Annotated in this window: 126 protein-coding genes and 3 riboswitches (1 of these 129 only partly in view); of the genes, 22 read left to right on the forward strand and 104 right to left on the reverse strand. The window is 40.9% G+C overall.

Annotated features, from left to right (window positions below; all coding sequences use genetic code 11):
* The 7 genes from QLQ22_RS16690 to QLQ22_RS16720 all read right to left on the reverse strand — a co-directional run.
* Positions 1–691: the 5' portion of a hypothetical protein gene (locus QLQ22_RS16690; protein WP_252207149.1), read on the reverse strand. The gene continues 32 nt to the left of window position 1, outside the view; the window shows 691 of its 723 coding nt (coding positions 1–691); its start codon is at positions 689–691; the stop codon falls past the left edge of the window.
* Between the two features lie 27 nt (positions 692–718).
* Positions 719–919: a DUF2768 domain-containing protein gene (locus QLQ22_RS16695; RefSeq protein ID WP_223436309.1), complete on the reverse strand. Its 201-nt coding sequence runs from the start codon at positions 917–919 to the stop codon at positions 719–721.
* 638 nt (positions 920–1,557) lie between these two features.
* Positions 1,558–2,592, reverse strand: a complete 1,035-nt coding sequence (locus QLQ22_RS16700; protein ID WP_223436311.1) for an NAD(P)H-dependent glycerol-3-phosphate dehydrogenase — start codon at positions 2,590–2,592, stop codon at positions 1,558–1,560.
* A gap of 15 nt (positions 2,593–2,607) precedes the next feature.
* Positions 2,608–3,918, reverse strand: coding sequence for a ribosome biogenesis GTPase Der (der, locus tag QLQ22_RS16705; RefSeq protein ID WP_223436313.1), 1,311 nt, complete (start codon positions 3,916–3,918; stop codon positions 2,608–2,610).
* Positions 3,919–4,081: 163 nt separating this feature from the next.
* Positions 4,082–4,273: a capping complex subunit for YIEGIA gene (locus QLQ22_RS16710; protein WP_223436315.1), complete on the reverse strand. Its 192-nt coding sequence runs from the start codon at positions 4,271–4,273 to the stop codon at positions 4,082–4,084.
* 3 nt (positions 4,274–4,276) lie between these two features.
* Positions 4,277–5,167, reverse strand: a complete 891-nt coding sequence (locus QLQ22_RS16715; RefSeq protein ID WP_223436317.1) for a YIEGIA family protein — start codon at positions 5,165–5,167, stop codon at positions 4,277–4,279.
* Position 5,168: 1 nt separating this feature from the next.
* Positions 5,169–5,762, reverse strand: a complete 594-nt coding sequence (locus tag QLQ22_RS16720) for a YphA family membrane protein (RefSeq protein WP_284015230.1) — start codon at positions 5,760–5,762, stop codon at positions 5,169–5,171.
* 182 nt (positions 5,763–5,944) lie between these two features.
* Between QLQ22_RS16720 and QLQ22_RS16725 the strand changes: the two genes are divergently transcribed.
* Positions 5,945–6,076, forward strand: a complete 132-nt coding sequence (locus tag QLQ22_RS16725; protein ID WP_223436322.1) for a YpzI family protein — start codon at positions 5,945–5,947, stop codon at positions 6,074–6,076.
* A 105-nt stretch (positions 6,077–6,181) separates the two neighbouring features.
* On the opposite strand, the gene fni is transcribed toward QLQ22_RS16725, so the two are convergent.
* The 9 genes from fni to prsW form a co-directional block, all read right to left on the reverse strand.
* On the reverse strand, positions 6,182–7,243 hold the full coding sequence (fni, locus tag QLQ22_RS16730; protein WP_284015231.1) for a type 2 isopentenyl-diphosphate Delta-isomerase: 1,062 nt from the start codon (positions 7,241–7,243) through the stop codon (positions 6,182–6,184).
* Positions 7,244–7,255: 12 nt separating this feature from the next.
* Positions 7,256–8,401 (reverse strand): 30S ribosomal protein S1, encoded by a 1,146-nt coding sequence (rpsA, locus tag QLQ22_RS16735; protein WP_223436327.1) that lies wholly within the window; start codon positions 8,399–8,401, stop codon positions 7,256–7,258.
* Between the two features lie 129 nt (positions 8,402–8,530).
* On the reverse strand, positions 8,531–9,115 hold the full coding sequence (locus QLQ22_RS16740; protein ID WP_223443524.1) for a lysophospholipid acyltransferase family protein: 585 nt from the start codon (positions 9,113–9,115) through the stop codon (positions 8,531–8,533).
* 5 nt (positions 9,116–9,120) lie between these two features.
* Positions 9,121–9,792: a (d)CMP kinase gene (cmk, locus tag QLQ22_RS16745; RefSeq protein ID WP_223436329.1), complete on the reverse strand. Its 672-nt coding sequence runs from the start codon at positions 9,790–9,792 to the stop codon at positions 9,121–9,123.
* An 86-nt stretch (positions 9,793–9,878) separates the two neighbouring features.
* Positions 9,879–10,073: a DUF5359 family protein gene (locus QLQ22_RS16750; protein WP_223436331.1), complete on the reverse strand. Its 195-nt coding sequence runs from the start codon at positions 10,071–10,073 to the stop codon at positions 9,879–9,881.
* Between the two features lie 52 nt (positions 10,074–10,125).
* A complete protein-coding gene (locus QLQ22_RS16755) occupies positions 10,126–10,788 on the reverse strand; it encodes a flagellar brake protein (RefSeq protein WP_223436333.1) in 663 nt (220 codons plus the stop codon).
* A gap of 150 nt (positions 10,789–10,938) precedes the next feature.
* Positions 10,939–12,282, reverse strand: a complete 1,344-nt coding sequence (ypeB, locus tag QLQ22_RS16760) for a germination protein YpeB (RefSeq protein ID WP_223436335.1) — start codon at positions 12,280–12,282, stop codon at positions 10,939–10,941.
* 12 nt (positions 12,283–12,294) lie between these two features.
* Positions 12,295–13,245 carry a spore cortex-lytic enzyme gene (sleB, locus tag QLQ22_RS16765; RefSeq protein ID WP_423246266.1) on the reverse strand — a complete coding sequence of 317 codons (951 nt, stop codon included), beginning with the start codon at positions 13,243–13,245 and terminating at the stop codon, positions 12,295–12,297.
* Between the two features lie 158 nt (positions 13,246–13,403).
* Positions 13,404–14,057, reverse strand: a complete 654-nt coding sequence (gene prsW, locus QLQ22_RS16770; RefSeq protein WP_223436337.1) for a glutamic-type intramembrane protease PrsW — start codon at positions 14,055–14,057, stop codon at positions 13,404–13,406.
* Between the two features lie 115 nt (positions 14,058–14,172).
* On the opposite strand from prsW, the gene QLQ22_RS16775 reads away from it, so the two are divergent.
* Positions 14,173–15,141, forward strand: a complete 969-nt coding sequence (locus tag QLQ22_RS16775) for an asparaginase (protein WP_252207150.1) — start codon at positions 14,173–14,175, stop codon at positions 15,139–15,141.
* A 106-nt stretch (positions 15,142–15,247) separates the two neighbouring features.
* Here QLQ22_RS16775 and QLQ22_RS16780 read toward each other — a convergent pair whose 3' ends face one another.
* The 11 genes from QLQ22_RS16780 to QLQ22_RS16830 form a co-directional block, all read right to left on the reverse strand.
* On the reverse strand, positions 15,248–16,216 hold the full coding sequence (locus QLQ22_RS16780) for a YpdA family putative bacillithiol disulfide reductase (RefSeq protein ID WP_223436341.1): 969 nt from the start codon (positions 16,214–16,216) through the stop codon (positions 15,248–15,250).
* A 159-nt stretch (positions 16,217–16,375) separates the two neighbouring features.
* Complete coding sequence (locus QLQ22_RS16785; RefSeq protein WP_223436343.1) at positions 16,376–17,647, reverse strand: Glu/Leu/Phe/Val family dehydrogenase; 1,272 nt, start codon at positions 17,645–17,647, stop codon at positions 16,376–16,378.
* A gap of 329 nt (positions 17,648–17,976) precedes the next feature.
* Positions 17,977–18,573, reverse strand: a complete 597-nt coding sequence (locus tag QLQ22_RS16790) for a genetic competence negative regulator (protein WP_223436345.1) — start codon at positions 18,571–18,573, stop codon at positions 17,977–17,979.
* 131 nt (positions 18,574–18,704) lie between these two features.
* Complete coding sequence (locus QLQ22_RS16795; RefSeq protein WP_223436346.1) at positions 18,705–19,625, reverse strand: MerR family transcriptional regulator; 921 nt, start codon at positions 19,623–19,625, stop codon at positions 18,705–18,707.
* 137 nt (positions 19,626–19,762) lie between these two features.
* Positions 19,763–20,152 carry a hypothetical protein gene (locus tag QLQ22_RS16800; RefSeq protein ID WP_252207151.1) on the reverse strand — a complete coding sequence of 130 codons (390 nt, stop codon included), beginning with the start codon at positions 20,150–20,152 and terminating at the stop codon, positions 19,763–19,765.
* A gap of 41 nt (positions 20,153–20,193) precedes the next feature.
* Positions 20,194–20,829, reverse strand: a complete 636-nt coding sequence (locus tag QLQ22_RS16805) for a CBS domain-containing protein (RefSeq protein WP_223436351.1) — start codon at positions 20,827–20,829, stop codon at positions 20,194–20,196.
* A 69-nt stretch (positions 20,830–20,898) separates the two neighbouring features.
* Positions 20,899–21,357 (reverse strand): DUF2663 family protein, encoded by a 459-nt coding sequence (locus QLQ22_RS16810; RefSeq protein WP_223436353.1) that lies wholly within the window; start codon positions 21,355–21,357, stop codon positions 20,899–20,901.
* Positions 21,358–21,467: 110 nt separating this feature from the next.
* Positions 21,468–22,196, reverse strand: a complete 729-nt coding sequence (locus QLQ22_RS16815; RefSeq protein ID WP_284015232.1) for a LysM peptidoglycan-binding domain-containing protein — start codon at positions 22,194–22,196, stop codon at positions 21,468–21,470.
* On the reverse strand, positions 22,189–22,785 hold the full coding sequence (locus QLQ22_RS16820; protein ID WP_223436357.1) for a CPBP family intramembrane glutamic endopeptidase: 597 nt from the start codon (positions 22,783–22,785) through the stop codon (positions 22,189–22,191). The genes QLQ22_RS16815 and QLQ22_RS16820 overlap by 8 nt, the downstream gene beginning before the upstream one ends.
* Before the next feature lie 4 nt (positions 22,786–22,789).
* Entirely contained in the window at positions 22,790–24,265 is a 1,476-nt protein-coding gene (locus QLQ22_RS16825) for a RecQ family ATP-dependent DNA helicase (protein WP_284015233.1), read from the reverse strand.
* A 9-nt stretch (positions 24,266–24,274) separates the two neighbouring features.
* A complete protein-coding gene (locus QLQ22_RS16830; RefSeq protein WP_223436361.1) occupies positions 24,275–25,324 on the reverse strand; it encodes a YpbB family protein in 1,050 nt (349 codons plus the stop codon).
* Positions 25,325–25,605: 281 nt separating this feature from the next.
* Between QLQ22_RS16830 and QLQ22_RS16835 the strand changes: the two genes are divergently transcribed.
* Positions 25,606–25,854, forward strand: coding sequence for a ferredoxin (locus QLQ22_RS16835; RefSeq protein ID WP_029280187.1), 249 nt, complete (start codon positions 25,606–25,608; stop codon positions 25,852–25,854).
* A gap of 39 nt (positions 25,855–25,893) precedes the next feature.
* On the opposite strand, the gene QLQ22_RS16840 is transcribed toward QLQ22_RS16835, so the two are convergent.
* Complete coding sequence (locus QLQ22_RS16840; RefSeq protein ID WP_284015234.1) at positions 25,894–26,475, reverse strand: ECF transporter S component; 582 nt, start codon at positions 26,473–26,475, stop codon at positions 25,894–25,896.
* 149 nt (positions 26,476–26,624) lie between these two features.
* A riboswitch (FMN riboswitch) is annotated at positions 26,625–26,762 on the reverse strand.
* A gap of 179 nt (positions 26,763–26,941) precedes the next feature.
* Here QLQ22_RS16840 and serA point away from each other — a divergent pair.
* Positions 26,942–28,516: a phosphoglycerate dehydrogenase gene (gene serA / locus QLQ22_RS16845; protein ID WP_223436365.1), complete on the forward strand. Its 1,575-nt coding sequence runs from the start codon at positions 26,942–26,944 to the stop codon at positions 28,514–28,516.
* 124 nt (positions 28,517–28,640) lie between these two features.
* On the opposite strand, the gene QLQ22_RS16850 is transcribed toward serA, so the two are convergent.
* From QLQ22_RS16850 to QLQ22_RS16950, 21 genes are all read right to left on the reverse strand, one after another.
* Complete coding sequence (locus tag QLQ22_RS16850) at positions 28,641–29,894, reverse strand: ATP-binding protein (RefSeq protein WP_284015235.1); 1,254 nt, start codon at positions 29,892–29,894, stop codon at positions 28,641–28,643.
* A gap of 164 nt (positions 29,895–30,058) precedes the next feature.
* A complete protein-coding gene (locus QLQ22_RS16855; protein ID WP_223436369.1) occupies positions 30,059–30,871 on the reverse strand; it encodes a histidinol-phosphatase in 813 nt (270 codons plus the stop codon).
* 66 nt (positions 30,872–30,937) lie between these two features.
* The gene (locus QLQ22_RS16860; protein ID WP_223436371.1) at positions 30,938–31,795 is read right to left on the reverse strand and encodes a M23 family metallopeptidase; all 858 of its coding nucleotides are present in this window, start codon (positions 31,793–31,795) and stop codon (positions 30,938–30,940) included.
* 398 nt (positions 31,796–32,193) lie between these two features.
* The gene (locus QLQ22_RS16865; protein WP_223436373.1) at positions 32,194–33,336 is read right to left on the reverse strand and encodes a hypothetical protein; all 1,143 of its coding nucleotides are present in this window, start codon (positions 33,334–33,336) and stop codon (positions 32,194–32,196) included.
* Positions 33,333–33,869, reverse strand: coding sequence for an RNA polymerase sigma factor SigX (gene sigX / locus QLQ22_RS16870; protein ID WP_223436375.1), 537 nt, complete (start codon positions 33,867–33,869; stop codon positions 33,333–33,335). Before sigX ends, QLQ22_RS16865 begins: the two co-directional genes overlap by 4 nt.
* Positions 33,870–34,166: 297 nt before the next feature.
* The gene (locus QLQ22_RS16875) at positions 34,167–34,745 is read right to left on the reverse strand and encodes a cob(I)yrinic acid a,c-diamide adenosyltransferase (RefSeq protein ID WP_223436377.1); all 579 of its coding nucleotides are present in this window, start codon (positions 34,743–34,745) and stop codon (positions 34,167–34,169) included.
* Positions 34,746–34,816: 71 nt separating this feature from the next.
* Positions 34,817–35,332: an ECF transporter S component gene (locus tag QLQ22_RS16880; protein WP_223436379.1), complete on the reverse strand. Its 516-nt coding sequence runs from the start codon at positions 35,330–35,332 to the stop codon at positions 34,817–34,819.
* A gap of 14 nt (positions 35,333–35,346) precedes the next feature.
* Entirely contained in the window at positions 35,347–35,766 is a 420-nt protein-coding gene (locus QLQ22_RS16885; RefSeq protein ID WP_223436381.1) for a DUF4430 domain-containing protein, read from the reverse strand.
* Between the two features lie 165 nt (positions 35,767–35,931).
* A riboswitch (cobalamin riboswitch) is annotated at positions 35,932–36,133 on the reverse strand.
* An 88-nt stretch (positions 36,134–36,221) separates the two neighbouring features.
* Positions 36,222–38,027 (reverse strand): ATP-binding protein, encoded by a 1,806-nt coding sequence (locus QLQ22_RS16890; protein ID WP_223436383.1) that lies wholly within the window; start codon positions 38,025–38,027, stop codon positions 36,222–36,224.
* Complete coding sequence (locus tag QLQ22_RS16895; RefSeq protein ID WP_223436385.1) at positions 38,024–38,746, reverse strand: response regulator transcription factor; 723 nt, start codon at positions 38,744–38,746, stop codon at positions 38,024–38,026. The genes QLQ22_RS16890 and QLQ22_RS16895 overlap by 4 nt, the downstream gene beginning before the upstream one ends.
* Before the next feature lie 220 nt (positions 38,747–38,966).
* Positions 38,967–40,142, reverse strand: coding sequence for a c-type cytochrome biogenesis protein CcsB (gene ccsB / locus QLQ22_RS16900; protein ID WP_223436387.1), 1,176 nt, complete (start codon positions 40,140–40,142; stop codon positions 38,967–38,969).
* Between the two features lie 25 nt (positions 40,143–40,167).
* Positions 40,168–41,805, reverse strand: a complete 1,638-nt coding sequence (gene resB / locus QLQ22_RS16905; protein WP_284015236.1) for a cytochrome c biogenesis protein ResB — start codon at positions 41,803–41,805, stop codon at positions 40,168–40,170.
* 16 nt (positions 41,806–41,821) lie between these two features.
* Positions 41,822–42,343 (reverse strand): thiol-disulfide oxidoreductase ResA, encoded by a 522-nt coding sequence (gene resA / locus QLQ22_RS16910; RefSeq protein ID WP_284015237.1) that lies wholly within the window; start codon positions 42,341–42,343, stop codon positions 41,822–41,824.
* Positions 42,344–42,443: 100 nt separating this feature from the next.
* A complete protein-coding gene (gene rluB / locus QLQ22_RS16915; RefSeq protein WP_223436393.1) occupies positions 42,444–43,169 on the reverse strand; it encodes a 23S rRNA pseudouridine(2605) synthase RluB in 726 nt (241 codons plus the stop codon).
* Positions 43,170–43,347: 178 nt separating this feature from the next.
* Entirely contained in the window at positions 43,348–43,875 is a 528-nt protein-coding gene (locus QLQ22_RS16920) for a spore maturation protein (RefSeq protein ID WP_223436395.1), read from the reverse strand.
* Between the two features lies 1 nt (position 43,876).
* Positions 43,877–44,470 carry a nucleoside recognition domain-containing protein gene (locus QLQ22_RS16925; protein ID WP_223436397.1) on the reverse strand — a complete coding sequence of 198 codons (594 nt, stop codon included), beginning with the start codon at positions 44,468–44,470 and terminating at the stop codon, positions 43,877–43,879.
* Positions 44,463–45,620 (reverse strand): D-alanyl-D-alanine carboxypeptidase family protein, encoded by a 1,158-nt coding sequence (locus QLQ22_RS16930; protein WP_252207160.1) that lies wholly within the window; start codon positions 45,618–45,620, stop codon positions 44,463–44,465. Before QLQ22_RS16930 ends, QLQ22_RS16925 begins: the two co-directional genes overlap by 8 nt.
* A gap of 155 nt (positions 45,621–45,775) precedes the next feature.
* Positions 45,776–46,264 carry a YpuI family protein gene (locus QLQ22_RS16935; RefSeq protein WP_223436402.1) on the reverse strand — a complete coding sequence of 163 codons (489 nt, stop codon included), beginning with the start codon at positions 46,262–46,264 and terminating at the stop codon, positions 45,776–45,778.
* A 27-nt stretch (positions 46,265–46,291) separates the two neighbouring features.
* Positions 46,292–46,660 (reverse strand): hypothetical protein, encoded by a 369-nt coding sequence (locus tag QLQ22_RS16940; protein ID WP_420828873.1) that lies wholly within the window; start codon positions 46,658–46,660, stop codon positions 46,292–46,294.
* A gap of 145 nt (positions 46,661–46,805) precedes the next feature.
* Complete coding sequence (gene scpB, locus QLQ22_RS16945) at positions 46,806–47,390, reverse strand: SMC-Scp complex subunit ScpB (protein ID WP_223436406.1); 585 nt, start codon at positions 47,388–47,390, stop codon at positions 46,806–46,808.
* 3 nt (positions 47,391–47,393) lie between these two features.
* Positions 47,394–48,140, reverse strand: a complete 747-nt coding sequence (locus QLQ22_RS16950; RefSeq protein WP_223436408.1) for a segregation/condensation protein A — start codon at positions 48,138–48,140, stop codon at positions 47,394–47,396.
* Positions 48,141–48,346: 206 nt separating this feature from the next.
* On the opposite strand from QLQ22_RS16950, the gene QLQ22_RS16955 reads away from it, so the two are divergent.
* Both QLQ22_RS16955 and QLQ22_RS16960 read left to right on the forward strand, forming a co-directional pair.
* Positions 48,347–48,442 (forward strand): YjcZ family sporulation protein, encoded by a 96-nt coding sequence (locus QLQ22_RS16955; RefSeq protein WP_223436410.1) that lies wholly within the window; start codon positions 48,347–48,349, stop codon positions 48,440–48,442.
* Positions 48,443–48,552: 110 nt separating this feature from the next.
* The gene (locus tag QLQ22_RS16960; RefSeq protein WP_223436412.1) at positions 48,553–49,083 is read left to right on the forward strand and encodes a DUF309 domain-containing protein; all 531 of its coding nucleotides are present in this window, start codon (positions 48,553–48,555) and stop codon (positions 49,081–49,083) included.
* Between the two features lie 13 nt (positions 49,084–49,096).
* Here the strand turns inward: QLQ22_RS16960 and QLQ22_RS16965 are convergent, their stop codons facing one another.
* From QLQ22_RS16965 to QLQ22_RS16990, 6 genes are all read right to left on the reverse strand, one after another.
* Positions 49,097–49,453: a GNAT family N-acetyltransferase gene (locus QLQ22_RS16965; protein WP_223436414.1), complete on the reverse strand. Its 357-nt coding sequence runs from the start codon at positions 49,451–49,453 to the stop codon at positions 49,097–49,099.
* Positions 49,454–49,643: 190 nt separating this feature from the next.
* On the reverse strand, positions 49,644–50,108 hold the full coding sequence (gene ribH / locus QLQ22_RS16970; protein ID WP_133310295.1) for a 6,7-dimethyl-8-ribityllumazine synthase: 465 nt from the start codon (positions 50,106–50,108) through the stop codon (positions 49,644–49,646).
* Between the two features lie 15 nt (positions 50,109–50,123).
* Positions 50,124–51,320, reverse strand: a complete 1,197-nt coding sequence (locus QLQ22_RS16975; protein ID WP_223436416.1) for a bifunctional 3,4-dihydroxy-2-butanone-4-phosphate synthase/GTP cyclohydrolase II — start codon at positions 51,318–51,320, stop codon at positions 50,124–50,126.
* A 14-nt stretch (positions 51,321–51,334) separates the two neighbouring features.
* Positions 51,335–51,979, reverse strand: a complete 645-nt coding sequence (gene ribE, locus QLQ22_RS16980) for a riboflavin synthase (protein ID WP_223436418.1) — start codon at positions 51,977–51,979, stop codon at positions 51,335–51,337.
* Positions 51,980–51,985: 6 nt separating this feature from the next.
* Positions 51,986–53,074, reverse strand: coding sequence for a bifunctional diaminohydroxyphosphoribosylaminopyrimidine deaminase/5-amino-6-(5-phosphoribosylamino)uracil reductase RibD (ribD, locus tag QLQ22_RS16985; protein WP_252207161.1), 1,089 nt, complete (start codon positions 53,072–53,074; stop codon positions 51,986–51,988).
* A 146-nt stretch (positions 53,075–53,220) separates the two neighbouring features.
* Positions 53,221–53,367: riboswitch (FMN riboswitch) on the reverse strand.
* Positions 53,368–53,776: 409 nt separating this feature from the next.
* Positions 53,777–54,211: a peptidylprolyl isomerase gene (locus QLQ22_RS16990; RefSeq protein WP_223436423.1), complete on the reverse strand. Its 435-nt coding sequence runs from the start codon at positions 54,209–54,211 to the stop codon at positions 53,777–53,779.
* 193 nt (positions 54,212–54,404) lie between these two features.
* Here QLQ22_RS16990 and QLQ22_RS16995 point away from each other — a divergent pair, with 193 nt between their 5' ends.
* Positions 54,405–55,286, forward strand: a complete 882-nt coding sequence (locus QLQ22_RS16995; RefSeq protein ID WP_223436424.1) for a DUF1002 domain-containing protein — start codon at positions 54,405–54,407, stop codon at positions 55,284–55,286.
* Positions 55,287–55,328: 42 nt separating this feature from the next.
* Here QLQ22_RS16995 and lysA read toward each other — a convergent pair whose 3' ends face one another.
* The 19 genes from lysA to spoIIM all read right to left on the reverse strand — a co-directional run bounded on the left by lysA (position 55,329) and on the right by spoIIM (position 71,258).
* A complete protein-coding gene (gene lysA / locus QLQ22_RS17000) occupies positions 55,329–56,651 on the reverse strand; it encodes a diaminopimelate decarboxylase (protein ID WP_223436426.1) in 1,323 nt (440 codons plus the stop codon).
* A 139-nt stretch (positions 56,652–56,790) separates the two neighbouring features.
* Positions 56,791–58,266 (reverse strand): spore germination protein, encoded by a 1,476-nt coding sequence (locus tag QLQ22_RS17005; protein WP_223436428.1) that lies wholly within the window; start codon positions 58,264–58,266, stop codon positions 56,791–56,793.
* Positions 58,226–58,831, reverse strand: a complete 606-nt coding sequence (gene spoVAEA / locus QLQ22_RS17010) for a stage V sporulation protein SpoVABEA (protein WP_223436429.1) — start codon at positions 58,829–58,831, stop codon at positions 58,226–58,228. Before spoVAEA ends, QLQ22_RS17005 begins: the two co-directional genes overlap by 41 nt.
* A gap of 9 nt (positions 58,832–58,840) precedes the next feature.
* Complete coding sequence (gene spoVAE, locus QLQ22_RS17015; RefSeq protein ID WP_223436431.1) at positions 58,841–59,191, reverse strand: stage V sporulation protein AE; 351 nt, start codon at positions 59,189–59,191, stop codon at positions 58,841–58,843.
* Positions 59,191–60,213, reverse strand: a complete 1,023-nt coding sequence (gene spoVAD / locus QLQ22_RS17020) for a stage V sporulation protein AD (protein ID WP_223436433.1) — start codon at positions 60,211–60,213, stop codon at positions 59,191–59,193. The genes spoVAE and spoVAD overlap by 1 nt, the downstream gene beginning before the upstream one ends.
* A gap of 18 nt (positions 60,214–60,231) precedes the next feature.
* The gene (gene spoVAC / locus QLQ22_RS17025) at positions 60,232–60,687 is read right to left on the reverse strand and encodes a stage V sporulation protein AC (RefSeq protein WP_223436435.1); all 456 of its coding nucleotides are present in this window, start codon (positions 60,685–60,687) and stop codon (positions 60,232–60,234) included.
* 19 nt (positions 60,688–60,706) lie between these two features.
* On the reverse strand, positions 60,707–61,129 hold the full coding sequence (locus tag QLQ22_RS17030; protein WP_223436436.1) for a stage V sporulation protein AB: 423 nt from the start codon (positions 61,127–61,129) through the stop codon (positions 60,707–60,709).
* Entirely contained in the window at positions 61,119–61,739 is a 621-nt protein-coding gene (locus QLQ22_RS17035; RefSeq protein WP_223436438.1) for a stage V sporulation protein AA, read from the reverse strand. The genes QLQ22_RS17030 and QLQ22_RS17035 overlap by 11 nt, the downstream gene beginning before the upstream one ends.
* A 418-nt stretch (positions 61,740–62,157) precedes the next feature.
* Complete coding sequence (gene sigF, locus QLQ22_RS17040; RefSeq protein ID WP_223436440.1) at positions 62,158–62,916, reverse strand: RNA polymerase sporulation sigma factor SigF; 759 nt, start codon at positions 62,914–62,916, stop codon at positions 62,158–62,160.
* An 11-nt stretch (positions 62,917–62,927) separates the two neighbouring features.
* Complete coding sequence (spoIIAB, locus tag QLQ22_RS17045; protein WP_223436442.1) at positions 62,928–63,368, reverse strand: anti-sigma F factor; 441 nt, start codon at positions 63,366–63,368, stop codon at positions 62,928–62,930.
* The gene (gene spoIIAA, locus QLQ22_RS17050) at positions 63,365–63,718 is read right to left on the reverse strand and encodes an anti-sigma F factor antagonist (protein ID WP_223436444.1); all 354 of its coding nucleotides are present in this window, start codon (positions 63,716–63,718) and stop codon (positions 63,365–63,367) included. The genes spoIIAB and spoIIAA overlap by 4 nt, the downstream gene beginning before the upstream one ends.
* Positions 63,719–63,857: 139 nt before the next feature.
* A complete protein-coding gene (locus QLQ22_RS17055; RefSeq protein WP_223436446.1) occupies positions 63,858–65,018 on the reverse strand; it encodes a D-alanyl-D-alanine carboxypeptidase family protein in 1,161 nt (386 codons plus the stop codon).
* A gap of 118 nt (positions 65,019–65,136) precedes the next feature.
* Positions 65,137–66,441 carry a pyrimidine-nucleoside phosphorylase gene (locus tag QLQ22_RS17060; RefSeq protein ID WP_223436449.1) on the reverse strand — a complete coding sequence of 435 codons (1,305 nt, stop codon included), beginning with the start codon at positions 66,439–66,441 and terminating at the stop codon, positions 65,137–65,139.
* Complete coding sequence (locus tag QLQ22_RS17065) at positions 66,441–67,286, reverse strand: purine-nucleoside phosphorylase (protein ID WP_223436451.1); 846 nt, start codon at positions 67,284–67,286, stop codon at positions 66,441–66,443. Before QLQ22_RS17065 ends, QLQ22_RS17060 begins: the two co-directional genes overlap by 1 nt.
* A 13-nt stretch (positions 67,287–67,299) precedes the next feature.
* Positions 67,300–68,487 carry a phosphopentomutase gene (deoB, locus tag QLQ22_RS17070; protein ID WP_284015239.1) on the reverse strand — a complete coding sequence of 396 codons (1,188 nt, stop codon included), beginning with the start codon at positions 68,485–68,487 and terminating at the stop codon, positions 67,300–67,302.
* Positions 68,488–68,794: 307 nt separating this feature from the next.
* On the reverse strand, positions 68,795–69,688 hold the full coding sequence (gene xerD, locus QLQ22_RS17075; protein WP_223436455.1) for a site-specific tyrosine recombinase XerD: 894 nt from the start codon (positions 69,686–69,688) through the stop codon (positions 68,795–68,797).
* A gap of 6 nt (positions 69,689–69,694) precedes the next feature.
* On the reverse strand, positions 69,695–69,919 hold the full coding sequence (locus tag QLQ22_RS17080) for a YqzK family protein (protein ID WP_223436457.1): 225 nt from the start codon (positions 69,917–69,919) through the stop codon (positions 69,695–69,697).
* 112 nt (positions 69,920–70,031) lie between these two features.
* Positions 70,032–70,493: a ferric iron uptake transcriptional regulator gene (fur, locus tag QLQ22_RS17085; protein WP_223436459.1), complete on the reverse strand. Its 462-nt coding sequence runs from the start codon at positions 70,491–70,493 to the stop codon at positions 70,032–70,034.
* A 114-nt stretch (positions 70,494–70,607) separates the two neighbouring features.
* Positions 70,608–71,258 carry a stage II sporulation protein M gene (gene spoIIM, locus QLQ22_RS17090; protein WP_223436461.1) on the reverse strand — a complete coding sequence of 217 codons (651 nt, stop codon included), beginning with the start codon at positions 71,256–71,258 and terminating at the stop codon, positions 70,608–70,610.
* Positions 71,259–71,381: 123 nt separating this feature from the next.
* Between spoIIM and QLQ22_RS17095 the strand changes: the two genes are divergently transcribed.
* On the forward strand, positions 71,382–71,945 hold the full coding sequence (locus QLQ22_RS17095; RefSeq protein WP_284015240.1) for a GNAT family N-acetyltransferase: 564 nt from the start codon (positions 71,382–71,384) through the stop codon (positions 71,943–71,945).
* On the opposite strand, the gene QLQ22_RS17100 is transcribed toward QLQ22_RS17095, so the two are convergent.
* The 3 genes from QLQ22_RS17100 to QLQ22_RS17110 are packed head-to-tail and all read right to left on the reverse strand — an operon-like array spanning position 71,942 to position 74,304.
* Positions 71,942–72,526, reverse strand: a complete 585-nt coding sequence (locus QLQ22_RS17100) for a VanZ family protein (RefSeq protein WP_252207163.1) — start codon at positions 72,524–72,526, stop codon at positions 71,942–71,944. The genes QLQ22_RS17095 and QLQ22_RS17100 overlap by 4 nt on opposite strands.
* A 58-nt stretch (positions 72,527–72,584) precedes the next feature.
* On the reverse strand, positions 72,585–73,751 hold the full coding sequence (locus QLQ22_RS17105; RefSeq protein ID WP_223436468.1) for an endonuclease Q family protein: 1,167 nt from the start codon (positions 73,749–73,751) through the stop codon (positions 72,585–72,587).
* A gap of 1 nt (position 73,752) precedes the next feature.
* A complete protein-coding gene (locus QLQ22_RS17110) occupies positions 73,753–74,304 on the reverse strand; it encodes an NUDIX hydrolase (protein WP_223436470.1) in 552 nt (183 codons plus the stop codon).
* Positions 74,305–74,537: 233 nt separating this feature from the next.
* Between QLQ22_RS17110 and mciZ the strand changes: the two genes are divergently transcribed.
* From mciZ to QLQ22_RS17125, 3 genes are all read left to right on the forward strand, one after another.
* On the forward strand, positions 74,538–74,660 hold the full coding sequence (mciZ, locus tag QLQ22_RS17115) for a Z-ring formation inhibitor MciZ (RefSeq protein ID WP_223436472.1): 123 nt from the start codon (positions 74,538–74,540) through the stop codon (positions 74,658–74,660).
* A gap of 69 nt (positions 74,661–74,729) precedes the next feature.
* Positions 74,730–75,635, forward strand: coding sequence for an aldo/keto reductase (locus QLQ22_RS17120; RefSeq protein ID WP_284015241.1), 906 nt, complete (start codon positions 74,730–74,732; stop codon positions 75,633–75,635).
* A gap of 224 nt (positions 75,636–75,859) precedes the next feature.
* Positions 75,860–76,366, forward strand: a complete 507-nt coding sequence (locus tag QLQ22_RS17125) for a DUF3189 family protein (protein WP_223436476.1) — start codon at positions 75,860–75,862, stop codon at positions 76,364–76,366.
* A gap of 114 nt (positions 76,367–76,480) precedes the next feature.
* On the opposite strand, the gene QLQ22_RS17130 is transcribed toward QLQ22_RS17125, so the two are convergent.
* The gene (locus QLQ22_RS17130; protein ID WP_284015242.1) at positions 76,481–76,981 is read right to left on the reverse strand and encodes a VOC family protein; all 501 of its coding nucleotides are present in this window, start codon (positions 76,979–76,981) and stop codon (positions 76,481–76,483) included.
* Positions 76,982–77,347: 366 nt separating this feature from the next.
* Positions 77,348–81,493 carry a S8 family serine peptidase gene (locus QLQ22_RS17135; RefSeq protein ID WP_284015243.1) on the reverse strand — a complete coding sequence of 1,382 codons (4,146 nt, stop codon included), beginning with the start codon at positions 81,491–81,493 and terminating at the stop codon, positions 77,348–77,350.
* Positions 81,494–81,864: 371 nt separating this feature from the next.
* On the opposite strand from QLQ22_RS17135, the gene QLQ22_RS17140 reads away from it, so the two are divergent.
* Complete coding sequence (locus QLQ22_RS17140; protein WP_284015244.1) at positions 81,865–83,106, forward strand: helix-turn-helix domain-containing protein; 1,242 nt, start codon at positions 81,865–81,867, stop codon at positions 83,104–83,106.
* Positions 83,107–83,598: 492 nt separating this feature from the next.
* Here the strand turns inward: QLQ22_RS17140 and QLQ22_RS17145 are convergent, their stop codons facing one another.
* From QLQ22_RS17145 to QLQ22_RS17160, 4 genes are all read right to left on the reverse strand, one after another.
* Entirely contained in the window at positions 83,599–83,853 is a 255-nt protein-coding gene (locus tag QLQ22_RS17145; RefSeq protein ID WP_284015245.1) for a DUF3886 domain-containing protein, read from the reverse strand.
* 67 nt (positions 83,854–83,920) lie between these two features.
* Complete coding sequence (locus QLQ22_RS17150) at positions 83,921–84,589, reverse strand: CoA transferase subunit B (protein ID WP_284015246.1); 669 nt, start codon at positions 84,587–84,589, stop codon at positions 83,921–83,923.
* 14 nt (positions 84,590–84,603) lie between these two features.
* Positions 84,604–85,299: a CoA transferase subunit A gene (locus tag QLQ22_RS17155; RefSeq protein ID WP_223436487.1), complete on the reverse strand. Its 696-nt coding sequence runs from the start codon at positions 85,297–85,299 to the stop codon at positions 84,604–84,606.
* 16 nt (positions 85,300–85,315) lie between these two features.
* Complete coding sequence (locus QLQ22_RS17160; protein ID WP_223436489.1) at positions 85,316–86,503, reverse strand: acetyl-CoA C-acetyltransferase; 1,188 nt, start codon at positions 86,501–86,503, stop codon at positions 85,316–85,318.
* A gap of 594 nt (positions 86,504–87,097) precedes the next feature.
* Here QLQ22_RS17160 and QLQ22_RS17165 point away from each other — a divergent pair.
* Positions 87,098–88,003 (forward strand): hydroxymethylglutaryl-CoA lyase, encoded by a 906-nt coding sequence (locus tag QLQ22_RS17165; protein WP_284015247.1) that lies wholly within the window; start codon positions 87,098–87,100, stop codon positions 88,001–88,003.
* Positions 88,004–88,091: 88 nt separating this feature from the next.
* Here the strand turns inward: QLQ22_RS17165 and QLQ22_RS17170 are convergent, their stop codons facing one another.
* Complete coding sequence (locus QLQ22_RS17170) at positions 88,092–88,217, reverse strand: hypothetical protein (protein ID WP_284015248.1); 126 nt, start codon at positions 88,215–88,217, stop codon at positions 88,092–88,094.
* Positions 88,218–88,329: 112 nt separating this feature from the next.
* On the opposite strand from QLQ22_RS17170, the gene QLQ22_RS17175 reads away from it, so the two are divergent.
* Together QLQ22_RS17175 and QLQ22_RS17180 are read left to right on the forward strand one after the other, a co-directional pair.
* The gene (locus QLQ22_RS17175) at positions 88,330–88,458 is read left to right on the forward strand and encodes a hypothetical protein (protein ID WP_275976716.1); all 129 of its coding nucleotides are present in this window, start codon (positions 88,330–88,332) and stop codon (positions 88,456–88,458) included.
* A 115-nt stretch (positions 88,459–88,573) separates the two neighbouring features.
* Positions 88,574–89,500 (forward strand): alpha/beta hydrolase, encoded by a 927-nt coding sequence (locus QLQ22_RS17180; RefSeq protein ID WP_223436493.1) that lies wholly within the window; start codon positions 88,574–88,576, stop codon positions 89,498–89,500.
* A 42-nt stretch (positions 89,501–89,542) separates the two neighbouring features.
* Here the strand turns inward: QLQ22_RS17180 and QLQ22_RS17185 are convergent, their stop codons facing one another.
* Both QLQ22_RS17185 and QLQ22_RS17190 read right to left on the reverse strand, forming a co-directional pair.
* Entirely contained in the window at positions 89,543–89,785 is a 243-nt protein-coding gene (locus QLQ22_RS17185; RefSeq protein ID WP_070876733.1) for a DUF2552 family protein, read from the reverse strand.
* Between the two features lie 13 nt (positions 89,786–89,798).
* Positions 89,799–90,122 carry an iron-sulfur cluster biosynthesis family protein gene (locus tag QLQ22_RS17190; RefSeq protein WP_284015249.1) on the reverse strand — a complete coding sequence of 108 codons (324 nt, stop codon included), beginning with the start codon at positions 90,120–90,122 and terminating at the stop codon, positions 89,799–89,801.
* A 285-nt stretch (positions 90,123–90,407) separates the two neighbouring features.
* Here QLQ22_RS17190 and QLQ22_RS17195 point away from each other — a divergent pair, with 285 nt between their 5' ends.
* Positions 90,408–90,605 (forward strand): CDGSH iron-sulfur domain-containing protein, encoded by a 198-nt coding sequence (locus QLQ22_RS17195; RefSeq protein WP_223436497.1) that lies wholly within the window; start codon positions 90,408–90,410, stop codon positions 90,603–90,605.
* 163 nt (positions 90,606–90,768) lie between these two features.
* Here the strand turns inward: QLQ22_RS17195 and QLQ22_RS17200 are convergent, their stop codons facing one another.
* Positions 90,769–91,098 carry a YolD-like family protein gene (locus tag QLQ22_RS17200; protein ID WP_223436499.1) on the reverse strand — a complete coding sequence of 110 codons (330 nt, stop codon included), beginning with the start codon at positions 91,096–91,098 and terminating at the stop codon, positions 90,769–90,771.
* Positions 91,099–91,115: 17 nt separating this feature from the next.
* On the reverse strand, positions 91,116–92,378 hold the full coding sequence (locus tag QLQ22_RS17205) for a Y-family DNA polymerase (RefSeq protein ID WP_223436501.1): 1,263 nt from the start codon (positions 92,376–92,378) through the stop codon (positions 91,116–91,118).
* A 279-nt stretch (positions 92,379–92,657) separates the two neighbouring features.
* Here QLQ22_RS17205 and QLQ22_RS17210 point away from each other — a divergent pair, with 279 nt between their 5' ends.
* Positions 92,658–92,849, forward strand: coding sequence for a YqzH family protein (locus tag QLQ22_RS17210; RefSeq protein WP_223436504.1), 192 nt, complete (start codon positions 92,658–92,660; stop codon positions 92,847–92,849).
* A 295-nt stretch (positions 92,850–93,144) separates the two neighbouring features.
* Here QLQ22_RS17210 and QLQ22_RS17215 read toward each other — a convergent pair whose 3' ends face one another.
* A complete protein-coding gene (locus QLQ22_RS17215; RefSeq protein WP_284015250.1) occupies positions 93,145–93,939 on the reverse strand; it encodes an SDR family NAD(P)-dependent oxidoreductase in 795 nt (264 codons plus the stop codon).
* A 10-nt stretch (positions 93,940–93,949) separates the two neighbouring features.
* Positions 93,950–94,906, reverse strand: a complete 957-nt coding sequence (locus QLQ22_RS17220; RefSeq protein ID WP_284015251.1) for an MBL fold metallo-hydrolase — start codon at positions 94,904–94,906, stop codon at positions 93,950–93,952.
* Between the two features lie 499 nt (positions 94,907–95,405).
* Between QLQ22_RS17220 and proC the strand changes: the two genes are divergently transcribed.
* Positions 95,406–96,245 carry a pyrroline-5-carboxylate reductase gene (proC, locus tag QLQ22_RS17225; protein WP_223436511.1) on the forward strand — a complete coding sequence of 280 codons (840 nt, stop codon included), beginning with the start codon at positions 95,406–95,408 and terminating at the stop codon, positions 96,243–96,245.
* 9 nt (positions 96,246–96,254) lie between these two features.
* Complete coding sequence (locus QLQ22_RS17230) at positions 96,255–96,521, forward strand: hypothetical protein (RefSeq protein ID WP_284015252.1); 267 nt, start codon at positions 96,255–96,257, stop codon at positions 96,519–96,521.
* Positions 96,522–96,831: 310 nt separating this feature from the next.
* Here the strand turns inward: QLQ22_RS17230 and QLQ22_RS17235 are convergent, their stop codons facing one another.
* Entirely contained in the window at positions 96,832–98,460 is a 1,629-nt protein-coding gene (locus QLQ22_RS17235) for a M20/M25/M40 family metallo-hydrolase (RefSeq protein ID WP_284015253.1), read from the reverse strand.
* 142 nt (positions 98,461–98,602) lie between these two features.
* On the opposite strand from QLQ22_RS17235, the gene namA reads away from it, so the two are divergent.
* On the forward strand, positions 98,603–99,619 hold the full coding sequence (namA, locus tag QLQ22_RS17240; RefSeq protein WP_284015254.1) for an NADPH dehydrogenase NamA: 1,017 nt from the start codon (positions 98,603–98,605) through the stop codon (positions 99,617–99,619).
* Positions 99,620–99,719: 100 nt separating this feature from the next.
* Here the strand turns inward: namA and QLQ22_RS17245 are convergent, their stop codons facing one another.
* From QLQ22_RS17245 to rnz, 5 genes are all read right to left on the reverse strand, one after another.
* Positions 99,720–99,938, reverse strand: a complete 219-nt coding sequence (locus QLQ22_RS17245) for a hypothetical protein (protein ID WP_284015255.1) — start codon at positions 99,936–99,938, stop codon at positions 99,720–99,722.
* Between the two features lie 19 nt (positions 99,939–99,957).
* Positions 99,958–100,512: a hypothetical protein gene (locus tag QLQ22_RS17250; RefSeq protein ID WP_223436520.1), complete on the reverse strand. Its 555-nt coding sequence runs from the start codon at positions 100,510–100,512 to the stop codon at positions 99,958–99,960.
* A 164-nt stretch (positions 100,513–100,676) separates the two neighbouring features.
* Positions 100,677–100,826 (reverse strand): 50S ribosomal protein L33, encoded by a 150-nt coding sequence (rpmG, locus tag QLQ22_RS17255; RefSeq protein WP_070876717.1) that lies wholly within the window; start codon positions 100,824–100,826, stop codon positions 100,677–100,679.
* 80 nt (positions 100,827–100,906) lie between these two features.
* Positions 100,907–101,452: a histidine phosphatase family protein gene (locus tag QLQ22_RS17260; RefSeq protein WP_284015256.1), complete on the reverse strand. Its 546-nt coding sequence runs from the start codon at positions 101,450–101,452 to the stop codon at positions 100,907–100,909.
* Entirely contained in the window at positions 101,445–102,374 is a 930-nt protein-coding gene (gene rnz, locus QLQ22_RS17265) for a ribonuclease Z (protein WP_223436524.1), read from the reverse strand. The genes QLQ22_RS17260 and rnz overlap by 8 nt, the downstream gene beginning before the upstream one ends.
* Before the next feature lie 123 nt (positions 102,375–102,497).
* Between rnz and QLQ22_RS17270 the strand changes: the two genes are divergently transcribed.
* The gene (locus QLQ22_RS17270) at positions 102,498–102,956 is read left to right on the forward strand and encodes an NUDIX hydrolase (RefSeq protein WP_223436526.1); all 459 of its coding nucleotides are present in this window, start codon (positions 102,498–102,500) and stop codon (positions 102,954–102,956) included.
* 265 nt (positions 102,957–103,221) lie between these two features.
* Positions 103,222–104,712, forward strand: a complete 1,491-nt coding sequence (gene zwf / locus QLQ22_RS17275; protein ID WP_223436528.1) for a glucose-6-phosphate dehydrogenase — start codon at positions 103,222–103,224, stop codon at positions 104,710–104,712.
* 71 nt (positions 104,713–104,783) lie between these two features.
* Here the strand turns inward: zwf and QLQ22_RS17280 are convergent, their stop codons facing one another.
* The 8 genes from QLQ22_RS17280 to mce all read right to left on the reverse strand — a co-directional run bounded on the left by QLQ22_RS17280 (position 104,784) and on the right by mce (position 113,342).
* Positions 104,784–106,154, reverse strand: a complete 1,371-nt coding sequence (locus QLQ22_RS17280; protein WP_284015257.1) for an MFS transporter — start codon at positions 106,152–106,154, stop codon at positions 104,784–104,786.
* Between the two features lie 117 nt (positions 106,155–106,271).
* Positions 106,272–106,457 (reverse strand): YqaE/Pmp3 family membrane protein, encoded by a 186-nt coding sequence (locus tag QLQ22_RS17285; RefSeq protein ID WP_223436532.1) that lies wholly within the window; start codon positions 106,455–106,457, stop codon positions 106,272–106,274.
* A gap of 102 nt (positions 106,458–106,559) precedes the next feature.
* Entirely contained in the window at positions 106,560–107,972 is a 1,413-nt protein-coding gene (gene gndA, locus QLQ22_RS17290; RefSeq protein ID WP_284015258.1) for an NADP-dependent phosphogluconate dehydrogenase, read from the reverse strand.
* A gap of 117 nt (positions 107,973–108,089) precedes the next feature.
* Positions 108,090–109,331, reverse strand: coding sequence for a DNA polymerase IV (locus QLQ22_RS17295; protein WP_284015259.1), 1,242 nt, complete (start codon positions 109,329–109,331; stop codon positions 108,090–108,092).
* A 300-nt stretch (positions 109,332–109,631) separates the two neighbouring features.
* Positions 109,632–110,159, reverse strand: a complete 528-nt coding sequence (msrA, locus tag QLQ22_RS17300) for a peptide-methionine (S)-S-oxide reductase MsrA (protein WP_284015260.1) — start codon at positions 110,157–110,159, stop codon at positions 109,632–109,634.
* A 69-nt stretch (positions 110,160–110,228) separates the two neighbouring features.
* On the reverse strand, positions 110,229–111,353 hold the full coding sequence (locus tag QLQ22_RS17305; protein ID WP_223436540.1) for a M20/M25/M40 family metallo-hydrolase: 1,125 nt from the start codon (positions 111,351–111,353) through the stop codon (positions 110,229–110,231).
* Between the two features lie 22 nt (positions 111,354–111,375).
* Complete coding sequence (locus QLQ22_RS17310; RefSeq protein WP_223443534.1) at positions 111,376–112,923, reverse strand: acyl-CoA carboxylase subunit beta; 1,548 nt, start codon at positions 112,921–112,923, stop codon at positions 111,376–111,378.
* 2 nt (positions 112,924–112,925) lie between these two features.
* Entirely contained in the window at positions 112,926–113,342 is a 417-nt protein-coding gene (mce, locus tag QLQ22_RS17315) for a methylmalonyl-CoA epimerase (RefSeq protein WP_284015261.1), read from the reverse strand.
* Positions 113,343–113,508: the final 166 nt, after the last annotated feature.

A 113,508-nucleotide genomic window follows, 5' to 3' on the forward strand; every position in this document is an offset into this window, starting at 1 on the left:
CATTGACTGTATAAGGCAATGAAAATGCAGGTACAAACGGAGAATCCTCGACCAGGAGATTGCGTATGTCTTCACCTTTTGCGGCTGCATTTTTCTTTTCACTTAGTGCTTTGTACAAATCAATGCGGTAATCAACGTATACTTCCCCTGTATTATCAATGACAAAAGGCAGTGTTTCGCCCGAATAAGGGCTTACAGCATGAGGTGCTTCCTCATAGCCAAGCTTCTTGTAGTCCAGGGTAAACACGTTTTCAGCTACAACCTCTTTATAAGGCGGATAGCCGCCGCTCGATGCTTTATACACATTTAATCTCGTTTTTAGATCACGTATTGCTTCTGAGATTCTGAGGTCAATCAGTTTTACCGTCGGGTTTTCCTCCACATCAACAAGCACATACAAATAAATTCCGCCGCTTTCATAGGATGTTCCAGGCTGTTCAGCCATGTATTTAGGCACTAACTGGGCAAAATCAACCGGGTATTTCTGATAAATAGGCGTTTTCATATCTCTTGTTTTGATCGGAAGCAGTCCTCCGGAATCTTCTTTAAAACGGTCAACCGTATTTTGAACTCCTGCAATCTGATCTTCATAGGGAACCTGATTCTGGCTTAGCTCCTGATCAGGATACAAGCAGCCTGAGAGCATTGTCATAATTAAAAAAACAAGTAACAAAGTAGCAAGCTTTTTCATAAAAATCTTCCTTTATAGTGAAGTTCTTTATTCATTAACAGGCCCGCTGAAAACAACGAATACAATCAACAACCCTGCTAGAATCATAAAAAAATAAGCAATTGCAGCAAAAGCAATTTTTAAAAACCCTTTCATTTTAAATCTGCTGAAATAGATTGATATAATCGCAACAAACATAAACCCCATTGAAGCGAGAGCAATCCACATCTTCATCAACGCTGGACTCATTCCCTTACCTCCCCTTATTATCCGAAAAATATTATATCACAAGAAATGCGGAATCGCCTGTTTACTTAGAAAAGCGGAACCGACTGCTTAGCTCCGACAGACAGATAAGGAGCAGACTGGAAAGTCCGGGTTTGACTTTTCAGGCTGATCCGTTCTGGCCGAGGAGTTAGGAGGTGGAGCTGGACAATATGTACATTTTAGCTGAATTCTCAAGAGCTGATTACCATAAAAAGATAAATCAGCAACTTAGCCGATCCTTTGCTTCTCTATGTATACCGCACTTCCAATAAACACAACGGCTTATCCCTTTTCATAACAAAAAAAACCGAAGTAAAGAGGGGGCAGCTTTACTTCAGCCATGTTTTTGCTTCGGACTAATCGAAACCCATTGATTAGAGCAACTCATAATTTACTACGATGCATTTTATGCGAATTTCAGAGCATTTGCATCCTCTAATGCCTATTTTTGTGGATAAAGTAAGCCATTTTAATGGGCAGAGAGGAAACGTAAGTATGTGATTCAATGCTTTAGTGTGATTCACGCATTTGCACCTAGTGGTCCGTTTCATGAGTAAGATTGTTATTCTTTCACAAACTCAAGCTATTCTATGCATTCCCCGGCCCTTGTGCCACAAGAGTCAACTGCGATTTTCACTAATATTCACAAGATCTTCCATTTCGTGTGTTTTCACTCTGGCCATGAGGGAATCAACGGCATCTTTTACTTCTTTATCGTTGAATAAGACATCATACAGAGCTTCTGTAATCGGCATTTTCACTTCATATTTTTGGGCAAGCTGATAGGCTGCCTTTGTCGTTCTGACGCCCTCTACGACCATGCCCATATTTTCAAGAACATCCTCAAGCTTTTGGCCTTTTCCAAGCAAATTGCCTGCTCTCCAGTTTCTTGAGTGAACACTTGTACAAGTTACAATTAAGTCACCTATACCTGTGAGACCTGAAAACGTTAACGGATTTCCGCCCATCATACTGCCTAGACGCGCTATTTCAGCAAGACCTCGCGTAATAAGAGCTGCTTTGGCATTATCTCCGTAACCGAGACCGTCTGTGATACCTGCTGCAAGTGCAATGATATTTTTCAGTGCTCCGCCAATCTCAACTCCTATGACATCAGGGTTTGTATACACTCTGAAATGCTGATTCATAAATAAATCCTGAATAAGCTCTGCTGCTTCAAGGTTATCGGAAGATGATGTAACCGTTGTCGGCTGTCTCAAGCTCACCTCTTCAGCATGGCTTGGCCCTGATAAAACCACTACATCCTGAAGGAGGTTAACAGGCACTTCCTCTTTAATAATATCAGATATGCGCAGGAGGGAATCCGGCTCAATTCCTTTGCTAACATGGACAATCGTCAATTTATGATCGATCACTTTTATGACATCCTGAAGAACTTCTCTTATTGCTTTAGTCGGAACAGCCAAAACCGCGATATTTACTGAATTCAGTGCTTCAGCTAAATCTGTATAGCCTTTGATAGCGTCTGAAAGCTCTACATCAGGCAAATATTTTTGATTCCGGTGTGTTTCATTAATTTGCTGAATCAGCTCTTTGCGATGCCCCCATAGTCTTACTTCATGATTATTATCTGCGAGTACAATACTAAGCGCTGTTCCCCAGCTGCCTGCACCAAGAACGGCAATTCGTTCCATCCCTATTCACCCCTATTATTTTCTGGCTCTTGCGAAAATCTTAATTGGCGTGCCTTCAAAACCAAATGCATCACGGATTCTGTTTTGCAGGAATCGCTCATATGAAAAATGCATTAATTCAGGTTCGTTAACAAAAATAGCAAATGCCGGCGGCTTAACAGCAACCTGTGTAGCATAATAAATTTTCAATCTCTTGCCTTTATCAGTAGGCGTAGGATTCATCGCTACAGCATCCATGATGACATCATTCAAGACGCTTGTTTCAACACGCAGAGAGTGATTTTCACTGGCCAGAATGATTTTTGGCAGCAGTGTATGGATGCGCCGGGTCGTTTTTGCCGACAGGAAAACGATTGGAGCATAGTCCAGGAATAAGAAATGCTCTCTAATGTTCGTTTCGAAATCTTTCATTGTTTTTTCATCTTTTTCAACTGCATCCCATTTATTCACGACAATTACGACTGCACGACCTGCTTCATGTGCGTAGCCTGCAATTTTTTTATCCTGCTCGATAATGCCTTCTTCCCCGTCAATGACAACTAGAACGACATCTGAACGATCGATGGCTTTTAGGGCGCGGAGAACACTGTATTTTTCAGTGGACTCGTATACTTTTCCCTTTTTTCTCATGCCGGCAGTATCAATAATAACGAAATCCTGTCCTTCATACCGGTAGCTTGTGTCAACTGCGTCCCTCGTTGTACCTGCAATGTTGCTCACGATTACACGGTCTTCTCCAAGGAGTGCATTCACAAGCGAAGATTTACCGACGTTTGGACGTCCGATTAAACTGAACTTGATTGTTTCATCATCGTATTCTTCCGTCACAATATTTTTGAAATGCTCTGCAACTGCATCAAGCAAATCTCCAAGTCCCAGACCATGTGATCCTGAAATTGGGAACGGCTCTCCAAATCCAAGTGCATAGAAATCATAGATGCTGGCTCTCATTTCAGGGTTGTCCACTTTGTTTACAGCAAGTACAACCGGCTTTTTGCTGCGGTAGAGTATTTTTGCCACTTCTTCATCTGCAGCGGTCACACCTTCTCGTCCGTTTGTCAGAAAAATAATAACATCCGCTTCATCAATCGCAATTTCAGCCTGCTGACGAATTTGAGCTAAAAACGGCTCATCTCCAATATCAATTCCACCTGTATCAATTAAGTTAAATTGATAGTTCAGCCATTCTCCTGAACTGTATATTCTGTCTCTTGTTACTCCTGGTATATCTTCGACGATTGACACACGCTCGCCAACGATTCGATTAAAAATCGTCGATTTCCCGACATTCGGTCGGCCGACGATTGCAATTACCGGTTTAGCCATAGCAATCTTTCCTTTCAACTTGCAGTTTATGTATTTTAATGCGGGCAACATATAAGTTCATATCTTACATTATAAGCTTTCCCTTTTCATGAAAGAAACCCTTCTCTATTTTCGGGAAGGGCTTAACTTTTATATATTAGCAGAGTTTAGCATGTTGTACAACTCAATGCTTTACAATAATGTACAGGTCTTCGCCAATTCCGTGAGCTATTCCATCTAAAATCGCTTCTAGATTTTTTGCGTAAAAATCCATTTCTTCTTTTGTTTTGACTACAAAGACGGCTGTTCCGCCTGTTACTTTCTCAGGGCTTGTCGTTACCGCTGCCAGAATATATTTTTCGAGTGATGTGTTCACTTTTTAAGACCTGCCTTTTTTATTCGCCTTGGATTCACTTGGCATTCTAATTGCATTTTCAAGCGTAGGAACTTCTCCAATAACCGTTTTAGCAAGCTCAATGTCTCCTCCTTGTGGAAGGACAAATACACCTACTCTTCCATCATCCAAATCACGTTTAGCAAGCGGAACCAATGATGGCTCACCAGAATCGCGATGCACACCAAGAGCTGTGGACACATCGTGCAGAATCGCCTGTCTTTGGCCAAGATTTGCAATGGTCGTTCTTGCATTGTAATTTTTCGGAGTCAAAATAAAGCCCATGCCATATTTCAATACAGCTTCCTGCTTTTCAGGTATCCCAATATTCATTATATAAATGTTATCAATATATAAACCTGCGCCTTCAAAATGAGGTTCTTTATATTCAATCTGGACGATATCCTTCATTTTGCTGCCGGCCATTAGTTTTTTTGAAATGATCAGACATATTACACCTGCTGCGAGAGCTGCCCAAATGTTAAAAACTAAATACGCAAAGGTAGTCGTTAATGAAGTAAAAATCACAAGGTAATTTCTGCTTTCAAAGGCAACGGCAATTCCCTCAATATATGTGTTGCCTCTGGGAACAAGCTCATATCCGTCCAGCTCTGACAGAGTATTCCGTTCCATATTTCTGACTTCTCTGAATTGCGAAGCAGCAAGCGTGAGAAAGGTAATCGCCGTAAATTCTTCCTCCATTATTGCCGGGATGGCAATTGTGCCAAGACCGGCTGCAATAAATCCCAAAGCAACATGAATTATTTTACCGTGCAGATAGGTAGGGTACTGCCTGTAATCTGTTCGGAGCATATACAATCTTGAAATAACCCCAAAAGCAACACCGAATAAAATCGGATAAGTATACTCATTCATATTAAGCCTGCTTCCCCTTTGCTGATTTTTGAGCCTGCTGATTAAATGACGCCATAATTTGTTCTAAATAAGTCCACGCACATACGATAAAACATCCAATCGCAGCCATATTCAAGTAATCAGCTGTTCCGATTGTTAATCCATCATGAAATTTACCCAGGATAACCCAGAACAATAATTCACCCTGGCTCATGGAGAGGACCAGAAGCCCTATACGTTCGGGCATACTTTTCCCCAGATAAATCGCTAATATACTGATAACACTGATAATGATAAAAAAACGATCGACTATAAACCATACTGGATCAAAAATTTCGAATAAATGTATGCCTGCATAGGCACTGGTTAACGTCATCACAGAAAAAAAGTGATAAACCTTCCGCTTGCATTCCGAAGCTAAATAATACCCGATGCATAGAGCCAGGATAAAGGAAACTCTAAGCGAAAAAGAAGAAACCTCTATAAACATTTCTCCAGATGCTATGCATACTAAAATAACGGCTGATATCATTGTTCGCCTTATAGATTTTTTCAGGAAAAAAGCTGCGATAATCCAAGCCCCCCACAAAATCCAATAATAAAAGACATTTTCCACCATTCTCACTCCTATTCTTACCATTATGGGTGGATTCTTTGATCTTTAATCCGCTTATTGATTGAAAAGGGCTGTTTATACCTAGAATTTTTTCCTGGATGATAGAATGCTCTATCACAAAATTGAATTCATGGAGAATGGATGCTTGAGTCATACTAAAGGAGTAAAAGGAGGGATATGTAATGGGACGTGACCGTCAGGAAAAAAAGCTGAAAGCGAGCAAAAGAGTTGAATCTGACCGAGATCAATCACTTAATTACAAAGGAGCCACTTCTTTAGAGAGCCCTGAGGAATCAAGAGCGCGAAACAAATAGGAAAGCGAAGCAGCCCGTTTTTCTCAAGGCAAACCAAAAGGCGTCTAATAAAAAGGCGCCTTTTTTTCAAAACAAAATCCGCACCCTTTAATAGGATGCGGATTCTTATTTTTCAATAATTCGATTGCTGAAGAATTTTGTATCAACATTGCGCTCATTTAATATATGATGAGTCAAACCCGATAAAATGATCGGTGCATTTTGCAGTTGACTGATGCTTCCAGCTCCGAGCGCTGTCATAATCATTCTTAAATCATTCTGAACGTTTTTAATTTCTGAAACAAGAGCATCATAGCCGTCTTCAATTAATATTTTCAAAAAGAATCCTGCTATCCCTGCGCTGGATGCGCCGAGAGAAATTGCTTTTGCTATATCCATCGCGTTCTGTATGCCTCCGGAACCGAGAATGGAAATGCCATTAACAGAAGATTTGAGTTCGGCAATTGAAACAGCGGTTGGAATTCCCCAGTCATTGAAATAAGATAACAGTCTGCTTCTTCTTTCATTTTCAATTTTCGCAAAGTTCGTTCCGCCGAAGCCTCCGACGTCTATAGCTGCCACGCCGGCATCTCTCAGCTTTTCGGCAGCTTCTCGGTTCATTCCGAATCCGACTTCTTTTACGATAACCGGAACCTCTGACGCTTCTGCAATCGCAGAAATTCTTTTTAAAGCACCGCTGAAATCCCTGTCTCCTTCAGGCATCACTAATTCCTGAACAACATTTAAATGAATTTGAATGGCGTTTGCCTCGATCATATCAATGGCCGTTTTTGCCTGATCCGGCGTTGCTTCGCTTCCAAGGTTTGCAAAAAGAAATCCCTTTTGATTGACCTTCCGTACAACTTCATAAGAAGGCCTTTCTGAAGCATCGCGAATAGCAGACATTTGTGAACCGACAGCAAGCGGTATTCCGCACTCAGCAGCGGCGGTAGACAAAGCCTCATTAATTTTGACGGTTTCTGTTCCGCCTCCGCCTGTCATTGCATTGATAAAAATTGGCGAACTTAGAACAAGTTCGCCAATTTCAGTGTGCAGATCAATGTGATGAACAGCAGTATCAGGCAAGCTCTGGTGCAGAAACATGACATCATCAAATCCATTTTCTCTCAGCTGCCCTGTTTTTAATGCATGTTGTATATGGTCGATCTTTCGCTTAGCTCTGCTCACAGTCATCACCGTTTATTTCAATTTATTTAATTTATCGCCAATCATTTCGCCTAATTGAAAACCTGAAGACTCTTCTTTAGCCTGATAATTGCGGTAATCCTCTTCATCGGCTTTAGATGGGCCTTCTAATTCTCTAATACTCAGGGAAATTCGCTGTTCGTTTTCATTTACATCCAATACCTTCACTTTTACTTCTTCATTCTCTGAAAGCACTTCATGCGGTGTGCCGATGTGCTTATTCGAGATTTGAGAAATGTGAACAAGTCCTTCTACACCAGGCAGAATTTCTACAAATGCACCGAAAGAAACTAAACGTTTCACTGTGCCGTCTAAAACATCGCCTGCTTTTACTTTATCAGCAATGTTTTCCCAAGGTCCAGGAAGTGTTTCTTTAATAGATAGTGAGATTCTTTCGTTATCACGGTCAATCGATAACACTTTCACTTGAACTTTTTGTCCTTCTTCTACAACTTCAGACGGTTTATCAACGTGATTATGTGAAAGCTGTGAAATGTGAACCAGCCCGTCAATGCCGCCGATATCGACAAAAGCTCCGAAATCAGTCAGACGCTGAACCGTTCCCTCAAGCACTTCGCCTGCTTTAATCATATCTAATCTTTGCTGTTTCTTTTCGCCGTGTTCTTTTTCAACTACAGCGCGATGGGATAGGATGACACGATTTTTCTCGCGGTCAATTTCCACAACCATCAGTGACAGCGTTTTACCTTTATAGTCAGAAAAATCTTCAACAAAGTGAGATTCCACTAATGATGCAGGGATGAATCCTCTTACACCAAGGTCAACCACGAGGCCTCCCTTAACAACATCCTTGACTTCCGCTTCAAACACTTCTTTTGATTCGAATTTAGTCTGCAGCTGATCCCAGGCAAGATCTGCGTCAATTGCTCTTTTAGAAAGGATTAATGCTTCATCCTCGACTTTTGTCACTTTTAACTGCAATTCTTCATTTTCACTTACAACATCAGAAGCTTTTTCAACGTGCAGACTGGATAGTTCACTTATAGGAATAATACCCGTATGCTTCACGTTGTCAATTTCAACAATTACCTGTTTGTCTTCCACCTTGGTAACGATCCCTTTCAGAATATCACCAACTTCCGGTGTTTTTACTTCTACATCATTCATGTCTTCAACCATTCCAATTACCTCCTTGGTCACAACCCACGACTTAGTTGGATATGTATGAAATCACTTTTTAGAATAAAGTGAAAATACTCTTTTTACTAACTTCTAATAAATGTTACATTTTGTCAAGTAGTAAGACTCTTAAGAGCGATGTTTTTCGAGAAGTTCTGCAATTTTTGACATGATCAGCTCAGTTGCCTCTTCAGCCGTTGCTTTTCTTTCTCTTAAAGGATCAAGATTGATAGGTTCACCGAAGAAAACTTTTACTTTATTAAATGGCTTATAAGTGCCGATGACCGCACAGGGCACTACTAAAGCATTAGATCTGAGGGCAAAAAAACCTGCTCCCGCAAGACCTTTTCCAAGCTGGCCGTCTTTGCTTCTAGTTCCTTCCGGAAATAATCCCAAAACGCCTCCGTCTTTTAGCACATTTAAACCATTTCTTAGTGCTTCACGGTCACTCATGCCTCTTTTAACAGGGAATGATCCTACTTTTCTGACTATACCCCCTAGGACAGGGACTCGAAACAATTCTTCTTTCGCCATAAAATGCACTTGCCTTGGAGCTGATATCCCAACTGTAGGAGGATCTAAATTATCAATATGATTCGAACATAAAAGGACCGCGCCTTCTTTAGGAAAATGCTCTTTCCCTTTTACCTCGATCCGGTAAAGCGGAAAGAACACAGATGCTACAACACCTCTGGCAAATTGATAAAAGTTCATTTTCATCAAAGCCTCTCTTTGACAATTTTTTTGATTTCTTCCACAACACCTGTAATAGACAGTGACGTGGTATCAATTTCAACAGCATCATCTGCTTTTTTAAGAGGAGCAATGACTCGTTCAGAATCCAGTTTGTCCCTTCTTGCAATATCAAGCTTCAGCTGCTCTAAATCTGATTCAAAGCCTTTTGAAAGATTTTCATCATGACGTCTTTTCGCACGTTCAAGTACAGATGCTCTTAAGAATATCTTCACTTCTGCTTCAGGCAGAACATGAGTGCCGATATCTCTTCCGTCCATGACCACTCTCCCGCCGTTCGCCATGTCTTTTTGTCTTTTGACCATTTCTTCTCTGACAGAAGCATGCTTTGCTACTATTGAAACAGAATTTGTGACTTCATGCGTACGAATTACTTCTGTGACATTTTCCCCATTTACATAAACAAGCTGTCCTTTTCCGCTTGGAATTAGGTCTATTTTTGTATCTGACAGGATTTCTTTCAAAAGCTCTTCGTTTTCTAAATCCGCATGCTCCTGAATTGCTTTATAAGTAAGAGCTCTATACATTGCTCCCGTGTCGATATAAACATATGAATAGTCTTCTGCTAAGATTTTTGCAACTGTGCTTTTGCCTGCTGCTGCAGGTCCATCAATTGCAATAGATATATTTTGTTCCATAGGTCCTCCTTGATAGTTTCCTAGATACGTATTCAGGAATCTTCCTGCTGCACTTGTTAAAATAAGAAATAAAAATAATGCAGGGTCTATTCATCCTGCATAGTTGTCTGTTTAAAGGTTTCAAGCCATTCGCTGATTGTCAGCTTATTCACACCTTCATATTGTACCACACGCGAGATGTGGGGCTGCAGATTTGCATTCGTCAGCGCAGCTTGTGCACAAATTAAAAGAATCAATTGAATGATCACAATCTTGATCACAATCCGTTCAAATCGCATCATACCTGTATCCATCTCCACTTTTTATATCTAGTATGATGCAATTAGAATCTTCTTATTCGGCTAAAACTCCCTTTTTCTTTAAAAGCAGCTGCTGGTCAAAGCAAAACTGCAGCACTTTCTTTCGGTCTGCTTCTGATAGATCAAGAAATTGAAGCGTGGCCATGTCTTTCTTTCCGCTTTTTATGATCCTGATCATTTTCGCTTTGATTTTTGCATATTCAGTTGTTCCTTTTTGAAAAGGCAAAGAAAGCCACGCATGGACCTCTTCATTTTGATTGATTGAGATATGAGGCGGCAGGCTGATTGCAGCACCGCCGGCACTTAAATCAATCGTTGTCGTAACAAACGGCTTAAACATGCCATTTACTGAATGCAGGGCAATATCAATAGCTGTCTCAATCCTGACGTACTCTCTTCTTTGTATTCTTGTCATTTCATGTGCTGCCGGCATTTTAAAGGCAAGCATCGGTATTTTATCTTTGAATCTGCCCAGGACTTCTGTAGGGAAATGATAGGCATTTTGATCATTTCCGACGAAGAAGGCATCTAAATGTGTTCCGTTCAGCAAAAAAGATGGTTTTCCTGTCTTTTCATTAAAGGGGTAATCGGTATATAATACCTGATCCAAAAGATCGACTACTCGGCATTTTAATTTCACACCATCTTCTACTTCTAAAAATAAACGATCCCCAATATTCAGCACATGATCACACACTCTCTATTTCTCTCTACTCTAATATTAAATCACGGAATAAAAAAAAGGAAAAGTCTATTTCATCTTTTCCTTTTTTTATTTAGGTTCTTTTCATTAGATTCATTTTTTCGAAAAATTGGCTTTTCCATTTTCACACTTTTTTCTTTCTTACTAAATTTCCTGATAGATTGGTTCAGAGTTGTCAAGCTTTTCAACTTTTTCTTCCGTTCCATCATTGGCATTTACAAAGATTCTGTAAGTATCATTTTCCATTGTTCCTAAAAACTCATAAGTAAGAACTTCTTCACCAATTTCATTTGTAATGATTGCCAGCCTGTCTTCCTGCACCATTAAATTCGGATTAACAAAGCTTCTTGCTTCTTCTGCACTTATTTTCGCCTGCGGTATTTCGCGTTTGCGGTGTGATGCCAGATAGTCTCTTGCAGAAAAGCCGATTACTTTTCCATCATCAAGAGCCACTTTCATTCTGATCGCATCCGGATAAAGCCTTACATTTTTATAGACTGACACAAATGAGAAAATACCTATGTTTTCAAACTGGGCACTTTCGTATAAAATCAAATCCTCAAACCCCTGATCTTTTAAAAATTTTGCCGCATTATTGGAGGCATCATTTAAACTGATCTTTGGGTCATTTACTTCTCTGTTCTGAAGCAGCCAAATTGGATAGCCGCCTTTTTTTGTAATATCGAGATAGATCTCAGATTTCTTTTTCGGATCGTTTACAGCAACACTGTAAAACTCAAGCGATGATCCTTTTCCATTAGGCGTTACTTTCATATTTCCGGTTGCGCCCGGAACAAACTTTTCTACTATCTTCGGAACTTCTTTTTCAGTAATAACTTTGCCTTTTAAATGGTCAAAGCCTTCTTCCTTCTTTTTCACTGACGTCAAGGAAGGGTCGGAATCTGTCTCTGAATAGGCATTGACATTTTTCTCAACAGTTTTGAATCCATTAATAATGGTGTTATCATCTTTTACATCGCCTGCAGCAAGAGCAAGCTCAACATCCATCCATCTGAGATTATTATCGATAACCATATGCTGTACATTGCGCAATTCTGTTTGTATATCTTCAGATTTGGTATAAAGCTCCTTTAATTTCGCATATTCCTGATCTGATAAAGGCTCTTTATCCAGATCGCGCACGGCTGTGCGGTAGCTGAAATCAGAAATATTTGCTAAAAACTCTTCTGTTTTATTAAAAGGGAGCAGAGTCAGCGGCAGCTGCCCAACATCAGAATGAGCTTCCGAAGTAATTCTCCAAACTTCAACTAGTCCTGGTGACAGCGATTTTTTTGAATTCATAGCAAGAGTGGCGCCAATCTTATCGTGCAGCTGATCAACTTGGTAAGTCAAATCATGGAACGCACGCTGATAGTTATTCTCAGCATGAATCAGCACTGCATTTTTCTCTTGATGCTCTTTGTAGCCCCAATAAGCCGTTCCAACGACTCCAATTGTTAAAACAGCAATCAAAATTCCTCTGATCATTACATTCACCTCTTAGTTGCAGAATATGTGCTTCCCTATCTGTTTAATTTGAGGACGTCCCCAAATCCAGCCGCTTGTTGCAGTATTGGGATTAAAATAATAAGTTGCATTTTCTGTTGGATCCCAGCCATTGATGGCATCCATGACCGCTTTTTTAGCCGTTTCATTCGGAGTCAGCCAAATTTGCCCATCTGCTACAGCTGTAAAGGCTCTTGGCTCGAAAATAACACCAGATACCGTATTAGGGAATGTCGGGCTGTCCACACGGTTTAAAATAACGGCCGCGACTGCAACCTGACCGATATATGGTTCCCCGCGCGCTTCACCATAGACAGCATTCGCCATGAGCTGAATATCATTTTGCGAAAAACCCTCAGGCATATTTACAGCGGTTGTTTTAGCTTTAGCCTGTGATTCAGCTTTCGGCTGTGCCTGCTGTTTCGGCTGCTGTGCCTGCTGTTTCGGCTGCTGCGCCTGCTGTTTCGGCTGCTGCTTTGGCTGTGTCTGTTTAGCCTGTCCTGCTTGCGCCTTGCCTGCACCTTTTTTGCCGTAGGAGGCTCTCATTTTAGCCTTGAATTCTTTAGATGGCGCACTCTGTTTACTTAACGGCACACCGCCATAATGAGTAAAGTCCTTACCGGAGTTAAGCTGTTTATGGACAAAATCCCGATAATATTTTGTAGACTGGGTGAGTTTATTTTTTGTTGACTCTCCCACAAGTCCGTCAATTTCCTTTAGTCCAAATTCATATTGAAAGTTGCGTACCGCCCAATAAGTGCTCCATCCATATACTCCATCAATTGAACCGTTATAATATCCGTTGTACTGCAATCTTGCCTGCAGTTCCACAACATCATCGCCAACAGCGCCTTTTTGAATGACTTGATTCGAAAACGCATGGGCTTTATTTTGATTTAAGAAAGTCATTTGAAAAAAGAGGGCAATAATTAGTGCACCTGCCATCATCCAAATGATACGATTTTTCTGCATGCTGCTGCCTCCTCATGATTAATGGTTTTCCTTACAACGTATTTTTTGTAGTAAATGGCATTTTATACAACCTGATTAAGAAGTTCTCTCCATAAAAAAATAAGCAACCCTTTAAAAGGATTGCTTTTTGCTTATACAGGATGCTTTAACATTCTTGCTTTTTTTGCTTTGTGCAGAGCAAACCACCATAAGAAAAACATAAAAGGCACCATATATAACGGCCAAAGTTCGTGTGAAATCAGAATATAGTCATACAATCCGTGCAAAAGAACCGGCAGCATGAAAGACAGCAAAATCCATTTCTTTTTTTCGGAAATAAGGGAAAACTTTCCTTTCCCCAGATAATACCCCATAATGACACCAAATAGCGCATGACTTGAAACGGGCAATACCGCTCGTCCAATTGCGAATTCAAGTCCATTTCCGATCAAATACAGAATATTTTCCAGGGTAGCAAATCCCAGAGATGATGCCACTCCGTAAACGATGCCGTCATAATGCTCATCAAAATGGGCATGAGGATAGATTGTTACAAATAAAATAAACCATTTAAAAAACTCTTCCAGAAGCCCGCTGGATAAAAAAGCAAGCATCAGCTTTGAGTCAATGACTTTTTCTGCTTCAAGGACATATTGAATAAACATAATAGGAAAAACGAGCAATGCCCCAAAAACAAATGACCGGAAAACCATATAGAACGGCTCTGAATCATACTGGTCTTTTAAATAAAAATAGCTTAAAATGGCTAAACCAGGGGCTATGCCGGCAGATATAATTGCAATCATCCACAGGCCTTCTTTCTTCTAATATCTTCTATTTATTCATGGTATCATGTTATCATATAATTGAAAATGAATCAGATCATACAGAGAAAAAGATTTCAAACATTCGGAGGAACTTATGAAACATATATTTGTCATTCACACAGGCGGAACGATTTCTATGAGTGAGGACGAAACAACAGGGGAAGTCAAACAAGGAGAATCCAATCCCCTGCTCCACAACTTACTGAAATTTAATGATATTATGATTACGGCAAAGGAATTATTTTACCTGCCTTCGCCACATATTACCCCAAAAGAAATGCTTGAATTAAAAGAAACGATTGAAAAAGCCTGCCAGCAAGATAAAATTGACGGGATCGTGATAACTCACGGTACAGACACTCTTGAGGAAACAGCTTATTTCCTCGACCTAACCTTAAATGTTAATATCCCCGTTGTCATTACAGGTGCTATGAGATCAAGCAATGAACTTGGTTCAGACGGCTTATACAATCTAGTATCCTCCATTCAAGTTGCTGCAAGCAAAGAAGCAGCAGAAATGGGAGTGCTAGTTGTCATGAACGATGAGGTACACTCTGCAAAAAATGCTACGAAAACCCATACTAGCAATGTAGCGACGTTTCAGAGTCCGCAATACGGGCCAATCGGCATTGTTAATAAGCGAGGGGTTGCCTTTCATCATAAGCCCATCAACCAAACGTCGCTTGCCGTTGCCTCACTAACGAAACAAGTCCTGCTTTTAAAAGCATATGCCGGCATGGACGAAACAATTTTAAAAGCCATTGAAGAATTAAAACTTGACGGATTGGTCATTGAAGCTCTCGGACAAGGCAACCTTCCACCAAAGATGATGACTTCCTTAAAAAAGTTAATGAGCTTAGGCGTTAAAATTGTGATCGTATCTAGATGCTTCAACGGAATCGTACAGGACGTTTATGCCTATGAAGGCGGCGGAAAAACACTCAAAGACGCAGGCATTATTTTCAGCAACGGCCTAAACGGCCAAAAAGCGAGACTAAAACTGATGATCGCCCTAGAAACAACTCAGAATGCCGGAGAATTGCAGGAGATTTTTTCATATTAAATTAGAAAAGCGGATCCTTCTAAGGAAATTTCGGCAGGCAGTATGTAACCGGCACCTCAAGGATCATCAAAAAAGACATCATCTGCTGCGGTGATGTCTTTTTTCTTTACTTCATTTTCTCTGCAATATGTTTGGCCAATAATCCTCCATGAAAACGTCCATTTTCGATGAAAATTTCATTTGCATTATTTCCTGCCGCAATGACTCCGGCAATATAAATTCCCTCGGCGTTTGTTTCCATAGTTTCTTCAGAAAATGACGGTCTTCCAGATGCGTGATCTATATGAACACCCATTTTAGTTAAAAAAGAATGATCAGGATGGTACCCTGTCATGGCAAATACGAAATCATTTTTGATCGTTTTTTCTTCTGCACAATTCACTTCATATGTAACCGTTTCTTCTGTGATTTGGGTTAAAAGCGATTGAAATTCCATTTTAATCGTACCATTGCGCACAAGCGCATCAAATTCAGGAAGGATCCAGGGCTTCACACTTGGCGAGTATTGAGCACCTCTATAAATAACCGTTACACGCGCACCAGCATGAACCAGTTCAAGCGCTGCATCAACACTTGAATTCTTGCCTCCTACGACGACAACATCCTTATCAAAAAAAGGATGACCTTCTTTAAAGTAATGAAAAACTTTCGGCAATTCTTCTCCTGGGATATTCATGTAATTTGGATGATCGTAATAGCCTGTTGCAATGACGATATACTTGGCACGATACGTGTCCTTTGATGTGCGTACGATAAATTCAGTGCCGTCTTTGACAACTTCTTCTACTTTTTCAAATGCATGAATTTTTAGATCGCTTCTTCTGACAACTTCCCTGTAATAGGAAAGTGCCTGAATGCGGTGGGGCTTTCTATTTTCTGTAATGAAAGGAATTCCGCCTATTTCAAGCTTTTCACTGCTGCTGAAAAATGTTTGATGTGTCGGGTAATGATAAATGGCGTTTACGATATTTCCTTTTTCTATAACAAGAGGCTCAATCCCCTTCTCCTTCAGGGCAATGGCCGCAGCTAACCCGCATGGACCGCCGCCGATAACAATAACATTTTCCTTATTCAAAACGTTCACTCCTGTATAAAAACTTTATATAAATCGCAGATCCTGCCGGCAGCGTCAGACGCATACACCGGAACATGATCCATACTTTTTTATTCCTGTACAAAGAAATCTCCTATCGGTAATGATAGGAGATTTCTTGAATTCATGCAAATATTTGATTTAGATCCAGCCTCTGAAGCGGGATGCTTCTGCCATTTTGCGGACGCCGACCATGTAAGCTGCGAGTCTCATATCTACACGTCGTGTTTGCGCTGCTTCATATATATTATTGAATGATTTAACCATTACTTTTTCAAGCTTTTCATTGACTTCTTCTTCTGACCAGTAATAGCCTTGGTTGTTCTGTACCCATTCAAAATAAGAAACTGTAACGCCACCTGCACTTGCCAGTACGTCCGGTACAAGCAGAATGCCGCGGTCAGTCAGAATCTGGGTTGCTTCAAGCGTAGTCGGACCATTAGCGGCCTCTACCACGATGCTTGCACGGATTAAGTGTGCATTCTCTTCTGTGATTTGATTTTCAATCGCAGCAGGTACTAAAATATCACAATCAAGCTCAAGCAGTTCTTTATTTGTAATCGTATCATTAAATAATTTTGTTACTGTTCCGAAGCTGTCGCGGCGGTCAAGCAAGTAATCAATATCAAGGCCTTGAGGATCATGCAGACCTCCATAAGCATCTGAGATACCAATAATTTTCGCACCTGCATCATGCATGAATTTGGCTAAATAGCTTCCTGCATTGCCAAATCCCTGTACAACAACACGGGCGCCTTTAAGCTCAATCCCTTTTTTCTTGGCAGCTTCATAAATACAGATTGTTACACCCTTTGCTGTAGCTGATTCGCGGCCATGTGAACCTCCAAGCACAAGAGGCTTTCCTGTAATGAATCCAGGAGAATTAAATTCATCTATTCTGCTGTACTCATCCATCATCCAAGCCATAATTTGAGAATTCGTGAATACATCCGGAGCAGGAATGTCTTTAGTCGGTCCGACAATCTGACTGATTGCTCTTACATATCCGCGGCTCAGGCGTTCTAATTCACGGAATGACATATCACGCGGATCACAAATGATACCGCCTTTTCCTCCGCCGTAAGGTAAATCAACAATCCCGCATTTTAAACTCATCCATATTGACAGCGCTTTAACTTCAGTTTCGGTAACACCCGGATGGAAACGAATTCCGCCCTTAGTAGGTCCTACTGCATCATTATGCTGGGCGCGGTAGCCAGTAAAAATCTTGACTGAACCGTCATCCATTCTTACAGGTATTTTTACCGTCATCATTCTAAGCGGTTCTTTTAATAATTCATAAACTTCTTCAGGATATCCTAGTTTCTCTAGGGCTTTATGTATCACCGTTTGTGTTGATTTCAACACATCATGCTTTTCTCGTTTATGATCGGTGCTTTTTTCGGCTACCATTCGAGTAAACCTCCTACTGTCTTTTCAATTGTGTGGAAATGTCCACCTTTCATGACATAGTATACACCTTCAAATGTTTTCTGCAAAGTAGAAAAAGCAGAAATAAAACAAAAACAAGACCTTTTTTGTAAGCGATTTCAATGATGTGGTTCTAATGGATGAAATTGGATAAAATCGGTTGTTTGAAGTAAGAAAATAGAGAATATTTTAAACTATTTGAGAGTTCATTTTATCCTCATCTACCCGTTTTAAATACATATTCAAAGTACAGGGCAAATCTGAATTTCCAATAACAAGACCCGCAGTCATCTATCCTGCGGGCAGCATGGCTATTTTGTATTACTCCAATAGTAATGATGAAGTTTTTCAATTGCACTATCAGGCAATAAGCACTTTCCATATTCATGCAGATAATGAATCGAGATCATGGAAGGATTTCCATATTCAGCAATGATTGAGACTAAGGAATCAACTTCAATTGGCTGATGCTCATCCAGCATGAAGTAAAATCTGTTTTGATGGGAGTATACGGCTCCTTCTTTTATCCCTTGCGAGAAAAGTGCATTTGATAACTGTATGATGTCTTCAAATTCATTGAATTCAAAAATAATATCATAGCTTTGATCAAGTTTCACCTGCATCTCGATGTAATCATCTGCATAATCTTCGTCAATCTCTTCTTCCTCATGGTTTTTAGTCACGATAATGACCATGCCCTGAGCTTGTAGAGAGTATACTTCAACAGCAATTGGCCCGCTTGCTTCAAAACCAAGCTCTTCACTTGCTTCATCCATCATTTCTCTGAAAAGCTGATGTACTTTCAATGAATCTTTCCATAAGTCTTCCTTCGTAAGTCCTCTGTCCATTAGATCGTCTATTGTTAAGAAGATTTTTATCTTGTTATAGTTCAATCGCTCTAGCCGCATCCCTTACCCTCCTGCCGTCAGAACGCCCTTTTCCTTATCATATGAAATGTAGATGGGATGGTTCGTTGATTTTTAACAAGTTTACACTCTCTTAACCCATTAAGACAAGCAAAAGATTTCGAAGGGCTCATTTATACAGATAGGCGTTCTTTAAGCCAATTGTCCCACTGGTTTTTCGTATCCCCGACGAATAATGATTCATAATTTTTCAAGCACTCTCTCGGAGTTTTATTAAATCCGCTGCCCCCAAGACCAATAATTAAATTCCTGTATTTTTGGGACAGCCCATCAACCGTTTCAACTGTTTTTGAAACATTTTCCTGAAGAGTGCAGGAGTAAAATAAAAACTTAGGATTTACTTCCTCAAGGACAATATCAATGTCCCCATCGGCAATGCTCGTCCCAAGATAAATGACTTCAAATCCTTTTCTTCTTAAATAAAGCGTAAATATCAGAAGTCCAAGCTCATGCCATTCCCCTGGTCCGCAAACGGAAACTACTTTCGGGAGCAGCCCGTTCACAGGAAGGGTGTGAAGGATAATCCCGATTCTCGACCGGAGAAATGAGGAGGCAAAATGCTCATGTGCAGAAGTAATTTTGCCATTTTCCCACATGTCTCCAATTTTCACGAGAAGCGTTCCTAAAATGTCAATGAGGACCTTGTCAATTGAAAAAAGACTGAAAGCCTTATTTAATAGTTCGTGCGCTTGATTTTCATCAAAAGAAAGCAAGGCAAAAAGCAGTTCCTCCGTTAAATCCAGAGCATGGTCGGGAGTTTCGGAACTTGCTGACACAGCTATTGGCCCTTCTGATGACAAGTTAGTGTTTTCAAGCAAATTGACTGCCTGACTGATTGTAAAGCCTTTATTCACTTTAGTGATCAGCCATTTTAAAATCTTAATATGTTCTTCTGTATATAAACGGTGACCTGAATCATTCCGAACCGGTGCAATCATATTATAGCGTCTTTCCCAAGCTCTTAATGTCCCTGGTTGGATTCCAAGCATTTTGGAAACTGCCTTAATGTTGTATTTGCCTTCTTGACTAGACATATCTAATCCTCCAATAACAAAAATCACTGTTTTCAAGTATATAGGATTAAACAGCATGTGTAAACTTTGTACAACAAATGAATAATCCGGCTGTTTGCAGCAGTGACAATTTATCATTAGATATGTACACAATTATCTCAAAGTGCTTTTTTCAAAGCGGTTCTTTGAATGTTTGCCGTGGCGAGCCCAAATAAAACTGTAAAAGCTGCTAAAACTAAAGTTTGCCAAAATCCTATTTGAAATAATATATAAAAATTAATAAAAACACAATAACTAATGGCCGCCTCGAGAACATTGCCTTCGTTTCTTATCATTTTATATGTCAGACTGAATGCTGATTTTATAAGAAAAGCGTGCAAGATGAACCCGATTGTAAATAGGATCATAGAAAAAAAAGATTTTGTCGGGTTCAATATCAGCATCATGATGAATTCTGACATCTGAAATGGATGCTGTACAGGTACCCATGTACATGCAAGATAGGCTGATAAGTACCCAATGATTAGAAACGCGGCATGTTTAAACAAAAAAATCCCCCCCTACATTTTTATATGTAGGGAAAGGAGCTTTATTCGTCTTCGTGAATATCGAGAACTCTGAATCCGGACTTTTCAATTCTTTCAATAAATCGCTTGATATTGTCCTTTTTTTCAATTTTCATCACAATTCTTCTGACCATACTTTCGGTTTCATCAAACGTAACAAGGGAAATGATATCTTCATGAAACTGTTTTGCAAGCTCTGTAAGCCTTGCGATCCTGCCCTCCGTTTCAACTGAGGTGAAGGCAATTCTGACTCCTTTTTTATTCATTCCAAATGCACTCTGAAATTGTTCAAGAACATCATATCTCGTGACAATACCCAAGTATTCCTTATCTTCTCCGACTACAGCAATAAGCGGAAAATCTTTTAACCTCAGCAGGGTCTTTTCGAAAATTTCATCACCTTCAAGGAACACATCACGATTGACCGCTATTTCTTCAGCCTTTCTGATTTTTAAGAATTCCTCTTTATCAGCATTTGACTGAAAAAAATGCTCGTATAGGTTATAGCGTGTAATCATCCCTATGTAGGCCGTCCCTTTTAAGACTGGAATTCCATCTATCTTGTGTTTTTCCAGCTTTTCAAGCACCGTCAGCAGCGAATCTTCCGCAGACGCATGAATTGTTCTTGCTTTTGGAATCATTGTACTTTTAACAAACATCGCATCACCCCATTAACGTTTTAGCATACATTCGCTTTCATTTGCTAAAATCCTTTCATACTCTCACAATTACTTGCTTTCAAAATAAAGGTTAATATCAAAATCTTTTTTCATCATGTCATAAACCTCGCCTCTTTTTTTCCAATGATAAGGCTGCGGCCACAGTTCAGAGCTCTTGCGGATAATTTCCGTTCTTAATCCATGATATTCCTTTTCGTATTTTTCTTCTTTTTTCTTATAATAATGAGCGGTTGCATACCCTGCACCAATAGTTAATATGATGAAAAAGTGAAATGCGCTTCCAACTAATTCACCGAGCATATATCCAATATTGCTGTCGTTTGGAACGACAATAAATTGATAAAAGTAGAGGAAAAAGGCCATACCGCCAGTAAGTGTAAACATCTGACATCTAAAACAATTCTTTTTATATCGCTCATATTTTCTTTTTTTATTCAGCACGCTTTGAAGCATTTGTTTAGTCGCTAAATCGGTAGAATCATTCAGCTGCTCTATTTGTTTTTCCACATGCATCACATCTCCTGAGAAAGGTTCTATTCTTATACCAGATTATATGATGTTGTCCATCTTTATATGAAAAGCAAGCATGAAAAAAACGCATGCTCTAATACATGCGTTTACTGTTTAAGCGGTATTTTAAGTACTTGACCTTCATACACACTGTCTCCGCTCAGCTGATTCCATTGCTTAATTATAGCCTCGCCTGAGCGGTCGCGGTAATATTTTACGGAGATTCTGAACAGATTTTCTTCAGGTCCCACTGTGTGTTCTATTACTTTATACTCTTCTTTAGGTTCTGGTTCTGGTTCTGGTTCTGGTTCTGGTTCTGGTTCTGGTTCTGGTTCAGGTTCATTTTTTTGGGGTTCAGGCTGTACAGATGCTTCCTTTTTTTCTGGCTGCTGCTCTTTTTCTGCTGCAATTTTAAGAGGTGCTTCCTCGGCTTGCTTGTTGACATTTGTTTGGGCTGAGCTTATGGACGCTTGCTCAGCTTCATGTGTTTTCTCTTCAGATTCTTCTAAGGACTGTTCATCAGAAGACTGTTCCTGTTCCTCTTCTTCCTCTTCGTCACCGTATTTTATTAAAACATCTTCATAGTCGGAAATATTTTCTCCGTTGACGGTTTTACCCCGGTTGTCGAAATAAGAAATACTGTAGTAAAACACTATTGGAAGCAGAAAAAAGAATAAGGCCAGTAAACTTATAGCGGGATATTTATACTTTGATTTTTTTTTGTCTTTGTTATGAATTTCACTTCGGGATGGATAGCTTCCCGTTCTTGTTTTGTACTCATCTATATTATTTTGTCTTGAGGCACGAGTCGAAGCTGCTTCTTCTTTTTTACTCATTTTTTTCACCTCCGTTAATATACTGCATACGAATTTGAATGGCAAATACCAAATCAATTAAAAAGTGTGCAAAGACTGTCACGAATAAATTTCCTGTCCAGTTATACACAAACCCTAACAGCAAACTGATCAGAATCACCATAATAAACAGCAGCCCTTTTGTTAAATAACGAAAATGCAGAATGGCAAAGATGAAGCTTGCCGTCCAAATGCCGAAATGTGTCTGAATGACCCCTCGAAATAAAAGCTCCTCTGTAAAAGAGATTATTAGGCATAGAAAGAAAATGTGCGGCAAGGAACGGTGCCTGAACATTTTTTCATTGATGCCGCCATCATCATACCATTCTTTTGGCATTGTCCGCATAATGATCCAATCGCCTATCAGCACAATAACAGCAGTGAATCCGCCAATCAGCAGTATTTCTGCCAGTTCAGGGCGCCATATTGCCTGAAAATCAGACAGCCTGTTAAATAACATCATACTTAAAAAGATGGAAATTGTAAGTAGTAAAATTTGAGTAAAATAGAGCTGCTGAAGCAGCTGTCCATCTGTCATTCTTTTTACAAGTTCATTTTGACGCTTAACCATTTTATCACTCGCTCTGGCCAAATATAGCCTTTAATTCTGCCTTCCACTCAAGGAGCTGCAAATGAGTATGCTTCTCTTCCCTTTCTTCGTACTGCAAAAGATCAAGTCCGCACCTGTCACAGCAAATCTCCTGTGTTTGTAAATTCTTTTCCTCAAAGTATTTGAGAATGCCCTGTCTCCTGCATTCTTTTGAAAGCAGCCATTTCATTACGGCATTTAGTTTTCTCTTTTTGAATTTTCGCCTGTCTTCAATTTTTCCCCATATTACATTTAACGATTGTTGTTCATTTCCGGGCAGAGGATAAGAAAGCTTTTCTAAATGATGCAGAATAAACCTTCCCTGAAATTCATTTACACCAGTCCGTTCAAATGCTTCCTCAGCTTCCGTACCTGCTGAGAGAAGATAAAGGGTCTGGTGAAGCTGTTCATATGTTGAAAATTCCGATTCCAGCAGGGCCAGTGGTATTTCCATATCTCCGCTTCCAATAAGAGATATCGCTACACTTGGCAGACCGTCTCTTCCAGCTCTCCCTATTTCCTGAACGTATGATTCCATTTGAGCCGGAAAATGAAAATGGATGACATATCTGACATTTCCTTTATTAACACCCATTCCAAATGCATTTGTACAGCAAACTACTTCTAATTGATCATAAACAAACTGCTGCTGTATAAGGGTCCTTTGCTCTTGCTCCATCCCTGCATGATAGCAGGCTGTATCATGAACGCCTTCCATTTTTAAAAACTGCTCTAGGTTTTCAGTCCATTTTCTGCTTGAGCAGTATATAATCCCTGGCCCTTTCAGCTTTTTAACCAGCTCAGAAACTCTTTTCATTTTATTTTCAAGCGAATGACATTCCTCAATCATAATTGCTATATTGCTGCGATTAACTGATTGAATATGCATTTTCGCGTTCTTCATCTGCAGAGAACTCTCAATATCCTTAAGTACTTCAGGAGTCGCAGTTGCTGTCAGGGCTATGCACGGTGCCTGGCCAAGTTTTCCTCTTAACTCACCGAGCTTTGAGTAATCCGTTCTGAAATCATGGCCCCATTGTGAAATGCAGTGAGCTTCATCAACAACAAATAAAGATAGGTTAATGTTACGAAGTGCAGAAGCAACGGCTTCTGACTGCAGAATTTCTGGGGATGCAAAAATATATTTGTATTGATTCAGGTTAAGCAATGCTTTTTGCCTTTCCATATAAGAGAGAGCACCGTTTAAGCCAATAACCCTTTTTTCTCCGCGCATTCGAATTTGCTGGATCTGATCTTCCATTAGTGAAAGAAGCGGGGAAATGATCAGAACCGTTCCTTCCAGAATGTACGCAGGCAGCTGATAGCACAGTGATTTCCCTCCTCCAGTCGGAAGCAGGGCTATTGTATCATTGCCGGCTATAAGGTCAATGATGATGTTTTCCTGACCAGTTCGAAAGGTATCATGGCCGAAATGGCGCTTTAATGCTTCTTGAACGTTCATGACTTCCCCCTAAAGACGCGTAAAAGCGAGCCTGATCTGAAAATATGAATAACGGTCTTTCAGTGCTTCTTTTACAATTCTCAGCTGATGCGTGTTTAATTCTTCAATCTTACTAGCAATAACCTGCAGACAATCATCCGCTAAAAACATGGATAAATCAAATGAAGAGTCATTCAATGAAATCTCCACGATATGATCTTCAATCGTGCTTTGTTTTAAATGCCGGATTCTTGCAATGTCCTCTAATGATTTTCCCAGATGGATCAGCTGCAGCGTTTTTGAGGTAGATTCAGTAAGAGGGTGAATTCTTGAAAGGTCTTGTACAATCGAGTACAAAAGCGGATATTGCTGTGTTTTCAGGCTGCATTCTTCAAGTACACGATGAATGAGGTTCCAAAACAAGATTTTTATGTACTCTGTATCTTCTTTAAATTTTTCGCCCAGCTGTTCGTACGTCAAACCAATGCGCTGATTTGAAGTCAATTGATAAACCCAAATCGCTGCCTCCCGATCTGAAAAGCGCTGAAGATGACTGAGCATTTCATGATATAGAGCATCTGACAGCTCCGTTTTATTCATAGCTGACCTTTTTAAAAATTGCTTAACCCACCGCTGCACTTTTTCATCTTTTGTTACAGGCAAATATGTTGTACTGCCTGCTATTGAGTGGGACAGAACTTGTGTCATCAGCATGAGCCTCTTCCAGAAAAGAAAACCGTTTGATGCATAGATTGATCCATTCAAACTTTCGGGAACAGGCTTATTGACCAGTACTGATTCAAGGAGCGTTTCAGCTTTATTTGTTAATACATGAGTATCTTTATCTGAATAACTTAAGTACCCTTCTTTTGTGAGAAAGTGCACAGCTGCATCAAAATCTTTTCTCTTTAAACCCGGATACATGCCGAATAAATTTGAAAGGTGAAACAGCTTGCTGTCCTGGATAGTCTGGGAGGATTTTTTTCCTTTTAACAAATGGAAAACGGCTGATGATGAGCGTTCCCCGCCAAATTTCTTCAGGCAATCTAAATAGATAATATCTAAATAATTTTGAGTCATCCACATCACCTTACACTTTTTGACACGTTTCGATACATGCTTCTATTGTAACAGATTCCATCTGAAAATTGGCGTTTAAAGTTGCCTGGAAAGGGTATCTTAAATACTAGAAAGCCTTGTGTGATAAGCATTCTCAATGTACTTTCCTATTGAAAAGTTTCGAAAACAGTTTTACAATGTATAAATATAAAGAGGTACTCACCTGATTTTTCAGTATTAAGCTGACAAATGAATGAATGTACCATATCATAGAGAGTGACCATTTCAGAGGAGGTTTTTTTATGGCAAAGTATACAATCGTTGACAAAGATACTTGCATTGCTTGCGGTGCATGTGGAGCAGCAGCACCAGACATTTATGATTATGATGATGAGGGTATTGCATTTGTAACCCTTGATGATAACCAGGGAATTGTCGAAGTACCTGAAATCTTAGAGGAAGACATGATGGACGCTTATGAAGGCTGCCCGACTGATTCCATTAAAATTGCAGATGAGTCTTTTGACGGCGACGCTTTAAAGTTTGAATAGTAAATAAAAAACCCTCTGCAATTGCAGAGGGTTTTTTATTTAAGCAGCACGTTTATAGTCAGATTGTGCATGAACCCATGTTTTCAGCTTGGCGAAGATCGCCATAAACACGAATCCCATGACAATTCCTTTGATTAAGTTAAAAGGCAGAATTCCTCCAGCAATAAGTGCGCGCAATTCTGGCGCTGCCATTGCCGGGGCATTTAGGAACCAGGTGTATGCCGGTATGAACAGGTAATAATTTAACACGCTCATGGCTAAGGCCATTACGATTGTGCCGATTGAAAGTCCAATTGCAAGGCCTCTCATTGAATTCATTTTACGGTACATATAGGAAGCAGGCAGAATATATAAAACACCTGCGACAAAATTAGCCAGCTGGCCAACAGGAACTCCTGTTGCATTCCCCATGATAATGTAATGAAGAATATTTTTAATCGCTTCAACCATAATTCCTGCTGCAGGCCCAAACAGAATAGCTGCAATTATGGCCGGAACATCTCCGAAATCAAGCTCTAAAAAGCTTGAAAATCCAATTGGAAAATTAAAAATCATTAAAACAAACCCTACACTTGCAAGCATTGCGATTGATACTTGCTTTTTCACCTTACTTTGCTGCATCTTTCTCTCTCCTTTTTCGATCCATCCGGAAAGAAAGGAAACGTCCTGTTTTTCCCTGAAAAAATAAAACCCTTTGCGCATTGTACACAAAGGGAGCATTTAAGCAAGGTCAAATAAACGGTTAAAATTCGCATTTTAAACGCCAGAACCTCCATCTTCTCCCATCCAGACTATACTGTCGGCTCTGGAATCTCACCAGATCCTGCCAAACTTCTCACGGCTCGCGGGCTAAAAACATTTGTTTCATTACCGCCGGTCGGGAATTACACCCTGCCCCGAAGATAGATCATATTATTTTGTATTCGAGATAAGTATACTGCAACTATTTTATTTTGTGAATATAAATGCTTCATCATTCTTTTTCCAATAATAGTCTTTACCCTTTTAACGCTTTACCGTTATTGACATAATACTCTTAATATGATAAATTATCTGATATTTAGCAGAAGTGCTTAGGGGGATAAATATGTATCGAATTCTAGTTTCAGATTCAATGAGTGCAGATGGACTTCAGCCTATGCTTGCAGCAGAAAATGTAGAGGTTGTTCAGAAAAAAGCGTCTGAGGCAGCAGACGAGCTGCATACTTTTCACGCTTTGCTTGTCAGAAGTGCCACTAAAGTGACGGATGAGTTAATAGGTAAAATGCCTTCTCTTAAAATAATCGCAAGAGCCGGCGTTGGAATCGATAACATCGATCTTGATGCAGCGACTAAACATGGCGTTGTCGTCATTAATGCACCAGACGGAAATACGATATCTACAGCTGAGCATACATTTGCTATGATGACTTCCCTTCTCCGCCATATTCCGCAGGCGAATGTTTCGGTTAAATCTAATGAATGGAATCGTACAGCATATGTAGGAACTGAGCTTTACGGCAAGACATTGGGTATTGTCGGTCTCGGCAGAATCGGAACAGAAATTGCCAAACGCGCGCAGGCGTTTGGAGTAAATGTGCTTGTATTTGACCCATTTCTAACACGTGACCGCGCAGCAAAAATATCAGTAAAAAGCGCGAGTCTTGATGAACTTCTCGAGCAGGCAGATATCATAACGGTTCACACCCCTCTCACAAAAGAAACACGCGGACTTATTGGAGCAAAATCATTGCCTAAGACTAAAAAAGGCGTTTATTTGCTCAACTGTGCACGAGGCGGGATTATCGATGAAGAAGCCGTCATCCCGTTTTTAGAGAACGGCCATATTGCAGGATTAGCGCTAGATGTATTTGAAATAGAACCTCCTGTTAATCACCCGCTGTTGAAATATGACAATGTGATTGCAACTCCGCATTTAGGAGCTTCTACCAAGGAAGCGCAGCTAAACGTTGCAGCCCAGGTCGCTCAGGATGTTCTTCATTTTCTTGACGGCAAAATGGTGACTACATCCGTCAACCTGCCTACATTAACAAAAGAAGTATTTGAAAAAATTCAGCCTTTTTACAAGCTTGCCAAGAAAATGGGAAACGTTGTATCACAGTGTATGAAAGAGCCTGTGAATGACATATCTATAAAATATGAAGGATCAGTAGCTGAGCTTGAAACTTCATTTATTACAAAAAGCTTGATTGCAGGGTTCTTAACTCCCCGTGTTGCATCGAATGTAAATGAAGTAAACGCAGGAATGATTGCAAAAGAACGCGGGATCAGCTTCAGTGAAAAAATCACTTCAAATCAGTCTGGGTATGCAAATTGCATCACTGTTGCCATTCATGGAGATCAAACGACCTTTGAAATAAAAGGCACGCACATTCCTCATTACGGTGAGCGAATTGTCGGCATTAATTCTTTCAATATCGACTTTTATCCATCAGGACATCTTATTTATATTCAGCACACCGATAAGCCTGGGGTCATTGGACGCGTAGGACGGATTTTAGGTGACCATGAAGTAAATATTGCAACCATGCAAGTAGGACGAAAAAATGCAGGCGGAGAAGCCATCATGATGCTCTCATTCGACCGTTCATTAGACGAATCCCTGCTGACAACTTTATCTGAAATTGATGATATCGTTTCTATTAGAGCGATTGAATTATGAAATGCGGAACCGACTGCTTAGATCCGGCAGACAGATAGGGACTAGGCAATAGAGCAAGACAAAATGAAGTACGGACCCGCCTTTTTCAAAAAAAACAGAGAGCAGGCTGCCTGCTCTCTGTTTTTTATGCTCTTTTCATTGGAATTTCAATATCAACGGAAGTCCCTTCTCCAACCTTGCTGTGAAAAGAAATTTTACCGTTATGTGATTCAATGATTCTGTAGCTTACAGTCAGTCCCAGCCCTGTTCCTTTCTCTTTTACGGAGTAGAAAGGTTCACCAAGTCTTTTAAGTCTTTCTTCCTCCATGCCCTCACCATCGTCTGCAATAATAACGAGAGCATGTTCCTTGTATTGGCTGACTTTTATCTCAATGGCTGTAGAACCGGCTTCAATCGAATTCTTGATGACATTAATAAATACCTGTTTAAGCTGATTAGGCTCACAATCTATATCCGGCAGGCCGATTGCATGCCTAAATTTAATATTGACATTGTACATATTTGCCTGTGATTCTAATAAAGAAATGACATTGCACAGAAGCTGGTTCAAATTTGTCTTTTTAAAATGGATGTTCTGCGGCTTGGCCAGAACAAGGAGCTCGCCGACTATCTCATTGATCCTGTCAAGCTCGCTTTCCATGATTTCATAATACGTTTTATTTACACTGTCATTTTTATTCATAAGCTGAACAAAACCCTTTAAGGAAGTCAGAGGATTTCTTATTTCGTGAGCTACGCTTGCAGCAAGTCCGCCGACAACACTTAATTTTTCAGCCTTTTGCAGACGGTCTTCCGCTTCTTTCATTTGGGTAATATCGCGTCCGATTACGACTAGCGCCTTCCTGCTTTCGTCTTCGTTAAACAGTGGCACCTTGATCGTATCAAACGTTTTAAAGCTGCCATCCGGCAATGAGATAATCTCTTCACTTCGGCTGACAGCTCCGCCCTGCCATGTGATCTCGTCAGACTTTTCGCAATAAAGCAGTGCCTCTTTATAAAAGTCAGTGTACTCAGCAAGCTCCCTGTCTGTTTTTCCTTTATAGTCGACACCCTGAAGCTGAAATAAATTCAAACCAAACGTATTCACTTCAATCCAGCGGCCTTGTCCATCTTTGAAATTCACAAAATCCACCATGGAATTGATAAGAGACAAAAGCTTTTCTTTCTCACGTTCTAGTTCCTTAAACTGTTCATTTTTATTAATCAGGTAATAGATGAAAATACTTGTTGCTACTATAAATGCGATAGCTTTTAATTTTGAAATTAGAATAAACGTATAAACATCGTAGTCAAAAAATGCAACTAGATGATCGGTCCCAAAAACCCAGATAATACTGATCAAAATATATATATAAAGAACTTTTTTCATATTCGACATGAGTATCTCCCGCAAAATGATATATAGACTTTCATTTTACTACTATTATTGACTAAATAGATAGGAGACGATTGAATTTTATCTATTCAGAAAAGAAAGTGAAAATAATTTTTTACACACTAAAAAACAGTGCTATTTCAAATGAAATAACACTGTTCACTCGATTATTTAAGAGGCACTTCTTTTCGTTCCCCTTTTTGGAACGTCATTAATGAAGAATAGCCGACTTTTTCTGCAAGGGCAATGGCCTGGTCATAATCCGCACCTACGTCACCTGGTATATGAGCGTCAGAAGAAAGGACGATTGGAATGTTTTTCTGGAAACAAAGCGATAGAAGCCTCTCATCCGGATACAGCTCCCCAACAGGTTTTCTTAAGCCGGCTGTGCTGATCTCAACACAGGTTTTCGAAGAGGCAAGGGCATCTGTTGCCCGTTCATACTGCTTCATTAAAAATTCTTCATCGCCTGGCACATATTTAAAAATCTTTACTAAATCTAGATGACCCACAATATCAAATAAATTGGACTGTGCAAGAGTTACGACCTGATCGAAGTATTTTTCATACACTTCATTCACATCACGCCTGTCCCATTCATGTAGAAATTCTTTTAAGTCAATGCCAAAGTCATCAACCCAGTGGATTGAACCTATTACATAATCAAAATCATATGTATCAATGAACCTTTTCATCTCGGCATGCTTTCCTGGCGTATAGTCCATCTCAATAGACATTTTCACATCAATTCCATGATTCCAGGCCTCTTTAAAGAGATCAACATAGTCCTTCATATCATAGTATCGTCTTTCTTCAACCCATGGATTGCTGAGTATATCTTTAGTCTGATAAAAATGATAGGCATGCTCTGAGATTCCAAAATGCTGAATGCCTTTTTTTGCAGCTTCATCTGTGAATTGCTTCAAATATTCAAGTGTCAGGCTGCCTCGTTCTAAATGATTGTGATAGTCTGTGCGCATCGTCTTCCCCCTGCAAGTTTTGTCCATTATAACTTTTTTTGCGCAGTGTGACAATGCATTTTCTGTTTATTCTGAAGAACTGGAATGATTAGAGATTTTTAAGTTCTGATAAGGAAAAATCGCTTCACTTTTCAAACGATTTTCTTTTTTCAGCTGCTGAACAGAAACTTGAAACTCATCTGCAATTGAAAAAAGTGTATCTCCCTTTTTAACTGTGTACGTTTTAGATTTCGCCTGTTCTTTTACGATTAGCCTTTGGCCTATTGCCAAACTGTCTAAAGTAAGCCCGTTCAGCCCTTTTAAGGCTTCAACGGAAAGACCATATGCTTTTGAAAGCCCCCACAGCGTGTCCCCTTTTTTAACAGTAATTGCAGCTGGATTTTTCACTTCAGCAGAGGCGGGCTGAGAAAGGACAGGCACTGTTTCAATCTTGTTTGCAGCCACCATCAGAAATGGATCAACAGCATTTTTTTTATCGTAAGTCCACTTTTCCTTATGTACTTCAAAATGAAGATGTGTCCCTCTGGAAACCCCGGTATTTCCAATAATGCCAATTTCCTGTCCTTTCTCCACTTTAGCAGTTTCCGAGACTGACCTTTTGCTTAAATGAGCATAGACTGTTTCATAGCCTTCAGGATGATGAATAAATACAACATGTCCATATGTATCTGAATAATAGGATTTCGTAACAAGGCCCTCCTGCACTGACTGAATGATTGTGCCTTCAGGAGCTGCTATATCAATCCCTTTATGCTTGCCGCTTCTTGTTCCAAATGTATCTGTAATCGTACCCTTTATCGGGCTTGACCATTTTACAGCATTTGCTCTTTCTTCGGCCTTTGCCTGCGTTCCGCTTACGAATAATAGAACAATGCATACTCCGACTATTAATGCGATTGATAATCTTCTTAACAAATCTAACATAACTTCCCCCTAGATACTTGTTTGTCAAAAAATGACCAATACTAGTATTATGCAGGGATTTCCATTTCATACATGAAGATTGCCTTTACAAAGACCATCCTTGTTTTGATAAGTGCGTCAAGCAGGATTAATCCTGTATATTTTCTATAACTTTATCTACTTTTTGAAATGAGATTTTTTTATGAAACTGCTTGTTTACTTTTTTCTCTATTGAGGCAAACATACATGAAACTTGTTTGGCCCTTTTTTTAGTGCGAAATATGATTTTTCTGCGGGATATATCGGATTATTTGCGAAAAGGATCTGCTTTTTCAGCAAAATGGTGAAGTTAACAGGCTCGGCATCTTCCAATCCAAAAGAAAAAACCGCAGCATTCCTGCTGCGGTCTTCACATCTCTTTATTCATTTAATTCTACAGGATTTGGAGAAAATGGCACAGGCACTGCTTCTGTAACATTCATATCTCCGACTCTGTCTACATTTATTCCTTCAAACTTCACATTCTCATATCCAAACTCTTTAGCTGTCATGAGAATGGCTTCAAGCATCAGAGTATCTGATTCATTATCATCAATTGTTGATTCATCTGTAAACTCAATTGTTACGTTATGATTTTTTTCTTCAATCTCTTTAATGACCACTGTTTTTTCGATGACAGGCTTAAGCCCGAGCGTTCCATTGCCTTTCATTGCGGACAATGCCTCAGACAGCTTTTCGAATGGGAGAAGGGAAGGTGCAAGGAGTTTAGGCGCTTCTATGCTCTCCTGATATAGGAAATAAGCTTTTCTTTTGAATTTGTCCAGTTTCATCCCTTCCTGGAAGCCATATGCACCAAGCTCTATTCCTTTCTCTCCGTTTTTATAGTACTCTGCTTCTTCCACGCCCTGCCAGCGGAAAGACTCTTCAATGCCTTCAGTAAAAAGTTTGTTGTCTGTTTCTGAAGAGGACTGAGCAAAAGAATTTTCGTTCACGTCGATTAAAAGCTTAGAAGTCGTCCCTTCCGCATAATCAAGGTTAGTTCCCGTTAAAGAAGAAGAACTCAAGCCGAGCTGTGCTGGATCAAATGCTGATAGAGCCGATTGGAATAAATTCAGATAATCTTCACTCTTCTCCATTTTAACGCTGACTGGAATCATGTTTTGAACTTGCTGATCAGGATATGCAAGAGTGACAATTGAAACCTGGTCTTCGGGACGGGCAACAAATGTGGTTTTTTCAGACTGAACGTAAAGGTTAGATTCACTCTTTAAACTTGAGTCCTGGATGGATTGCTCTGCTTGTTCATAACTTGCTTTGTCCATGCTTGAATCTGATTTGCTTTCATTTACTCCGAGCTGATTAAGGAAGTATGGCGATATCAATAAGAGAATTAAAAGTGCGGCGATGCTTGCGAAAGCAGGTGTCACCCAGGGCTTTCTGTGTTTATATTCATTTTTCGGCAATCGGGCATAAATTTCGGCAGAAGTCCGTTTATCTTCAATCACCGGAAGCTTTTTTATGGCTTTTGCAATTTGTTCTTCATTCCAATTTGATTTGTTCATCCCTTTAAAATCCCCTCCTCCCTCACATTATGGTCTGCCAAATGTTTTTTTAATGCTTTTAATGCTCTGTGCTGTGTGGTCTTCACCTTACTCTCAGTAAAGCCAAGTGCAGCCGCAGTCTCAGCAATGGACAGCCCTTGAAGATAACGGAGAATGATGACAGAGCGCTGATCTACTGTACAGCTGTCAAGAGAACGGTAAATTCCCTGCAATTCTTCATTTTGAGCGGCAATTTCCTCAGGCAATGGCTGAACATCCTTTATTTGCTGCCGGTCCCAGTCAAATGTTTCAAGAATTCTTTGCTTCAATGTTTTTTGCTTTCTGAAAAAGTCAATGGCAACATGCCTTGCTATAGAAAAAATCCACGTTTTTTCACTGCTTCTGCCTTCAAAGCTGTCATAGGATTTTAAAATGCGGATATATACTTCCTGAACGAGGTCTTCAGCCTGCTCACGATTTTTTACCATATAAAATAAAAATTGAAAAATATCTCCATGATATTTTTCATAGATCCTCTGAAAGGCCTCTTCCATGAATGTACCTCCGATCACACCATTAGTCGATTTTGTTTTATAAAAAGTTACATATTATTCACTATATATCTGTTCAAGAAAAGTTCAAGCGCCCGTTTAGCTCAAGCATGACAGATAAGAATCCGCAAGAAAAGTCCGTTTGTGACTTTTTTGGCGGATTCGTTCTGACACGCATCTAGGCATCGGCGCCGGCTCCGAACGCAGATATCTTTATTATATAATCCACAGCCTTTTGACTTTTATAAATTCCTGAACGTATAAAAAGGAAGGTGCTCCCTTCCTTTATTTCCAGCTATTTTATGATTGTTTAGGCTTCGTAAATACGATTGCGCTTCTTTCGTATTCTACATCTTTAGAGCCAAGCCTCGCATTCGCGACTCTTGCAGCAGCAAAGAAGTAATCTGACAATCTATTCATATATGTTAATACGTGTTCATTAATCTCCGTCTGCTTCTGCAGGGAAACGATGCAGCGTTCAGCTCTTCTGGCTACTGTTCTTGCAATATGTATCGCGGATGCTGCTTGTGTGCCTCCGGGAAGGATAAATCGCTGCAGCGGAGGAGCTTCAGCAGAATAATGATCGATTCTTTCTTCTAAAAATGCAATCATTTCAGCTGTTGTTTTATAGGGATGCTTCTGTTTGCCATGTATAACCGCAAGATCACTGCCGCAATCAAACAGTTCATGCTGGATCTTTTCAAATTCATGATACAAGTCAATCAGTTTTTCTTCATGAAGCCACGTCATGGCAAGTCCGACAAATGAATTTACTTCATCAATTGTGCCGTATGCCTCGACTCTTAAGTCATCTTTGTCGACACGGCCGCCAATTATACTTGTTTTCCCTTTGTCGCCAGTTCTCGTATACAGATTCAATTTTAAGCAGCTCCTTTAGGGTTTAAAATAAAAAGAGCGAATCTAATCGCTCTTTTATTTTACCATTTTTCTTATTGCATTGTTATGCCATAATCCTTCTTATTCAAGTAATACTCAAACGTTTTTCGCATAACAGGATAAAGCAGAAGAAAGAAAATTCCATTTCCGATTGCATGTGCTGTATCAAAAGGCAAGCCTGCAAGGTAATAAGCTAAGCCATGGTCAGTTAATACAAACATATTCAGTGATACAACAAACCCGAAAAGATAACCCGACAATACAGAAATGGGTGTAAAGATGATCAGACGATTTGATTTCACAAATTTGCCTAAAAAACCTGATAATAACGCGAGTGTACCCCATGCGAGCATTTGCCAGATTGTCCATGTTCCCATTCCGAGCAGCAAATTGCTCAAGAAGCAGCCTAATACGGCTACAATCATGCCATTTACAGGACCAATTAGGATTGAAGTAATCAGAATAATCGCTGTCATTGGCTGGACGTTCGGAACAAATTGAAAGGCCATTCGCCCTACAACTGATAAAGCAATCAGCAGGGAAAGCAGACTGATTCTTCTAGTTGTCATAACGTGATCCAGGATTACTCATATTTTCTTAAATCGAACTCTACTTTATCTCCATCTTTCAGCTCGATTTCATTAGCACCAGTCATCGCATCTTCTCCATTTACGATTAAGTGCCAGTAGGTTTTATCCTTATCGCTTGCCATCATTCCATCAATTCCGCTGATGAACCCTCCAGCTTCTTCCACTTCAAAATTCGCTTTCATTGCATCCATCAGAGTCTGCCCTTCTTCAAAAGATACTTCTTTTGAATCAACTTTCTCTGCCATTTCGTTTTTAGTCAGTGTAACAACAGCTTTTGTCTCTTCTGCTTTTTCTCCATTTTCAGCGGCCTGCTCTGATCCCTGAGCTTCCTTCTTCGGCTCCTCTGCTGTATTTCCGCAAGCTGCAAGCAGCGCTAAAAATAAAACAGACAGTAAGCTTAAAAATTTATTCACAACTAATCTCTCCTTCATCTGTATGTAACTATTTTGTGAAACATGAAACCACAAAACAAAAAGCCCATCTGCAGATGGGCTTAATAAACGGCATAATAAGAAACAGATTGTATGCAATGAAACATAAATCCTGCCGTTTCTATGCTCAACCCCCGAAGAATACAAACAATGTAAGAGATTCCGGCAGGTCTACTGACTTTTGCTTCATTCTCCACTTGAACCTTCCCATATAATAAACAGCAAGAGAGCCATCTGATTATATAGTGGTTTAACCAAAGTTTCGTCGGCAAATACAGTTGCGGGGACAGTTCAGGCATTGCACCCGATTCCCTATTAAGCGTAAAGCACCTATATCTCAAAATATACGATTTTTAATTCAGTCTTATTTTACATAAAATGACTCAGGTCTTCAACAGTAATTTTATAAGGCGTTCCTTATGAAACAAGAATTTTCGTCACGTTCTATCAGAAAGATCGCTTTTTCGAGGCAAATAGAAGCTGAATGCTGTACCTTCATTTACCTTGCTGTGTACATTGATCGTGCCGGAATGGGCATCTACGATGTTTTTTGCAATCGCGAGGCCAAGTCCCGTGCCCGAACGGCCTCTCGTTCTTGCTTTATCTGCTTTATAAAACCGTTCAAAGACAAAAGGCAGATCTTCTTCTACAATACCTGTACCTGTGTCTTTTACATCTATTTTCATGCCGCCTGCAACGGTTTGAACATGAATTTCAACAGATCCCCCTTCAAGCGTATGCCTGATCGCATTATCAATAAGATTCGTCAAAACCTGCTCAATTTTATCGGGATCTAAAACAAACTCAGGGTCATCTATCGAAAATGAAGAGGTTAACGTAATTTTTTTGTCCCTTGCAAGTCCCTGGAATTTTCGGTTGATTTTTTCAATAAACTCATGAATAGAGATTCGTTCTAAATTCAGAGAAATGTGACCGGCTTCCATTCTTGCCAGGTCCAGTAAATCGTTAACAAGTCTTCCCATGCGCAGCGATTCATCGTAGATTACCTGTGCAATCTCCTTTTTCTCTTCTTCAGAGCTTGCAATGTCATCGACGATCGCTTCACTGTATCCCTGCAGCATGGCAATCGGCGTTCTCAGCTCATGACTTACATTGGCAATAAAATCCTTCCGCAGCTTATCCAGCCTTCTCTCTTCTGTCATATCTCTGAGAACAGCAACTGCACCCCGAACATATGACTGGTTATAGAGAGGGCTCATAACCATCACCCAGCTTCTGCCCTGCAGATTGACCTCGACTATGTGTTCTCTCTCTGTGCTGACAACTCTTTGAAATAATTCTTTTGCTACTGGAGGGATTTCCTCTCCCTCATTAATTTGCATTTTTTGTTCGTAGTACCAGGACTGAAGAAACCGTTCAGCAGGGGGATTGGTGACGAGAATCGTCCCGTCAATATTCAGCGTAATGACTCCATCTGCCATACTGCTTAAAATACTGGTTAAATGTTCTTTTTCCTGGTTGAGTGCATTGATATTGAATTTCAGCTGCCTGCCCATTTGATTAAACGCGACGGCAAGCTCGCCAATTTCGTCATGACTTAAAATCGGCACCTTCGTATCAAATTTTCCTCGTGTAAGCTCCTGCGTTACTTCCCGCATTTTTCTGAGCGGATAAGTGATTCTTGTTGATAGAAAGAATGCGAATATCGTTGTTAATACAATGGCAATACCTGCCGCAAGCAGAATATATTTTGTCGTATGCTTTGTTGTTTCATGAACAGCAAGCAGCGACTGCGACATAAACACTGCCCCGTTTTCTCCATTTTTCAGCTCATAGGGTACGCCGACGACCAGCACTTCCTCGTTATTATCCGAACTGATCTGCTGCTCAATGGAGAGTTGGGTGAGCTTGCTGACATTTTTTTGATCTGCAAATACTTTAGACAGCTCGCTGTCATTCTGAATATCCTCCATTTCAAAAACAGGGGTACTGTCAAATTTCTTTGGCGAAAACCAGTATTTGTTCTGATCTTCCACGATGATGATGCTTGTAAGCTCATCGGCCAGTTCCCATGAGATTGACCTCGCCAGTTCTTGATCTTCATGTTTTTCAAGAATAACAGAGATTTTGTTGGCTAATTGTGTAAGCTCCCGTTTGGCCTCGTCCACATGATAATTTTCAATGAATTCCAGAAGAAGCACAGTCAGAATTAATAAAACAAATGAAACGAGCAATAAAATGGTAAACCACAGTTTACCGACAACGCTTTTCCAAAACATCATTCACTGCCTACCTCAAATTTGTATCCAACTCCCCATACAGTCACAATCATGGCAGCTGCATCCGGTGATACCTTGCTCAGTTTTTCTCTCAGGCGTTTTACATGTGTATCAACTGTACGCAGATCACCAAAGAACTCGTATTGCCATACTTCTTTTAATAATTTCTCGCGGTCGTATACTTTGTCCGGTGTTTTTGCGAGGAAATAAAGCAGCTCATATTCTTTAGGAGTTAAACTGACCTCTTTGCCGTCTGCAAGCACCCGGTGTGCATCGTGATCAATAGAAAGATGCGGGAACACGATAACATTTTTAGCTTTCGTTTCTGTTTTCAGGAATGATGTTGTCGATGAGCGTCTAAGAAGTGCTTTCACTCGCAGAACGACTTCTCTTGGACTGAAAGGCTTTACGATGTAATCATCTGTTCCGACTTCAAAGCCCTGAACCCTGTTTACCTCTTCACCTTTTGCCGTAAGCATAATGATCGGAGTGGCTTTTTTCAGGCGCAGCTGTCTGCAAACTTCAATCCCATCGAGTCCGGGCATCATTAAATCAAGCAGGATTAAGTCATATTCTGCAGACAATGCCATTTCAAGAGCATCACTGCCGTTGTCAGCTTCTTCAATTTGATAGTTTTCTCTTTCTAAATACATTTTCAAAAGTCTTCTGATTCTGTCTTCATCGTCAACGACCAGGATTTTATAGTTCATGTTGTTTTCCATCTTGCTTCTCCTCCTTCAAGTACCCAATACCATTATCTTACCAAAAAACCTTCACTTTATATGAGTGAAGGCTCTCTTGATAAAAAAAGTACAAGCAACTGTTTAGCTTCTGCAGGAAAATCCGGGTTTGACTTTTCCTGCAGATTTGTGCTGGGCGATGGACCTGCATACCAATGCGAAAAACTTTATACTTTCTTTTCTCTTAAAGAAAAACTCTTAACTATGCGTAAGAATGCAGACCGGCAATCACCAGATTGACAAAAATCAAATTAAACATGATGATGGCAAAGCCAATAACTGCAAGCCATGCTGATTTTTCTCCCTGCCATCCTTTTGAAAGACGCAAATGCAGGTAGGCTGCATAGAAAAGCCAGGTAATTAATGCCCATACTTCTTTAGGGTCCCAGCCCCAAAAGCGTGTCCAGGCGATTTGAGCCCAGATCATTGCAAAAATGAGCGCTCCCAGAGTGAATACCGGAAATCCAATTGTAACAGATCGATATCCGATTTCATCTACTAAATCGAGGTTGACGTTTTTGGTGAGAGGCTGCAGGAAAGCTGAGATTCGCTTTCTCAAGATTAACCGGATCGCTCCGTATAATAATAATCCGGTGCCAATTGACCAAATGACAGTATTCAGCTTTCTTGCAGAAATAAGAGCGGGAACTTCAACAAGAGCTTCCATTTTGCCTTCTGTTAAAAGTTCGCCTTTATGAGGGCCTACCAGAGCAGGCATATTATAGATCATTTCTGCATTTTGCTCATTTTTATCTGTCCACTTATAAACGGCTTCATAATCCATCATTCTGAAGGTGCTTGTCATTGCAATAAATGCAATCGTAGCTACAAGTGTAAACATGACAACCTCAAGCCAGAATGTTTTCTTGGAATTTTTCGTTTGATCCACTGTCCGGATCAAATAAATCACACCTGCTATAAAGCTGATGGCAAGAATCGCCTGACCAAGAGCCGCTGTTGTCACGTGAATGTGCAGCCAGCTGCTTTGAAGCGCTGGGATAAGCGGTGAGATATCTGTCGGAAACATGCTCGCATAAGCGATAAGCAGCAATGCGACCGGCAGAGTAAATAACCCTAAAACAGACACTTTATAAATAAAGTAGAGTACTATAAATGCCAGAACAAGCATCATGCCAAAGAATGTTGTAAATTCAAAAAGATTGCTGACCGGTGCATGACCGGATGCGATCCATCTCGTAATGAAATAGCCAACTTGTGCTGCAAAAGCAAGAATTGTGATTGCAATACCCGCAGTCGCCCATTTACTTGGCTTTTTGTATTCTTTCCTCTTATCACGGATGGCTCCGCCAAAAAGAAATGTCGCAGCCAGATATAAAATGAATGCTGCAAATAGCAAATTACTGCTTAAAGCCGCCACTCCTTTTCCTCCTTTATGACTTGTCTTATTTCTCGTCTGACTGATCCTTCGGCTTTTCAATCAATGTGCCTTCCAGCACTGAATCAATCTCATTTTTAATGCCGTACCAATTCTTATTTGTATGCCCGGCAAGAAGAATTCCTTCTCCGCTTCGTCTCAGCCAGATGCGCCGATGATTCCAATACATACCCTGGGTAACGCCAATCATGAAAATGGCTCCGCCAAGTCCAAGGAACCAAAGAGTATTGTCTTTGCGAACAGTAAGAGCTGAGAGATTCTTTGTTTCCACGCCTTCAAACTTCATTTTCAGCTGGTTGTCTTCATTTGGTTCGATTGTCTGCTGAATAGCAACGAAGCTTGTTTCGCCCTTAGGTTTATCAGGAGAAATCATTTTAAATACAAAAGCAGGATTATCTGGTATTCTCGTTTTCGTTGCAGGCTCTCCCTCACTGTTAAAATAAAAATCAGGAAGATAGCTTGCCACTTCTACTTTATAGCCATTGCCCAAATCAAATTCTTTTTGAGGATCCAGCAGATCAATTGTCAGCTGTCCAAAGTTTTCCTCCGTCTCTTTGTCTACTAAACTAAAGGTCATTTTATTCAATTCATTTAATTTATAATCCACTTGATACAAAGCGTATGAATCATGCTTAAGCGGCTGATTTACTTTAATTTGCTCATCTTTTATTTTTTTTAGCTCAGGCTCTTCCCCGATAACCGCTTTACCCTGTCTCTCGTACAAAGTAACGTTCGTCTGATAATTTTTTACGACGCTGCCGTCCCCAACTCTAGTAAGAGCATCCTGAAATACTTCATCTTCGCTGTCTTTTTTGTATGTTTCCATCACAAACTTGTCGCTTTGGAGAAAATATTTGCCTTCTGTCCCCGGAATGACATTCGTTTCCCCTTCGCGAATCCAAATGACATCATCCACATACATTCCCGGTACAAACCTCAGCATAGCTCCAAACAAAAAGATGATCAGACCGATATGATTGACATAAGGTCCCCATCTTGAAAAACGATTTTTCTCAGCAAGGAGATTCCCGTTTTCCACTCGGACATGATAGCGTTTTCTCTTCAGTCTGTCTTTAATAATTTCAAGCTGTTCCTCTGCCTTGCTGACTGAAGAGGTTTCGCTGAATAATCGCTGTCTTCGCATAAAGCTTTCATGGCGTGTGACACCTTGTTTTTTCAACGCGCGGTAGAGCGGTACAAAGCGGTCTAAACTTGCAATGACCAATGAAGCGGCAAGCGCTCCGATTAAAACCATGTACCACCAGGAGCTGAATAACTCATGAAACCCCATTTGGTAATAAAGCTGACCGATTACCCCGTACTCCTCGCGGTAAAATTCCTCTGGAGTTACATTTGGCGGAATGTACATGACCTGCGGCAGGATTGTGCCGATTGCTGAAGCAATTAAGATCAGTACGATAATCCAGATGCCGACCTTTACAGATGAAAAGAAGTTCCAGATCTTATCGACCGGCGTTTTCTTATAAGTCTGTGAGCGTCTTGCACTGCCATCATATTTCATATCCAATAGCTTTTCAGAAACAGCTTGATTGCTGTCCTTTTCCTGAACAGGACGACCGCAGGATTCACAAAGAATCGTTCCGTGCGGATTACTGTGTCCGCACTTGCATTTCACTTCATTCATGATGAAAACTCCCCGTTTACGGCTTGATTGATTCCATATAATCCCTGACCATCCGCTCATTCATCTGGCCAGTGATAATTTCTGCTACTTTTCCATCTTTATCTATCAGAAATGTAGTCGGAAGCGGGACAACACCGTATGCTTCTAAAACTTGCCGGTCCTTATCCAGGACGACAGGAAAAGATAAATCATATGTATCCGTAAAGTTCTGTACGGCAATCTTTGATTCTGCGATGTTGACGGCAAGCACCTCTACACCTTGTTCTTTATAATAATCATACTGATTTTGCATATAGGGCATTTCGCGTTTGCACGGTTCGCACCATGTTCCCCAGAAATTCAGGAAAACGCCCTTCCCCTTATAATCAGAAAGCTGATGCTTGTCCCCGTTTATGTCTGTTAAGACAAAATCAGGGGCATCGCTTCCAACCTTTACTTTTTCCTTGCTTGAGAAAAAGTTTGTATATAACGTATATCCAAGTGCCGCAACCAGCACAAAAAGGATGACCGATCTCATGAGCAACCGTCTTTTTTTCATAAAAAACTCTCCCATATCCTCATACATTTCAACTCATTATATCACTGTTTATTTCAAACGTTTTCTTAATAATTTGAAGTTTATGTGAAAATTAAAGGGCTTACTTTCCAAACTTGGCAAGTGATCTAAGCTGTTTGACCTCATGCGGAGATAATTCGCGCGCATCTCCTGTTTTCAATCCTTTTAAGTCAAGGAACGCATAAGTTTCGCGTTTTAGTTTCAAGACAGGATGTCCAATTGCTTCAAACATGCGGCGGACTTGACGGTTTCTGCCTTCATGAATCGTCAGTTCAATGATGCTCGTTTGCTTCTTTTTATCCAATGAAACAAATTTGACTTTTGCCGGGGCTGTTTTGCCATCTTCAAGCATAATGCCCTTTTCGAGCGCCTTCAGGTTTTCACGGAGCGGAATCCCTTTTACTTTAGCTACATACGTTTTCTCTACTTCACTGCTTGGATGCATGAGCAGATTGGCAAATTCACCGTCGTTCGTCATGATTAATATTCCGGAGGTATCATAATCAAGCCGTCCTACAGGATAAATACGTTCTTTGATCATCGGAAAAAAGTCCGTAACTGTTTTTCTTCCTTTATCATCAATGGCTGCTGAAATGACGCCGCGCGGTTTATAAAGAATAAAATAGACTGGTTCTTCCTTTTCAACAGGGACACCTGCTACTTCAACACGGTCATTTCCGGAAACTTTCACTCCAAGCTCTCTTACGACTTTCCCGTTAACTGTCACTTTTCCTTCTAATATAAGCTCTTCTGCTTTTCTTCTTGATGCAAGACCTGCATGAGCTATCACTTTTTGTAAACGTTCCATTTCTTTCACCTCGTTAACATCTTACTTCTTATCATTTTTTTATACAAGTTCTCATCAAATGAACCCTTTTAAAAAATGCATGAAGCCTTATTATCTCACAAAAACGGTAACAGTGAGACAAAAATATTTCAGCAAATAAAAAGAGGCTCCGCATTTACCGGAAGCCCCTTCAAATCTATTAAAAAATCATCATGACAATAATGATCGATGCAATGATTCCCAAAAGATCAGCTAGTAAACCTACTTTAAGTGCATCTCCCATCTTTTTAACCCCTACAGCTCCAAAATAAACGGTCAAAATATACAAGGTTGTATCTGTGCTTCCCTGCATGACTGCTGCAAGCCTCCCAATAAAAGAGTCAGGTCCGTAGGCTGCAATTAAATCTGTTGTCATGCCAAGTGCTGCTGTTCCAGAAATGGGCCTTATAAATGCGAGAGGAACAATCTCGCTTGGAACGCCGATTGTATCCAATGCCGGTTTCATCATGCCTACAAAAAATTCAAGGGCACCTGAAGCTCTGAAAATCGTAATCGCTACGAGCATGCCAACTAAATAAGGAATAATTGAAAAGGCAATATCAATTCCTTCTTTGCCGCCCTCTACAAATGTTTCATATGTCGGCACTTTTTTGAATGTCCCATATAATAGAATAAACCCGATGATCAGCGGGATCATCCATAAAGAGATTAGACTGATCATTCCCATCCTATTTTCTCTCCTTCCGCATTCTTCTATGATAGAAATAGCGGTCAATCAGAATGGCGCCTATGCCTGAAATGATCGTTGCAAGCAAAGTCGGGCCAACAATATCAGTTGGAGATTTTGAGCCGTATGTCATTCTTACAGCTATCACCGTCGTTGGAATTAAGGTAATACTTGACGTATTGATAGCTAGAAATGTGATCATGGATCTGCTTGCAGCAGGTTTGTCTCCATTTAATTTTTTCATCTGCTCCATCGCTTTAATCCCAAGCGGAGTTGCTGCATTCCCCAGTCCAAAAAGATTAGCAATCATATTTGACAGAATGTAGCCCATTGCAGGATGATCTGCAGGAATCTCAGGAAAAAGCCTTTTTACAAATGGTTTAAACAGCTGGCTAAGTTTTTCAAGCAAACCCGCCTTTTCAGCAACCTTCATGAGCCCCAGCCAGAATACAAGGACGCTGATCAGTCCGATGCTGATGGTTACAGCATCTTTCGCGCCTTTGAAAACCGCAGCATTCACTTGTTCCATCGTTCCATTAATCATGGCGAAGACAATGCCAATGACAGTCAGCCCAACCCAAATTATATTAATCATAATCGCTGAAGCCTGCCCCAATGAAAAATAGCTTGCGGAGTTTCTCAAAAAGCGTCGCATCTGGTTTATTTGTTAAACCATTGTCATAATAAACAGGAACCTCATCCACTCTTTCGTCTTCAACAATAATCGTGATTTTACCGACAACGTTCGGCACATCCTCCGGGTCATCCCAGTTTTTTTCCGGTTTGAGCAAAGAAACATTGATCCTGAGTTTATCTTCCTCTTCTTCAGTAAGCGGATAGAACACATCTCTTTTTATAAAAAGCTTATTTTTATAGATTTTATCTTTAACCTTTATATTTTTTAACGTACCAGAATCTTTTATCTTAAACAGATTATATTTGCTGAACGCCATATTAAACATTCCTATATGATCATTCCAGTCATCTGAAGCATCAATGGTAACGGCTACTAAATTCATGCCATCTTTTTGAGCAGTCGAAACGAGGGTGCGTTTTGCCCTTTTTGTATATCCTGTTTTCCCTCCGGTGCTGTACTCATATAAACTTGTCAGCAGCTTATTCTTATTTCTCCATACACGATCCCATTGTTCATTCGGATTTGGAGCCCGATGAACCTTAGTTCCGGAAATCTTCTGATAGATTGGATTTTCCATTGCGTACCTTGTAAGGATTGCCATGTCATAGGCAGAGGAATAGTGATTTTCGTGATCATCCAGACCATGCGGATTGGCAAACTCCGTATTCATCATGCCGATTTCAGCAGCTTTTTGATTCATTAAATGAACAAATCCTTCAACACTACCTCCCACATGCTCAGCAATGGCTACTGCCGCATCATTGCCTGAACGGAGCATAAGACCATATACAAGATCTTCAAGTTTAATTTTCTCGCCTTCTTGCAAGTAGACCGCAGAACCCTCTGTATGTATCGCACGATTGCTTACAGTTGCCTTCTCGTCCATCTTTCCGGATTCAATCGCAAGAATCGCTGTCATAATCTTTGTAATGCTGGCAATTCTTCGTTTGGTATGGGCGTCTTTCTCAAATAGGACTCTTCCGGATTCCTGTTCAATTAAAATCGCACTTCTTGCGCTCACGCCCATTTCTGCAGAAGAATGGCGCGGTACTGATATCAGCAAGAAGAAGATAAGTACGATTGCTGTTATCTGTTTCCATTGCCGCATAACACCCACGTCCTTTTATTGTTTTGTACAAGTTTATGCGGATGGACAAAGGTTATGAACGTTAAATTTGAAAAACAGCGTGCCAAATACTCCAAAGCAGCCTGAAATGACAATAAAAAAACAGCTGTCCTGAAAGTACAGAACAGCTGCTTTTATTATTTTGACTGTATCATTTTCGTACGATAATCTGTCTCGTAGTATTCAAGTTCCTCGCGGATTTCCTGAAAACCGCTTTCGAGAGAGGCAATCATGGCCTTAAGTGTATCCGGAGCAGGGTGGCGGTATTTAATTGCATTTTTGCCTGTATAGGCAGATCTGCTGTCTTCATACCATACATCATTTTTCGGATTATAAAATTCTTCAATGCACTGATGATAGATTTTATAGAGCGCTTTTTCCGCTGCCGGCTTTCTGAATGGCTCATTTTGAAGAACGATGCGGCATGCTTCAAGTCCCTCTTCACAATAAACAGACAGTCTTCTCAAGTTTCGGAAAAGGTCCTCATAGTACGTTTCATCCCCGGCTGTTTCATCCAAAAATGATGAAATTGTGGATTGATTTAAAAACGTATTCAGCTGCTTGACGACGTTTCCTAAAAATACTTCAACTTGTTCTGTTTGTGCTTTTACGATCATATTTCCCATTAAAACACATCCTTTCAAATTCTTAAGCTATTCTTTATGTATGGGTGTTTTTAGCTTTTGAACAACTTCAGACAACTTCAGTGTTTGATTCCGGTTGATATCCGGTATCCATTCAATTGCCGCACGAAGGTCAATTCCCTGCAGATACATAAGGAATTCTTCTTCTGTGTTTATATAGAGCCTTTTGCGCTCTAGAAGTGCTTCGTTTTGAATGATGCATATCAGCGCCATTACGTCTTTGATGCACAGGCCGGTCCCTTCAAAGAGAAATGCATTTCGCTCTCTGAATACGTCTTCGAAATACCGCACATACAACACATAAAACGTTTTTTCAGCCTTTTTTGACACAATTGTGACTTCAGAGCGGTTAAAAAAATCTTCGGATGTATTCGGCATCTCTTTTTCTAATTCATACCCTCTGCAGTTTTTTATAATCACCTAATTGCACCCCTATGCGTTTTTCATTCAAAAAAAGGAACAAAGTTATTCCTTTGTCCCGTTCTCCTCTATTTTATCATAGGTGATGGTGCATTTGTGTAAATTATTTGATTTCTTCAAAAGTTTGATTGAAATTCTCAAAAAAGAGATCGGCCTCTTCATTAAAGGAATCATCATCGTCTTTTTCAGGGAGAGGAGGGAGTTCTTTTATCGTTTTTAATCCGAAGTATTCAAGAAACTCCTTCGTCGTTCCATATAAAATTGCTCTGCCAGTACCTTCAGCCCGGCCCACTTCTTTCACAAGAACTTTAGAAGCCAGTGTTTGCAGCGGGCGCTCAGATTTCACACCGCGAATCTCTTCTATTTCAGCTCTTGTAATTGGCTGGCGGTATGCTACAATCGCCAGAATTTCAAGAGCAGCCTGAGATAAAGCTGTGTGATTCGGTGTCTCAACCAGTTTTTTTAAATAATCGGCATGCTTTTTTTTCGTTGTTAACTGAAAGACTCCCGCTACTTCAATCAGTTCGATGCCGCGCTGTTTTTTCTTATAATCATTCTGAAGTTCCTGTATGACTTCAATAATCGTTCCCTCTTCTGTCTCAAGAACGGATGTCAGCTGTTTCATTGACAGTCCTTCATCGCCTGCAGCAAATAGAAGTGCTTCAATGATGGATTTCCATTTTTCCAAGGTTTATAACCTCCCCAGAATATAAATTTCTGAAAAATTTTCTTCTTGTTCAATCATGATGCTGTTTTTTTTCATCAATTCCAAGATGGCAAGAAATGTGACAACGAGGTGATCCTTTTGATTTGACGGGAAAAGCTCAGTGAATTTTCGGCGCCCTGGATTCCGCTTAAATTCGAGAAGAATTTCATCCATTCTCTTTTCAATCGGTATTTCCTGTCTTGCAATTCTAGTCTGCAATGGTTTCTGCAGCTTTTTTCTCCGCATCATCTTTTGAAATGCCCCAAGCATATCGTAGATCGTTACATTCATAGATTCTTTATCAAATACAGGTTCACCGGCAAATTCACTCAAATCGCTCGGCGGTTTTGTATAGACCTGAGAACGTTCTTCCTCCATATGTCTCAAATCATCCGCTGCCTCTTTATACTTCCTGTATTCAATCAGCCTTCTCATCAGTTCATCCCGCGGATCTTCCTCGGGTTCAAATCCAAATTCATCTTCCACCAGTTCTTCCTCGTGCTTTGGGAGGAGCATTCCGCTTTTAATGGAGAGCAAAGTCGCTGCCATCACTAAATATTCAGAGGCAACATCAAGCTGCAAGTCTTTCATCGTATGTATATAAAGCATATACTGCTCTGTAATTTCAGCTACCGGAATATCGTATATATCAATCTCGAGCGTATTAATTAAATGCAAAAGAAGATCGAGCGGCCCTTCAAATGCGTCAATTTTCACTTTGTACTGCAACATCATCCCACCACTTCATTCTGTACCATTCATTTCGGCTACCCTATAGTATAGAACATTCGGGTTCCAATCTCCAATACTTATTTTCAGGCGGTGAAAGTCCGCTGATTCAAAAAAAGTCCAGAATTGTGATAAACGCCCAAACAAACACAAGACCACCCACATATGATACCTATGTAAATGCAAGATGCTTAAGGAGGAACATGCAAATGGGAGATAAAGGTTTTGGTTACGGTTCAGGCTTTGCATTAATCGTTGTATTATTTATTTTGCTGATTATTGTCGGAGCTGCTTGGTTTTACTAGTTTTCATTCAAAAGGTGCTCTTAGTGAGCACTTTTTGTATTTCATAAAGGGCAAGTCATTTCTTTTATGCTACACTGAAATTTACATAAGTTTAAATAGAAGGTGATTTTTTGTATCCGAAGCCATATATTGAGTACCTTGTTCATTTTCATGGAGACCGTGATTATTTTGAATGCCATGAAGTGCTTGAAGAATATTGGAAAGAAGATCCCCCAGGGCAGAGAAAGATACACTGGGTTGGTCTTATCCAAATAGCGGTGGGCCTTTATCATTACAGAAGAAGCAACTGGAAGGGCGCTCACAGAATGATATCAAATGCCCTCGCCATATTGGAGGAAGAAAAAGACGCACTGCTCTCCCTTGGATTAAATCCTGAGAAAACAACTGAACTATTAAGAAAAAGAAGCAAAGACATCGAAAATAAACGGCCATACAAAAGTATCAATCTGCCGCTGGAAGACAGCGATCTTCTTAAAACATGCATTGAATACTGCGAAAACCATCAGCTGCAATGGGGACATCCAAGCGACTTATCAAATGATTTTCTTATTCATAAGCATTCGCTGCGGGACCGGAGCGATGTGATTGCGGAACGAAAGAACAGCCTGATCCGCAAACAGCAAAAAACAGATGAAGCATAAGCTTCATCTGTTTTTAATCGCAATCCAGTTCCTTGCATTTTTCAAAAAATGCTTTCGTATGTTCGTCTGGGATAACTGTTTTTGCCTTGTACTGTTCTTTTAATGCCGTCACCATTTTCTTGCCGATTCCCTGATGACGATGAGAAGGGTTCACACTTACATGCTGCATCTTCACGAGATCATCATCCTCGAATACTACTCCGATAGTTCCAATGATATCTTCATCTTTCCATAGAAACAGCTGCCATTTCTCATCTGTTTCATATTGTTTCATCGTCTGCTGCAAATGTTTTAAATCTTTTTCATTTGGCATAAAAGACAGAAGACCCATTGCAATTTTTTCAAAGCTTTTTTTATAGCGAATTAACATATGAACCCCTCATTAACGAAATAACCTTCCGATTAGAGAAAGCAAAAACAATAAACTTGCGCCTATCATGATGTAAAATAAAATTCTTTCCTGATTTCTTCCCTTATCCTTTTGATCATGATTCATGAAGAATCACTCCTCAGAACATTATAAACAGTTTTTCCCGCATTTTAAACACTTTTGCCTAAAATTAATCCATTGTACGCATTAAATTCGCCATTTCAATCGCTGCAACCGCTGCTTCATAGCCTTTATTCCCAGCTTTAGTTCCCGCTCTTTCAATAGCCTGTTCAATTGATTCGGTTGTCAAAACTCCGAAGATAACCGGTACTCCTGTGCTCATTGAAGCTTGAGAAACTCCTTTAGCAGCTTCATTGCAGACATAATCATAGTGGGTTGTAGAACCTCTAATGACAGTTCCCAGAGTAATGACTGCATCATATTTATTTGAAGATGCCATTTTTTTGGCAACCAGCGGAATCTCAAATGCTCCAGGCACCCATGCAAGCTCAACATTCTCATCTTCTACTCCATGGCGTTTTAGAGCGTCAACTGCTCCGCTTAATAGCTTGCTTGTAATAAACTCATTGAATCTTCCTACGATGATCGCTACTTTTAATCCTGATCCGACTAAATTACCCTCATATGTTTTCATGTATAGTTCCTCCGATTATAAGTTTAGTAAGTGTCCAAGTTTTCCTTGCTTTGTTTTCATATAGCCTTCATTTTCCTTCTTGGAAGGCATTTGAATAGGCACGCGGTCCACTACAGTAAGACCGTATCCTTCAAGTCCTGCTATTTTTCTCGGATTGTTTGTCAACAGCTTCATTTCTGAAACACCAAGATCTCTTAAGATTTGAGCACCAATTCCATACTCTCTTAAATCATCTGCAAATCCAAGCTTGTGATTGGCTTCAACTGTATCATATCCTTCTTCCTGCAAAGCATAGGCCTTCATTTTATTCAGCAGGCCGATTCCTCTGCCTTCTTGTCTCATATATAAGAGGATGCCGCTTCCCGCTTCCTCGATTTGAGACAGCGCTGCATGCAGCTGCGGTCCGCAGTCGCACCGGTTCGATCCAAATACATCTCCAGTCAGACATTCAGAGTGAACACGGACAAGCGTCGGCTGATCCTCTGAAATTTCACCTTTCACAAGGGCAATATGCTCTTTCCCGTCCAATATATTTGAATATCCGACTGCTCTGAACATGCCGAATTCAGTAGGGAGTTTTATATCCGCTTCTCTTTTCACGAGAGCATCTGACATATTGCGGTAATGAATCAAGTCCTTGATTGTAATCATTTTTAAGTCAAGCTCTTTTGCAATTTCAATTAAATCAGGAACCCGTGCCATTTCGCCGTCTTCTTTAATAATTTCACAAATGACGCCGACAGGGCTTGCTCCGCAGAGTTTAGCCAGATCGACAGCTGCCTCTGTATGCCCTGATCTTCTTAAAACTCCGCCCTCTTTTGCAATAAGAGGGAAAATATGGCCAGGTCTTTTAAAATCCAGCGGCACTGCATCTTCTTTTAAAATGGCTTTAATGGTTTCTGATCTTTCAGCAGCACTGATTCCTGTTTTGGTTGTTTTGTAATCAATGCTGATCGTAAAAGCAGTGCCATGCGGATCTGTATTGTCATTTACCATAGGATGAAAATTAAATTTCTCAGCATATTCTTCTGTCAGAGGAACACAAACCAGACCTCTGCCATGCTTAATCATGAAGTTAATAACCTCTGGCGTTGCATAATCTGCCAGCGCAATAAAATCACCTTCATTTTCGCGGTCTTCATCATCTACTACGATGACTGTTTTTCCAAGCTTTAAATCGTCTAACGCTTCTTTAATGGAATGAAATGTCATGGTGATCCCCCATTCTAATAAAAACCATTTTCTTTTAGAAAGTCCGTTGTTAAAGATGAAGATGCCGGATTTGACTGCATCACAAACTTTTTGACATATTTCCCGAGCATATCGCATTCGATATTTACGGTATCCCCAGCCTTTTTGCCTCCGAGAACTGTTTCCGACAATGTGTGGGGAATAATCGAGACTGTTACTTTTTCATCCTCTAAACCAAAAATGGTTAAGCTGATGCCGTCAATCGCTATAGATCCCTTCATTACCAGGGATGATGTCATTTCTTTACTGACCTTGATCTCATAGTAGACCGCATTGGCTGAAGGCTTTTTGCGGATGATGGTTCCAGTGCCGTCGACGTGACCTGTTACAAAATGGCCTCCAAAGCGTCCATTGGCGGACATCGCCCTCTCCAGGTTGACGGATGAACCAGGCTTAAGAAAATTCAGGGAAGTTGCTTTTACTGTTTCAGGCATCACATCCACAGTGAACGATTTAGACGTAAAAGCAGTAACTGTTAAACAAACGCCATTTACGGAAATACTGTCTCCAAGATTCACATCTTCCGTAATTTTCTCAGCATGAACCGTCATCTCAATTGCTTCTTCTGTTCCCTGCATATTCGCGATTGTGCCGATTTCTTCAATGATTCCGGTAAACATTCCATTTCACCCCTCTTTTTTAACACAGACTATTTTGAGATCATCACCGAGAATCTCAGTTTGTTTTATTTTTAAACGAATCGCCTCATTTATTCCTCTGAATCCTGCGCCGCCAACTGCGGGAGGGGCATCTTTTCCGCCGATGAGCATGGGGGCAGCATAGCTCACCACTTCATTAAATAACCCGCTTTTTATAAAACTTCCATGAACGGCAGCGCCGCCTTCTACGAACAGCGATGTGATGTTTTTTTCTCCAAGCAGGAGGAGCAAATTGTCTATTTCAATAGCCGGCGTATTCATTTGAATGATAACGGCTTTTTTCTTCTGAAAAGATGCTATTTTTTCAGGTGAAACTCCGCTGCCAGTGATGATCCAGGTTTCCGATAGACCATCATTGACTACAGCTGCAGTTTCAGGTGTTCTAAGATGCGTATCCAAAACAATTCTGACAGGCTGCTTTTTCGGGTTTTCAAGTCGGCAAGTCAGGGATGGATCATCTTTTATTACCGTTTCGACGCCAGCAAGAATTGCATCATGCAGCTCCCGGTATTTGTGAACATCAAGTCTTGCCTCTTCACCTGTGATCCATTTGCTTTCACCTGTGACAGTCGCCGTTTTCCCGTCTAGACTGCCCGCCCATTTTAATGTTACAAAAGGACGTTTTGTTTGAATGAAATGAAAGAAGACCTTATTCAGCGCTTCTGCTTCGCTATTTAAAACTCCTGAAACCACTTCGATTCCAGCAGCTAGAAGCTTCTTAATCCCTCTTCCTGCAACAAGCGGATTCGGGTCTTCCGCTGCAATAACCACTCTTTTCACCTTTGAAGAAATGAGAAGATCAGCGCATGGAGGTGTTTTTCCATGATGACTGCAAGGCTCGAGCGTAACATAGACGGTTGAATCCTCAGCTTCAGCTCCTGCCATCCTGATGGCATGAACTTCTGCATGAGGTTCACCAGCTTTTAAATGTGCGCCCATTCCAATCATTTGACCGTTCTTCACCACTACAGCACCCACAAGCGGATTCGGACTTGTTTGTCCTGAACCCTGTTCTGCTAGCTGAAGTGCCACTTTCATATAATCCTGATCTTCCAATGTACTGCCTCCCTTTAAAGTAAAAATAAAAAGCCCAAGGTAATAAATACCTGGGGCTTTGTAAGGGATTTCAGTCACATATGCATGTCAAACAAGAGTACTATTCATCTGTTTTTTCAGAAAAATAATACCCATACGTTCACATTGTGTTCCTTCTCCCATCCAGACTATACTGTCGGCTCTAGATTTTCACTAGATCCACCGCTTGCAGTTCATGCAAGTCGGGTCACGGACTTAAAAGCTTCTGCTTTATCACCGCCGGTTGGGAATTTCACCCTGCCCCGAAGGATTTCAATGAATTATGAAGTTTTCCTTGCTACTATCTTATCGGGATTAGACCAAGAATGCAATCTTTTAATCTCTGAGTTTTCAGATGGGAAATGATGTGCTGGTGCTGTGATTGAATTAGATCGGGAGATAGGTATCCTGGTGTTATCAGGTACCCAATTAGGGCACTCTATTCAGGAAAAACGCTATTCCAGGTACCAAAAACGATTGGGTGTTCAGACGAGCTGGATAAAGGAGTTCTTGGATTTAAACATCTGTAGATTCATTAGTTCCAGCGGTTCGGAGCGACTCTTCAACTTCAATTAATCACTCCTTCACCTAATCTTATATCAGACAAAAATATTCTGCATATGCCTGAAATCTGTTCAAAACAATCAAAAAGCTGCCCCCTAAAGGACAGCTTTAAAATCATGCTTATTCTTCCCAGACTTTAACTTCTTTCATGACATCGCCTTGCTTGATTTTATAAATGTTGTCCATGCCTTCAATCACTTGGCCGAAAACAGTGTGAACGCCATTTAAATGCGGCTGCGGCTCGTGTACGATGAAGAACTGGCTGCCGCCTGTGTCTTTACCAGCATGAGCCATTGATAATGCTCCTGCTACATGCTTGTGAGGGTTTCCTGCTGTTTCACATTTAATAGAATAGCCAGGGCCGCCTGCACCTGTGCCCGTAGGATCTCCGCCCTGTGCAACAAAACCTGGAATAACACGGTGGAAGTTTACTCCGTTGTAAAATCCTTCGTTTGCAAGCTTCTCAAAGTTTTCAACTGTTTTTGGCGCTGCCTCAGGATAAAATTCGATCACTAATTGATCGCCATTTTCCATTGTAATTTGACCTTTTTTCATATGTATGAAACCTCCTGCTTCTTTTTTTCGTCTAATAGACTGAACGTTATTCATTCTACTATAATACGTTCAAGAAAGCCAAGGAGATCGTCTGCCGCCGCAGCAAGAAGGTACATCAGTGAAAAAATTCTGTCGCCAATCAGAAAAAAATACTATAATGAAGGTTGCTGTCATGAACTAAGGAGGACTTTTTTTGAAAAAGATATTGGTTTCTATAATGGCGTTTGCATTATTTGCTTTCCCGACTATCGGGCTTGCTGATGCAGCTGCCGGAGATAAAATTATCACACTCGGAAAGAACTTAACAGAAGCGCAGAAGCAGTCTATGCTTGCTGAGATGGGCGCTGATGACAATTCACAGGTTATTGAAGTTACGAATGAAGAAGAACATAAATATTTAGGCAACTACATTCCTAAAGCCCAGATTGGAACGAAGGCTATTTCATCATCAGCTATTACGATCGAAAAAAGCGGATCTGGTCTTGAAGTAAATACAAAAAACATTAATTGGGTAACAGATGAAATGTACTTGAATGCCCTTATGACAGCTGGCGTAAAAGATGCAACTATCCAGGTTACAGCTCCTTTTGAAGTATCCGGAACTGCGGCGCTTACCGGACTATTAAAGGCGTACGAAGTTACTTCTGAGGAAACCATTCCAGAAGAAGTAAAACAGGTGGCAAACGAAGAGCTTGTCAAAACAGCAGAGCTTGGGGATAAAGTCGGCGAAGAAAACGCAAGTGCGCTGATGGCGAAAATTAAAGAAGAAATCGCAAATAACGGCGTACCGAAAACAGATGCGGAATTCCGCGAGTTAATTGAAAAAGCGGCAAGCGACCTTGGCATCACTCTATCAGAAGAAGAAATTAACAGCCTCGTTGCATTATTTAACAAAATGAAAGATGTGAACGTTGACTGGGATCAAGTGGGGCAGCAGCTTGATAAAGCAAAGGACAAGATTTCAAACTTTATAGATTCAGAGGAAGGACAAAACTTCCTTGATCAGCTGAAGGAATTCTTCATCGCCCTCTGGGATGCGATCATTTCCATTTTCAGCAATAAAGATAATGCATAAAAAAAAAGACGAGCCGGCGAGCTCGTCTTTTTTTTTTACATATTAGCTTTGTGGCACTTTTGATTTTAATGGCAGATCCAGAGCAACTAAATCCTGATACGTTTCTCTTTTAATTACAAGCTGTTCCTCTCCATTTTCCGCAAACACAACTGGAGGACGCGGAATACGATTGTAATTGTTCGACATGGAATAACCGTAAGCTCCTGTACAGAATACAGCAAGCAGATCTTCAGGATTTGCCTTTGGAAGCGGAAGGTCCCAAATCAGCATATCTCCGCTTTCACAGCATTTTCCTGCAATTGAAACAGACTCATCATTTTTATCATTCATGCGGTTTGCAAGGGCCGCTTCATATTTTGCCTGATAAAGAGCAGGGCGGATATTGTCGCTCATTCCGCCATCAACAGAAACATACTTGCGGATATTTGGAACTTCTTTCTCAGAGCCTATGGAATAAATAGTTGTTCCCGCATCGCCTACAAGTGAACGCCCCGGTTCAATCCAGATTTCCGGCATCTGAATGCCGCTTTCAGCCACATGGCCTTTTATACTTTTAACGATTTTTTCAACATAATAAGTAGCCGGCAGCGGTTCATCCTCTTCAGTGTAGCGGATGCCGAATCCTCCGCCTAAATTCACAACTTTCGGTTCATATTGGAAGGTCTCCCTCCAATAACCGACTTTCGTGAAGATTTTTTCAGCAGCAAGGACGAAACCGGTGGCATCGAAAATCTGCGATCCAATGTGGCAATGGTAGCCGAGCATGTTAAATGCAGATGATGAAAGGACATTTTCCATCGCACGTTCTACTTGTCCGTTTTGCAGATCAAAACCGAATTTCGAATCCTCTTGACCTGTTGTTATATAGTCATGAGTGTGCGCTTCCACTCCAGGAGTAACCCTGAGAAGAATCGGCACAGCTGTGTTTTCTTGTGCAGCAAGTTCTTTCAGCAGCTCAATTTCGTGAAAATTATCAACAACAATACAGCCGATTTTTAGCTTGATCGCCATTTCTAATTCTTCTTTGCTCTTATTATTGCCATGAAAGTGAATTCTTTCGGTTGGGAAACCTGCTGTGACAGCTGTATAAAGCTCTCCTCCTGAAACAACATCCAGTGATAAGCCCTCTTCTTCAACCAGCTGAAACATAGCAACGGATGAGAAGGCTTTGCTTGCATATGCAACCTGCGCCTTCACTCCTAGCTTTTCAAATGTATTCTTAAAGCTTCTCGCACGGTCGCGAATAAGCGCAACATCATAGATGTAAAGGGGTGTTCCATATTTCGATGCCAGTTCGGCCGCATCGACTCCGCCAATTTCAAGGTGATTCCGCTCGTTAACTTTACTGGTTCCATGTAAGAACAATTTAACATTCCCTCTTTCTTCTCCGGTAAAAAGGACAAAAAGACAGTCGCTGAACCATAGCTTTTAACAACTGTCCATTTGTTCGTTTCCTTGAGGTAAATTAAACTTACAATATCATAAATGCCATGCACTTTCAATCTTACTTAGGCTGTTTTCTTACATTTTGAGGATGGACTATACTCGGCCTGATTTTCGCTCCCGGAACTGACGTGCGAATGAGTATCTGCCAAAATGCTTTTGGATTAAATGGAAGGAACGGCCATAGGTACGGCGTATTCAGAGACCGGATGTGTGTCAGAAATAAAAAGATGACAGTTGCGCCAATGACTAATCCTTCTGCCTTGAATAAAGCAACTGACAGCAGCAGAACAAGCCGCACCATCTTATTGGCGATGCTGAGCTCATAGCTTGGAGTAGCAAACGTGCCAATCGCAGCAATGGCCACATAAAGAATAACTTCCGGTACAAAGAGTCCTACATCAATTGCAATTTGTCCAATCAATGCTGCTGCAATTAATCCCATTGCAACAGACAGGGCGGTTGGCGTATGAATGGCTGCCATCCTTAAAAATTCGATCCCGAGATCAGCCATGAATATCTGTACGACAATCGGAATATTTTTTTGCTCATTCGGGCCGATATATGCAATGTTCTCAGGCAGCAGCGAAGGCTGGAGCACATACATAAACCACAGCGGAACGATAAAGATAGAGCCAAGGATCCCAAGGAAACGAACCCACCTTAAAAAAGTTCCGACAGCCGGCGCCTGACGGTACTCTTCTGCATGCTGAACGTGGTGGAAGTAGGTTGTCGGTGTAATAATGACACTAGGCGACGTATCCACAATTATTAAAACATGCCCTTCTAATAAATGATTGGCCGCTACATCTGCCCGCTCTGTGTATCTGACAAGCGGAAATGGATTATATCCCTGTTTAACCAAAAATTCTTCCACCGTTTTGTCGGCCATGGTCAGACCGTCAATTTTAATCGTTTCGAGCTCTTTTTTAACAACCTCGATCAGATTCGGATCTGCAACATCTTCTATGTAGCAAAGACAGATATCTGTTTTTGAACGCTCACCGACCTTCATCATCGAATACCTTAAGCGTTCATCTCTGATTCTTCTTCGAATCAGCGCTGTATTTACAATGATATTTTCTACAAATCCGTCTCTGGATCCGCGGACAACTTTTTCGGTATCTGGTTCCTCAGGGTTTCTGCCGGGATAGCTCCTTACATCAACAACCAGCCCGTAATCGCACCCTTCAATCATAAAGACGACAAGGCCTGACAGCACTTGATCAACGGCTTCATCAATCGTTTTAATCCTTTGAACCTGCTGATTGACTAAGCGGTTTTCGATGATTTCGTTGACTTTCATCTTCTCATATTCAAAATCATTTATCTCAATTAATTCTTTTAAAAGCTGAATGATGAAGGATGTATCGCAAAGACCATTTACATAATACAGATTTACCCCAATGCCCATCACAGTAATTTTACGGACACCCAAGTCAAAACTCTGATTTAAACCTACATGGTTTTTAAAATAATTCTCATTAACAACGAGCTTAGGAGAGATTGATGTCTTTTGTTTCACGTTTTCGCTCATCTGCCATGCCGCTCCTTTCAAGAATCAGTTCTACCGCCTTCATTGTTATCGGTGATCCATGATCCACACTGTCTTTACGGGCCATTTTGCCAATATCGCCAATCCCTACAATAATAGGAACATCAAGTGTATCAAGACAATAAACTGTATCTCCTGTCATTTTTCCAACTTCGTATTCACGGATGCCGCTCTTATCTACCCCATATTCGGATATAAGGCCGTCTCTATCGATAGAAACATCAATATTCGTCCACTCTGAGCCATGTGTCTTAGCGGCAACCGCAATGACTCCAAGCACCTCGATTTGCGGATGCTTTGCCACATATAAAAGCGCTTTTTCACCAGGTCCCTCTTCTAATAAGCCGCAATCATCGAACATGACAAAAACGGGATCATAAGGTGTTTTCATAATTAACTTCACAATCTCAGGTCCTGTCAAAAAAGTCGGATTTCCTTTTGATTGGGAAATGCACCTTCCGCCAACCTGCTTTGCAGCATAGGCAATCGCTTTGGCTGCATAAACATCCCCATCTGTAACCATTATGACCCTTCTCGTTTCTGTCATAGGATGATCTTATCCTTTCGGCTTAAAAATAACTGCTACAAAAAAAGCAAAGACGATTGCTGAAGAAATACCCGCTGAAGTTAATTCAAAAATTCCGATTCCAATTCCAATAATTCCGTGTTCATCGGCCTGTTGCATAGCACCATGCAGCAATGAATGACCAAAGCTTGTAATGGGCACTGTTGCCCCAGCTCCTGCAAATTTAATAAAATTATCATAAATGCCGAATCCGTCAAGAATCGCACCTGCAACAACAAATGAACTCATTACATGTGCAGGTGTTAATTTAGCCACATCGAGCAGCAATTGGCCAATAACGCATATGGCCCCGCCTACTACAAACGCAATTAGATATTCCATTATCCGTTCACACCCCTGTTCACACGTTCAAACACGACGCCATGAGCAATTGTCGGAATCGATTCTTTTTGCTGAATCATGGTCGGACTAAGCAGCGCACCTGTTGCAACAACCATCACACGATTAAGATTTCCGCTTTTCAATTCTTTGAAAATATGGCTGTAGGTGACCACAGCAGAACACCCGCAGCCGCTTCCTCCGGCAAAAACGTTTTGATCCGGCCGATAAATCATCAGTCCACAGTCATTATGATTTGCAGAAACATCATATCCTTCTTCTTTCAGGAGCTCCTTTAGAATCGGGCTTCCTACAGAAGCTAAGTCCCCTGTCACAATCAAATCGTAGTCTTCAGGCTTTGTGTTTAAATCTTTAAAATGCTGGGCAATCGTATCGGCTGCTGCAGGTGCCATCGCGGAACCCATATCAAATGGATCCGTAATGCCAAGATCCGCCACTCTTCCTATCGTTGCTGAAGTAATCATAATGTCACTTGGATCACGGCTTACGATGACTGCCCCTGAGCCTGAAATCGTTGACTGTGCTGTATCCGGTTTTTGACCGCCATATTCTGTAGGATAGCGAAATTGCCTTTCAGCTGTTGCATTATGACTGCTCGTTGCTGCCATAACACGATTGGCAAACCCACCATCTACAAGCGCTGAGCTTACAGCCAGTGTTTCCATTGATGTTGAACAGGCACCGAACATACAAAGGAAAGGGATCTTATTTTGTCTGGCTGTATAATTTGCTGTCACGTTTTGATTTAATAGGTCTCCTGCAAGGAATAAATCAATATCTTCTTTCGTATAATTTCCTTTTTTCAAAGCATGCTCGATGGCATCTTCCATTAAACGCCGCTCAGCAAGTTCCCAGTTATCTTCATTGCAATGGAGATTATCATAGGTTTTGTCATATAATTTACCAAAAGGTCCGTCTGCTTCCTTTGGGCCGACAGCAGTCCCGCTGGACTGAACGTATATTTCATTCTCAAATTGCCATGTCTGTTTTCCAGTCAATCTCATTGTTCAGCACCTCCTCTTTTAAAATGCTAATCCGTATACATACCTGATTATCCCGACAACATATGCAGCAACAACCCCAAATACAATAACTGAGCCTGCAAGCTTAAACATGTTCGTTGCCACCCCGAGAACCAGACCCTCACTTCGGTGCTCAAGCGCAGCACTTGTCATGGAGTTTGCAAATCCCGTTACAGGAACAGCAGATCCCGCACCAGCAAATTGGCCGATTCGATCATAAATACCAAATCCCGTCAGCAGAGCTGATATAAGAATTAAAGTAGCTACAGTCGGGTTCCCCGCCGTTTTTTCAGTAAAGTCGAAAAAGTGCATATACATATTCTGAATGGCTTGACCTAAGATGCAGATAAGACCTCCAACGATGAAAGCCTTTATACAATTTAGAAGATAAGGCGGTTTAGGCTGATAGGGTTTAATTTTATTCTTGTAATCATCTTTCAGGTTTGATGTACTCATTTTTTTCACCTCTCGGGTATTATTGGTCAATAAAATAAAGCCAGTGAAATAACGATCCGGCTACTTTGCCAAAAACAATGGCCATCAATAAAATAACGATCTTATCAGCAATCCCAATCCGTTTGGCCAGAATAGGAAAGACATTTAAAACTTCTGTCAGCGCGGCAGCAAGCATTCCGATAAATATTCCATTGATTAATCCAATCGGAACGAGAAACAGCTCTGATAAGTAAAGCTTGGAATCCCTGAGGCTTACCCATCCGCCTGTAATGGCACCGGCTACGATGGCCCATTCATAAGCCTGAATTAAATCGACTGTTTTTGTAAGCTGCGTTAACCTGGGTATAATGCCTAGGACAGTTAAAAAAGCTACAAATCCTGAGCCGACAGCAAGACCTCCTGAGAGCCCGATGAAAATGGTGATTAAGACATTAATTGTCATCAATTTTCTTCGTGCTCTCTTTATTTTCTTTCATAGATACGTACATATCCATATCAAGCTGGTAGTTGAACATTTCCACTTCAAGAGGACTGGGCTCTTCATTAATTCTCTTCTTGAAAAGATGATTGAAGAAAAGAATCATCCCTAAACCGAGGCCAATGGAGTAAGGAATTTGCAGGAGAAGGGGATGTTCGGATGTCTCACCTGTAATAATGGTATAAAGACGCTTGTGTACAAGCTGCATGCTGACATCTTCGTGAAAATTCATAATCGCAAGAGCTGCTCCCACAAAGAGGAGGAGCCATACGAGTGCAAATAGAACAGGCGAATACGTTTTCTTCTGATATACAATCTCAACAATCGTCTGTGCTGGCCCAACCGCCTGAACATCTATATCAGGATCTGTTTTATGTACTGCAGACAGCACACGCATGACATCAATCACGACAATGTTTTTATCGCTCGGCTGAACTTGGTGGACCTCAAGCTCTCCAATCATGTCGCGCAGCTGTTCTTCCGCAACAATTTGGGCAATCATAGAGACGGTTATACAATCGTCCGGATAGACTTGTACGCGATGACGCAGTCTGATGTACACCGTTTTTTCCATCACATTTCACTTCCTGAAAATAGGATTGTATATGTAGTATGCATTGGAAGAATTTATATCATGCAGAAAGCACGAATGGTCCATTAATTACCAAAGCTGTATTCCTAACGCTATTGCTTATTTGTTGTTTACCTGGATTTGCCTTCTAACTATTGACCCCGGCAGCTAACTCACCGAATTAATGGCCTCACTAAAAGGCATCCTACACTGAAGTTGCCTTTATAAAATGAAATTCTTCTAAAAACCCTTCTAAAATGGTCTCTTTCTAATAAGTATCGTATAGTTTCCTTCACCCAGATGAATTCTAATCCGGTCATTTCACTCGCCTTCAAAGCTCAAAAAAAGTATGCCCGGTTATTCCCTGTTTATTTTCTGAAAAACAAAAAAGACACATCCCTATCGGATATGTCTTTTCCAACTATTGATCCATGCGGTCTTTCATCTGCTGCAGAATTTTCTTCTCTAGCCTCGATACTTGTACCTGCGATATGCCAAGCCGCTCAGCAACTTCTGATTGCGTCTGGTCCTTGTAATACCTTAAGTAAACGATCAGCTTTTCACGTTCATCGAGTTCTTTGATTGCATCCTTAAGGACGATTTTATCAAACCACTTGGTCTCTCCTGAATCAGCTATTTGATCAAGGAGTGTGATGGGATCACCGTCGTTTTCATAAACGGTTTCATGGATGGAGGAAGGTGCGCGTACCGCTTCTTGTGCAAGAACGACTTCTTCAGATGTGATTTCAAGGTAGGCTGCGATTTCAGAAACAGTCGGCACCTTGCCTAATGATTTTGATAGATCATCTTTAGCTCTTCTGATTTTATTTCCCAGTTCTTTAAGGGAACGGCTCACTTTAACTGTGCCGTCATCTCTGATAAAGCGTTGAATTTCACCAATTATCATCGGTACAGCGTAGGTTGAAAATTTAACATCGTACGATAAATCAAATTTATCAACCGATTTCAAAAGACCGATGCAGCCTATTTGAAACAGATCATCAGCTTCATAGCCCCGATTTAAAAATCTCTGAACAACTGACCACACAAGACGCATATTTTTCTCAACAATGGTATCTCTGGCTGATTGATCGCCCTGCTGGCTGCGCTTAATCAATTCTTTCACTTCATGGTCCTTTAACTGTGTTTTTGAGATATCGTTCTTTACCTCCACATCCATAGCAAGTCTCCTTAATTTACTAAAGCTTTGCTTTTCGATAAGTGTTTAGTAAGTTTTACTGCTGTACCCCGTGATTTTGATGATTCAATCTGCACTTCATCCATGAAATTCTCCATGATGGTAAAACCCATGCCTGATCGTTCAAGTTCCGGTTTTGTCGTATATAGAGGCTGTCTTGCTTCCTCTACATCAGGAATTCCCATGCCCTCATCTCTGATAGACAACCTGACGACACTGTCCTCGAGTGTTACCGAAATGTAAACAATTCCGCTTGGATCATTGTCATAGCCATGAATAATGGCATTTGTCACGGCTTCTGAGACAACTGTCTTGATTTCAGTTAACTCATCAAGTGTAGGATCAAGCTGAGCAATAAATGCTGCAACGGTAACCCGGGCAAAGGATTCATTTTGGCTGAGCGCTGAAAATTGAAGGTTCATTTCATTTCTCATGAAGCCACCCCCAATGTAATAAGCGCTTTTTCCTCCGATGGCTCCAGTCGAATGATTTTAAACAGTCCAGACATATCAAACAGTCTTTTTACTGAAGGTGAAATCGCACATACAACCATTTCACCGCCAAATTGCTTCACTTGCTTATATCTTCCAAGAATCACGCCTAAACCAGAGCTGTCCATAAAGGATAATTGCTCTAAATTCAAAACGATATGCTGAATGTCTTCTGATGCAAGAATTTCTGTCACTTTCTGCCGTAATTCCTCCGCCGTGTGATGATCCAATTCACCGATCAGTCGTATGCACAGGACAGATTGCTTTACATCAAGCTCTACTGCTAGACTCATCCATACTCCTCCTTCAATTTCTGGATAATGTCTGTTTCGAGGTTTTGATGTGCTTTTCCTGCCCTATGACAAAACTAGTGCGGATTCGCCAACATCAGCTAGACTTCCTGATGTTTCTTATAGGTGAGTTCTTAAGTCATCAGCCTGATTTCGAGAAATCACCAAGCACTCGTTTAAAGAGAGTCCACCAGCGGGCCTGTTCAATGTCGCTCTCAGCAACAAGCGGGCTTTCCACAACAATTTTATTGTCTTTTTTCAAAATCAGTTTTCCAAGTTCATCCCCTTTTTTAAGAGGGGCCTGCAAGTTCTGCTTCATCACGACTTCCTGAGTAACATCTTTGACACTTCCGCCTTTTTTCGTCAAAACAGAAATAGGCTCTGAAGTCACAAGGTTCAGATTTTTACTGTTCCCTTTGCTGATTTTCATCTTAGCCACAACTTCATTGCGTTTAAATAAAGGATGCGTTTGATATTGGCTGAATGCGTAATCAAGCATTTTAGTAACCTGCGCATTGCGGTCCTTTGGTGTTGGGGCACCCATGATGACAGCAATCACACGCATGTTGCCTTTTTTGGCTGTAGCAGTTAAACAATATTTCGCTTCATTCGTAAACCCTGTTTTTACGCCATCTACGCCTTTATAAAATTTCACAAGGCGATTCGTGTTGACCAGCCAGAATTTCTTGGATGTATCCTGACGCAAATAATCTTCATATTGACCTGTGTATTTTGTAATGCCTTCAAATTTTAATAGCTCTTTTGCCATGACGGCCATATCATGTGCTGTACTGTAATGATCTTTTTCAGGAAGACCTGTTGGATTTTGAAAGGCTGTATTTTTCAGTCCAAGCTCTTTTGCCCGTTTGTTCATTTTTTCAACAAATGCATCTTCAGACCCTGAAATTCTCTCAGCCATGGCTACTGATGCATCGTTGCCTGAGGCAATCGCAATCCCTTTCAGCATTTCATGAACGGTCATTTCCTCTCCAGGCTCAAGAAAGATTTGTGACCCGCCCATAGAAGCAGCATGTTCGCTCGTACGGACTTTTTCATCCATTTTCAGCTGGCCTTTATCAATTTCTTCCATGATCAGCAGCATCGTCATAATTTTAGTCATACTTGCTGGAGGAAGTTTCTCATCACTGTTTTTATCATATAGAATGTTTCCGGTGTCACGTTCAATCAGCACAGCTGATCTTGCTTGATCTGCAAGCTTTACTGAACCTTCTTCTGCAAATGCCGGTGATGCAATAGTTAATATCATGGTGCTTAGCGCTACGGTAGATAGTAGACGTTTCATCTCCAAACCCTCCATTCTTATACACCCCATTTTTTCCAATTGAAGAAAAAATATACTTGCGGACAAGAAAAAATTGCATGCAAAAAGCCGGGATTTTCTCCCGGCTTTTCATGTGTGATTACTCTTTAATTGTATCATGAACAAGCGGCGGCGCTTTTACTGAGTCAGCAGTTACTTTAATGCTTTCATAAAGCTTTGCTTTTACTTGTTCTACATCTTTTTGATTACTGTAAATCGTCACAAGCGAGTCGCCCTTTTTAACAGCATCGCCGATTTTTTTATTCAGCATTAGGCCGACAGCAAGATCAATTTCTGATTCTTTCGTTGCTCGTCCTGCACCAAGCCACATTGCTGCAACTCCAACGGAATCTGCCACAATTTCAGAAACGTATCCGTCTTCTTTTGCTTCAAGCTCAATTTTGTAGCTTGCCTGCGGCATCTTGCTTGGATCATCTACAACTGAACCGTCTCCGCCTTGAGCTTCTAAGAAAATCTTCAGCGTTTCAAGTGCTTTTCCGTTTTGAATCACTTCCTCAAGCATTGCTCTTGCTTCCTCAAGTGAAGATGCTTTTTCAGCCAGGAAAACCATGTAGCTTCCAAGCGTTAGGCAAAGCTCATGAAGGTCTTCAGGTCCTTCGCCTTTTAATGTATCAATCGCTTCTTTAATTTCTAATGCATTGCCGATTGCATAACCGAGCGGCTGACTCATGTCTGAGATAACAGCCATTGTTTTGCGGCCGACCGCATTTCCGATTTCAACCATCGCACGGGCAAGATCTCTTGCATCCTCAAGATCTTTCATAAATGCTCCTGCTCCTGTTTTCACATCAAGAACGATGGCATCTGCACCTGCAGCGATTTTTTTGCTCATGATCGAGCTTGCAATCAGGGGAATGCTGTCAACAGTTGCAGTTACATCACGCAAAGCATAAAGCTTTTTATCTGCTGGAGTCAGGTTTCCGCTTTGACCAATGACAGCAATTTTATTCTGGTTGACCAATTTGATGAACTCATCATTTTCAATTTCAACATGGAAGCCCGGAACAGCTTCAAGCTTATCGATTGTGCCCCCAGTATGGCCAAGGCCGCGGCCGGACATCTTGGCAACCGGAACGCCGACTGCAGCAACTAGAGGTCCAAGCACAAGAGTGGTTGTATCGCCTACGCCGCCTGTGCTGTGCTTATCTACTTTAATGCCTTCGATCTTGCTTAGATCAATCGTATCACCTGAATGAACCATTTCCATTGTTAATTGAGCGCGCTCCTGCTTCGTCATTCCTTTAAAATAGATCGCCATTGTTAATGCACTCATTTGATAATCCGGAATATCGCCATTTGTATAGCCTTTAATAATAAAGCTTATTTCTTCATTCGTCAGTTCCTTGCCGTCACGCTTTTTTTCAATTAAGTCAACGATTCTCATTAGTTACCCACCCTTTGTCCGTTTGATTCGTGTATGTCTGCAACAATATTCTTAACCAGATTCAAGAAATTAGCTTTTACTTTTTCAGTCGTTTCCATCACTTCATCATGTGATAATGGCTGATCTAAAATACCGGCAGCCATATTTGAGATGCATGAAATTCCAAGCACTTTCATCCCTGCATGATTGGCTACGATTACTTCAGGCACTGTAGACATACCGACTGCATCTCCTCCAAGCACGCGTGCAAGACGCACCTCTGCAGGTGTTTCATATGCAGGCCCTGTGTTTCCTACATATACACCTTCCTGAACTTTAATGCCAAGCTCTGAAGCTGCATTTTTAGCAAGGGCTCTGAGCTCTCTGCTGTAAGCCTGCGACATATCAGGGAAACGGACGCCTAGATCAGAATCATTCGGTCCGATTAATGGGCTAGTCCCCATATTATTTATATGATCGGAAATAATCATTAAATCACCCGGTTCAAACGATTCATTCACACCGCCCGCAGCATTTGTGACGATAATTGTTTTTACACCCATTTCCTTCAGCACACGGACCGGGAACGTCACTTTTTTCATGTCGTACCCTTCGTAAAAGTGGAAACGTCCCTGCATAGCAACAACATTAGCACCTTTTAATGTGCCGAATACAAGCTGTCCCGCATGACCTTCTACAGTTGAAACAGGGAAGTTCGGAATTTCTTCGTAAGGAATTTTCACCGGATTTTCAATTTCATCAGCAAGGACTCCAAGGCCCGATCCTAAAATTAACCCGATCTCAGGCAAGTCTTTTACTTTTTCTTTCATAAATTGTGCAGATTGCTTAATTTCTTGGATATTCATTTAGCGCTCCCCCTTAATTCTTCAATTCCTGCAAGAAACTTTTTCCGTGCTTTGGCATGTTTACTTTAAAGTTGTCAGCAATGGCAGCCCCAATATCTGCAAACGTTTCACGGACCGGAAGCTCAGAACCGCTTTCGAATCTCGGACTGTATGCAAGCAATGGAACGTATTCACGCGTGTGGTCTGTTCCGTGATGAACAGGGTCATTGCCGTGGTCAGCTGTAATAATTAATAGATCATCCTCTTTTAATTTAGAGAGCAGTTCAGGAAGACGTGCATCATATTCTTGAAGAGCAAGGCCGTAGCCTTCCGGATCGCGTCTGTGGCCGAACAGGGCGTCAAAGTCTACAAGGTTTACAAAGCTTAGACCAGTGAAGTCGCGGTCTGCTGTTTCAGCAATCTTGTCCATGCCATCCATGTTCGATTTCGTGCGAATTGCATCTGTAATTCCTTCTCCGTCATAAATATCAGAAATTTTACCAATCGCAATAACATCCAGACCTCCGTCCTTCAGCTCATTCATTACCGTTCTCTCAAACGGCTTTAGGGCATAATCATGACGGTTTGGGGTTCTTTGGAAGTTACCCGGGTTGCCTACAAACGGACGTGCAATCACACGTCCCACCATATACTTCTCATCAAGCGTCATTTCACGGGCCATTTCACAGATCTTCAACTGCTCTTCAATTGGAACTATCTCTTCATGAGCTGCAATTTGCAAAACGGAATCAGCAGACGTATAAACAATGAGAGCTCCTGTTTTCATGTGCTCTTCGCCCAGTTCATCTAAAATTTCAGTTCCTGAAGCAGGTTTGTTCCCGATGATTTTTCTGCCCGTTTTTTCTTCCAGTGCCTGGATTAATTCATCCGGGAAGCCATCCGGGAATACTTTAAATGGTGTTTCAATATGAAGGCCCATGATTTCCCAATGGCCTGTCATCGTATCTTTGCCGTTAGAAGCTTCTTTCATTTTCGTATAGAAAGCTTTTGGTTTTTCCTGGACAGGTATGCCCTGTATTTCTTCTATATTGCTTAAGCCAAGCTTTGCCATGTGAGGCATTTGCAGGCCGTTCATATGTTCTGCAATGTGGCCAAGCGTGTTTGAACCAGTGTCTCCAAAATCCGCTGCATCTGGCGCTTCGCCGATTCCCACTGAATCCATGACAATCAGAAATATTCTTTTATATGTATAATCAGACATGTAAATCCTCCTTTAATCGTTCAGAGATCACTCTTTGTATAACATTCCCAATTGTTCAGGAATGATTATCCGCTTTTTAATGGTCAGAAGTCTGACATCTAAAGTATAAACCGTTTTCATGCCTTCTGACAATAGATAACTTGATATTCTTCTATAGTTCTGTTTTCCTTTTACAGGATTTTTTAAAACATTTAGCTGGATTACACAATATTCGTTCAGGTCATGGTGCTACATGACTCGTTTTGAAGCTCCTGCGGTACTTCTTCAAACCTAATAAAAAAAGCCACCGCATTTCCTGCGTATGACTTTAAGCTCTCGGATGATATTGTTTATATACATCTTTTAATCTAGTTTTTGAGACATGAGTATAGATTTGCGTTGTAGAGATATCGGCATGCCCAAGCATTTCCTGAACTGCTCTTAGGTCTGCCCCATTTTCAAGCAGATGGGTTGCAAAAGAATGACGAAGCGTATGAGGGGTAAGCTCTTTACTGATTCCTGCCTCAAGAGCAATTTTTTTGAGATTCTTCCAATAACCCTGTCTGGTCATGCGGTTTCCATGATGATTTAAAAACAAAGCTTCCGTTTGTTTTTTCTTTGAAGCTAATTTCGGTCTGCCCTTTTCGATATAGGATTCTAATGCCTCTGCTGCTGTTCTGCCAATTGGAACGATGCGCTCCTTGTTCCCTTTTCCGAAACAGCGGATAAATCCCATTGTTAAATGAACATCGCTCAAATCAAGATTAATCATTTCACTCACCCGGATGCCTGTTGCATAAAGAAGCTCAAGCATGGCTTTATCCCGATAGCCGAATGGCGAGATCAATTTAGGAGTTTCAAGCAGTTTTTCAACTTCAGTGAGTGATAATACTTTCGGCAGTGTCCGTTCAACTTGAGGAGATTCTATATGTACAGTAGGATCATGATCGACTGCTTTTTCTCTTAGAAGAAATTGGTGAAAATTGCGGATGGATGCGGTATGGCGTGCAATCGTCTTGCTTGATTTTCCCGCTTCCTTCAATGATTTTAAAAAATGAATAATTGATAGTCTGGTCACATCTTGAAATGAAGTGATTTGCTGCTGTGCAGTAAGAAATTGATGATAGCTCTTTAAATCGCGTTCATACGATATGATTGTGTTATGGGAAAGTCCTCTTTCCACAACCAGGTAATGCATGAAATCCTGAATTTGATCTTTCAATTTCCTCTACTCCCCGTTTAAATAGAAGAAAAACAGTCGATTCAGCCAGTGCTCTTCTTCGTCAGCCACCATTTTCGTGACTTTCAGGGCCGCACCCTCAGGCTGATCATATCGGTGAATTTCTTCATACTCTAAGTTAATCCAAATGATAGCATAATAGAAAAGAATCGTAAATCCAGTAAACAGAATAAATACTTTTAACATGTCAAATAGTGTTCTCGCTGCTCTCATTGCGGCAGTCCTCCTTTGGCCGGTCTTTCATCTTACCTAAAACATATGCCAAAAAGGACAAACTTTATACTAGTAAAAACAAAAAAAACCTCTCCTGTTTAACTGGAAAGGTTTATTGTTCATCTTCTTTCTGTTCTTTTTCCTGACAGCGGTAGCAAATGCCATGAAACGTCAGACGATGATCTTTAATTTTAAAATTGAAGTCGCGTTCTACAATCTGCTCAACATCTTCTAAGAGGTCATCTTCAATTTCAGCGACTGAACCGCATTCGATGCACACAAGATGATGGTGAAAATGTGCTGCGCCTTCTTTTCTTAAGTCATAGCGTGATACGCCATCTCCAAAATTTATTTTATCGACAATTTTAAGTTCTGTAAGTAGCTCCAACGTCCGATAAACAGTTGCTAAACCAATCTCTGGCGCCTTTTCCTTAACGAGGAGGTAAACATCTTCAGCACTCAAGTGATCTTCTTCGCGTTCAAGCAAAACCCTGACGGTAGCTTCACGCTGAGGAGTCAGCTTATAGCTGGATGAATGCAACTGCTTCTTTATACGCTCAATTCTGCTTTCCATAACACACATTCCTCCCTCGCCACGTTCCTCATTCATTATATCAAAAGAAAGGGATGTGTCCAACGAAAATAATTACAATCTAATAAATGAAATCATTATTAAGTAAAAACTATTCTATTTTGAAACAAGTTCAATTATGTTTTTCATGAGAATCGGCGACGCATAAGCCTCAAGAGTTGAGGCGATAATCGTCAGTGCCGAAATGAACATAAAAACAGCCGCGTATTTCGTAAAAAGTGCGAAAGGCGATTCTGTCAAATTTGTTTTCTTCATCAGCAGCTGCTTGACAATTTTCAATGAGAAAGAGATGGCAACCGTACCCATGATAATAAATGCCGGTATTAAGATTATATTTTGAGGCAAAACCGATACAAATGAAAGCAAAAAGCCTTGCCATCCCATTTGATTCACTAAAAAACCTACCGTAAATCCTACGACCATTCCTTTTAAGAATAACATAATCAGAATAACCGGCAACCCGATAATTGAGATGCCAAGCACCCACATCAGACCAAGATATTTCAGGTTATGAAAGAAACTCTGCTGAAGCATTTCAACCGAGCTTGCCACTTTCCCTTCAGATACTTGTCCGAAAAACCTGCTTAAATAAAAATACAAATCTTCTTTTTGAGTAAAATTCATGCTGTTGACAATGACCGCACCGAAAATAACCCCCATCAAAAACAATACAAATACAAATACATAAAGCGATGAGCGTTCTTTTATATGCTGAAAAATCATTGCTTTTAATGGATGTTTGCGCATATACCTTCCTCCTAGCGTTCTCTTACTAGATTGTATGAAAAAAGGAAGAAACTATGCCATTCTATCATTGCATTTTTTTCCAAGTGTTATATAATACTAAAAAATCAGAAAGGCGGTTTTGTCTTGAAAAATCCTTTATTAATTGATTTTCCGACTGAAATTACGACAGAAAGACTCTGCATCCGGGCTCCCCGTCCAGGCGATGGAAAAGAAGTCAATGCCGCCATCAATGAATCTATGAATGAGCTTAAACCGTGGATGCCTTTTGCTCAAAAGCCTCCGACACTCGAAGAGACGGAAGCAAATATCAGACAATCGTGCGCGAAGTTCATTTTGCGCGAGGATCTGAGGCTGCTCATTTTTGATCGTAAGAAAGGCCACTTTATTGGAAGCACCGGTTTTCACCGGATGGACTGGGATGTACCTAAGGTAGAGATTGGGTATTGGATTTCAACGAAATATGCTGGAAAAGGCTATATGACGGAAGCAGTTGAAGCTCTGACGATGTTTGCAGTAAAAGAATTCGGCGCTAAACGTGTGGAAATCAGATGTGATCCTGAGAATATAAGAAGCCGCCGCATACCAGAGAAGTTGGGATTTATATTAGAAGGAGTTCTAAGGCAGGATGATGTTTCAGCAGACGGCATGTCATTGCGTAATACATGCGTCTTTTCAAAGATTTTTTAATTTTCTTTCACATAAACAGCTTTGCTGAAAATTGGAAAGAAAGCATATCCTGCAAATATACCAAAAACATTTAAAATGAGATCATCCATATCAAGGCTGCCCCTGTTTGCTGCAAATTGTGCGATTTCCACTGCTGCGATCACAAACACAGAATAGGCAAATGTTTTTCTCATTGAAGCTGCTCTGCTCTTAAGGAAAATGCCATATGGGATAAATAAACCGATGTTAGCAGCAAGATTATAGACGGCAATAATCGGTGAAACCTGTCCTGAAAAATAATAGCTGATCGTGTAAAACGGCACGAGATTATAGCTGTTCCCTCCCGAATCCGGTCTAATAAACAGCAAGATCAGCAGACCAACCGTATATAGGATAAGACAAGCATGAAACAGTTTTTGCGGGACAACCATCACCTGCTTCTTCCATAAAAAAAGAAGTAATGCCGCTAGCGCCGTGACACAGAACCATACAACAGCAATGACAATCGGGTGTAAATAAGCAGTTAAGCTCAGCCATAGCGGCAGCAGCAGAAAAAAAATACTTTGTGAGACCGCAAGTGAAATCAAATACGTTTTTATCATGTTCTAATACCTTTCAAACTTATATTTGCTGAAGGCACTTCACATTGAAGTGCCTTTATTAGTTAGGGGCAATTTTCCCGTAAACTCCGCCGCCTCCAGGGACAGCACTAAGCTTTCCTTCCCTGGCAGCTATTATATAATCTGCTGTTTTAGGCGGCAGAACCTTTAATAGGTCCGGTCTTGAGATCTCATTTAAGATAACCATCTCGGTACCAAAGGCCATTTTTAATTTCCCAAGAGTCTTGGGGCCGATTCCGGGAATAAACTGCAAAGGCACCTGGTGCACATATGGAGGACGTTCTGGTTTCTCAGTGTTGTTGTCTGCCAGCTCCTTCAAGCGGGTGCTGACCCCTTTAGTCGTTCTCTTGCTGCCGCAGCTTTGGCATAACGTGTTCACTGCCTCTTTTTGGATGCCGCATTTCTCGCAGGTTGTGCCATAATACTTGCCTAATAGCGGATTTAATCCATGATTTGAAAGAATTGTCCGGTTTCCTATTTGTTTCAGAGCCTTTTTCAGCTCTTCGAAAGAAGGTTCCTCTAATTGAAGCTTCTGATACTCCCTCCCAATTTTAGCAAGTGAGTGTGCGTCAGAGTTTGTTAAAAAAGGATACGGATTCAGTTCAGAAACCTGAGAGGCCATACCCGTGTCAGAGCTTAAACCAAGCTCAACCGCATCAATCAAGTCCGGATCTAATACTTGATCAAGCCTAGAGGATACCCCGCTGCCGTAAAGGCTTTTGTGTGGTGTGAAGATATGAGCGGGAATAAACAGGCCTCCAAGCTCGTTTACTTTTTTCTGAAGAACTCTCGCATCTTCATACATTCTTTGAGTACTTAATGTAATATTTTTAACCCTAAGCGACAGCCATTCAGAAAACTGCTTCATCTGATGAATAGCCGGCATAAAGACAAGCACATGCAATGGACCTTTGCACGAGTTATCATAAACTTCAATTTCGGAGCCGAGAATCATTGTGGTCTGTTTAAATTGAATACCGCCCTGGGCATGTTCTGACCATATTCCTTCTTTTAAACCCTGATCCAGGGTATCCAAAATCTCCGGTACGTGGCAGTCAATGATTCCGATTATGTCCATTCCTTTATGCTCGCTTGCTTCAATCAAAATATTTTCAAGCGTAAGCTTATTTGAAGCAGTTATTTTAACTGGTTTGCCTGAACGTGTCCGTCCGATATGAATATGTAAATCTGCAAAATAGGTATTCATTTTATTTTTGAAGAGCCAGTTTCAGCTGCAGATACTGAACAGCGTAAGCTGTTTTCGCATCGAAAATCCGCTGATTATCAATCATTTCCTGCGCTTCCTCAAGTGTCACCTCCAGAACATCTACAAATTCATCCTCATCAAGTTCTGCCTTTTCGGTTAAAATCTCCAATTCTTCCGTAAAATATAAATGCACAAGCTCATCTGCAAACCCTGGTGATGTATAAAACGAAAGTAAGTGCTGAAGCGACTCCGTTGTATACCCTGTTTCTTCTTCCAGTTCCCGTTTAGCCGTGACATCAGGCTGTTCCCCTTTTTCAAGCTTGCCGGCAGGGATCTCAACGAGGACTCGCTCCATCGCTTTCCGGTATTGCTGAACCATGACAATTTTGTTTTCTTTAGTAATGGCGATCACAGCAACCGCTCCCGGATGCTTGATAATTTCTCTTGTGCTTGTTTTTCCGTTCGGAAGCTCTACTTCTTCTAAGTACAAATCAATAATGCGACCGGAAAATAATTTTTCAGATGATTTTGTTGTTTCTTTTAAATGATTCATACTCATTCCTCCGCGTTCTACAAATTCTGCTTTTCACATACATTCTATCATATTAAGAAAAGCGGAATCGCCCGTTTAGCTTGGGGCCAGACAGATAAGAATCCGGCAGTAAAGTCCGGGTTTGACTTTTTTGACGATTTGTTCTGGCCGAGGAGTTGGGCGATGGAACTGGACATAGATGAGAAAAACTTTATACCTCTTTATCAATTAACGAAGAAACGAGGCGAGCGCATATGAAGATCTACCTTCTTGAAAAAGGCGTCGTGCTGGTCGGCAAAGCTTGGGAAGTACGTGAAAAACTGAAGGAATACAGCAGGAAATATGCAACGGTTGAGCAGTGGACAAAAGATAAGTAAGCGTCACAATTGCATTTTCATCTCTCTTGTACTAATGTCAAAGCAAGACGTACAGTCAGGAGTGATACGATGAAAAAAAGACAGTTAGGCACATCAGACTTATTTGTCAGCGAACTTGGACTTGGCTGCATGTCTCTTGGGGCAGATAAAGAACAGGCAGAGTCCGTTATCGATGCAGCCCTTTACGAAGGAATTAACTACTTTGATACAGCAGATTTGTATGATTTTGGACTGAATGAAGAGTTCGTCGGAGATGCACTAAAAAAACGAAGACAGGATCTGATCCTTGCAACGAAGGCCGGCAACCGCTGGAACGAGAACAAAGACAGCTGGACATGGGACCCATCTAAAGCCTATATAAAAGAAGCTGTGAAACACAGCCTTAAACGATTGCAGACAGATTACATCGATTTGTATCAGCTGCATGGCGGCACGATTGAAGATAACATTGACGAAACGATTGAAGCGTTTGAAGATCTGAAAAAAGAAGGCGTTATCCGCTATTACGGAATATCATCGATCCGCCCAAATGTCATTAAACAGTACCTGGAAAAATCATCGATTGTTTCAGTCATGATGCAGTACAGTCTGCTCGACAGAAGGCCTGAGGAATGGTTTTCTCTTCTTAAAGATCACAACGTCAGCGTGATTGGGAGAGGTCCTTTAGCAAAAGGACTGCTGACAGATAAATGGGAATCCAAGCTATCTGAAAAAGGATACCTTTCCTACAGTGAGGACGAACTCCGCCAGCTGCTTCCATCCATCGATGCAGAAACGGATCTGACTCTGACAGAAACTGCCGTGCAATACTCACTGAAGCAGGCTGCAGTCGGATCTATTATTCCGGGTGCCAGCAAAATTGAACAGGTTCAGGCTAATTGCCGTGCTGCAAATGCACGTCCTTTATCTGGGGAGGAATATATAGCGCTGCAGGCTTTGACGAAGTTTGATAAATATGAGCAGCATCGTTCGTAATATTTAAAGCTTTTTTAGGGATTCTTTCCGGATACGGAGAGAATCCTTTTTATTTTTGCTGATCTCCAAATTGCCTCCAGGTCTGTCAGCTAGTTGGAGAAAAGCAGAGGGAACAGCCTCCAATAAAGCCGCTTCATCACGCTGCAGTTTTTTCTGCGGCATTTACATTTTTTGTCTTTTTAAGCAGAAGATATGTAAAAGGGATAAAAGAAAGGATTGATTTCATGATTTATATTTATAATTGCTATGGCGGCACACATTCCTCTGCACTTGCAGCAGCCTACCATTTAGAGAAGTTAGCAAGCAATACAATACCATCTAAAAATGAAATACTTTCTGTTGATATGTTCAATAAACTAACTTCAAAAGATATGGGAAAGATTTTCTTTCATGGCATTGACTCAGATGGAAATAAAGTGTTTTCCTTAGGGCGGGGTTCTTCTAAGCTTATTGTACCCTCCATTCAAAGTATGCTGGAAATACTTAATGAAAAAGGAAAACTGGAAGAAAAGATCATCTTTTCAAACACTTCACCCACAGTTCCATTAGCGATGACCCTTGGAGGACTTTTTTCGCGAAGATTAAAAATAGACTTTATTGGTGTACCTTTATTAGTAATAGGAGCGAAAAAAGCCCATCCGGATCTTATTCAATTAGTACATAATACCAAAGAGGCAGGAAAAGCCGCCATACGAAACATTGAAATTCTTGATAACGGTTTTGGCAGATAGCGAAAGCCTCATCAGAGAAGCGGTGATACTCTAATTAACGTCACACTTTCTTATCTGATTGCAGAAATTCTAATTCCGTTTTATAAGGTTTTGCTCAGCTTATCTATCGTAATTTTATCCTTCATAAGCCTGCTTTAAGGTTTTAATATCCATTTTCTTCATTTGGAACATTGCTTTTAGAAATCTTTCTGATTTTTCAGAATCAGAACTGCTTATCATTTCGGTAAGACAGGTTGGAACGATCTGCCACGATACACCGTACTTATCTTTAAGCCAGCCACAAACCTGGGCTTTTTCATCTCCGCCCTCTGTGAGCTTTTCCCAATAATAATCGATTTCTTCTTGTGTTTCGCAATTGACAATGAATGAGATTGCTTCTGTGAATTTGTATTGTGGACCGCCGTTCAAAGCTACGAATTCTTGTCCTTCCAGCTGAAATTTCACAGTCATCACTGTTCCCTCTGAGATCCCGCTGATATGATGTCTTTCTTTTCCATATCGAGTGATTTTTTCTATCTTCGAATTTTTAAAGACTGAAGTGTAAAAGACTGCTGCCTCTTCAGCTTTTAAATCAAACCACAAGTTAGTTGTGATTTTTTGGATTTTGTTTTTCACTTTTTTTCTCCTTCCTGCTTTTCATCGTTACTGAAAGATTTTATTTCATTATTTATAGACTACTTTCATTCTGATTCTTTAAGGATATATTTAATCCTGCTTCTGGCATAATTTTTTCATCTAATTCTATTGTAAATTTCCATAAATGGAATAAGATTCAGAGATTCTTGGTTTGAAATCATTTTGGAAATCACCTGCAAACATTATAAAGTAAAAGGCAGTTGAAAGTTCGAACGATCTTTCAACTGCCTAATTTATAAATTATTGGACTTTTTCAGTGCCCTCGTTCAATACCAAGGCCATTTATCAGCAGCATTTCTCTTTTTTTATGGGATACAGGTCATAAAACGAAAATCATTCTGTTTCTTAATTAAATCTCATTTTCAATTCTTCTAATGTTAAATCCTTAGTTTTTTCAACTGGTTTATTGGACGTTGGGAAATATGGGTTGATCGACATGAAGTTCTTTTCGACAAAGTTAAAGTCAATAATGTCAACGACTCCATCTTTGTTCAGATCTTCTTTCAATTTATCCCCTGTATTACCAGCGTTATTTGCAACAAGTTTTGCGTCATAAATATCGATTACATGATCTCCGTTGACGTCTCCTGCAGCAGCCGTATCCGTATAGATAGTAAAGAAATTGCCTTGGACTTTTCCATCAATTGTCCTGCTTAAAGTTTGTTTTTTACTGTATAGGAAATGACCAGGAATATCTACTATTAACGTATAATCATCTTTTGTTGCAGGAATATCTTTAAACGTCATATACCCTTTATCTGAAATATCTGCACGGTACTGTTTGCCTTTTTTATCTACTAGATAAGCTTTTGTCCCAATTTTCGAATAATCTAAATCATAGTTGTCTAGATTAACTGCTTCACCATGATAGTAACCTTCTGCCCATGAGTGCTGAGAGATGAATTTAAACTTTTCAGCAAATGTTGGTAAAGAATACTTACTGCCAGAGCTTGTTTGATATGAAGATTCTTGATAATAGAATGCACTTTCTACCATATAATTATGGTCATCGACTACTTTTAATGTGATATCCAGTAAATCAATATCATTATTAATTGAAACTGGCAATTTTGTCTTTTTGTCTGAAATATCTAAAGCAAATGTTGAAATGTTAGACCAAGTGTTTTCTGTAAATTGCGGCTTTGCAACGCGAACAGTCCAATTATTTTTCTTTGCAAGATCCTCCAGCTGTTTTGATGGCTTAACGCCTGCAACTTTATAGAAATCAGGGACATCGATTGTGACAGAAGCACTTGTTAAATCTTTCGCGTTTTGAACTGTAAATGTATTTACAAACTCTGATCCAAGACTTACACTTTTTGCATTTGGTTTTATTGTAGAATATTTATCCCCTTTGTTAATAAAAGTAAAGTCTGGAAAAACCGGATTTCCTGCTGTTGCGTAATCATAAGTATAGATAGCAACATTTGTTGGATCGTTTGCATATTCTTCTGGCAGGACACCAAATTTAAATTCACCATTTGCATTTGGGAAAAATTCAGCTGTTGGCCAAAAAGAATCTTGATATGCGTAGGCGGTATTTTCTTCTTGAGTGATGTCATGTCCTCTGCTTTTTAAATAGTCAATCGTATCATCATACAATTTTCCATGCACCCAATATGCTGTATAATCTTGTCCGTCGTAACTTTCAGTTGTTAAATCTGAACTTGTAAGTTCTTTTATTCCTGTTTTCTTATCAAATTCCAGTGTTGGAGCTGTATTATCGATCACCATGTCATTATCGATTTTATATGTTTTACCATCTACTCCTGTACCGATATAAGAAACAATGTATTTACCTTCTTTAAGTGGTTCATATTCAAGTGCTAATGGTTTATTCGGATCACCTGTAAAATGTTTTACCTCACCTGAAAATCCGAAGAATATAAAGTAATCCGTATCAACTGACGCATTTTCTAAATTAAACGTGCCATAATACCCAATTGGTTTTCCATCTAGATCGCTAACCACTACATCAATCGTTTTCATATGACTATTTAACTTGAAATCGACTGGTGTAAACGGCTGGATGTATGGATGAAAGTTACTAAGGTCATTCGTTATTGCATGTTTATAAAATTTTAGCTTTTCGAATCCAGGTTTAGCATAACGAACATGGAAAGGAATTTGATATTCTGCAGTTTTCGACTCATTTTCAATATAAATATATCCCTGATATACACCAAATTCTGCATTAGCTGGAATTGATATTTCTGCATTAATATTTTTATTCTCATTTCCATTCACTTCAATCGTCGATGGTAATTGAAGCGTCACACCATTCTTGCCAGCTTCCTTTGAGACGCCATCGATTGTTAAAAATTCTACCCTTGTATGATATGTTTCTAGTTCACTGCTTAAATTCTTAATAGAAATCGAGGTTGCTCTATTTTGCGTCTCACTTGATTGTGCAATACTGCCAAAAGGTATAGATCCCGAAATGTCATCGATTTCTATTTTTAATCCATTTTCATCTAAGGAAGTCGTCTTATTTTGCACTTCAAAAAGCGTTGTATTGTGGACTGCCTCATATGCATCTACACGTCCTGCTCCAACTTCATTCACATTGTACGTACGGCCTTTTAAAGGATCGGCAGTATTCATTAATGCTGCCTTTACATCTGCAACTGTATAATCTGGATGTGATTGTAATAATAAGGCTGCAACCCCCGCAACATGTGGAGTTGCCATGGATGTTCCGCTTAAACTCGCATAACCGCTTGAGTAATCGACACCATCTTCTGGACTATTAATATATTCTGGAACAGTAGAGAATGTAGAAACTCCAGGTGCTACTACATCAGGCTTAATATCAAAGTTATTACTGACAGGACCGCGTGAGCTAAAATCAGCTAACACATCACCTGCAGTCATATTTGACTGTAAGTCTGTTAATTTAAGTTTAGCTGCAGGATCTGCTTTTAATTTTTCTGTAAGTTTTACTCCATCGTCATGTAACATTTTAAATGTTGGGATATAACCATGATTTTCACCTAGGTAAATTGGAATTTCGCCATCAACATTATTGAATATCAATACAGCTGCAGCACCTTTATCGTGAGCACGTCGAATTTTTTCATCAAATGATATTGTGCCGCGAGAGATTAATGCCACTTTCCCATTAATTTCTTTGTCCGTATAATCCTCTTCTGTGCCAATTCCTACTTCAACAACATCATACTCTTTATCAATTAACTTTAGATAATCTTTACCAAGACCATGCCCCATTAAAGTATTTTGAACTGAAATATCTGCTAAACTTGCTTTAACGGTTGGAATATCAGTCGGAACATCACTTGCACCAACAGTGATTGCCAGTGGAGAAGCACCTGGTGAACCTAACGTACCAGGACTTGGCCCTGCATTTCCTCCGGCTATAACTGGTATGACCCCTTTTAATGCTGCGTTGTTGATTGCTACAGATGTTGCGTCTAAGGAATGATTATTACTATTACCCAATGATAGATTTATCACATCCATTCCATCTTCTACAGCTCTTTCAATACCTGCGATAACCGATGAATCATAACCTGATCCATATTCTCCTAATACTCGATATGCATACAAGTCAACATTCGGAGCTACACCTGTCATGGCATATTCAACATCGTTTTTAGGGTTGGATGCGATGGTGCCAGCAACATGAGTTCCGTGTTCTGTATAGTATGAACTACCATTAATCGATTCAGGTTGATCAGATGCAAGCCATTGCGCTCTAGTTGTTTCCATTGGATCAGAGTCATTATCGACAAAATCATATCCGCCTTTATAAACATCTTTTAAATCAGGGTGATTATAGTCAATCCCTGTATCAAGCACCCCAACTTTTATTCCTTGTCCTTTTAAGCCCTCATTATGTAAACGATCAACTCCAATATGAGGAAGCGCTGGCGGAATTACTTTTGCAGTTGCTTGTTCTTGAGCAGCAGTCGATTCATTTATCGGTAATTTAACGACATTGTCTTTCCAAATCCTTTTAACTACACCAGTCTCAAGCAAGGTATTAATTTCATTTGCAGGAATCGTCATAGCCATTCCGTTAAATACATTCTGGTAAGTTTGTTTAATTTTATAGTGAAGTGAATTTTCTTTTAACTTCGGGTTCAATTCCTTCTTTTTATTGAAAAGCTCCTCTAAGCGCTGCTTGAAATATTCCTGTTCTCCGTTAATCTTTTCTGCTTTATTTTTTGATGTGCCTTTTGAGTTTGATTGCTGCGTAATATCGTTCGGAGCTGTTTTGAACTCAACAATGATATTTGCGGTTTTATCTTTAAGTGACAATAATTTCGGATCAATAATGAAGCCTTCTTGTGGGGTTAAACGTTTAATAGACTGTCTTTGTTCTTCTGATAATCCTTTTAAGATCGATTCAGCAGAATTTGAAATCGCATAAGATTTTTGTTGAGGCATTAAAAAAGATGTGAGAATGCTAGATGCTAATACACCCGTTAACATAACATTTAGTATTTTTTTCTTCTTCCGAAATTTCATCCATCAACTCTCCTTATAGTATAACATTTTATGGAAACTAATTGGTTCAATATTCCTTGTTTCATCGCATTCCTCCCGATAGAAAGATAGTGTAAAATTAGAGTAGAATAATTAGAAAACTCTATTAATTCATATTGTACTTGAGCTTATATGTAAGGTAAATTGGGGGAATTGTCTCATCAATGGACCTGTTTTTAATTGAAGAATAGTAAAACCATTTAAAATACATTGTTAATATTTGTAGAAATACGCGTTATCAGAGAAATCGCACCAATTAAATAGGTAATTTTAATGAAATTATCCATTTTATACTTGGGGGAATTTTGGTACAAATACGTAAATATGAATATTTTTCAAAGGAGAAATACGTTATGTATGAGGGGAAAATCATAAAATTTTATCGTGAAAAAAATAAAATAACTCAAGAGCAATTAGGAAAAGGTATTTGTTCTGGTACTCATATTAGTAAAATTGAGCGTTTACACACTGAATATGCCCCTGAAATTGTCACCCTTTTATCAGAACGTCTAGGTATAAATATGAAATATGAAATAACAAAACTCCGTAATCTTAAAGATCGCTTATATCAATGGCAGGATGTTATTATCATGCAATTATTTGATGAAATGGATCTTATCAATGATGAACTTGAAAAAGAAGATTTAATTCAAATCTCAGAGTATATAAATCTTTATCAATTACTTCGAGTCAGGTACTTACTGATGCATAATTTACCCGATGATGCTTTTAATATCATCCATGGAATCCAAAAGAATGAACATAAATTATCATCCTACGAAGCCAACTTATTAAAACACGTATTAGGCATTTACTATTTAGCAAAACATGAAAATCTTCATGCAGTCCATACACTAAAATCTATCGATGAATCCGACTACAATAACAAAGAATATACCTACCATCTAGCAGCCGCATACCATTCCATTGAATCACCTGTCATGGCTTATTATTACGCAGATAAATCGCGTCAATTTTTTAAAGAAATTAATAACTATCTTAGAGTGATTGATGCAGAAATGCTTATGCTGATCCAAGTTAAAGATGATGGCGAATTTAAAGAGACGATTCAAAGGTTCCAAAACCTGATCAAAAGCTGCGAACTTTGTCATTCACCTGTTCGAAAAGCAAGGGTATTACACAACTTAGCTTTTGAATACTTCAGACGAAATAAATTTGAGCTTGCGTGTAAGTACTATAAAGAGTCAATGAGTCTCAAAGATAATGATTCAAGTCCTTATTTACTATCTTTAGACGGATATATTAGAAGTTCATTAAATGGGGGCATACTTACTCGAGAGGAACTAATACATCTTGTTAAAGAGGGACTTGAAACTGCTATAAAGAAAAATGAAAGACTTTTTATTATCTTATTTAATCTACTTAGTTTTTTAATTGAAGAGAAAGAAAAAGAATACCATCAATACTTATGTGATCAAGCTTTACCAATGTTTAAACAATTTGGCTTTGTCTATTTGATCCAGCGTTCAAAAAAAGAATTGTTTAACTATTACATTAAATTTAAACAAACTAATAAAGCCTTAAAAATGGCGGAATTGCTAATCAATCATGAAAAAAAGTCATGTCACTTATGATAAGTGACATGACTTTTTTTACCTTTATAATTAAATTTTGTGAATGTTAAATTAGAATTTCTAGTTAGTATTTACCTTGCTTTCTATGGTCGTACGTAATGCTCTTCGTAAAATATTGCCTGTGCTATTCTTTGGCAATTCACTTAACAATTCTATCTCTTTTGGCACTTTATATTTGGCTAATTTATCCCTGCAAAATAATAATAAGTCATTAGTACTGCCTAAACCACTAAAGAAATTCCATAAAAAGGTAAGGTTGCACCTTCGAATTTTTTCTGCAAATGGTAAGCCTGATTATACAGCGTATTATTTCTTAAACGATGAAAAACTATTTTCTTTATTAAAAATTAACGGTCAAGAATAAACCAAGAAGCAGCAACAGGAAAATCTGTAGTTGATCCTCTAAAAATGTTTCTAAACAAGAAGTAATTAATGTCACAGCAAAAACACACACAAAAAAAGACTCCATTTTGCGGAGTCTCTACCATCCAGTCATTTATAATCAGACCACTTCATATTGCTGTCATTCAGCAGCTCTTCAAAGCTTTTGTTCTTTTCTTTTTCTTTTTTCTCTTTGATTTTTTGAAGGCGTTCTAGCTCTGCCTTCTGCTCCTGTTCTTCCAGCAAACCTTTTTTCATGTTTGAAAGCTTCTGGAACAAGTCAGACTCAATATGATTCTTTAAGTTTAGGCTATCGTCAGTTTTTTTAGGCTGAGGTCTTTGCTGTTTTTTTTGTTTTTTAGCCATGATGATCACTCCCGTATCCTTTCATTATATACAAGAAAGGTGGTTTATAGAAAGCGATTTGACCCTTTTAATAAGCATCGAGTTTTACATCGTCTCCGATAATCAGCGCAGGCTCTGTAGATTTTTTGATATCTTCGATCGTGTAGCCTTTTGCCACTTCAACAAGCTTTAGTCCAAGCTCTGTCACATCTATGACAGCCTGATCTGTAATAATGCGGTGGACAACCTGTTTCCCCGTAAGAGGCAATGTGCACTCATTCAGAATTTTTGGTTCGCCTTTTTTGTTTACATGCTCCATGATGACAATGATTCTTTTTGCGCCATGAACTAAATCCATGGCACCTCCCATTCCTTTTATCATCTTGCCTGGAATCATCCAGTTTGCGAGATCTCCTGTTTCGGATACTTCCATTCCCCCGAGAATAGCCACATTGACGTGTCCTCCGCGGATCATGGCGAATGACTCAGCACTGTTAAAATAAGCAGAACCCGGAATAGCCGTTACCGTTTCTTTTCCGGCATTAATTAAGTCAGGGTCCACATCTTCTTCTTTCGGATAGGGTCCAATTCCAAGAAGTCCATTTTCAGATTGAAGAACAACCTGTTTGTTTTCGCTGATATAATTGGCAACAAGTGTCGGCATGCCGATTCCCAAGTTGACATAGAAACCGCTTTCAATCTCCTGTTCTGCTCTTCTTGCAATTTTTTCACGTACTCCTACTTTATCCTGTATCATCGCTTTGCCTCCTGTCATCCTATCTTTTGAACCGTTAACCGTTCAATGCGTTTTTGCTGTTCACCGAGTATCAATGATTGTACATATATGCCTGGAGTGTGAATCTCACTTGGATCAATCTCTCCAGCTTCTACAAGTTCTTCAATTTCAGCAATCGTTACTTTTCCGGCTGCCGCAATCATCGGATTGAAGTTTTGAGCTGTTTTATTGTATAGCAAATTGCCCATCTTATCTGCCTTCCACGCACGGACAAGACTGAAATCTGCCGTTAGCGCTTCTTCCAGCAAATACTCTTTTCCCCCGAAGCTGCGCGTCTCTTTACCTTCTGCAATTGGTGTGCCTACACCTGCAGGCGTGTAGAAAGCCGGGATACCCGCACCGCCTGCCCGGATTTTTTCAGCGAGCGTTCCCTGCGGGACAAGTTCCACTTCAATTTCGCCGGAAAGAACCTGGCGTTCAAATTCTTTGTTTTCACCAACATATGAGCTGATCATTTTTTTGATTTGCTTATTTTTAAGAAGCAGGCCAAGACCCCAGTCATCTACTCCGCAATTGTTAGAGATGATCGTTAAATCTTTTACGCCAGTTTCTACTAAAGCAAGAATCAAATTCTCAGGAATTCCGCATAAGCCAAACCCGCCAACCATTAATGTTGATCCGTCTTTAATGTCTTTCACTGCGTCTGTAAAAGATGTATTCACCGTTTTCATTTATTTCACCCCGGAATTATAGATTTTCTATGATTGTTGCTACGCCTTGTCCCCCGCCGATGCAAAGTGTCGCCAAGCCGCGTTTTGCATCTCTGCGTTTCATTTCGTGAATGAGTGTAACAAGGATTCTTGTACCGCTTGCTCCGATCGGATGTCCAAGAGCAATTGCCCCTCCGTTTACATTCAGCTTTTCTTTATCAAAATGAAGTTCGCGGTCAACCGCAATGGATTGTGCTGCGAAAGCTTCATTTGCTTCAACAAGATCAATATCCTTCATGCTGAGTCCGCTCTTCTTAAAGGCTTTTTGCACTGCTGCAACCGGTCCAATCCCCATAATGCTTGGATCTACGCCAGCGTTGCCGTTGGCTGTAATTTTAACCAGCGGCTGAATGCCAAGCTCTTCCGCTTTTTTCCGGCTCATCACAACTACGGCAGCTGCACCATCATTTATTCCAGATGCATTGCCGGCTGTTACTGATCCGTCTTTTTTGAAAGCAGCCCGCAATCCTCCAAGCTTTTCAGCTGTTGAACCCGCTCGCGGAAACTCGTCCGTATCAAATGTGACGGCATCTCCTTTGCGCTGCGGGATAACTACTGGCGTAATTTCATTTTTGAACGTTCCAGCCTGAATAGCATCTGTTGCCTTTTTCTGGCTCCAGGCAGCAAATTCATCCTGCTCTTCTCTTGAAATCTCATATTTATCGCATAAATTTTCCGCGGTTACTCCCATATGATAATTGTTGAAAGCACACGTTAACCCGTCGGAAACCATTGTGTCAATCAGCTTTTGATCACCCATTTTAAATCCGTCGCGTGCATTTTTTAATATGTACGGTGCCTGGCTCATATTTTCCATTCCGCCGGCTACGATTATGTCAGCATCTCCAGACAGTATAGCCTGTGCAGCAAGGTGAACCGTTTTCAGCCCTGAACCGCAAACTTTATTGATTGTCATAGAAGGAATGTTTTCCGGCAATCCTGCTTTAATAGCTGCCTGTCGTGCAGGATTTTGGCCAAGGCCTGCCTGAAGGACATTCCCCATAATGACCTCGTCCACCTGCTCCCCTTTTAATCCCGCTTTTTCGAGAGCGTCCTTAATAACGATAGCTCCAAGCTCAGGAGCAGATACACCCTTCAGCGATCCCCCAAAACTTCCAATTGCCGTACGGACTGCACTTACGATGACCACTTCATTGTTGCTCATTTTCTCATTCATCCCCTTTTTTCATTGGTTCATAGATTGGTTTCGCTAAATAAAGATAAATTCCTTCAAAATTTTCAAGATTCAAATTTCATTTGCATCTAATGCTAGTAAACTACTAATATAGAAATATGTAAACCCTTTCACAGAAAAGCGGAACCGACTGTTCAGCCCCGACAGGCAGATAAGGATCCGACAGAAAAGAATCAACTGGAATAGGCCAATTGAAGTGAAAGTCGATAATTCGACACTTTTGTAATTAATCCCAAGACTTTCTCGATTTATTCCATGACTTTTTCGGTTTTTCCCGAGACTTTCTCGTTTTATCCCGAGACTTTCTCGTTTTATTCCGAGACTTTCTCGATTTATTCCATGACTTTTTCGGTTTTTCCCGAGACTTTCTCGTTTTATCCCGAGACTTTCTCGTTTTATTCCGAGACTTTCTCGTTTTATTCCGAGACTTTCGTTATTGCGGTGGCGTTCGCTGCGGAATCCCCTGTTACGCCCCGCAAACAGGAAATGCATTCAGGCTGTGCCGAACGATCGGCTGCAGGCATCTATCTGACACACTCATTTTAGAAAGGCTGGTGCTTCAAGTTGAATCTTCCTGAACAGGTGACATTAATTGAAGTTGGCCCCCGTGATGGGCTTCAAAATGAAAAAAATGAAATTCCGACCGATATTAAGGTTCAGTTTATCAAGGAGTTAAAAAAAGCAGGATTTAAGGAAATGGAGCTGACATCGTTTGTTTCTCCAAAGTGGGTTCCCCAATTGAAGGATGCGGGAGATATTATTAAATACTGCACGGATGAGAGCCGGAATCTTGTGCTGACTCCGAACAAAAAAGGCGTGGCGCGGGCAATAGAGGCAAAGTGCCTGGATATAGCCTTCTTCGTGGGTGTAAGCGAGTCCTTTAATTTAAAGAATATTAATTCAACAACGAAAGAAAGCATGGAAAAGCTTCTGCCTCAAATCCGCGAGTTAAAAGCAGAAGGATACTTTATTCGGGCATGTGTTTCCACTGCTTTCTACTGTCCGTATGAAGGAAAAATTCATCCTGATGCTGTTCTGAACATTTGTCAGCAGTTTGCTGATGCCGGAGTGGATGATTTAAGTGTGGCTGATACAATTGGAATGGCGAATCCTCTTGAGGTTTATGAGCTTTTTTCCCGCTTGAAAGCTCAATTTCCTGACACGCTGCTGACGGCTCATTTTCATGATACGCGCGGCATGGCACTTGCGAATATTTATGCTGCTTTGCAGGCTGGAGTAGACAGGTTTGACACTTCTGCCGGCGGACTTGGAGGCTGTCCGTTTGCACCGGGCGCCACTGGAAATGCAGCGACTGAAGATGTTCTTCATATGCTGGAGACTATGAACATTGAGACTGGGATTGAGATGAATCAGCTTTTAAAAGCAGTAGAAGTGATTGAGCCCCATCTTGCAGGAGCGATTCAAAGCAAACAGTATCAGCTGAGCAAACGGGAGAATGCGGTTAAGTAAGAAATGCGGAAACAATGGCGGCAGCACAGCTTGGCAAACCTAATAAAAACAGCTGGGTCTCCGCTGAGAAATGCATTTGTCAGCAGGCTCAGATCCCGAAGCAAATGAGGACACCCCCGGACATCATGATGAAAAACGATTGAAGATTCTTTGCAGCAAAACTGATGATACCCGCTATACATGCAATTACAATTCCAGTTCCCAATGCTTTCATGTTTTCACGCTCCTTCCTCTTTAAACGTATTGGATAGCAGGATGTTTCATTTTAGCCGTATAATTTCTCTTCTTTTTCCAAACGTTAGGATTATAGAAAGGAGCGAGGTCTCATGTCACAAGAAAAAAGTTCTAAAAGTCAAAAAGGAAAACCAAATGCTGATACCGTAAAGAAAACGATGGCGTTTGAAGAAATGGAAAAGGCTGTACATCCGACAAAGCGTCAAAATTCTGAACAGTGATCATGCAGCAAGCCGTCCTGGCTTGTTTTTTTTGCCTGAAATGCGACTATCCTTATTTCCCGTCCGGCTTTTCTCATGCTAAAATAATTTCATAACCTTTGAGAGGAAAATGCATATGAAAAAATGGCTGATCGGAGCAGGCATTGTTCTCTCCTACATTTTTATCGTGGGATTCTTTTTTACCAATCAGATGATGTACATGAAAAAGAAGACGGATAAAGAAATTATTGACCGTGAAAAAAAGGACGGACATTACGATGAGAAGGAATTTGATTCTTATAACAAAATTGAAGTTTCCATCCCTTCGAAATTCGGCTATGACATTAAAGGCATGCTTATCGCCCCTCATAAAACCTATTCGTATGTGATTATTTGCCACGGGGTCACGATGAACCGGTATAATTCCATCAAGTACATGAAGCTCTTTTTAAACAGGGGTATGAACGTGCTGATCTATGATCACCGCAGACACGGGGAAACGGGCGGTAAAACGACGAGCTTTGGGCATTATGAAAAATTTGATCTCCAGTCTGTTGTGCACTGGCTGAAAGATCGGGTTGGCGATGAACTGCATCTCGGCATTCACGGAGAATCAATGGGAGCTGTTACCACGCTGCTTTATGCAGGCCTGGTTGAAGACGGGGCTGATTATTATATTGCCGATTGCCCATTTTCTGATTTACAGGAGCAGCTGCTGTACCGCTTAAAATCCGATTTTAAACTTCCGGGTTACCTGGTTATGCCGATCGCAAGACGCTTTCTTAAACTCCGCGACGGCTATTCTCTGCAGGATGTCTCCCCCATTGCTGTAATTGACCGTATCCATCATCCTGTTTTATTTATTCACAGCAAGGACGACGATTACATACCAGCTGCAATGACACAGCAATTGTTTGATAAAAAGCCTGGCTTCAAAAAGATTTACTTTGCTGAAAAAGGTGCGCATGCTATGTCCTATACCGAAAACCGGGAAGAATATGAACGCATCATTGATGAGTTTTTTGAGGAATTGAAGAAAAAACGGCATACTGCCAAGCTATAAGAGAAATGCCCGGATTCAAGCCCTGAATCCGGGCATTTCGTTTTAACCAAGAACATCTGTTATTTCTTTCATGTTTTCACCCATATAGGCGATGGCTTCGTCAATTGTGGCGAACTCTTTTGCCTCAAAGGTCATTTCATCCTGCAGAAGCCAGACATCTTTCTTATCCTCGTATACGCCGCCGATGGACCAATGAAGCAGTGTGTAAGGATGATTGCTGTTTAAAAAGGAAACCCATGTTTTATTCAATGCAATATTTTTAAGTGACGTTAAGCGATCCTTCATCTTTTTCTCCACCTCACTTTACTGTCAAGCTCATGCGGGGATTCAAGATTTGCGAAGGACATGTCAGCATGTATGTGTTTGCTGTTTCATTAAAATCGATGGTCATTTTTTCATCTAAGAAAACCATTTTAGATTTCTCAACAAGAACTGAAAATGCATTTGTTTCGATTTCCAGATCATCACTGTCTTTTTCATCTATGAGCCAAAGTGCCGTAACACCGCTGACAACGCAGCCGCAGCCGTCTGTATCATATTTTAGTTTGATGTGCTTACCTGAATTCTCCTGTACGTTCCCTGAAATTTTTTTGATTGCTCGATCTGTCCATTTTATTTCCATCATCTATGTCTCCTCATTTCAGCTTGCTTACGGTCATTTTATCATAAGTTTCCAAAACACGCATAAGGTGAAAATTCATCAAAAAGGGATGATTTTGCCCTTTTTGATGATTAGTTGAACCAATCGGGCTTTTACGGGCAGGTTTCCCCACTGATTACTTTATAGAGCCATAAAACATGGAGTCGGGGATATTACTGCCCGTTAATGCGGGATGAGAGCTTGCTTTGTCACATTGGAATGCCCGAATGAATACTTGTGTGTATAGAAAAAAGGAGGTTATAAAAGATGGATAAAGTTCAAATTAAAGTGAATGATAATGGATCGCTCCGTGTCACCGGTGATGTGGAATTAGTTGATGCAGAGGGCAGCGTGTTTCAAACGAAACAAAGCTTTTCCCTTTGCCGCTGCGGGTTATCAAAGAGGATGCCGTTTTGTGATGGATCTCACAAGGGGACGTTTCAGTCAGTTGTGCGCGCTGAATAAGGCCGCTGATAAATTCACTATGTTGAAAAAGTTTTATAGCGAAAAACCTGATTTTATTAGCCGTTTCGAGATTTTTATTAGCCAAACTTCTGATTTTTATAGCTGAATTGCCATTTTCATTAGTCAAATTGCAAAACCAAAAAAGACTGTCTCAAAAGACAGTCTATTTCTCGCGGATATCTGTTATTTTGTTCAATGGCAGATCAAAGCGGGCTTCTTCTCCATTCACGATCCGAATGCATCCGCGGATCGGATCTACATAATGCACATATCCTTCCTGCACATGGAAACCATGATTTTCATAGTACGTAAAAGCAAGCTCACGGTTTTCTTCCATGGCAAGACTGATCAATTCATTGAAATGCTCCAGCTGCTGCTCATCCACCGCAGGCTTGGCTGCATATCCCTGTTCGATCTCAAGCTCCCGTAAAATTTTCACATGCTCAGGCAGCATCATGGATGTCCATTTGATATTGCCCCGGTCCCGAATCATGACGATCCCTCCTTTTGTTAAGCTTTATGTCCGCCGACAAGCTTGGCGCGGTGCCTCGCGGTGCCGGCGGTTGTATAGGAAACGGCGCGCAGCAGGGCATCTGAGCCGTATTTTCCCCGAATGGAGTCCATCACATAACCGAGGATCTGTTCTTTTTCACGGTTAGGCTGAAACAAATCCAGCTGCATTTCGGCATCATCTTCAATATTGGACAGAGCAATTGAAATTTTCCGGACGGTTTTATTTGCATAAAATTGATCAAATAATGCGATGCATGTTTCGTAAAGCTCCATTGTGATATTGGTCGGCTGGCGCATCGTCCGGGAGCGGTGAAATCCGCCTCCAAGTTCATCGTGACTGTAGCCGATCCCAAGGCTGACTGTTCTGCCCGCTTTCCGGTGGCTGCGTGCTCTTCTTGCGACTTCCTCGCACATCTCAAGGATGACATGCTTCACTTCTTTCGGGTCGGGATAGTCCCGCATTAAAATCTGGCTTTTGCCGAAGCTGATCTGCCCCTGCAGAATCGGTGCACCAATTTCAGACAGGTCCACGCCCCAGGCATGATAATAGAGCTGATTTCCCATAATGCCGAATTTTTTCTCCAGGACCTCAAGCGGATGACGCGCAAGCTGCCCCACATTAAAGATTCCCATCCGGTTCAGTGTTTTTTCAACCTGGCTGCCGATGCCCCACATTTCCCGGAGCGGCGCGACCTTCCAGAGCTTTTCCTTCACATCATCGTACGTCCATTCCGCAATTCCTTTTTTCTTCGCCTCTAAATCAAGGCAGATTTTAGAGAGCAGCATATTAGGACCGATGCCAATCGCACACGGGAGGGAAAATTCGCGTTCCATATCATCTCTGATTTTGTCTGCAATGGTCCAGGCATCTCCCCATATCCCCTCGACTCCATCGACTTGAATAAAGCTCTCGTCCACACTGTACGTATGGATGGCATCCTTTGGAACGTACCGGTGGAAGAGACGCGTAAGCTCGGTTGAGATCCGGACAAAGGAGGCCATCTTTGCATTTACAATGCGAATGCGGGGATCTTTTGGAATTTCGAACAAACGAGATCCGGTTTTAATGCCAAATTCCTTTTTCAGACAAGGTGAAGCTGCAAGCACAATACTCCCCTGCCGCTCTGTATCGCCGACAACAGCTAAATGGCATGTCAGCGGATCGAGTCCATACAGGACCGCTGCGCAGCTTGCATAAAAGCTTTTCATGTCAATGCACAGAATTTTTCGTTTTGGAAATTGACTGTAATCCTCAATCATAGTTCTTACTCCTCATGACAGAATATATGTTCGTTTCTATTGTATGATTAATAGTAAGCGAATATACGTTCGATTTCAATGGTAGTTTTTCCCGCGAAAAGCGGAATCGCCCGTTTAACTCCGGGAGTCAGATAACTTTGCTGACGAATCCGTTCTGGCCGAGGAGTTGGGCGGCGGAGCTGGACAATGCGTAAAATTTTATAGATCCTATACTCCTAAAACACCGGCTTGGCATCCGCTGAAAACCCGCTTATAATCATGTGTAAGAAGAGGTGGAACATGGATGAAAAATGGATTTATAAAATGATTCAGCAATCCTTTCAGCAATATGAGCTAGAGGGATCACTTAGTGAAAAAGAAGCACATGATCTTGTGGCAAAAGTAATAGAAAAAAAGCAGCAGGAAGAAACGGAATGGTTTGAAGTAGTTGAGGATGTTGTGTATGGATATGTGACGAATCAGGAGCTATAGTCAGAAAAGCGAAACAGGCCATTCAGATATGGCAGGGAGATAAGAACTCAACAGAAAAGGGCAGGTTTGACCCAGCCGCTTGTATCATACAGCCGAAATGAGGATTTTCACAGCCGTTTTTGCAAATCTTTCAGCCTTTTCGGATTTTAATCAGCCAAAGCGTTTTTTTTTGCTTCTGCCGTTTGTCAGCCGAATACCGCAAGCAGAAAAATTCAGCCGGCAAGCGAACAGCACAATGTTATTATCCCGAATTCCCCTGTAAAAGCACAAAACCGGCCGATGGGCCGGTTTTGTTTTATTTCCTTGATAACGCCTTCCCCGCCACTTTTTCAAACAAACGGGGCATAAGCTGATAAAAGCTGCTGCCCGCATTCATCCAGCCGGGCAAGTTAATTTCACGCCTGTCAGAGAGCATGGAGCCCACAATCTTCTCTGACACCCTATCAGGATTCAGCATAAAACGCTCCACATTTTTTACATAGTTGCCGCTTTGGTCGGCGATTTCGAAAAAGTCTGTTTTAATAGGGCCAGGATTAACCGATGTGACATGAATATTCGTTTCTAAAAGCTCCATCCGCAGGCTGTTTGTAAACCCGAGCACGGCATGCTTGGAAGCAGCATATAAGCTTGATTTAGGCGTGGCAAGCTTTCCTGCCTGTGAAGCGATATTGATGATGTGGCCATCGTTTCGCTTCTTCATGGAAGGAAGCACCATTTTTGTGCATGCGATTAAGCCGAAGACGTTCACTTCAAACATCGATTTCATTTCCTCAAGAGTAGCATCCAGAACAGTGTTGAAAATACCGAATCCGGCATTATTAACCAGAACATCAATTTGCGGAATGTCATTCATCATCTGGTCAAATGTCTGCTGAACAGCATTCAGATCACTGACATCGAGCTGATAGTAAAGACAAGAAACATGGTAATTTTTTGTAATGTGTTCAGCAGCAGCAGCCAAACGGTCCGATCTTCTCGCAAGTAAAATGGGATGTCCGCCGCTCTTAGCCACAAGCACCGCCATTTTTTCGCCAATTCCGCCTGACGCTCCTGTTATGACTACGTAGCGGTTTTTCAGTCTTTCATTCATTTCGTACACCTCAGCAAGAATAAATTTTCTTTGCTCCCTCCATATGCCCTTTAATTTCTCCCAATGCCTCTAAATAATCCAGCTGTCCAACCGTTTCCGACATAGTGAGCATCATTTGTCTTTTATAAAGATGCGGAAAGAGCCTCTGACAAGCTTCAAATGCTGTCATCGGTTTTTCTTTTATATAGCCGCGCACTTCAAATGCACGTTCCTCCTGTTTTTTCAAGCGATAGCGAATGAGTTCATGCGGCTGCAGCACCGTTTCCCCATGTCCTGAAAATACGTTTGAAATTGGAATTTTCAGCAGGGATCTAAATGATTCATTAAATTGGATCTGAGGTCTTGGCCGCTCTCCCCCATCCATTGGAGGCTCAAGCAGCGGATTTGCCGAAATATGCTGAAGAAGATGATCGCCGCCAAACATCAGGCCATCCTCCGCACGGTAAAGGGCGATATGCGTTTGGGCATGTCCCGGGGTTTCAATCACATGCCAGCCGTCCATGCCAGGAACAGAGTCTCCTTCCCTGAGAGATGATGTTAAGTTCCGTTTGCATGCATATTTCATCGACGAATCAAACTGAGCCAAATAAGGAAGCAGCCGCTCATCAATGCCAAATTCCGTGAACAGTTTCATAAAGAATTCTTTTTGAGAAGCCATAAATGACTCATCCTGCATGATCCAAGGCGCATTATATGGATGCCCGGTCACATCCACCGATTGGGGCAGGTAATCAAGCAGCCCGACATGATCTGGATGATGATGCGTCAGGATGACCTGTTCAATGTCTTCAATCCTGTATCCGGCCTGCTCCATTTGAGTATTCAGGGCAGTGAGGGCTTCTGGTGTTTTAGGTCCGGCATCAATCAGTGTCAGCCTATCTCCTTTTACAAGGTATACATTCACATCTCCTACTGGAAAAGGAGTCGGCAAGGTTAATTTGATGATCATATCTGATTTTGTTTTCATACCATCTTCCTCATTTGTTATTTTTATATAAGTCTAATATATTCAACGCATGACTTATGAATGTATATTCATTAATTATAAAGCTTATTTTACACGTTCACTGCAAATGTGTCATTATTTTCAAATAATTCATTGCAGAAATAGGAAAAAAATCCGCTTGACAAACACATGTCCAACCTCGCATAATGATGAACAAATCACTTTAATGCACGAATGCAGGAAATGAATATAGATTGAGCAATGAACAGGAATAGTAAATCAAGCAATGATAACCAGAGAGTGAAATCCGCCGGCTGAAAGGTTTCACCGTCCTCTTGCTGATTGAACCTGCCCTGTGAGCTCTCAGGCAAACTTGACGTGATCCCTCGTTACGGGATATTAAGTTGGGGTCATGCATCATGCATTTCCCAATGAAGGTGGTACCGCGGAAACCTTTTCGTCCTTTATTTTTAATTGGATGAAAAGGTTTTTTTATTTTTCAAAATCAGGAGGAATTCACATGAAACACATCGCATTTGTAGGTGCAGGCTCAATGGCAGAAGCCATCATTAATGGATTAATCAGCGGCGGTGTCTGCCTCCCTGAACATATAAAAGTCACAAATCGCTCAAGCATTGAACGGCTGTCCTGTCTCAATCAGGCTTACGGGGTTTCGGTTACAAAAAACAAACAAGAAACAGTTGAAGGTGCTTCTATAATTATCCTTGCAATGAAACCAAAAGATGTAAAAGCAGGAATTGAAAGCATCAGGGATTATGTGGACAGCAGTCAGGTCATTATTTCCGTCCTCGCCGGCATCTCGAGTGAAACCATCCGGGAACTTTTCGGAAAAGAGCTGTCCATAATCCGGGCGATGCCAAATACATCGGCTGCGATTCAGAGATCGGCAACAGCACTTGCATGCAATTCAGCGGTAACAGCGGATCAGCTGAAGCAGGCAACCGGTCTTTTTGAAGCAATCGGGACCGTTACCCGTGTTTTAGAACATCAGCTTGATGCTGTAACAGGTCTTTCCGGAAGCGGTCCTGCTTACGTTTATTACATCGCAGAAGCGCTTGAAAAAGCAGCCGCAGAAACCGGCCTTGAAAAAGAGACTGCGAAAGCATTGATTGCGCAGACCCTGCTCGGGGCAGCAGAAATGCTCCTTAGTTCACCAAAAGAGCCTGCGCTCCTCCGAAAAGAAGTAACAAGTCCTGGGGGCACGACTGAAGCCGGCATAGAAAAACTGGAGGAATATCAAGTCAGCGAAGCCATTGCTGCCTGTATTAACAGAGCGACTGAGCGATCGCAAGAGCTCAGAGAGATCTTTGCAAAAAATGCATTAAAAGAGCATATTTAAAGAGATTTCATGCAGGAAAAAGACAAGGTCAGGCAGGACATAATTTTACAAGGGATAAAATATGTGACGGATAAAAAGGCTGATGAACTCATTGCAATATATAAAAATCGTTCCCGCATGATAGACACGGGGGAGGGATATGCAGTTTTCCCCTTCTCTAAAACGATAAGCGTAATGAAGTGCTCCCCTCAGCTGAAGTTGAAGAGACAGTGTCAGCTTATTTCTTATTTAGATGCTTGCACCCGCTCGCTTTTAATAGAAAAAGAAAAAGAATGAGAAACGGGTATTCTGTTTTGAAGAATTCTCAAGCTCTGGAGTTTGCTCAATTGTTATTGAATGGTGATGAGCATGCAGCAGTCTGGTTAGTCAAAGCCATATGATTGAATACAAGAATCACATACATGCTGAAGAAAACCGAACACATTCCCATTAAATAAAAAAAAGAGGCTGATCCCGATCTATGGAAGGATCAGGCCAGTCTCTTTTTTCAGTTTTAAAGAGTCAGAGGGCTGGATGCTGTTTTTACGCCAAGGCGGAGTGTTAAAACCAGTCATTTAAAGACTCCTTCAAAACATTTAAACGCCACCTATTTCTTCTCAAAAATCCTCTTCAGTGTAAAGGAAAGCAGCTTTGGACACGTTTCAAAAGAATATGGGAGATGCAGACGCTCCGTCCATTTGTGAGGATCCTTGCCGAATGGCCCGACATTTAAAACGGGTATGTTCAGGGCTTTGATTTCCTCAAGAGGAAGCTGATAATGGTCCCCGTAAATCGGCATGTTGGCAGTCAGCTCACGGATGGATTCTTCGCTTTCTCTGATCTGCAGGAAGCTTAAATCTGAAAGTCCGGCAAAATATTGCTGATTCTTGAGTGAAATCTGGAACTGATCCTTCGCATAGCTTTGAACCTCTGAAAGAATTCCTTGTATAAAATCATCCTCTTTTGAAGAAACAGACGGATAAAACGGCGGACTGTAAAAAACAACAATCAAAGGCGCAAGCTCCTTGCACAAGCCGGATAAGCCAGAGACAATTTTATTTGTGAAATGGCGGTCATCCAGATCCCCGCGGTTGGCTTTTAAATAATGAATATGTCTGTTCACTTCAGCCTCTCCGACTTTCTTCACAGCGTACTCAAGCAGGTCATCATAGGACATAACGGTTACTTGATAGGACGCAGGTGTATATGTGACAGACTGGCTGTAGCGTCTTGCTTTCTCGTCATAGAAGCGCTCAATATTGTTTGCCGCTTCCTCTGCTGTTTTCAAAAGCATATCATGCAGCTCAAGCATGCTGCGTTTCATTGTTAAAATATTAAAAAGCGTAACGGCTTCATGCGGAATTTGCACCGAATACTCTTCCTTTAAATCCTTTTGCATCAGATTCATCGGCGGAGGTGTAACTTCGTCATCCGCTATTTCGCTGTAGTGTTCATTCAGTTCAAGCAGCCTGTTAAGCTCTGATACCATCAAGTTTGCGTTTAATCCTGAAAAAGGCTCCCCAACATGGGTTTCAACTCCGCTGCAGTAAAATCCCGCAAGCACTTTGCCGATTGAACCCGAGTATACATAATAATTCTCATCGTTTGGATATCTCGAGAACATTGGTTCCGAGTTTACGCATGCCCGGTATGAAAGGTTAAACTGGTTTTTCAGATCTTTCAAAACAGGTACCGCGCCAAGCATACCGGCAGAATTCACTTCTTCATCAGGAACGGTCACCAAAAGAAGATTCCCATCAAACTCACCAGCCATTGCTTGCTCAAGCATTCCAAGCTGTACGGTCAGACCCGCTTTCATATCCATTGTGCCCCGGCCAAACAGCCAGTCGCCTGTTTCAATATCTTCTTTTACATGAGGAGGCAGCAGATCAGCTGAATTCAGCAGCTCCTTCGTTAATTCGTGGGGATGGAACGCTAAATGCTGCAGGTGACCATAATCTTTCACATCAACAACATCAAAATGACTCAATAAAAGAACGGTTTCGTCTGTCTGCTTCTTGCTTTTTACAAGCGCAGTCAGAAAATACCGTCCATCAGCCAGCGGATGCAGCTGAAGAAAATCAGGATTTTCTTTAAAATAAGGAAAATCATTCAGTAAATAATAAAGATGCTGTGCAAGTGCAATCTCATCTTTTGATCCTGTAATGCTTGCAAGGTTCACTAGGCCTGTTAAAAGTTCCGTCAGCTGCTGTTTTGATTGCCATTTTGAATTCATGATGAGACCTCCTATAATAAATGCTGTTTCTATTCTATAGAATTTTCGCAATTTTTAAAAGAGGGGTCAGGCAACTTCAATGAAGTATGCATTTAAAGCTGTTATACTTTTTATGAAATTCATTTCAGGGAGGCAAAGCTAGATGAAAAACCATTTATTCACACCATATACCGTAAAAAATGTCACACTGAAAAATCGCATAGTGATGTCTCCAATGTGTATGTATTCTTCCCATCGCGAAGGCGGCATGGTTGAAGATTTTCACATGACACACTATATCAGCCGGGCAGTCGGCGGTGCCGGACTGATCATGATAGAAGCAACATCTGTCACTCCTCAAGGAAGAATCTCCCCTCAGGATTTAGGGATTTGGAACGATGAACATGCAGATGGACTTGCAAAGCTTGTAGACGGCATGAAGCAATACGGGGCAAAAACAGCCATCCAGCTTGCACATGCGGGACGAAAGGCTGTTTTAGAAGGTGAAATCATTTCTCCTTCAGCACTTGCTTTTAATGAAAAAATGAAAACACCCGCTGCAATGACGAAGGAACAGATCTCTGAAACCATTCAAGCATTTAAGGACGGAGCGATCCGCGCTAAAAAAGCGGGATTCGATATCATTGAGCTTCACGGTGCGCATGGTTACTTAATCAATCAATTCCTGTCCCCTTTGTCAAATAAACGGACAGATGAATATGGCGGAAGCAAAGAAAACCGCTACCGTTTCCTGCATGAAGTGATAGAAGCAGTAAAAGATGTATGGGATGGCCCATTGTTTGTCAGGGTATCCGCAACAGACTATCATCCTGAAGGATTAGACGTAGAAGATTATGTGGAATTCAGCACCTGGATGAAGGAACAGGGCGTTGATTTAATTGATGTCAGCTCAGGGGCTTTAGTGCCTGCAGATATAAAGGTTTTCCCTGGATATCAAGTAAAATTCGCCGAGCGCATCCGGGAAGGAGCAGGCATTGACACTGGTGCGGTCGGACTCATCACATCAGGAATCCAGGCAGATGAGATTCTCGGAAACGAACGTGCGGATTTGATTTTCCTTGCACGCGCGCTTCTGCGCGATCCGTATTGGCCTCGGACAGCAGCAATGGAGCTTGGGGCGGAAATTGAAGCTCCGAAGCAATATTCACGAGGATGGTAAAGATATTTTAAGTTTATAATTGGAAAAGCAGCCATGACGGCTGCTTTTTTCAGAATATCATTCATTTACTCTTTTCTCTGGCACCAAGACAAAATTACAATCACCTTAATGCCTTTTCAAATTCCGTTCCATCCTTCCTTGTTGAAAACCCAGTTGCAGGACCCAGACCTTTTCTTCCTGTTTCTTTCACTTCAGAGCAAGCACCAAGTCGTTTGTGATGGACTTTATATTTATTAACTGCTCCTGATAAATGATCACCTTGGAATACGATTGTGCAATCAGTATAGAAAATTAAATTCAATAAAAAGAAGAGCTGCATCAGCCCCTCTCAACTATCGCTAAAATCCCTTTTCATCTACCAGTTTCACGTTATCCTGAAGAAGCTCAACCTCTCCTCCTCCAGGCACCAGCTCATCTTGCTGAAAATACCAGAGGACCGTGTTTTGCAGATTGTATTTTTGGGCGATTTCTTTCTCCAGCATGCCCCCTACTTGGAGAGTTCGTGCTTCGGCCCCGTTTATTTTCACTTCCAGAGATCCTTTCTCATCTGAGAGAAGACCATAGATCATTGAGTTTCCGTAGAAATGATAATTTAAAAGTTCACTTTCAGCTTGACGGTCTTCGAGCGGATTTGTTGAGATGGACCCAGCTTTCCATCCATAAATTCCTTCTTTTAAAAAAGCCGTTCCAAGATGATTCTTTTGGTCAATAAAAAAGAAGAGGGCTTCATCGTTTATTTTATAAGCTGGAATAACTACTTCCAGATCATGTTTCGTATGCTGCAGCGCTTCAAGAGGCTCATCGAAGGATTGTGATATTTCTGTCATTGACCAGATGACAAAGGCCAGACCAAAACAAATGAATAAACCTAAGGTTACTTTGTATTTATTCACCAAATCCCCCCATTCTTCAAGTGTCTCCTGTTATTTTTTATATTCTAGGCCTTTAAGCTGTATTCCTTTTATCCTTAGAGGGAAATAATCTGCACTATTTCGCTATTTTCAGGCAAGAAAAAAGGAACTTCATCAAAATCTGATGCCGTTCCTCCCTAAAATCATTATTTTGTTTCGCGGTGCAGGGTTACTTTTTTAAGTCTGGGTGAATATTTTTTCAATTCCAGGCGGTCTGGATTGTTTCGTTTGTTCTTTTTTGTTATATAATTGCGGTCACCAGTCTCAGTGCATTGCAGGGTTACGTTTACTCTCATGTCATATTTCCTCCTACTAAATCATAAAACGTAATAGTTACGATTTGATAATATCATTTTAGCCGGTTCTATCTACTTTGTCAACTCCATATTCTCTGAATGTCCGCTTTCCCATCGTGCTTGAGAATAATTTTAAACACATCGGGATTCGACATGCTCATCAAGTGATCATATCCGAACGAATTATCAAAAGATCTGAGCAGCAGGGTTGTTAAATTTCCATGACTGACGAGTACTGTATGATTTTCTTTTGCAGCAGTAATCTCGGCCAGAAGAGAACAAATCCGCTCTAAGCCCGATTGGTTAGACTCGCCGCCTTCAAAGGCAAGAGACAGATCGTCAAATGTATCCTTAAGCCTGTCTTTCCAATCCTCCATGTTCTTTCCGCTCATCACTCTTTCGGATAAGCGCTCATCAAGACGCAGTTCAAGATTTTTCTTTTCGGCAAGCGGAGCTGCCGTTTGAATGGCACGGAGAAAAGGACTTGAGATGATTATGTCAACTTCAAGTCCTTTAAAAAACTCAACAAGACCTAAAGCCTGGATAAGCCCTTCATCTGTAAGCTCATCTTCAAATGCCTGACCCTTCGCCTGACAATGCCGAACAGCATATATGATTTTAGTCATTTGCTCTCTCGACTTCAAAACATGAAAAATCCTCCGCAACCGATGTGTCAGGAAAAATTGAGGCTGCTTCACTTAACAGTGTGTCCTTATCGTCTTCCTGATAACGGGCACTAATATGAGTAAGAACCAGTTTTTTTGCGTTTGCCTCTAAAGCAGCCGCTGCAGCCTGGGTTGTCGAGGAATGAAAATACTGGTATGCAAGCAGTTCATCTTCCTCACCGAACGTCGCCTCATGGACAAGCATGTCTGCGTTTCGTGCAAGATCCAGAATTTGCGGACATGTTCTCGTATCTCCTAATAATGCCACTACTCTTCCTTTTTTAGGGGCTCCAAGAAAGTCAGCGCCAGATAACACTCTGCCGTCATCTAATTGAACGGTTTCGCCATCTTTTAATTTTTTATAAACAGGCCCCGGTCCTACTCCTGCCTCTTTTAACTTGTCCACAAGGAGCATGCCCGGAGCATCCTTTTCAGTAATCCGGTACCCGTATGAAGGAACCCCGTGTTCCAGTTTCTTCGCTTCAACAGTAAATTGCTCATCTTCAAAAACAAGACCTTCATCAATTTCAACGATTTCAAGCGGATATTTTAAATGTGTAAAACTAAGCTGAAGAGATGACTGAACATATTCTTTAATTCCGGCCGGACCATAAATCGTCAGAGGCTCTTCCCCGCCCTGAAAAGAACGGCTCCCCAAAAAACCCGGCAATCCGAATATATGATCGCCATGCATATGTGTTATAAAGATTTTTTCAATTTTCCTCGGTTTTATTGAAGTATATAAAATTTGATGCTGCGTTGCCTCCCCGCAGTCAAACAGCCAGACGGCTTTGCGTTCCTCTAAAAGACGCAGGGCGATTGAGCTGACATTTCTTGCTTTTGCGGGCATTCCCGCACCCGTTCCTAAAAACAGCAGATCCAAAATTGCTTCACCTCGTCCGATTTTCTTATCTATTAGAATACATGACTTCCCGGAAAATATGAAGAATGAAAAGGGATTTAAATGGTTTAGAAGAATATAAATAACTTGAAGAAAGGGGATTCTATGAAAACTCCAAAACATATCGTGGCTGTATCGGCATTCATTACAAATAAAAACAATGAAGTGCTGCTTGTGAAAACATTCCACCGAAAAGACACATGGGAGCTTCCAGGAGGCCAGGTTGAAGAAGGCGAGCCGCTCGAGCAGGCCCTCTGCCGCGAGATTCATGAGGAAACAGGGTTTATTATTCAGCCAACAGGCATAAGCGGAGTTTATTTCAATGCGACAGGCAGCATTTTAAACATCGTGTTTCATGCTGAGCTGCAGAGCGGGAAACTTGAAAAACAGCCCGATGAAATCATGGAAGCGGCTTTTTTTGAACTGGAGGAAGAAACGATCAAACACTATATTAGCCGGGATCACTTAGTTCCCCGTGTACTTGATGCCATGGTCTCTAAATCAGCCGTTCCCTGCGAAACCTGGACAACCGATCCTTTTAAAAGAATAGAACGCCTGAATTAATGCGAAAAGCTGGTTAATGCAGATTTCGATTAACATCAAACAAGGAGCTTTCCTTCGACAGGTTTATTTGAACTTTTTATTAATTTTCATTTCATCTTTTATCTTTTTTTCCGATTTATGGATTCTAATTAATTGGTTCATACTACTTATGTATGAAAATAAACTTAAATGTTTGATTTACTTCATTTTTAGCATTAAAATTAAGTACTTGAACAGGTTACATACTTTTTAATAAATCCGGCTGATATAAAGTGAGGTTCAATACATGAATACGGAACAAAAACCAAAAGCAGTTATCGTAATATTCGGAGCAACAGGAGACCTTGCAAAACGCAAGCTTTTCCCCTCCATCTACCGTCTGTACCGCAGCAAGAAAATCGATGCTGACTTCGCAGTTGTCGGTGTAGGCAGAAGACCGTGGACTAATGAGGAATTCCGCTCAAATGTCAGTGAATCGATTCAATCATCTATTAAGCAATCATCAGAGCTTGAAGAATTCTCATCACACTTTTATTATCATCCGTTTGATGTGACAAATCCATCTTCATACTTAGAGTTAAAAAGCATCCTGTCCGATATGGACAGCAAGTATCAAATCCCGGGAAACCGGATGTTCTACATGGCCATGGCACCCGAATTCTTCGGAACGATTGCACGCAATCTTAAAAAAGAGGGATTAACTGCAACAGAGGGCTGGAGCCGACTTGTAATCGAAAAACCGTTTGGACATAATCTGCCTTCAGCACAGGAATTAAATGATGAAATCCGCGAAGCTTTTTCTGAAGATCAAATTTACCGGATTGATCATTACTTAGGAAAGCAAATGGTCCAAAATATAGAAGTGATCCGTTTCTCAAACGCATTGTTTGAGTCTGTCTGGAACAACCGCTATATCTCAAATATCCAGGTTACTTCAAGTGAAGTGCTGGGTGTTGAAGACCGCGGACGTTACTATGAAAACTCCGGCGCACTTCGGGATATGGTCCAGAATCACCTTATGCAGATGGTTGCCCTGCTGGCGATGGAGCCGCCGATTAAGCTTGAAACAGATGAAATCCGTTCTGAAAAAGTGAAAGTCATGCGAGCCCTTCGCCCAATGATGGAAAAAGATGTTGCGGATTATTTCGTGCGCGGACAATATGGTAAAGGCGAATCTGAAGGAAAAACGGTTCCTGGCTACCGCGAGGAAAGCAATGTGGATACCGAATCCAACACAGAAACATACGTGGCAGGCAAAGTCATGATTGATAACTTCAGATGGGCAGGTGTTCCATTCTACATCCGTACTGGAAAGCGAATGGCGGCAAAATCCACAAAGATTGTTGTTCAATTTAGAGATTTGCCGATGAACCTATATTCCAAAGATGTCGACAGCAAGCATCCAAACCTGCTCGTCATTCATATTCAGCCTGATGAAGGCATTACCCTTCATTTGAATGCAAAAGAATCAGGCGGCGGATCATATGTGAAACCGATCAAACTCGACTACTGCAGCAATTGTGTCGATCAGTTCAATACGCCTGAAGCCTATGAAAAATTAATCTACGATGGCCTGCGCGGAGATGCTACAAACTTCACGCACTGGGATGAGGTTTCATTATCATGGAGCTATGTTGATACCATCTCTAAAGCGTGGGAATCAGCAAAAGCAGACTTTCCTAACTATGCTTCCGGCTCAATGGGCCCGAAAGCAGCAGATGAAATGCTTGAAAAAGACGGCTTCCACTGGTGGCCGATTACAGATATTGTAGAATAAAAAGTTTAAACGCCTGGAAATTCCAGGCGTTTTATTTTTGAATAAAAAAAGCCTCCTCTCAGAGAGGCTGCTTAGTTGAAATCCTTTTTACTATTCTTATAATACATAAGAAAAACGGTCAGTGAGCATATGATTAGTCCCGCTAGCCCTGCAAAAATATTAGTATAAATCAGCTTAGGTGCAAGTCCGTGCTGCCATTCAATAAACAGCCCGGAGAGAGCAACTCCGAAAGCTCCCCCAAAGAATTGCACAAGCTGTGTCATACCCATACCCGCTCCAATTTCTTTTTTCGGAAGGATGCGGGTTGCCTCATTTGCAATGCTTGATGTTAAGCTTGAAAAACCTGTGCTCATAAACATATAGGCAATTAAAATCGCGTAAGGTGAGAAGCCTGAGAAAAAGATCAGAATAACGGTTGAAATCAACAGTGCTGCATGCCCAAAAAAGATGAGCGGAAGATTTCCGAACTTATCGATCAACCGGCCAATAAACTGAGCTGCGACTGCAGACAGAATAGCTCCCGGGAAGATAATCATTCCAATGGCAGCCGGATCTTTCTCAAAAATGACTGTCAGGATAATCGGCATTAAAAACAGAGTTGAGAAATGAACAATAAAAGCAGAAAATCCGACTCCGGCTAATTTCAAGTATGGCCGATTACGCAAAAGCGACGGCTGGACAAACGGTATGTCGACTTTATGCACATGTCTCCAGAGAATAAATAATAGAATGATTGTGCCGGCAAGCAATGGTATGGAAATCGTTGATAAAAATAGCAGCAATCCAGTAACGCCAAGTCCAGTCAGCAAGCCTCCGAAAGAATCAAAGTGGACTTGCTTTGCATCTTCTTTCGGCAAGAGTTTTTGAAAGAGCGGCAAAAGCAGGATGACAAATCCCGTAATTAAAAAAAGATAATGCCAGCCTAAATATTGTGTAATGGCTCCGCCTATAACAGGGCCTAGACCAAAACCAAGAGAGGCAGCTGATGAAATAAGCGACATTGCTTTTCCCCGTCTTGATATAGGAATGTATTTCCCTGCAAGAACCATTGCAAGACCAGGAACAGCCCCTGCACCTGCAGCCTGCAGAACACGGGCAGTTAAAAGCATATAAAAATTGTTTGAGAAAAATCCGATGATGGACGAGATTCCAAGCAGGATTAACCCAATAGAAAGCAGCTTTGAAATCGGAATAAAATCAGATAAGCGGCTGTATGTCAAAGTGGAAATTGCAAAGGCAATCGAATAGCCGGATACAATCCATGATGCTGTTCCAGATGATAAGCTCAGGTCATTTAACACACTTGGCAGCGCTACATTGAACATTGTCGTGTTCATTACGACAAGCCAGACTGTTAAGCTCCATAACAAAACAATCTTTGTTTCGTGGGCTAATCCATGTTCTTTTTTTTCAATAAGTATTTCTGTTGTGATAGCTGACATGTGATCCCGCCTTTTTATTTCGTGTACCTAATGAAATATACGCGCTCCATCCAAAATCGTCAACCAATTTGAATTCACGAAAAAACCGGACATCCGCTTACATGCCCGGCCTATCTATTAATAATGAGTGCCATATTTTTTTGCTCGTTTATCTGCCTTCGCATCTTTTACAACCAGTACCGCATGAATGGCTCCCGGAATATAAAAAATCAAAGTTAATATTAAATTCAGGAGAGCCTGAAATGGTTTTCCGACAAAAAGCACCGCTGCAGGCGGCAATAAGATGGCCAGTAAATAAAGCATCCGTTTTCACCCCATTCAATCATTCTGTTTCTTTTTTACCCAGATATCATAAGGAGAAAACAAAAAGAAAACACGGCGCAGATGGCACCGTGTTTTCTTTTTTTATTTTGACATCCATTCCGTATGGAAGATACCTTCTTTATCCGTACGCTGATACGTATGAGCTCCAAAATAGTCGCGCTGTGCCTGAATAAGGTTGGCAGGAAGCGTTTCTGTCCGGTAGCTGTCATAGTATGATAACGCAGCTGAGAAGCTAGGCACCGGTACTCCCTGTTCAATCGCAACCGTTAAGACTTTGCGAAGAGCTCCCTGGTAGCTTTCTGCAATTTCTTTAAAGTATGGATCAAGCAGCAGATTTGCAAGGTTTGCATCACGGTCATATGCATCTTTGATTTTTTGCAGGAATGCAGCGCGAATGATGCAGCCGCCTCTAAAAATCATGGCGATATCGCCGTACTGAAGATCCCACTTGTATTCATCTGAAGCTGCTCTCATTTGAGCGAAGCCTTGAGCATAAGAACAGATTTTACTCATATAAAGAGCTTTGCGCACAACTTCAATCAGTTCTGCCTTATCGCCTTCAAAAGGAGAAACAGCAGGTCCTGATAAGATTTTGCTTGCTTTCACGCGCTCATCCTTCATGGCAGAAATGAATCGTGCAAAAACAGACTCTGTAATAATCGGCAGAGGAACACCTAAATCAAGGGCGCTTTTGCTTGTCCATTTTCCAGTGCCTTTTTGGCCTGCAGTATCTAAAATGACGTCAACAAGCGGCTTTCCTGTTTCTTCATCCGTTTTAGTGAAGATGTCTGCAGTGATTTCAATTAAATAGCTGTCAAGTTCGCCTTGATTCCAGTCCGCAAATACTTCATGCAATTCCTCTGCAGATAGACCAAGAACATTTTTCAAAATAAAATAAGCTTCTGAAATCAGCTGCATGTCGCCGTATTCAATTCCGTTATGGACCATTTTCACATAATGACCTGCACCATCAGGACCGATGTATGTAGTACATGGATCACCATCAACTTTTGCAGAAATCGCTTCGAAAATAGGCTTTACTAGATCGAATGCTTCTTTTTGGCCGCCAGGCATAATTGATGGCCCTTTAAGTGCCCCTTCTTCACCGCCGGATACGCCAGTGCCGATAAAGTGTATGCCGCTCTCGGCAAGGTCCTTGTTGCGGCGCTGTGTGTCAGTATACAGCGTGTTTCCGCCGTCAATTAAAATATCCCCTTTATCTAAATGAGGAAGCAATTGTTCAATTGTAGCATCTGTTGCAAAGCCCGCTTTAACCATCAGTAAAATTTTGCGGGGAGTTTCAAGTGACTGAACAAATTCTTCAATGCTGTATGTACCAACCAGATTTTTACCGCTGTTTTCTTTCAGCATCTCCTCTGTTTTATCAGAAGAACGATTATAAACCGATACGGAATATCCGCGGCTTTCTATATTAAGAGCGAGGTTTTTGCCCATGACGGCCAAACCGATGACGCCAATTTGCTGTTTTGACATTATGTTACTTCCCTTCTCAATCTATTTTTTATATACAGAGCTCATGTATACAGTTACATGGATTCTTCATGTAAAAATAACACAGGAGCCTTGCTTTTATCAAGTAAAGCGCCTTAATTATTCCCTTAAAAAATCTTTATTAAAACTTGTGCCGCTTGTTTTATCATCTTCTGATTTGTCCACTTTCATCCCGCGTTTCACCATGCTGCCGCCATATTTTCTATTAATATCTTCAATCGTTTTGTAAAGAGGTTCTTTTTTTGCGTCCTCCTGAAAAGAAAAAAGATCCAGCTGCTTATAAGCATCTTCTTTCGGAACGAGATCCTGGCATGTTACGCCAAGAAGCCGGATTGGTTCACCCGTCCAGTGCTTATCAAACAGCGCTTTAGCATGTGTAAGAATATCCTCTGTCTCAACAATTGGGTTATTCAGTTTCTTACTTCGAGTATATGTGCTTCGGTCAGAATAACGAATCGTCGTAAAGATTTTCGTGCCGAGAACATCCTTTCGTTTCATTCTGCTGCTTACTGAATGTGACAGACGGTTCAGAGTTTCATACAGGATTTTTGCCTCTGTCGTATCTTTTGATAAAGTAGTTGAGTTTCCAATGCTTTTAAAATCATAGATGGAGTCAGGGTTTACCTCTCTTTCATCTATTCCATTTGCTCTTTTTTTCAGGCGCTCGCCGTTGATTCCGAGAAGCTGCTTTAATCCGATCGCATCAGCACCTGCAAGGTCTTTTATCGTCTGAATACCAATTGTTTTTAATTTCTCGGCCGTTTTTTCTCCAACCCCATGCATTTCGCTTACAGGAAGGGGCCATAGGGTCTTATCCAGCTCCCGCTTTCTGAGTACAGTGATGCCGAGGGGTTTTTTCATGTTGGATGCCATTTTGGCGAGAAATTTATTAGGTGCTACACCAATGCTTGCCGGCAGCAAAAGCTCTTCCATCAGCCTGTCCTGAATGGTCTTAGCGATTTGAAGAGGGTTACCCTCCTTTAAAAACTCCGTTAAATCCATATATCCTTCATCAATTGAAACGGGCTCTACCAGATGTGTAAACTCCCGTAAAAGGCCGAACATGGCTTTAGAGGCTTTTCTGTAACGGTCAAAGTTTGGTTTTCGGACAATCAGTTCAGGACAATGCCGTTTCGCCTGCCAAAGCGGCATGGTCGTTTTCACTCCCTTAGCCCTCGCTTCATAACTGCAAGTAACCACAATTCCTTTTCGTTCTTCAACGTTTCCTGCAATTGCAAGCGGCTTTCCTCTAAGTTCGGGTTCAAAAGCCATTTCAACAGATGCATAAAAGCTGTTCATGTCCACATGTAAAATTACTCTTGGTCCACTTAGCTCTTTCATCTTATTCATCTTCTTTCCAAACAATCGTTCTCTTTCCATTTTATCATATAATCCAAAAAAGCCGCCATCAGGTAAATGGCGGCACTGTTCATTTTTTCCGACTGTCCTTTAAATCTGAAAGGGACCTATGATGAAGGCAAGAATCAGTTCCCTAATCTGCTCTTAAACAAGAAAGGCGGCCGTGGAAAGGAAGGTACCCTGCTGCACACTTTGACAAACTATTATCGGCACAAAGCGAAAATACTATTTAAAAACTTCAAAAAAGCTCGCTGTCTTGTTATAAGGCAGTGAGCTTCGTTTTTACTTCTTCCAATTTTTCTTTATAAATTCTTCTCTTCCGGATTCTTCTCTTTCTTGCTTATATTTCTCCGGATTTTTCGCATAAAACTTTTGATGATATTCCTCTGCATGGTAAAAAGGAGCTGCCGGCAGGATTTCAGTTACAATCGGCTTTTTAAAGCGCCCGCTCTCTTCAATCGCAGCTTTTGACTGCTCTGCTCTTAGCTTTTGCTCTTCTGTATGATAAAAAATGGCTGTGCGGTACTGGCTGCCCCGGTCAAAGAACTGACCGCCATCATCTGTCGGATCAATTTGCGGCCAATATAACTCGAGCAGTCTTTCATATGAAAATACTTCAGGTTCAAATGTAATTTCCACAGCTTCCAGGTGGCCTGTTTCACCTGTTTTAATTTGTTCATAAGAAGGATTTTCTAATGTTCCTCCTGTATAGCCAGAAACAACCTCAATGATCCCAGGCTGCTCGTCAAACGGCTTCACCATACACCAGAAGCATCCTCCGGCAAAAGTTGCTTTTTCTCTCTTTTTCATGCTGAACACCTCTATTTTCTGAAATAAGAAACAGCAGGAGCAATCGCTGCGCCTGCCATTCTTTTTGGATTATTCGCCTTTAGCTACTTCCTCAATGATTGCGACAACAAGCTCAGCTGTTTTCACAAGCTCTTCTATCGGCATCTTTTCATTGGTTGTATGGATATCTTCATACCCGACTGCCAAATTCACAGTTGGAATGTCAAACCCGGCAATAACATTGGCATCGCTGCCTCCGCCGCTTGTTTGAAGCTCGCTTGTCCGGCCGATTGCTGCTGCCGCTTTTTTAGCGACCTCTACAACATGATCTCCCTCGCCAAATTTAAAGCCTGGGTACATTACTTCAATATCCACTTCAGCACGTCCGCCCATTTCAGCAGCAACGCTCTCAAAAGCTTCTTTCATTTTCGCCACTTGAGCTTCCATTTTTTCAGAAACCAAAGATCTCGCTTCAGCCAAGATATTCACTTGATCGCAAACAATGTTTGTTTGCGTGCCTCCTTCAAAACGGCCAATATTAGCTGTAGTTTCTTGATCAATTCTGCCTAAAGGCATTTTAGCAATTGCTTTTGCAGCAATCGTGATCGCAGATACGCCTTTTTCAGGGGCGACACCAGCATGAGCCGTCTTGCCAAAAATGGTTGCTTTTACTTTAGCTTGTGTTGGAGCTGCAACAATAATTGTCCCGACTTTTCCATCACTGTCTAATGCATATCCGAATTTTGCCGTGATCTGAGATCCATCAATGGCTTTCGCTCCTACAAGGCCTGATTCTTCACCGGCAGTAATAATAAATTCGATTTTTCCATGAGAAATATTATTTTCCTTCAATACACGAACGGCTTCAAGCATCGCGGATAAACCTGTTTTATCATCAGCACCTAAAATCGTCGTACCGTCTGTTACGATGTAATCATCTTTAATAGAGGGCTTAATGCCTTTTCCAGGAACAACAGTGTCCATATGTGAAGTAAAATAAATCGGATCTACTCCGTCTTTTACAGCTTCCAGAGTACAAATTAAATTTCCAGCACCGTGCCCGGTAACACCCGTTGTATCATCTTCAACAACATGAACACCAAGTGATGAAAACTTTTCTTTTAACACTTTTGCAATTTCTGTTTCGAATTTTGTTTCTGAATCAATTTGCACAAGCTCCAGAAACTCATTAACTAAGCGTTCTTGATTAACCATATGTATTCCTCCATAAAGTGTATTAAAGCGGAATGTTCCCATGCTTTTTGGCAGGTCTTTGCTCTTGCTTTGTCCGGAGCATTTCAAGTGCCTGAATCAATTTAATTCTTGTATCCCGCGGATCAATGACATCATCAACCATACCCTGACTCGCAGCAACATAAGGATTTGCGAACTTCTCTCTGTATTCTTCGATTTTATTTGCTCTTGTTTCTTCAGGATTTTCGCTGTTTTCAATTTCTTTAGCGAAAATGATATTCGCAGCACCCTGAGGACCCATCACGGCAATCTCGGCATTCGGCCATGCAAAAACAAGATCCGCTCCGATAGATTTGCTGTTCAGAGCAACGTATGCTCCGCCGTAGGCCTTTCGCAAAATAACCGTCAATTTAGGAACGGTTGCTTCTGAATAGGCATATAAAATCTTTGCTCCGTGTCTGATGATTCCCCCGTGTTCCTGCTTAATACCAGGGAAAAACCCTGTAACATCTTCAAACGTAATAATCGGAATCTGGAATGAATCACAAAACCGGATGAAGCGGGAAGCTTTATCTGAAGAATCAATATCAAGACCGCCGGCCATGTATTTAGGCTGATTGCAGACGAGTCCAACGACCTCACCTTTTATTCTCGCAAAACCAACAACGATATTTTTGGCAAAGTCCTTTTGCACTTCATAAAAAGAATCGGCATCAGCCACTTCTTGAATAACCACTCGGACATCATAAGGCCTGAGAGCATCAAATGGGATGCAGTCTGTCAGGTTCGGACGATAATCCGCATCATCATCAAATGGCAAAATCGGCGCTTTCTCCTGATTATTCTGCGGCAAATAGGTGATTAATTTCCGGACTTGAGAAAGCACCTCTTCTTCTGTTTCACCTGAAAAATGGGCATTTCCGCTGATCGTGTTATGTACTTTAGCTCCGCCTAAATCTTCGGAACTGATTTTTTCGCCTGTTACCGTTTCAATCACTTTAGGACCTGTTATAAACATTTGACTTGTTTTCTCGACCATAAAGACAAAGTCTGTAATCGCAGGAGAATATACAGCACCGCCTGCGCACGGACCAAGGATAACCGAAATCTGCGGTATTACGCCCGAGTAGATGGTATTGCGGTAAAAAATCTGCCCATATCCATCTAATGATACCACACCTTCCTGAATTCTAGCACCTCCGGAGTCGTTAAGGCCAATGAACGGAGTTCCGCTTTTGGCTGCCAGGTCCATGACCGCAGCAATTTTTTTGGCATGCATCTCTCCAAGGGCTCCTCCAAAAACCGTAAAGTCCTGTGAAAATAAATAGACAGGTCGTCCGTGCACTTTGCCGTAGCCTGTGACGACTCCGTCACCCGGTCCTTTTTTCCCGCTCAGACCAAAGTCATTGCACCGGTGCTCTATGAATGGATTCATTTCAACGAATGTTCCTTTATCGATGAGAAGATCGATGCGCTCTCTTGCTGTCAGCTTTCCTTTTTCATGCTGTTTTTCAATGCGCTCATCTCCGCCGCCCATTTCCACTTCACGTCTTCGATCATATAATTCATTTATTTTATCGAAAATATCAATGCTCATAGAACTGTACCCTCTCTCTTTTCACATAGTTCCACTAATACTCCGTTTGCAGATTTCGGATGCAAAAAGGCAATGGCAGCGCCGCCTGCACCGTTCCTTGGAGTTTCATCAATCATTTTCACTCCATTAACCCTCAATTCTTCAATCCTTTTCTTTATATCATCCACTCCCAGAGCCAAATGATGTATGCCTTCTCCCCGTTTTTCAATAAATTTGGCTACAGCACTGTCCTCAGAAGCGGGCTCAAGTAATTCAATTTTCGTATCGCCTATTTTCAAAAAAGCGACCTTCACCTTTTGCTCTTCTACATGCTCAATGCCTTGAAGCTCTAAACCGAGAGTTTCCTCATAAAACGGAAGCACGTCGGAAATCGAACGAACAGCTACCCCTATGTGATCTACCTTTTTAATCATCTTTTCCCCTCCTCTTGATGAAAACGCTTAACTCCTATGAACATGACTTACTTCTTTATTTGCTGTCAAAATTCCTGCTGCTTCGACTAAAATGTGCAATTTTGTTCATATCTCATCCCTTGTCCAGCCCATTTATTCACGTTAAAATATAAATAGAATCCTATAT

This window comes from Metabacillus hrfriensis (genome assembly GCF_030127205.1).
Classification (GTDB): Bacteria; Bacillota; Bacilli; order Bacillales; family Bacillaceae; genus Bacillus_P; species Bacillus_P dongyingensis.

Coding starts and splice junctions, on each gene's coding strand:
- QLQ22_RS17180 (WP_223436493.1), top strand. CDS start 88,574: ATGAAAAAATGGCTGATCGGAGCAGGCATTGTTCTCTCCTACATTTTT.
- rpmG (WP_070876717.1), bottom strand. CDS start 100,826: ATGAGAGTAAACGTAACCCTGCAATGCACTGAGACTGGTGACCGCAAT.
- sigF (WP_223436440.1), bottom strand. CDS start 62,916: ATGGATGTGGAGGTAAAGAACGATATCTCAAAAACACAGTTAAAGGAC.
- ribH (WP_133310295.1), bottom strand. CDS start 50,108: ATGAAAACATATGAGGGTAATTTAGTCGGATCAGGATTAAAAGTAGCG.
- QLQ22_RS16890 (WP_223436383.1), bottom strand. CDS start 38,027: ATGATGTTTTGGAAAAGCGTTGTCGGTAAACTGTGGTTTACCATTTTA.
- QLQ22_RS17100 (WP_252207163.1), bottom strand. CDS start 72,526: ATGATAAAAACGTATTTGATTTCACTTGCGGTCTCACAAAGTATTTTT.
- QLQ22_RS16930 (WP_252207160.1), bottom strand. CDS start 45,620: ATGCGGCAATGGAAACAGATAACAGCAATCGTACTTATCTTCTTCTTG.
- resA (WP_284015237.1), bottom strand. CDS start 42,343: ATGAAAAAAAGACGGTTGCTCATGAGATCGGTCATCCTTTTTGTGCTG.
- QLQ22_RS16955 (WP_223436410.1), top strand. CDS start 48,347: ATGGGAGATAAAGGTTTTGGTTACGGTTCAGGCTTTGCATTAATCGTT.
- QLQ22_RS16695 (WP_223436309.1), bottom strand. CDS start 919: ATGAGTCCAGCGTTGATGAAGATGTGGATTGCTCTCGCTTCAATGGGG.
- QLQ22_RS17235 (WP_284015253.1), bottom strand. CDS start 98,460: ATGAATTCAAAATGGCAATCAAAACAGCAGCTGACGGAACTTTTAACA.
- QLQ22_RS17080 (WP_223436457.1), bottom strand. CDS start 69,919: ATGAGAGCAGCGAGAACACTATTTGACATGTTAAAAGTATTTATTCTG.
- QLQ22_RS16750 (WP_223436331.1), bottom strand. CDS start 10,073: ATGATGCGATTTGAACGGATTGTGATCAAGATTGTGATCATTCAATTG.
- mce (WP_284015261.1), bottom strand. CDS start 113,342: ATGATTAAAAAGGTAGATCACATAGGGGTAGCTGTTCGTTCGATTTCC.
- QLQ22_RS17175 (WP_275976716.1), top strand. CDS start 88,330: ATGTCACAAGAAAAAAGTTCTAAAAGTCAAAAAGGAAAACCAAATGCT.
- QLQ22_RS17145 (WP_284015245.1), bottom strand. CDS start 83,853: ATGGCTAAAAAACAAAAAAAACAGCAAAGACCTCAGCCTAAAAAAACT.
- QLQ22_RS17205 (WP_223436501.1), bottom strand. CDS start 92,378: ATGATTGAGGATTACAGTCAATTTCCAAAACGAAAAATTCTGTGCATT.
- QLQ22_RS17005 (WP_223436428.1), bottom strand. CDS start 58,266: ATGAGCGAAAACGTGAAACAAAAGACATCAATCTCTCCTAAGCTCGTT.
- zwf (WP_223436528.1), top strand. CDS start 103,222: ATGAATACGGAACAAAAACCAAAAGCAGTTATCGTAATATTCGGAGCA.
- serA (WP_223436365.1), top strand. CDS start 26,942: ATGTATCGAATTCTAGTTTCAGATTCAATGAGTGCAGATGGACTTCAG.
- QLQ22_RS16825 (WP_284015233.1), bottom strand. CDS start 24,265: ATGAACGTTCAAGAAGCATTAAAGCGCCATTTCGGCCATGATACCTTT.
- QLQ22_RS17055 (WP_223436446.1), bottom strand. CDS start 65,018: ATGAAACGTCTACTATCTACCGTAGCGCTAAGCACCATGATATTAACT.
- deoB (WP_284015239.1), bottom strand. CDS start 68,487: ATGTCTGATTATACATATAAAAGAATATTTCTGATTGTCATGGATTCA.
- QLQ22_RS16895 (WP_223436385.1), bottom strand. CDS start 38,746: ATGGAAAACAACATGAACTATAAAATCCTGGTCGTTGACGATGAAGAC.
- QLQ22_RS16790 (WP_223436345.1), bottom strand. CDS start 18,573: ATGCGGCTAGAGCGATTGAACTATAACAAGATAAAAATCTTCTTAACA.
- QLQ22_RS17285 (WP_223436532.1), bottom strand. CDS start 106,457: ATGCTTTATTTACTGGCCATCTTATTGCCGCCTGCAGCGGTGCTTTTT.
- QLQ22_RS17245 (WP_284015255.1), bottom strand. CDS start 99,938: ATGCAGCTCTTCTTTTTATTGAATTTAATTTTCTATACTGATTGCACA.
- QLQ22_RS17185 (WP_070876733.1), bottom strand. CDS start 89,785: ATGAAGGATCGCTTAACGTCACTTAAAAATATTGCATTGAATAAAACA.
- QLQ22_RS17295 (WP_284015259.1), bottom strand. CDS start 109,331: ATGAAAGAGCTAAGTGGACCAAGAGTAATTTTACATGTGGACATGAAC.
- spoVAEA (WP_223436429.1), bottom strand. CDS start 58,831: ATGACAGAAACGAGAAGGGTCATAATGGTTACAGATGGGGATGTTTAT.
- QLQ22_RS16740 (WP_223443524.1), bottom strand. CDS start 9,115: ATGAACTTTTATCAATTTGCCAGAGGTGTTGTAGCATCTGTGTTCTTT.
- der (WP_223436313.1), bottom strand. CDS start 3,918: ATGGCTAAACCGGTAATTGCAATCGTCGGCCGACCGAATGTCGGGAAA.
- QLQ22_RS17035 (WP_223436438.1), bottom strand. CDS start 61,739: ATGGAAAAAACGGTGTACATCAGACTGCGTCATCGCGTACAAGTCTAT.
- gndA (WP_284015258.1), bottom strand. CDS start 107,972: ATGTCAAAACAGCAAATTGGCGTCATCGGTTTGGCCGTCATGGGCAAA.
- QLQ22_RS16920 (WP_223436395.1), bottom strand. CDS start 43,875: ATGGGAATGATCAGTCTAATCTCTTTATGGATGATCCCGCTGATCATC.
- QLQ22_RS16815 (WP_284015232.1), bottom strand. CDS start 22,196: ATGAGTAAAAAAGAAGAAGCAGCTTCGACTCGTGCCTCAAGACAAAAT.
- QLQ22_RS17280 (WP_284015257.1), bottom strand. CDS start 106,154: ATGTCAGCTATCACAACAGAAATACTTATTGAAAAAAAAGAACATGGA.
- QLQ22_RS16950 (WP_223436408.1), bottom strand. CDS start 48,140: ATGTTGCAGTACAAAGTGAAAATTGACGCATTTGAAGGGCCGCTCGAT.
- spoIIAA (WP_223436444.1), bottom strand. CDS start 63,718: ATGAGTCTAGCAGTAGAGCTTGATGTAAAGCAATCTGTCCTGTGCATA.
- QLQ22_RS16975 (WP_223436416.1), bottom strand. CDS start 51,320: ATGACATTTCATTCCATTAAAGAAGCGTTAGACGATTTAAAGCTTGGA.
- QLQ22_RS16855 (WP_223436369.1), bottom strand. CDS start 30,871: ATGCGCACAGACTATCACAATCATTTAGAACGAGGCAGCCTGACACTT.
- cmk (WP_223436329.1), bottom strand. CDS start 9,792: ATGGAACAAAATATATCTATTGCAATTGATGGACCTGCAGCAGCAGGC.
- QLQ22_RS17135 (WP_284015243.1), bottom strand. CDS start 81,493: ATGAAATTTCGGAAGAAGAAAAAAATACTAAATGTTATGTTAACGGGT.
- prsW (WP_223436337.1), bottom strand. CDS start 14,057: ATGATTGCAATTATATCTGCCGGCATAGCCCCTGGTTTAGCCATTTTA.
- QLQ22_RS16795 (WP_223436346.1), bottom strand. CDS start 19,625: ATGTCTAGTCAAGAAGGCAAATACAACATTAAGGCAGTTTCCAAAATG.
- QLQ22_RS16965 (WP_223436414.1), bottom strand. CDS start 49,453: ATGTTAATTCGCTATAAAAAAAGCTTTGAAAAAATTGCAATGGGTCTT.
- QLQ22_RS16835 (WP_029280187.1), top strand. CDS start 25,606: ATGGCAAAGTATACAATCGTTGACAAAGATACTTGCATTGCTTGCGGT.
- QLQ22_RS17155 (WP_223436487.1), bottom strand. CDS start 85,299: ATGAAAACGGTGAATACATCTTTTACAGACGCAGTGAAAGACATTAAA.
- spoVAE (WP_223436431.1), bottom strand. CDS start 59,191: ATGGAATATCTAATTGCGTTTGTAGTAGGCGGGGCCATATGCGTTATT.
- QLQ22_RS17305 (WP_223436540.1), bottom strand. CDS start 111,353: ATGGTTAATCAAGAACGCTTAGTTAATGAGTTTCTGGAGCTTGTGCAA.
- QLQ22_RS16850 (WP_284015235.1), bottom strand. CDS start 29,894: ATGTCGAATATGAAAAAAGTTCTTTATATATATATTTTGATCAGTATT.
- QLQ22_RS16940 (WP_420828873.1), bottom strand. CDS start 46,660: ATGCCGAATACATCCGAAGATTTTTTTAACCGCTCTGAAGTCACAATT.
- QLQ22_RS16805 (WP_223436351.1), bottom strand. CDS start 20,829: ATGTTTGTTAAAAGTACAATGATTCCAAAAGCAAGAACAATTCATGCG.
- sleB (WP_423246266.1), bottom strand. CDS start 13,245: ATGGCAGGTGCACTAATTATTGCCCTCTTTTTTCAAATGACTTTCTTA.
- QLQ22_RS16820 (WP_223436357.1), bottom strand. CDS start 22,785: ATGGTTAAGCGTCAAAATGAACTTGTAAAAAGAATGACAGATGGACAG.
- QLQ22_RS17150 (WP_284015246.1), bottom strand. CDS start 84,589: ATGATACAGGATAAAGTAGGAGTACGTGAAAAAATTGCAAGAAGAGCA.
- msrA (WP_284015260.1), bottom strand. CDS start 110,159: ATGAAAAAGAGAGAAAAAGCAACTTTTGCCGGAGGATGCTTCTGGTGT.
- QLQ22_RS16840 (WP_284015234.1), bottom strand. CDS start 26,475: ATGCAGCAAAGTAAGGTGAAAAAGCAAGTATCAATCGCAATGCTTGCA.
- QLQ22_RS16925 (WP_223436397.1), bottom strand. CDS start 44,470: ATGATTAATATAATTTGGGTTGGGCTGACTGTCATTGGCATTGTCTTC.
- QLQ22_RS17195 (WP_223436497.1), top strand. CDS start 90,408: ATGGATAAAGTTCAAATTAAAGTGAATGATAATGGATCGCTCCGTGTC.
- QLQ22_RS17140 (WP_284015244.1), top strand. CDS start 81,865: ATGTATGAGGGGAAAATCATAAAATTTTATCGTGAAAAAAATAAAATA.
- QLQ22_RS16725 (WP_223436322.1), top strand. CDS start 5,945: ATGGGACGTGACCGTCAGGAAAAAAAGCTGAAAGCGAGCAAAAGAGTT.
- QLQ22_RS17270 (WP_223436526.1), top strand. CDS start 102,498: ATGAAAACTCCAAAACATATCGTGGCTGTATCGGCATTCATTACAAAT.
- proC (WP_223436511.1), top strand. CDS start 95,406: ATGAAACACATCGCATTTGTAGGTGCAGGCTCAATGGCAGAAGCCATC.
- QLQ22_RS16785 (WP_223436343.1), bottom strand. CDS start 17,647: ATGGTAGCCGAAAAAAGCACCGATCATAAACGAGAAAAGCATGATGTG.
- QLQ22_RS17110 (WP_223436470.1), bottom strand. CDS start 74,304: ATGAATCATTTAAAAGAAACAACAAAATCATCTGAAAAATTATTTTCC.
- ribE (WP_223436418.1), bottom strand. CDS start 51,979: ATGTTTACCGGAATCATTGAAGAAATCGGCACAATCGCGAATATGCAG.
- spoIIAB (WP_223436442.1), bottom strand. CDS start 63,368: ATGAGAAATGAAATGAACCTTCAATTTTCAGCGCTCAGCCAAAATGAA.
- QLQ22_RS16700 (WP_223436311.1), bottom strand. CDS start 2,592: ATGGAACGAATTGCCGTTCTTGGTGCAGGCAGCTGGGGAACAGCGCTT.
- resB (WP_284015236.1), bottom strand. CDS start 41,805: ATGAATGAAGTGAAATGCAAGTGCGGACACAGTAATCCGCACGGAACG.
- QLQ22_RS16880 (WP_223436379.1), bottom strand. CDS start 35,332: ATGACAACTAGAAGAATCAGTCTGCTTTCCCTGCTGATTGCTTTATCA.
- QLQ22_RS16865 (WP_223436373.1), bottom strand. CDS start 33,336: ATGAACAAATCAAATTGGAATGAAGAACAAATTGCAAAAGCCATAAAA.
- QLQ22_RS17190 (WP_284015249.1), bottom strand. CDS start 90,122: ATGGAAATAAAATGGACAGATCGAGCAATCAAAAAAATTTCAGGGAAC.
- QLQ22_RS17220 (WP_284015251.1), bottom strand. CDS start 94,906: ATGAAAACAAAATCAGATATGATCATCAAATTAACCTTGCCGACTCCT.
- QLQ22_RS17120 (WP_284015241.1), top strand. CDS start 74,730: ATGAAAAAAAGACAGTTAGGCACATCAGACTTATTTGTCAGCGAACTT.
- QLQ22_RS17210 (WP_223436504.1), top strand. CDS start 92,658: ATGGATGAAAAATGGATTTATAAAATGATTCAGCAATCCTTTCAGCAA.
- spoIIM (WP_223436461.1), bottom strand. CDS start 71,258: ATGCGCAAACATCCATTAAAAGCAATGATTTTTCAGCATATAAAAGAA.
- namA (WP_284015254.1), top strand. CDS start 98,603: ATGAAAAACCATTTATTCACACCATATACCGTAAAAAATGTCACACTG.
- QLQ22_RS16935 (WP_223436402.1), bottom strand. CDS start 46,264: ATGGGAAATATGATCGTAAAAGCACAAACAGAACAAGTTGAAGTATTT.
- QLQ22_RS17030 (WP_223436436.1), bottom strand. CDS start 61,129: ATGACAATTAATGTCTTAATCACCATTTTCATCGGGCTCTCAGGAGGT.
- QLQ22_RS16775 (WP_252207150.1), top strand. CDS start 14,173: ATGAAACATATATTTGTCATTCACACAGGCGGAACGATTTCTATGAGT.
- spoVAC (WP_223436435.1), bottom strand. CDS start 60,687: ATGAGTACATCAAACCTGAAAGATGATTACAAGAATAAAATTAAACCC.
- QLQ22_RS16990 (WP_223436423.1), bottom strand. CDS start 54,211: ATGAAAAAAGGTCAAATTACAATGGAAAATGGCGATCAATTAGTGATC.
- QLQ22_RS17105 (WP_223436468.1), bottom strand. CDS start 73,751: ATGAATACCTATTTTGCAGATTTACATATTCATATCGGACGGACACGT.
- mciZ (WP_223436472.1), top strand. CDS start 74,538: ATGAAGATCTACCTTCTTGAAAAAGGCGTCGTGCTGGTCGGCAAAGCT.
- QLQ22_RS17260 (WP_284015256.1), bottom strand. CDS start 101,452: ATGACTAAAATCATATATGCTGTTCGGCATTGTCAGGCGAAGGGTCAG.
- QLQ22_RS16715 (WP_223436317.1), bottom strand. CDS start 5,167: ATGAATGAGTATACTTATCCGATTTTATTCGGTGTTGCTTTTGGGGTT.
- spoVAD (WP_223436433.1), bottom strand. CDS start 60,213: ATGAGATTGACTGGAAAACAGACATGGCAATTTGAGAATGAAATATAC.
- QLQ22_RS17215 (WP_284015250.1), bottom strand. CDS start 93,939: ATGAATGAAAGACTGAAAAACCGCTACGTAGTCATAACAGGAGCGTCA.
- QLQ22_RS17065 (WP_223436451.1), bottom strand. CDS start 67,286: ATGAATATCCAAGAAATTAAGCAATCTGCACAATTTATGAAAGAAAAA.
- QLQ22_RS17160 (WP_223436489.1), bottom strand. CDS start 86,503: ATGAGCAACAATGAAGTGGTCATCGTAAGTGCAGTCCGTACGGCAATT.
- QLQ22_RS17230 (WP_284015252.1), top strand. CDS start 96,255: ATGCAGGAAAAAGACAAGGTCAGGCAGGACATAATTTTACAAGGGATA.
- rluB (WP_223436393.1), bottom strand. CDS start 43,169: ATGGAACGTTTACAAAAAGTGATAGCTCATGCAGGTCTTGCATCAAGA.
- sigX (WP_223436375.1), bottom strand. CDS start 33,869: ATGGAAGAGGCCTTTCAGAGGATCTATGAAAAATATCATGGAGATATT.
- QLQ22_RS16860 (WP_223436371.1), bottom strand. CDS start 31,795: ATGTTAGATTTGTTAAGAAGATTATCAATCGCATTAATAGTCGGAGTA.
- QLQ22_RS17060 (WP_223436449.1), bottom strand. CDS start 66,441: ATGAGAATCGTTGACTTAATTGAAAAAAAGCGTGACGGCAAGGAACTG.
- QLQ22_RS17170 (WP_284015248.1), bottom strand. CDS start 88,217: ATGAAAGCATTGGGAACTGGAATTGTAATTGCATGTATAGCGGGTATC.
- rpsA (WP_223436327.1), bottom strand. CDS start 8,401: ATGGTTGAAGACATGAATGATGTAGAAGTAAAAACACCGGAAGTTGGT.
- QLQ22_RS16830 (WP_223436361.1), bottom strand. CDS start 25,324: ATGACTCAAAATTATTTAGATATTATCTATTTAGATTGCCTGAAGAAA.
- ypeB (WP_223436335.1), bottom strand. CDS start 12,282: ATGATCAGAGGAATTTTGATTGCTGTTTTAACAATTGGAGTCGTTGGA.
- QLQ22_RS17200 (WP_223436499.1), bottom strand. CDS start 91,098: ATGATTCGGGACCGGGGCAATATCAAATGGACATCCATGATGCTGCCT.
- fur (WP_223436459.1), bottom strand. CDS start 70,493: ATGGAAAGCAGAATTGAGCGTATAAAGAAGCAGTTGCATTCATCCAGC.
- QLQ22_RS17125 (WP_223436476.1), top strand. CDS start 75,860: ATGATTTATATTTATAATTGCTATGGCGGCACACATTCCTCTGCACTT.